Genomic DNA, 114,348 nt, shown 5'->3' with positions numbered 1-114,348 from the left:
ATACAATTCCGCCCGGCGAAACGCCGGCGCGTCATTCATCTGCCATGTACAATTACGCCAATCCCCTACCGTATCGAAAAGACAAACCAAGCCCGTACGCGGAAATGATCCACGTCACGAATTCTGCCATTTTTTGCTGGCCGATTCAGGCTGGGTTAAGGGCCAACGGCCCGTCCCTCTCGATAGACCGACATTAACGAAATCGCTGTGGATAGGGCAAGGCCACGACTAACGGATTTTTAAGGAATGTGGTTAGCGCAGACGGGTTCGGAGCCTGCGTTGCACTGGCATGTTTTGACAAAGCCATTGGGATTCAAACCCTTTTCCGGCGAATATGAAAAAGGCCGCATCGCGCGAAATTTTCTGAAATAATTTTCTTGACAGGCAAATGTTCCCCGTCCCTCACGCCCGATGTGAACAAGCTGTGGATGACCGTCAATAACTTATTGAAAAATATGGCTGATTTTTGACAGCTGATATTCTCGCCGCGAACGCTTTCAGCGGCGGCGCGTATCAGCAGGCATGTATATGCCGGCAAAGCATTTCCAACATTGAAATCGTGCGGAGTGTCCGTTTGCGAGATTTCTTTTTAAGTACTTGCCGGCAAACGAAAAAACCCGGCACGAGCGGCCGGGCTTGAAGAGGACAAGATCAGTAAAGGTATATTAGGCCGACAGCACCTTGAGTCGCTGGGCCAAGCGCGACACCTTGCGGGATGCCGTATTCTTGTGCACCACGCCCTTGGTCGCGGCGCGCATCAGTTCCGGTTCCGCCACCTTGAAAGCAGCCTGCGCGGCAGCCTTGTCGCCCGAGGCGAGCGCCTCTTCGACCTGGCGGATGTAGGTCCGCACGCGCGAGCGGCGGTTCTTGTTGATCGCCGTGCGACGGGCGATCTTGCGCGTTGCCTTTTTGGCCGAGGAGGTATTGGCCATGATGCCTCTCTTCTGATCTGGTGGGCGCATGCGGGATGTCGCAGGGCGCAAAAACAAACGGGCAGCCACAGGGCCGCCTCGGTTGGTGCGGCTTATAGTTCAGCTTTTCCGGCGCGTCAACGCTGCTTCGCCTTCTTTTTGGCCGCTGCTACTCGCTTCTGGCCACTGTCGTCACGATCTATCGGTTCGTGAAATTTGGCTTCCGCTTCTCGGCAAAGGCCGCCATGCCTTCCTTCTGATCATCGAGCGCAAACAGCGAGTGAAACAGCCGGCGCTCGAACCGAAGCCCTTCGGCCAGTGTCGTTTCATAGGCGCGGTTGACGGCCTCTTTCGCCATCATCACCGACGGCAGCGAAAAATCGGCTATCTTGGCTGCCGCCTTCAACGCCTCCTCGATCAGCTCGACGGCGGGCACCACACGCGACACCAGGCCGCAACGCTCAGCTTCCGCCGCATCCATCATCCGTCCAGTCAGGCACATATCCATCGCCTTCGACTTGCCGACGAAGCGGGTGAGGCGCTGCGATCCGCCCATGCCCGGCATGACGCCGAGCGTGATCTCGGGCTGGCCGAACTTGGCGTTGTCGGCGGCGATGATGAAATCGCACATCATCGCCAGTTCGCAGCCGCCGCCGAGCGCATAGCCGGCCACCGCCGCGATAACAGGCTTGCGCGCCCGGGTGAACTCTTCCCAGCCGACAAAGAAATCCTGCACATAGGCGTCGACAAAGGAGATCGCCTGCATTTCCTTGATGTCCGCACCTGCCGCGAAGGCTTTTTCTGAGCCGGTGATGACCATCGCGCCGATGTCGGCATTCGCGCAGAAGCCGTTCACGGCCGCGACCACTTCCGCCAGGACCTGGGAGTTCAGCGCATTGAGCGCCTTCGGCCGGTTCAGCGTGATCAGCCCGACTTTGCCGCGGGTTTCGACGATGATCGTTTCATAGGCCATGACTGTATCTCCTCGCTCGGTCATCTAGCTTACATCTGGTGTCCAGCTCACACCCGGCATCTAGATCACACCCGGCATCTAGGTCACACCCGGCACCCAACTCACACCCGGCACTAGCTCACAACTGACAGGTCCGGCAATAGAAGGTGGAACGCCCGCTTTGCACGATGCGCTCTATATGGCCGCCGCAGCCGTGCTTGGAGCAGGGTTCGCCCTCGCGATCGTAGACCGCGAACGAATGCTGGAAATAGCCCAGAGACCCGTCGGTCTGCACATAGTCGCGCAGCGACGATCCGCCGGCGGCGATCGCATCGGCGATCACCGCGCGGATGGCTTCGGCCAGGGCGTCGCGCTGCTGTTTGGCCTTCTTTCCAGGCTTTGCGATGGAACCCGCCTCGCGCAACGGCGACAGACCGGCGCGCCACAGGGCCTCCGACACATAGATATTGCCGAGCCCGGCGATCAGCCGCTGATCGAGAAGTGCTGCCTTCAGCGACGACTTCCGGCCTTTCAGCAGCGAGGCGAGCAACTCGCCGTCCAACGCATTGCCTATCGGCTCGACGCCCAGCCCCGCCAGCATCGGATGCGTGTCGGGCGCCCCTTCGGAGAACAGCATGAAGCCGAAACGGCGCGGATCGTTGAAGGTCACGCGGGACCGGGCGCCTTCGGGAGAGACGATATGGAAGACGACATGGTCGTGTACCGCGCTCTTCGAACGCTCGTGATAAAGCGCACCCAACATTTCGCTGCTATCGGGCATTTTGCTGTCATCGGAGGTTTCGATGTGGAACGAACCCGACATGCCGAGATGGCAGATCAGCACCGGACCGCCTTCCAGATGCATCGTCAAATATTTGGCCCGGCGGCCGAGCGCTGTAATCGTCTTGCCGGTCAGCCTCTCCAAGAATTTTTCGGGAAACGGAAAGCGCAGGTCGGGCCGGCGTGCCTCGACGCGGGCGATGCGGGCCCCTTCCAGAACCGGCTGCAGACCCCGCCGCACCGTTTCGACCTCAGGCAACTCAGGCATGACCGCCTATCGTTGCATAGAAAGAGGTGCCGTGACGGCCGCGCGCCAGACCAAGATGCTCGGCGACGGTTTCTCCGATGTCGGCGAACGTCGTTCTGAGCCCAATGTCGCCGCCAAAACCTGGTCCGGTGCCGATCACCGGAATGCGTTCGCGTGTATGATCGGTGCCGTGCCAGGTCGGATCGTTGCCATGGTCGGCCGTGAGGATGAGAAGGTCGCCGTGCCTCAGCCGTGCAAGCGCCTCCGGCAGCCGCCGGTCGAAGGCCTCGAGCGCGGCGGCATAGCCGGCAACGTCGCGCCGATGACCGAACTCGGTGTCGAAATCGACGAAATTGGCGAAGACGAGATCGCCGTCGCCCGCGTCAGCCATCGCGCCGAGCGCCTTGTCGAACATCGCCATGTTGCCAGCGGCCTTGCGCATTTCCGAAATACCGCGATGGGCGAAGATGTCGCCGATCTTGCCGACCGCGATGACCCGGCTGCCGCGCGCCGTCAACCGGTCGAGCAGGGTCGGTTCAGGCGGCGGCACCGAATAGTCCCGGCGGTTGTGCGTCCGTTCAAAGCCGGCGGCGGTTTCTCCAATGAAAGGCCGCGCGATCACCCGTCCGATATTCAGCGGATCGACCAGCCTGCGCACCACCTTGCAGAATTCGTAGAGCCGTTCCAGGCCGAAGTGAACTTCATGCGCGGCGATCTGCAGGACGGAGTCAACCGAAGTGTAGCAGATCGGCTTGCCGGTGCGGATATGCTCCTCGCCGAAACGCTCGATGATCTCGGTGCCCGGAGCATGGCAATTGCCGAGAATCCCCGGCACCTCTCCTTCGCGAATGATCGCTTCGGTTAGTTCGGCTGGAAAGGCGGGAACCGTGTCCGGGAAATAGCCCCAGTCGAAGCGGACCGGCAAGGCGGCGATTTCCCAATGGCCTGATGGCGTGTCCTTGCCGCTCGAAATCTCCTGCGCCGCGCCATGGAAGGCGGAGGCGAGCTGGACCTTGCCGCCGCTGTCGATGCTGAATCCTGTCGCGGTTTTCGCCGCGTGGCCCAGGCCGAGCGAGAGCAGGTTGGGTACCAAAAGCGGGCCTTCGCGCAGCCCCTCGCGATCCGCCCGGCCTTCCGCGCAGGCTCTGGCGATGTGTCCGAACGTGTTGGAACCGGCGTCGCCATAGCGCTCGGCGTCAGCTGCGCCGCCGATGCCGAAGGAATCGAGAACAAAAAGGAAGGCGCGCGCCATTGCAGGGGTTCATTGTTATCGTTTGTCTGTCCGCCCAGACATAGGGGGCTGCGCCGCCATTGGCAATTCGGAAGCAGACGGCTTGGCGCGAGATGTGGCGAAATGCCGGCATCGGCGTGGATCGACGCTGAAACGATGCTGGTCAATGACGAGGCCGATGCCATGTTCGGCTTGACGCCGGCGGTGGCCGATGGCCAGCCGGATGTTCCGGGCGCACGGTCGCCAGGCTGGAAATGGCAGGGCTTTCGAAAGCAGCACTTCAGGTCGTGTGGACGTCCGGCCTGCTGCGGTATGGTCCCCATGCCGTCCGCAGCGATCTCGACCGCGAAGCCAAACGGCGGCTCCCGTGTTCCTCATGGATCTCAGATCGATGTCGCCGGATATTTACGATCTTCTGGAATCGAAACATTCCGGAGGCTTCGCCGTTGCTAGCCCGAAGGATTACGCGATGGCTGCAGCCATCGTGCGCCTGGTGTCAGGTAACGACCGATAGCAACGGCGATCGGAGTCGGGCGCGGTCGTTTCAGCAGGTGCTGCAGGGAATCGTCGGGCTCCTGCGGGGCCTGAGATAATAGGTTTCGCCCATCGATAGCGAGTCGAACGCCGAACTCAACCCAAGCCGCTTCTCACTGTCCACCGACCAGGTGATGATCGGCTGGTATGCGAGGTTACTTTCGACTCGAATGAGAAAGGTGCCCTTGATCTCGAGCGCCGGTGGAACCTTGGTAACGGAGTTTTTGGCGGCGGCGGCGCTGAAGGCGCCACTGACCATCTTGCGTGACCAAACGACCAGCACCCTCGGCGTCGTTTCGTCCGTGACCTGGATCGCGGTGATGATGATTTCCGGGGTCGATCGGTTGTACGGCCGAAGGGTGGAGTTGCCGATCTGCATGATCGCATCGAGATCGGCTGCCGTGATGGTCTGCTGCTGGGTAACGAGATCCGCCACCATGCTGCCGATGCGACTGACCTTTTTGCTGGTCTCGATGGCTTGCGAGGCTTCCATGGTCATGAAGTACATGATCAGCAGGACGGGCACGACGAAGGCAAACTCAACGGCCGCAACACCGCGGCGATCGCGCCAAAACCGGATGGCTTTCGTGCAGATCTCAGCGATTCCCATATGTGCCCCCGCACGCCCCATGCCCTCGGTCCTTTTTCCCACCCACGCAACCGTGCGTTTTCAGTTGTCGAATGGCTCGTTCTGCCAGGTCACCGATGCGAAATGCAGCGTGTTGCCGTCTTTCAGATTGGCCATCGACTTGGCCATGAAATCGGTCATGACGGGCCATTTGTAAAAAACCCGCAGCATGTTTATTGATTCAGCCAAGCCCGGGGATACCGTAAAAGCCGCGGGGCTCGTGCCGGTCAGCACGATTTCGCGGTCCTGTATCTTGAAGCCCGCCTGGGCCGCGGCGGCGAAGGTCGGATACTCGCGCAGGTCCACCTCCAATCCCGGGCAGTCCTTGGCGACCATGATCTCCAGCCGGCTGCAGATCATGGTCTTCAGCGTGGCCGCGGTCACATCGGCCTGCCTTACCTGGCCCGTCCGCAGCTGGCGCGCGACATCGTCGGTGATGTTGGCCATCACCTCTTGCCCGGCAAATGAAATGCAGCTCTCCAGTATGGCAAAGACGAGGAGTGCAAATGGCACCGCAAGCATCGCGAATTCCAAAGCCGTGCTGCCGCGCCGGTCGCCAAGGAAGCGCGCGGAAAAGCCTGCTGGTCCTGCTTTGATCATATCCTGTGCCTGCCGATCCTGAAGGGGTGTCGGAGGGAACATTAGCGCAAACCCATTGAAGTGCGGTTTGGATGATCGTTAAATTCGAGGGAGAGCTTTTAACAGGCTGATAACCGAAGCGACATTTCAGCGGGGTGAGAGCAATTCTCTCGTTACCGGCCGGCGCTCATCTCGGCTTCCGAGACCTTCTCCGCATCGCTTTTATACGAGCTTTCGCAATACGGCGTGCAGGACATGGTCTGTATTTCGGCACGCCGATAGATGCGCACCGACGACGCGTCCTGCCGCACGACGGTGATCTGCTCGTCGACGATCGGACGGCCCTCTTGATCGAGGACGACGAGGTTGGTGACGCCGAAGCCCTTGCCCGTCAGCACGATCGTCGAAGCATCCTGCACGGAGGCGTCGGCGATCGCCGGGTTGCCGACGACGATCGTATCGGCGGCGCGCGACAGTTTGACGATCTTCGCCTGGTTCATCGTGACCTCGATGCCGGCGCCAGCCTCGGCCGGCACGACAAAGGCGATGGCGGCAAGAAGCGCGGCAATCGGAAAGGACGATCTCGGCCCGGTCATTGAAGCGCTCCACGGCGGCAAACTGCTCAACGGAACATGAACGAGATTGGTGAACCAACGGTTAAGCGGAGGAGTTCCGTGATGATGTCGGGATCGGCATAGTGATCGCCTGGAGCGGGCCGCCCCTTTCCCAAATCGCTAGATTGCGCCTTTCGCGGCCTTGACGTACCTGTCGGGTCCATGGGCTTCACTTAGTTTACGGTTAACCACGCAATGTCATCGAAGCCGGAAAGGAATCGGTAAGGCTGTTTATTAAGCCGATCGAAAGAGCTTCTCCATAGATTAGCAACATCCGATCAGCCGCTAAGAGAAGTTGACGGAATTGCTGTAACATCTGGAGTAGGAGCTCTCGAATGTCTAATCTCATTGCACGTTTTGTGAAGGACGAATCCGGCGCGACCGCTATCGAATACGGTCTGATCGCCGCTCTCATCGCGCTCGCCATCATGGTCGGCGCCGGCTCGCTGGGCAACGCGCTGAACGCGAAGTTCAACGGGATCGCCACTACGCTCAACGGCGCCGGCTAATAGCCTCTGGTCGTTTTTCGGATCAAGGGCCGCCTCGTTGGCGGCCCTTGATCATTGTGTCAGGCGCTCCTGGATGATTTTGAAATTTCGGCCTCACCAATCGTTAATCGGATGTATCTAGGCTGGGGCCAGGTACAGTGATCATAGGCGCGCGCCGATGCTTGAAGCCCTGATCTTCGTCGTCTTTCCGTTCTGCATGCTCTTTGCCGCGATCTCCGACATGCTGTCGATGACGATCGCCAATCGCGTACCGGTGCTGCTTGTGGCCGTCTTCGCCCTGGTCGCGCCGCTGACGGGCATGGACTGGGCTACCTATGGCTGGCATTTCGCCGCCGCCGGCCTGGTTCTCGCCATAACATTCGCTCTGTTCGCGCTCGGCGGCATGGGAGGCGGCGACGCCAAGCTGCTGGCCGCCACCGCTATCTGGATGGGACTGAACATCCATCTCGTCGAATATCTCGTAACCTCGACATTGATCGGCGGCCTGCTGACGCTCGCCATCCTCGTCTATCGGAAATCGCCGCTTGCGGCCGTCACAAGCTATAATCCGTTTCTTCGCCACTTCGCCGACGAGACATCAGGCGTTCCCTATGGCATCGCGCTTGGCATTGGCGGCCTGCTCAGCTTTCCGAACTCGCCGTTGATGGCGTGGGCACTTGCAAGGCTGGCGGCCTAATTCTCGCCACCATTCTTCCCTCGTCAGACCAGCCTACCATTCCTTCGATTTGGCGTTGGAGCAGGCGGCGTGGCCGCCTTTTTTGCGGTCCGGACCGATGCCTCAAATTTATGTAAACCTTAAATTAATCACGATCGTAAGTATTAAATTAACCTTGTTTTGACGATTGCCGCTGCAAGGTCCGGCTTGGCTACGTGGTTTTTGCCAAGGCGAGGTTCGGACAGATGCCAGCATCCCGACTGATCATTCTAGGCGTGGCGGTGGCCGCGGCGGGTGGTGCAGGCTATGTTGCAAAAAATATGGTGGCGGCTCCGCCGCCTCAAATCGTCGATTCCGGCCCCAAGGCGCCCGCAATCGCGCTGCAGGACGTGCTTGTCCTGTCCGGCGACGTTCCGATGGGCAGCCCGCTCGAGAACAACACCAGCTGGCAGTCCTGGCCGGCCGACGGCATCAATGCGAATTTCATCACCCGCGCCGCGGAGCCCGATGCGCTTGAGAAGCTGAAAGGCGGCGTCGCCCGTGTGGCGATGTATGCCGGTGAGCCGTTGCGACGCTCCAAGTTGATCGGCGAGGGACAGAGCTTCATGTCGTCGATCCTGCCCTCCGGCATGCGGGCCGTCGCCACAGCCGTATCGGCCGACACTTCGGCCGGCGGCTTCATTCTTCCCAATGATTTCGTCGATGTCATCATGACCCGCAGAGCCGATGCCGCGGGCGGCGGCAGCGGTTTTACGACCGAAACCATCCTCAAGAACATTCGCGTCCTGGCAATCGACCAGACCATCCAGGAGGACGAGGAAGGCAAGAGGACCAGGGTCGGCCAGACCGCGACGCTGGAACTGACATCGCAGCAGGCGGAAATCATCACCGTCGCCCAGCAGATGGCGGATCGCCTGACATTGGCGCTGCGGTCGATCAGCGACACCCAGGAGAAGAATCTGGGCGAGGCCGATTATCTCGTTTCCGGCAATGGGCGGCGCGGAACAGTACGATTGATCAAGTCAGGCGAAGTTTCCGAAGTGGGGGCAAGGCAATGAGGCTAGACGCTAGACTGCCGGTCGCCCTGGCTGCGGCTATCGGCCTGTTCCTCCTTGGGATGAATGCGCAAGGCCCCGTCGAGGCGAATGCGGCAGGCAGAAAGGCCGAGGTGTCGGCTACGACCGCCACCCAGCGCGTCAAGCTCGGTCTCAACAAATCGGTGGTCATCGACCTGCCGAGCGATGCCTATGATATTCTCGTCGCCAACCCGGCGGTCGCCGATGCGGTGACCCGCACCGCCAGGCGCATTTATCTGTTCGGAAAGGCGGTGGGCGACACCAACATCTTCGTCTTCGGCCCCAATGGCGAACAGATCGTCAGCCTGGATCTGGCAGTCGAACGCGACGTTGCCGGACTGGAAGACTATATCAGGCGCTTCATACCGTCATCGACCATCACTGTCGAATTGCTGAACGACAACGTCGTCCTGACCGGAACCGTGGACACTCCCCTGGATGCCAAGCGCGCGGTCGATCTGGCCACCATCTTCGTGTCCGGCGGTGAAGCGACCACGGGACAATATTCGCAGACCGCCTCAGGTGGCTCGGCCGAAGCCGGTGTCGACATTGACAATCCGGATTCCGAGCGGCGCGTCAGCAAGATCGTCAACCTGCTGCAGATCATCGGCGACGACCAGGTGACGCTGAAGGTGACGGTGGCCGAAGTCAGCCGCTCGGTGATGAAGCAGCTTGGTGTCAACCTGATCGGAAACGGCGACAGTAATGGCATCAGTTGGGGGGCGATGGGCACCCCCGCATACGGGCTGGGAAAACCCCTGTCGCAATTTTCGGGACTTTCAATCGGCACCTCGGCGCTTCAAGCGTACATCAACGCCATGGAGCAAAGCGGTGTCATGAAGACGCTGGCCGAGCCGACACTGACAGCGGTCTCGGGCGAAAAAGCGACATTCAAGGTTGGTGGCGAATTCAATCTCGTCACAGGCCGAACAAGCACTGTTTCAAACGACAATCAAACGGGCCAGATTGTCTATGAGAAAGAACGCCTTGAATATGGAATTGGGCTCGAATTCCAGCCGGTCGTGCTCTCGGCGGGCCGCATCAGCCTTAAGGTGAGGACGTCGGTTTCGGAACCTACCACAGAAGGCGCCTCCGTGCTCGAAGGGGCTGGTGACTTGCCCGGCACCACTTTTCTGTCGATCCGCAGACGCTTGGCCGATACCACGGTGGAATTGCCCTCCGGCGGCTCCATGATGATCGCCGGTCTCGTTCGAGACGACATCCGGCAGGCGGTCGCGGGGCTGCCCGGGCTGACCAAGATACCGGTGCTCGGCACGCTGTTCCGCAGCCGGGACTTTGTCCGCAACGAGACCGAACTAGTCATCATCATCACGCCCTACCTGGTGAAGCCGGTGGCGCGCAATGCTCTTGCCAAACCGGACGACAATTTCAACGCCGCCAGCGATGGCGCCGGCATGTTCCTTGGCCGTGTCAATCGCGTCTACGGCACCATGCAGACCGACAAGCCCAACGGCCGTTATCACGGCGTTGTCGGCTTCATCTACAAATAATCGGGGAAGCGGACATGTCTCAATCAGCGTTGAAGGCAAGGACGATCACCGCAGCGATGCGGTCCGGCCGTTCGCGGATTTGCCGGCCGGCCATTCCGGTCCTGGCGGTTGCGGTCGCGGCATTGCTGGCGGGCTGCGCCAACCTCAAGCGGGACAGCATCACGGTCGGCGCTGTTCCGGACGACTATCGCACCACCCATCCGATCGTGATTGCGGAGAAAAACGAGAAGATCGATCTTCCGGTCGGCGCCGGCGATCGCGGCATGACCGGTTCTCAGCGCGACACGCTTCTGGGCTTCCTGGATGGATACGACAAAAGCGCCGCTCCGACCCTGACGATCTCGATCCCGAGCGGTTCGGCCAACGAGATCGCCGCGACCGCGGCCGGTCGCGATTTCGCCAGACTTGCGATTGCCAGCGGCATCAGCCGGAACAGGATCGTCATGACCACCTACCAGTCGGTTTCGGCCGAAGCGTCCGCGCCGATCCGCGTCGCCTATGTCTCGGTTAAGGCGCAGACCGACAGGTGCGGACGCTGGCCCGAAGACCTCCTGCAGACCTCGGAAAACAAGCACTATGCCGAATTCGGCTGCTCGTATCAGAACAATCTTGCCGCCCAGATGGCAAATCCGACCGATCTGATCGGGCCGCGTAAACAGACAACCATAGATGCCGAAAGGCGTGGGGTCGTCATTGATGGCTATCGAAACGCGCCATTCTATTCGCCGATCCCGGAAACAGAAGTCGACTACTGATCGATCGCAGGTTGGAGCACACGGACATGAGCAATCTAGCCTACGACACGGCTGTAGATGGCGGCGAAACCTCGCAGCAGGACATCGCCGCCATGCAGGCGTTGCGGCCGATTCCGCGCATCTCGATTCAGGCATTTTGCGAGACCGAGGGCGTTGCCAACCCGGTCGAGCGCGCCGGCGAGGATCGTCGCATGGCGAAGGCCCATCTGAAGGTCCATATGGGCGGCATCGCCACCGCCATCGAATTCTACCAATCGGCGCCGACACCGAACCTGATCCTGCTGGAATCGCGCAGCGAGCCGACGCAATTGCTCGAGCAGCTCACGCAGCTCTCCGAATATTGCGATCCGACCTCGAAGGTCGTGGTCATCGGCCACTACAATGACGTCGGGCTTTATCGCGAGCTCATCCGCTCCGGCATTTCCGAGTATGTCATCGCGCCGGTGTCGATGGCCGATATCGTCAGCGTGATATCGACGATTTTCGTTGATCCGGAAGCCGAGCCGATCGGCCGCTCGATCGCCTTCATCGGTGCCAAGGGTGGCGTCGGCTCCTCGACTATTGCCCACAATGTGGCTTGGGCGATGTCGTCGCTGTTCAAGTCCGAAGTGGTTGTCGCCGATCTCGACCTGGCTTTCGGAACGGCCAACATCAATTTCGATCAGGATCCCGCGCAAGGCATTGCCGAAGCCGTTTTCTCACCGGAGCGCCTCGACGAGGTCTATCTTGATCGGCTGCTTGCCCAGTGCGCCCAGCATCTGTCGCTGCTTGCAGCGCCTTCAACGCTCGAGCGGGTCTATGATTTCGATCCCGATGCATTCACGCAGCTTATCGACACGGCGCAGCGCAGCGTGCCGCTTCTGGTGCTCGATGTCCCGCACGTCTGGACGGGATGGACCAAGAACATACTGGTCAAGGCCGACGAGATCGTGATCACGGCGACGCCGGAGCTGGCCAATCTGCGCAACACCAAGAATCTGGTCGACATGTTCAAACGGCTTCGCCCGAACGATCCGCCGCCGAAGCTGATCATCAATCAGGCCGGCGTGCCAAAGCGTCCGGAGATTTCGTCATCCGACTTCGCCGATTCGCTCGGCCTGTCGCCGATGTCGGTCATTGCTTTCGAACCGTTGCTGTTCGGAAATGCCGCCAACAACGGGCGCATGCTCGGCGAAATGGATGCCAAGAACCCGGTTGTCGGCACGATCAACGAGATTGCCCATGTGCTGACCGGGCGCAGCGAAATCAAGGCAAGAAAGAAAGCGGGCCTCGGCAATTTCCTTGGCAAGCTCTCGCGCAGCAAGAAGTGATGCTTCCGGAGCGGAATTGGTAATCGATCATGTTTGGTAAAAGAGGCAGCGACGACGGCAGCCGGTTCACCCCGGAATTCCGTCAGCCGGCACCTGCGCCTGCCGCGCCGGCGGCAAACCCTGCGGAAACGGCGGTTCTTGCCAAGCCCGCACCGCCGCCGTCGCTTGGCGCGTCTGCCGCGCCGCCGCCCGTGCGCCGTGCGGTCGAGGCGCCGCAATTGGCGCCGGAGCCGAAAAAAGTTCAGCGCCAAAAGAGCGAAACCTACTACGACACCAAGAGCCAGGTCTTTGCCGCGCTCATCGACACCATCGACCTGTCGCAGCTCGCCAAGCTCGATCCCGAAAGCGCACGCGAGGAAATCCGCGACATCGTCAACGACATCATCGCGATCAAGAATTTCGCGATGTCGATTGCCGAGCAGGAAGAACTGCTCGAAGACATCTGCAATGACGTGCTGGGTTACGGGCCGCTGGAGCCATTGCTCGCCCGCGACGACATCGCTGACATCATGGTCAACGGTTCCAAGAACGTCTACATCGAGGTCAACGGCAAGGTCGAGCAGACCGGCATTCGTTTCCGCGATAACCAGCAGCTCCTCAACATCTGTCAGCGCATCGTCAGCCAGGTTGGCCGCCGCGTCGATGAATCGAGCCCGATCTGCGACGCGCGTCTTCCCGATGGTTCCCGCGTCAACGTCATCGCGCCGCCGCTCGCCATCGACGGCACCGCGCTCACCATCCGCAAGTTCAAGAAGGACAAGCTGACGCTCGATCAGCTGGTCAAGTTCGGCGCCATTTCGCCGCACGGCGCCGAAATTCTCAAGATCATTGGACGCGTCCGCTGCAACATCGTCATTTCGGGCGGCACCGGCTCGGGCAAGACGACGCTGCTCAACTGCCTGACCAACTATATCGACCGCGAGGAGCGCGTCATCACCTGCGAGGACTCGGCCGAGCTGCAACTGCAGCAGCCGCATGTCGTGCGTCTAGAAACCCGCCCGCCCAACCTCGAGGGCGAGGGCGAGGTGACGATGCGCGACCTGGTCAAGAACTGCCTGCGCATGCGGCCCGAGCGCATCATCGTCGGCGAAGTCCGCGGACCTGAAGTGTTCGATCTTCTGCAGGCGATGAACACCGGCCATGACGGCTCGATGGGCACGATCCACTCGAACAGCCCGCGCGAATGCCTAAACCGTATCGAATCGATGATCGCTATGGGCGGCTACACGCTGCCGCAGAAAACCGTGCGTGAGATCGTGGTTGGTTCGGTGGACGTGATCATCCAGGCTGCACGCCTGCGCGACGGATCACGTCGCATCACCCACATCACCGAGGTGATTGGAATGGAGGGCGACGTCATCATCACGCAGGACATCGTCCTCTACAACATAAAGGGCGAAGACGCGAACGGCAGGCTGCTGGGTGAGCACGTGTCGACAGGTATTGGTCGCCCGCACTTCTGGGAGCGCGCCCGCTATTATGGCGAGGAACAGCGCCTCGCCAATGCGCTCGAGGCGATGGAGAAACGCGCTGACTGATGTGTCTGGAGGCGTAGGGGCCGGAATCGATGTTCGGAATTGACGGCACCGTATTGGCATTCATCGTTCTCGCCGGCTTCAGCGCCGGCGCGGTCGCCTATGCTTTTCTGTTCAATCGCATCAGCACCGAGAAGCAAGTCGGCAGGCGGCTTGAAACGATCAAGACCGCCGAGACGGATGGTGCCGTCGTCAAGGCCTCGCGCGATCGCATGGCGGAAGCGGCCAAGCGGCGAAAATCGGTCCAGGATTCGCTGAAGGATCTCGAACAGAAGCAAAAAACCAACCAGAGCATCGTCAAAAAGCCGCCACTGAAGGCTCAGATCCGTCAGGCGGGCATGAAGGTCTCACTTGAGCGCTTCTATCTCTACTCGGCGGTTTGCGGCGTCGCCCTGACGTTTCTTGCCTATTTCATCGGCGCACCGTTGTATGTCTTGCCGGGTGCGCTGCTGGTCGGTGCTCTCGGCCTGCCACGCTGGTTCGTCTCGTTTTGCCGCGCCCGCCGGGTCAAGGCATTCCTTAACGAATTTCCGAACGCGCTCGACATCATCGTGCGTGCGGTCAAATCCGGCCTGCCGCTGAACGACGCCGTCCGCCTGATCGCCAATGAATCCCCTGAACCGGTCAAGACCGAGTTCCGCCGCATCGTCGATTCGCAGCAGATGGGCCTGTCGATCCCCGACGCCAGCATGCGCATGGCTGAGACAATGCCGTGCACGGAAGCAAGCTTCTTCGGTATCGTCATCCAGATCCAGTCCCAGGCCGGCGGCAATCTTTCCGAGGCGCTGGGCAATCTTTCGCGCGTGCTTCGCGATCGCAAGAAAATGAAGGCCAAGGTCCAGGCGCTGTCCATGGAAGCGAAGGCGTCCGCCGTGATCATCGGCGCGTTGCCTTTCGTCGTCGCCTTTCTCGTCTACCTGACAAGCCCGAACTACATCATGCCTCTGTTTACCACCAACGTCGGCAATCTGATCCTCGGCTGCTCGGCGGTCTGGATGGGGATCGGCATCCTGGTGATGCGCAAGATGATGAACTTCGAAGTTTAGGATTTCGAGCGCATGACTGAGAACGTCGTCAAAACCCTTACCGATCCGGCGTTTCTAATTGCCTTGCTGGTCGGCATCGCGGTGTTTGCAACCGTCTTCACGCTGCTGCCTGCCTTTGGCGGAAACCAGCTCAAGGCGCGCATGAAATCCGTGGCGCTGGAGCGCGACGAATTGCGCGCCAAGCAGCGTGCGCGGCTTGCCGTCGAGGCCGATCGCCGCCGCAAAGGCCTGCGCGAGGAACAGTCGATCGGCATGCGCAATATTGTCGACCGGCTGGATCTGAGGCGCGCCCTGGCCGACGAAGGCACCTTGCAGAAACTCAAGGTGGCTGGCTTTCGCGGGCAGAATCCGCTGACGCGTTTCCTTTTCTTCCGTCTGGTCCTGCCCTTTGTCGGCTTCGCCCTGGCTGCGATGTATCTGTTCGTGCTCGGGGGGTTGCCGGAGCAGCCGCCTCTCATCAAATTGTTCGTCTGTATCGTCGTGGCCTATGGCGGTTTTTACGCGCCGGTGCTCTATGTCAACAACCGCGCCACCAAGCGCAAGCAGTCGATCCAGATGGCGTGGCCGGACGCACTCGATCTGATGCTGATCTGCGTCGAATCCGGCATGTCGGTGGAGGCGGCGTTTCGCAAGGTCGCGGACGAGATCGGCGCGCAATCGGTGGCACTTGCCGAAGAGTTCATCCTGACCAATGCCGAGCTTTCCTACTTGCAGGAGCGCAAGCAGGCTTACGAAAACCTTGCAAGCCGCACCGGCCTGGAGTCGGTTAAGTCGGTGTCACAGGCGCTGGTCCAGGCCGAGCGCTACGGCACGCCGGTGGCGCACGCGCTGCGCGTGCTTGCCGGCGAAAGCCGCGACATGCGTATGAACGCCGCCGAAAAGAAAGCCGCGGCCTTGCCGCCGAAGCTCACCGTGCCGATGATCCTGTTCTTCCTGCCGGTGCTGTTCGCCATCATTCTAGGCCCCGCCGGCATCCAGGTGAGCCAGCGCGGCATCTTCGGCGACGAATCGACATCCAGCAGCCAATAGCCAAGGCGACAATAACTGCGAAAGCCGCGATGCTGATGCAGCGCGGCTTTTGTGTTTCCGGCATGTCGATGAATTGGGAACTGGCCGGTTCGAAGCAAGGCCGGCGCAGTCAGTTGGTGGCAGGCTTTGCCTTGTCCTTGTCCTGGTCCTTAAGCTGGCTCCAGGCGTTCTGCTGGGCGAGCATCTGGCGAAGGTAAGCCACGTTCGCCTGCGCCTGATCGGGCGAGAGCTCCTGCGAGGCGATCTTCTCGGCCTCGTCGAAGCGGCCCTGCAGGCCGACGACCAACGCCAGGTTCTGGCGGACGCGGCTGTCGGCGTTCGGCTGCTGGGCGGCCGAGCGCATATAGGTTTCGGCCGTGCGCAGATCACCTTCCAGCACATAGGACATGCCGAGATTTGAAAGGATCGAAGGTTCGTTCGGCTTGAGGTCAAGCGCCTTGCGGTAATTCTGCCGCGCCTCGTCTCTCTGGCCAAGCTGGTCGAGAATCGCGGCTTCCGCCGACACCAGCTTCCAGTCGGGATATTCCGGTGTCTGCGCGCGGCGCACCGCGTCGAGCGCCGGCTCGAACTGCCCGTTGGCGGCAAGTGCCTTGCCATAGGCGGCGAGCACGTCGCGGTCCTTCGGCAGGGCGATCGCCAGCTTGCGCATCACCGCGAGCGATTGGTCGGCGTCGCCATCCATTTGCAACGCCGCGGCATAATTCGTGGCGATCCGCTTGTCGTTGGGGTTCTTGGCGTAGGACTGACCGAGCGCGATCGTCGCCTTGTGCAACTCGCCGGCCGACATGGTTTCCAGGGGTTTGCCGCTGGTCCGTCCGATCGAGCCGGTTGTCAACTTGCTGGTCCCGCAGCCTGCAACGCTTGCAGCGAGCGCTATTATGAACGCCGTGGTTATCAGCCGCTTCCCCGTGGCGTTCGTCATGCGGTTGGTCGGCATCTGCACCAGGGCCTCCATTCGTAAACGTAGCCACTACGTGGCCATCTTCCCTCCCGCAGAAATATTCTGTTAACCCTAACGGACAGTTAAAAAGCGCCGACTCGGAAGCCGGAGACCATCGAATGCCAGTCGAACTCATCGAGAGAAAATTGAAGACCACGCTGCCGGTTCATCTGGTGGCGAAGGATAGACTGGATGCAGCGGGGCTTGCCTCGTCCTCGCTCGCCTGGGCCAAGGCCAACGGCTTTTCCGGTGAGGCCGGCAGTACGCTGATTCTACCGGATGAAAACGGTGCGCTTGCCGGAGCGCTGTTCGGCACGGGCGATGGCGAAGGCGCGCTTGCCATCGGCGCGCTGGCGAGAGCCTTGCCCGCAGGCGATTGGCATTTCGCCTCGGCACCCCCCGAACCGGAACTTGTGGCCGTCGCACTGGCGCTCGGTAGCTATATCTTCACCCGCTACGGCAAGAAGCCTGGCAAGGCGCTCCGTTTTTCGTTGCCGCCGGGCGCCGACGCTGCGCGTGTTCGCCGAACTGCCGATGGCGTCTTTCTGACGCGCGATCTGGTCAACACGCCGACCAGCGACATGGGACCGGACGAGTTGGAGAAGGCAGTTCGGACCCTTGCTAGGACGTACAAGGCCGAAGTGTCGGTGACCAAGGGCGACGACCTGCTTAAGAAGAATTTCCCGATGATCCATGCCGTCGGCCGCGCATCGGCCGGGGCGCCGCGCCTGATCGACATGATTTGGGGGCCGAAGAACGCCCCGGAGGTGACGCTGGTCGGCAAGGGCGTCTGCTTCGACACCGGCGGCCTCGACATCAAGCCGTCCTCGGGCATGCTCTTGATGAAGAAGGACATGGGTGGTGCCGCCAACGTCCTGGGCCTCGCCTCGATGATCATGGCCGCCGGGCTGAAGGTCCGGCTGCGTGTGCTGATCCCGGCGGTCGAGAATTCTATTGCTGGCAACGCCTTCCGGCCCGGCGACGTTCTGGTGAGCCGCAAGGGCATCACCGTCGAGATCGGCAACACCGACGCCGAGGGACGGCTGGTGCTGGCGGACGCCTTAGCACTGGCAGACGACGACGAGCCGCAGCTGCTGATCGACATGGCGACCTTGACGGGGGCTGCTCGCGTCGCGCTCGGTCCCGACCTGCCGCCTTTCTACACCGGCGACGAAATGTTGGCGTCCGACCTCGCTGCGGCCTCCGTCGCAGTCGAGGATCCTCTATGGCGCATGCCGCTGTGGAAACCCTATGACGCAAAGTTGTCGTCGAAAATCGCCGACATCAACAACGTCACGTCAGACGGTTTCGCCGGCTCGATCACCGCAGCGCTGTTCCTCAAGCGCTTCGTCGAGAAGACCGCCGCCTGGGCGCATTTCGACATCTTCGCCTGGAATCCGTCCGATCGTCCGTACGGTCTCGCCGGCGGCGAGGCGCAAGCCATCCGCGCGCTGGAAAGGGTCATCTCGAAACGCTACGCCTGACGGTTGCGGTCCGACAGGAAATTATCGAGACTGAAACGGAACCGAAACAATTTGCCGTCATTCTGGCCGGATGTCGATTTCGATGCGCCCGAGCCAGGCCTTGCGACTGTGGCAGCAGGTGATGCTGTCCCAGGTGCGCGCCGACGCGCCGGACCTCACCATGCGCCAGACGGCGATCCTGTTCACCATCTATCTCGACCCGCCACCGCACACGGTGCGCGGGCTAGCCTCCCGGCTCAACGTTACCAAGCCGGTGATCACCCGTGCGCTCGACACGATGGGAGCGCTGAAGCTGGTATCGCGCCATCGCGACGAGCTCGACAAGCGCAACGTGCTGGTCAAGCGAACTGTGGAAGGTGCTCTCTTTGTCGAGCGCTTCGGCGATGTTATCATAGCCAAGGCCCAGGAACTGCCCATTTAGAGCATGATCCCGAACCGTAGGTCAGCGAAGCAAAGGTTGGGAACCTGTTTTCGGAAGAGATCATGCTCAAACACCAGGATAGAGCCGAGTTGCCGATTTGACCGCCAGGGATGCCCGCCTTCACGCCTTCCGTTCCGATCTCGCCGACGTCAGGCTGAAAGGCGAGGTTGCCGCCGACCGGTTTGTCGCCGGCCGTCCAGCGCGTATCGCCGCTTCCGTTGCCGATGTCCGCAGGGCGCCGCGCCCGGATGCCGGCGTCAACACGCAGCTTCTGTTCGGCGACGACGTTCTCGTTTTCGAGGACGTTGAAGGCTGGGCCTGGATCCAGGCTGAACGCGACGGCTATGTCGGTTATGTCACTGAAACCGTGCTGGGCGGACGGGACCATGCACCCACGCATCTCATCTCGGTGCCGCGTACCTTCCTCTATCCGGGGCCGGATTTGCGGTTTCCGCCAAGCGGGCAGCTGTCGATGGGATCGGCGGTGACAGTGACGGACGTGGCCGAAACGCGCGGCACGCATTATGCGCTGCTGCCGTCCGGCGAGGCGCTCATATCGGGCCATTTGAGGCCCTTGAACAAACCAGCTGCCGATTACGTCGCGGTCGCGGAAACCTTTCTCGGCACGCCCTATCTGTGGGGCGGCGCCTCCGGTTTCGGCATCGATTGTTCCGGTCTCGTGCAATTGGCGATGCACATGGCCGGCAGGCAAGTGCTGCGCGATTCCGACATGCAGGCCGCGACCATCGGTGAGTCGCTCGAGCCCGGACCAAATTTTGCCGGGCTACGCCGCGGCGATCTGGTGTTCTGGAAAGGCCATGTCGCTGTTATGACCGATCCAGAAACCATGATTCATGCCAACGGCCATACCATGCTGGTCTCGCGTGAAGGGTTCAAGGACGCCCTTGCCCGCATCGGCTATCTTTATGGCGCGCCGACAGGGTTTCGTCGGCCGTAGCATCAGAGCCCAAGCTTCCCCACAAGAGGGAAGGAAAAAACCGATCACCTTTTGTTCCGATTCTTCTTGGCGATTTAGCCCCGCCGCGCTACCTCTGGCGGGTGACAGAGCAGCCGCGCCTCGCCGAACAGCATGACCCCGTGCGCTTGCCCGAACCATTCCTCAAATGGTTCGCGCAAAAGGGCTGGTCGCCGCGCGCCCATCAGATCGAATTGCTGGCGACGGCCCAAGCCGGGCAGTCGGTGCTGCTGATCGCGCCGACTGGCGCCGGCAAGACGCTGGCCGGGTTTCTGCCTTCACTGACCGAGCTGGCCGGTCGGCCAAGAAGAAAACCGGGGCAGGCGCATCGCGGCATCCACACGCTCTACATCTCGCCGTTGAAGGCGCTGGCCGTCGACATCGAGCGCAACCTCGGCAAGCCGGTGGAAGAGATCGGTCTGCCTGTCACCATCGAGACGCGCACTGGCGACACGCCGTCTCACAAGCGCCAGCGGCAAAAGCTGGTGCCGCCCGACATTCTCCTGACCACGCCCGAGCAATTGGCGCTGCTGATCGCGGCGCCCGACGCCGGGCGTTTCTTCGAGGATCTGCACTACGTCGTGCTCGACGAACTGCATTCTTTGGTGACGTCGAAGCGCGGGCATCTCCTGTCGCTCGGGCTGGCCCGGCTGCGCTCCTTTGTTCCCGGCTTGCAGACGATCGGCCTGTCGGCAACGGTCGCCGAGCCGGCCGAATTGCGGCGCTGGCTGGTCAGCCAGAATCCCCCGGGCGGCATGGCCGAATTGATCGTCGTGACGGGCGGCGCCAAGCCCGAGATCTCCATTCTCGATTCGGAAGAACGCGTGCCGTGGGCTGGACATTCGGCCCGCTACGCGACACCGGAGATCTATAGCGAGATCAAGCGACACAAGACGACCCTGCTGTTCGTCAACACACGCAGCCAGGCCGAGCTGCTGTTCCAGGAGTTGTGGCGGGTCAATGAGGACACTTTGCCGATCGCGCTGCATCACGGCTCTCTCGATGTCGCCCAGCGCCGGCGCGTCGAAAAAGCTATGGGCGAGAATGCCTTGCGCGCCATCGTCGCCACTTCGACGCTCGATCTCGGCATCGACTGGGGTGACGTCGACCTGGTCGTGCATGTCGGCGCGCCGAAGGGGGCGAGCCGGCTGGCGCAGCGTATCGGCCGCGCCAACCACCGCATGGATGAGCCATCGAAGGCGATCCTGATTCCGGCCAACCGCTTCGAGGTGCTGGAATGCCGGGCCGCGATCGACGCCAATTATCTCGGCGCCCAGGACACGCCGCCGCTGGTCAATGGCGGGCTCGACGTGCTGGCACAGCATGTTCTGGGTTGCGCCTGCGGCGCGCCCTTCCATGCCGATACGCTGTTCGAGGAAGTGCGAACGGCCGCGCCCTATGCCGGTCTCGATCGGCCGACATTCGACCGCGTCATCGATTTCGTCGCCACCGGCGGCTATGCGCTGAAGAACTATGAGCGCTACGCCCGCATCCGCCTGAACAAGGACGGGCTGTGGCGCGTGTCCAATCCTCGCATTGCCCAGCAATACCGGCTGAATGTCGGCACCATCATCGAGGTGCCCGCGCTCAACGTGCGTTATGTCCAGGCCGGCAGCAGAGGCTCTGCCTCGCGTGGTGGCCGGGTTCTCGGCAAGATCGAGGAGGCCTTCCTCGAAACGCTGACGCATGGCGATACCTTCATGTTCGCCGGCAAGGTGCTGCGCTTCGAGGGCATCCGCGAGAATGAGTGCTTTGTGTCCAATGCGCCCGGCAGCGACGCCAAGGTGCCTTATTATGGCGGCGGCAAATTCCCGCTTTCGACTTACCTCGCCGAACAGGTCCGCATTATGCTGGACGACCCGCAGCGGTGGAAGAAGTTGCCGGAGCAGGTCGCCGACTGGCTACGCTTCCAGGCGGACAAATCGGTGCTGCCGAAACGCGACGACCTGCTGATCGAGACCTTTCCGCGCGGCAACCGGCACTATTCGGTGGCCTATCCGTTCGAGGGTAGGCTGGCGCACCAGACGCTCGGCATGCTGCTCACCCGCCGGCTCGACAGGGCGGGAGCCAGGCCGCTCGGCTTCGTCGCCACCGACTATGCACTTGCCATATGGTCGCTCGCCGATATGGGCAGGATGTTCAGGGCGAAGAAGCCGTCGCTGGCCGCGCTTTTCGACCAGGACATGCTGGGCGACGATCTCGAAGCCTGGCTGGCCGACAGCTGGCTTTTGAAGCGCACCTTCCGCAATTGCGCGCTGATCTCGGGGCTGATCGAAAAACGTCATCCGGGCCAGGAGAAAAGCGGGCGTCAGGTCACGGTGTCGACCGACCTCATCTACGACGTTCTACGCAGCCATGAGCCCGACCACATCCTGCTGCAGGCGACGCGTGCCGACGCGGCCACGGGTCTGCTGGATGTCAGCAGACTTGCCGAGATGCTCTCGCGTATCCAGGGACGAATCGTGCATAAGAACCTCGAACAGATCTCGCCGCTCGCCGTGCCGATCATGCTTGAGATCGGCAAGATGCCGGTGCATGGCGAGGCCGATGATACGCTGCTGATGGATGCGGCAACACTGGTCGAGGAGGCCATGGGGACGAAATGACATTTGCGATCGCCATGACTGCGCCCTTGGCGGATGCCGATTCTATCGGCATCGCCGGCGAGCGCGTGATCTGCGATCGGCGCGGCGTGCTTTATTTTCCCGAACTTCGGCTGCTGACTGTCTCCGACCTGCATCTGGAAAAGGGCTCGTCGCTGGCACGGCGCGGCGCGCTGATCCCGCCTTACGATACCGGCGCGACATTGCTCCGATTGCAGGCGGTGATCGCCGACTACCAGCCTGCGATCGTCATCAGCCTGGGCGACAGCTTCCATGATGGCGGCGGCGCGGCGCGCATGCACTCAAGCTTTCGCGAACGGCTGGAGGCACTGATGGCCGGTCGCGACTGGTTCTGGGTTGCCGGCAATCATGATCCGGACGCGCCGGCCGACCTGCCCGGCGAGACGGTGCGCGAGCTGGCCATAGGCTCTCTCGTATTCCGACACGAGCCTTCGGCGGTGAGAGTGGAAGGCGAGATATCAGGCCATTTGCACCCTTGCGCTCGCATCGTGCAGCAAGGCCGCTCGGTGCGGCGGCGCTGCTTTGCCGGCGACGGCGGCCGCATGATCATGCCGGCCTTCGGCGCCTATACCGGCTCCCTCAATGTGCTCGACCGCGCCTATGCCGGGCTGTTCCGTCGCGAAACGCTGATGGCCTATATGCTTGGCACGGAACGGATTTTCGCGATTTCCCACGCAATGCTGCGGCCAGGCTGAGCTGCTCTACCTGCCATAGTAGAGGGTAACCGTGTGCTTCGCCTCGGCGAAGAACAGCCAGCGTTCGACCAGCATACCGGCGAATTGGGCGATTGCGGCGAGTGCCGACAGGACCGCCGCATAGGGCCATGGCAAGGCGAACGCGGCAGCCAGCAGCAAGACGGGCAGAGCGAACGCCAGCATTTGCGTGATCTGGCGCAGCCGCGCCTTGTGCTTGCGCGCGATGCGGAAGCCCATCTCCTTGAGCAGGTAGTTTTCCTCGGTGTGCGGCCACTCCAGCGACCGTACCGTACCGCCCGCAAGCCCGGTCGCGGTGTTGGCGGTTGTCGCAATTTCCAGCCTGTCATTGTATCGCCAGGTTGCCAGCTTCCAGCCCCAGCCGAGCACGGTCAGCAGCACGCAACCTGCCAGAGCGATGGTCGAGCCGATGGCGAAACCCTGCAGCAGCGCGTTGAGCAGTACGCTGCCGCTCATCGCCGAAAAGATCAGATAGCCGGGCAGAGTGAAGCGGCTGTGCCACTGGGCGATCGGCTTCAGCGATGCATAGATCATGCCGGTGGTGCAGACGGTGGCGACCGCGCCGGCCGCAGCCAGGAGCCCGGCGATGGCCACCCAGCCGTTTGTGCGGCCGAGGAACACCCAGCCGATGGCGAACAGTCCCGCCGGCACGAAGGTCGCGACCGACGCGACGCCTTCGCGTGACAGCCACGAACTGCGCCATTGCGAGAAGGCGCGCCAGGCACGTTCTGGTCGGCCGAGATGGCCGGCCGACGACAACAGGCCGGCCGAGATCAGGCCGAGCGCCAGCCCCATGCCGAGGAGGCCGAGCCAGAAACTGGGCGGGACAAGCCCCAGCCCGGCCAGTACGCCAAGCAGCGCGAGCAGGCCGTAACCGGCGCCCGTGGCGGTGGTGAAAAAGACGACGGAGAAGGCTGGATGCATGGAGGCGCTGATCAGTGCGAAAGCATGCGGTCGACCCAGCCGAGGAAACCGCCTTCGGCCCGCACCGGTTCGAGCGCCGGCGCCGGCACCGATGCGGCGCGTGTGGTATGGGCGCGCGGCGGCAAATATTTGTTGGTCGGGTGATAGCCGAGTTCTGGCATCAGGTCGACGCCGCCGCGCTCGGCCACCAGTTGCGAGATCGCCGACGCCGGGTCGCCGAGATCGCCGAAATGCCGTGCGCTGGTCGGGCAAGCGGCGACGCAGGCCGGCACCCGGTCTTCTTCCGCCAGATTGTCGTTGTAGATGCGGTCGACGCACAGCGTGCACTTCTTCATCACGCCGACATCGGTATCGAATTCGCGCGCGCCATAGGGGCAGGCCCAGCTGCACAATTTGCAGCCGATACACTTGTCCTCGTCGACCAGCACGATGCCGTCCGAAGCCCGTTTGTAGGAGGCGCCGGTCGGGCAGACGGTGACGCAGGCCGGAGTCTCGCAATGCAGGCAGGAGCGTGGGAAATTGACCGTGCGCCCGCCCATCTCGGTCATGTGCTCATAGCTGTGCACGCGGTTGAACCAGACCCCGTCGACATCGCCGCCATAGGGATCGATATCGGTCAGCGGCGCCATGTGACCGCCGGTGTTCCATTCCTTGCAGGCGGTAACGCAGGCCTGGCAACCGACGCAGGTGTCAAGGTCGATGACGAGGCCGAGCTTTTTGTCGGTATGGGCGGGGAGACAGGTCATGGTCTGGCGGCTTCTCTTTCCCGGCGAAACTCGGCGCCGAAACTGAGCTTGTCGGGCGAGGGTTCGAAATGCGGCGGCTGCCGGAAGCGCTCGAACTGCGGCTCGGTGAAGCCGGCTTCTTCAGCCGCGCATTTGACGATGCGGACGCGCAGGTCGAACCATGCCGCCTGGCCGGTCACCGGATCGGAATTCGAATAGCGCTTGCCATTGGCATCGGCAGAAGTCTGGTCGCCGATGATATGGTTGAGCAGAAAGCCGCGGTTGGATTCGGCGGCGTCGTCCTTCAGTCCCCAGCTGCCGCGTCGCTTGCCGATAGCGTTCCAGGTCCACACCGTGTCGACGTTTACCCCGTCGACCAGCTTGATCTGCCCCTTGACCTTGCCGTTGATGCTCTCGATCCACACCCAGTCGTCATCGACAAGGCCGAGGCCGGCTGCGGTCCGGTTGTGCACGAACAGCCGGTTCTGGCTGGTGATCTGCCGCAGCCACGCGTTCTGCGAACCCCAGGAGTGGTACATATGCATCGGCCGCTGCGTCAGCGCGTGCAGCGGGTATTTCTCGAGGTCGACAGCGGCCTCCTCGAAGGGCGCATACCAGAATGGCAGCGGATCCATATAGGTCTCGATGCGGCTGCGCTCCGCCTCCGGCGGCCGCACCCTACCATGGCCGCGCGCCGCAAGGCGAAAGCGCTGCATCGGCTCGGAATAGAGCTGGAAGACGATCGGCTCGGCCTTCGGGATAAAGCCCATATTCTCGGCGAAGTCGAGATAGGAGCGGTTGGCCATCTTGTAGTAGCGCTGGTCGTCCGCAAAATCATGGTGCCAGAAGCCGCCATTGTCGATGTAGCGCTGAAGCTGGTCGGGATTGGCGTCGCCCTTGCCGATCGAAGTCCCGTCCTTGCCGCGCCAGCCGGCGAGCGGGCCGATGCCCGGCGTGCGCTCATGGTTGACGATGTAATCGGCATAGTCGCGGTATTTGGCCGAGCCGTCGTCGTCGACGAAGCCGGGCAGGCCGAGCCGCGCGCCAAGCTCGATCAGCACAGTCTGGAACGGCCGCACGTCGCGGTCCGGCTCGACGACGGGATGGCGGATGGCGTCGCCTGGGCCGTCGGCATGGCTGATCGGCCGATCGAGCAGGCTGATGCAGTCGTGACGCTCGAGATAGGTGGTGTCGGGAAGCACGAGATCGGCGAACGGCACGGTCTCGGAATAATAGGCGTCGGAATAAATGATGAAGGGGATCTTGTAGTTTCCGGCCTCGTCGCTGTCGGTCAGCATCGCCATCGTCTCGATGGTGTTCATCGACGAGTTCCAGGCCATGTTGGACATGTACATCATCAGCGTGTCGATCGGATAGGGATCGCCGGCCCAGGCATTGCGGATGACCGTGTGCATGAGGCCGTGCGCGGCGAGTGGCGCGTCCCAGGAATAGGCCTTGTCGATGCGAATAGGCGTGCCGGCGTCGTCGACGAGCAGATCGTCCGGTCCGCAGACGAAACCGAGAGGCATGCCTTCGAGCGGCGTCATCGGCCTGACATCCTTGCCCGCCGGCTTCGGCACCGGCGGCGCCGACCGGGGATAGGGCGGCTTGAAGCGAAACCCGCCCGGCACGTCCACCGTGCCGAGAAGCACCTGGAGCAGGTGGATGGCGCGGCAGGTGTGAAGGCCGTTCGAATGGGCCGAGATGCCGCGCATCGCATGCATCGACACCGGCCGTCCCTTGATCGTCTCGTGCCGGCGGCCGGCCCAGTCGGTCCACGCTATCGGCAGTTCGATCGCCTGTTCGAAGGCGACATGCGCCAGTTCGGCGGCGATCCGGCGGATGGTGTCGGCGGCAACACCGCAGCGTTCGGCGACGGCATCGGGAGAATAGCTCTCCTGCAGATAGCGGTCGGCAACGAGCTGGAAGACCGGAACGCAGCGGCGGCCATCGACCTGGAAGTTGCCGGTCAGCGCCGGCTTTGCGTCGGTATCGGTGACGCTGACGGGCACTTTCGCCACCCTGTCCCAGGCCAGCGGATTGCCGTTACCGTCGCGTGCGAACAGCCCATCGTCGGCAGCATTCGGCTCCTGGATGACGAGGACATGAGCATTGGTGTAGCGCAGCAAATAATCGAGATCGACGCGGCCGGCCTTCAGCAGTTCATGGATGAGGGCTAACACGAACAGTCCGTCGGTACCGGGCCGGATGCCGATCCAGTCATCGGCAATGGCGTTGTAGCCGGTGCGGCACGGATTGATCGAGACCACCTTGGCCCCGCGCGCCTTGAGCTTGCCGAGACCGATCTTGATCGGATTGGAATCATGGTCCTCGGCAACGCCGAACAGCATGAAGTATCTCGTGTTGTCCCAGTCGGGTTCGCCGAACTCCCAGAACGAGCCGCCGATTGTATAGAGCCCGCCGGCCGCCATGTTGACCGAGCAGAAGCCGCCATGGGCGGCGAAATTCGGCGTGCCGAACTGCCTCGCCCACCAGCCGGTCAACGATTGCGACTGATCGCGCCCGGTGAAGAAGGCGAGTTTCTTCGGATCGGTCCGGCGGATTTTCGAAAGTCGTTCCGTCGCGATTGAGAAAGCCTCCTCCCACTCGATCTCACGAAATTCTCCCGAGCCGCGCGGACCTGTGCGCAGCAATGGTTTCTTCAACCGGGCCGGACTGTAGTGCTGCATGATGCCGGCACTGCCCTTGCCGCACAGCACGCCGCGATTGACCGGATGGTCCTTGTTGCCGTTGATGTAGCGGACCTTGCCGTCCTTGATGTGGACGTCGATGCCGCACCGGCAGGCGCACATGTAGCAGGTGGTCTTGGCGATGCTGTCGGAGACATCGGGCGAAGTATCGACGCCATCGCCCTCGTCGGGCGCGCGCGTGTCGGCAAGCGGCCGTTGGGACGGTGCGGAATTGGCGCCGCGCAGCGGTCCGTGGGTCATGATCCGGTGCTTTGGTGAGCCGTGAATTTGGCTTTCGTCTTCGGCCCGGGGCCGCGCATATAGTGCTCTTCCGGATGATAACGGTTGCCGGCAAGCCGACGCCGTAGACCGCGGGTCCAATAGGCAAACAAGGATTTGAACCGCCCGATCACTTTTCTACCCGCTGCAGGTTGGTCGCGATTTTTTTCCAACTTCGCCCGGAAAATTAGAACAAAGCAACCGATCCGTCTAACAAGTTGCTCTTGTAATTCCAATCGAATTTCTTTCTTAATTCTCCCCATGACCCTGGACCAACTGCGGATATTCGTTGCTGTCGCCGAACGGGGGCACATGACCAAGGCGGCCGAGCTGCTGGGCATTTCCCAGTCGGCCGCCTCGGCCGCCATCCGCTCGCTCGAACAGCAGCATGGCGTCCAGCTGTTTAACCGGGTCGGTCGCAACATCGAGCTGGCGCAGACCGGGCGCAGGTTTCTGCCCGAGGCCAAGGCCGTGCTCGAACGGGCGGCTGCCGCCCACGACGTGCTGGAGCACGTCTCGCAGACGATCACCGGCAGCCTTTCCATCGCCGCCAGCCAAACCATCGCCAGCTACTGGCTGCCGCGCCGGCTGGCCTCCTTCCACGAGGCCTATCCCGCCGTCAGGCTGAGCGTGACCATCGGCAACACCAGGCAGGTTGAGACCACCGTACTGGACGGTACGGCTGATTTTGGCCTGGTCGAGGGGCGCACCGATTCGGACATATTGCGGCGCGCCAAGGTCGACGTGGATCGCCTGATGCTGGTCGTGGCGCCTTCGCATCCCGAGATCGCTGAAGTCTCGCGCGGGCATCCCGATATCAGCGAGCTCCGCTGGATCATCAGGGAGGGCGGGTCGGGCACCCGCGAGGTGCTGGAAGATCTTGCCCGCCGCGAAGGGATCTCGTTCGCGGACCTGCGAATATTCCTGGTGCTGCCGAGCAACGAGGCGGTCCGTCAGGCGGTCGAGGCTGGCGCCGGCGCCACCATCATTTCGGAACTCGTTGTCGAACGCGCCGTTGCCGAAGGCAGCTTGCGTTCCGTGCCGATCGATCTGCCGAAACGTGATTTCGCCATGATCACGCATCGTGACCGGCAGGCAAGTCTGGCCCAGATGGCGCTCAAGGCGCATCTGGGCGCGAAGGCCGGCGAGACCGTCCGCGGGTAAGCCGGGTCAGCCGAATTTCCGCTGCGCATCGAGCGCCAGCCCAAGCCCGACCGAGCCGAACATATCACCTTCGATGACGGACGCCTGCGGCACCAAGGCCAATATCTGCTGCCTTGCCAGCGGGATGGCGGTCGATCCGCCGGTCAGGAACACCGCGGTGATGGCGGATGGTTTCACCTGCGCGTCGCGGATCGTCTCGCCAACCGTCGCGGCTACCCGTTCGATATCCCTGGCGATCGTGGCCTCGAGCCCGGCGCGGGAGATTTCTGCCGCGAACTTCGCTCCGGGCAGCGCGACTACGACATCACCAGAGAGTTGCTGCGTCAGCGCGATCTTGGCCGTTTCGACCAAGGCGGCCAGCGCGTGGCCGTAACGATGCTCGACGATGTGGATGAAACGGTCGACCAGGTCGGCGCGTTCCGCCTCGTAGCGGATCTGGCGCAGATGGGTCATCGCCCTGGCGGTGTAGACCAGATTGATGCGTTGCCATGTCGCCAGGTCGATGAAGTAGCTGGCCGGCAAGTTGCGCTTGCCGTCCTTGGTCGGCGAGAGGTAGCCGAGCTGCGGCATCACATGGGTGATGCTCAACAGCCGATCGAAGTCGGTGCCGCCGATGTGGATGCCTCGGCTCGCCAGGATGTCGTCCTTGCGATCGAGGGAGCGGGCGCGCTGCGGCGAGACCCGCACGATCGAGAAGTCGGACGTGCCGCCGCCCATGTCGACGATCAGCGCCAGTTCTTCCCGCGTGACCTTCTGCTCGTAGTCGAGCGCCGCCGCGATCGGCTCGAACTGGAAGGCGATATGCTTGAAGCCCTGGGTGCGGGCCGCGTTTTCGAGTTCACCTTCGGCCTTGGCATCGGCCTCGGCATCGTCGTCGACGAACTGCACGGGACGACCGAGCACCACGCTTTCAACCGTGTCGTCTGCATCCTCTTCCAGCCTTTTCCTGAGATGGCCGACGAACAGACCAATGATCTCGGTGAAGGCGATCGATCGGGACTTGATGCGCGTCTTTTCATGGACAAGCGTACCGCCGAGTACGCTCTTCAGCGAGCGCATCAGGCGACCTTCGATGCTGTCGGTATAGTTGGCGATGGCGCGGCGCCCAAAATAGGTGCGATTGTCCTCGAAGTTGAAGAACACCGCGCTCGGCAGCGTCACCTGACCGTCTTCCAGCGCCACGAGCTGCGGCTGCCCGTTCCTGACCACGCCCACGGTGGAGTTCGAAGTGCCGAAGTCGATACCGCCGAATGCTGGTCTCATCGCAAAGTCCTGTATTTTTGATTTGGGGAGTGACAGCCGGTGTTCGGCCGGGCCGGGGTCGCGGTCTAACCCACGAGCGTAAAAAGGGGAACCGCCTTTTGAAGAGGGTTCAATCCTTCCGGAAGACGAGCCTTCCGAGCCAGCCTGTCAGCATGGCCAACGACACCGCGAAGATGCCATACAGGAAAGAATAATCGTGGGCGACGCGGAAGATCGACTGTTCGAAACCGGATTTGCGGATTTCGAGTTGGGCGGAGCTTTCCTTGATGAACAGGCCGCTCTTGAACAGGAACGCGCGTGCCTTGTGGGTGCCGACCGGAACGTTGGGGGCGAGTCTGACGGTGGCGCGGAACAGGTTCTGCGACAGGAACTGCACGCCGCCGACGTTCACGCTGTAGAGGCCGGTCGCCGTCTTGCGCTCGCGCAGCGCCGCGGTGAATTCCTGGATTGTCGCCGGATTGTCGCCATCGTCGGCCGGCTGCATGTAGATGTTGGCGGCGCCGAGCGACAGTTGCTTGTAGCTGTTGGGGTCGGTGACGTCCTGAAGTGGGCGCGTCGTCGCCACCGAATAGGACACCGGCACGTTCTCGAAGGTCTCGGACTCCAGATTGATCCAGATGCCGAGCACCCTGTCCTTGCGGCGCACGACGACCGGCCGGGCCGGCCCCTCAAGCACGACGATGATGTCGTAGCGCCCTTGGCGCGCGACAAGCGGGTCGGCATTTTCCAGTGAGCCGAAGATGGTGAGGTCGGCGCCGGAAAAGCCGGCGGTGATTGAGACGTGGTCGGTGGACAGGCCGATCTGGATGTTTTCGGTAACCGGCGTCTGCGCTTTTCCCGGTGATGCGGCGGCGAACAGCGACAGCGAGGCAACGGCCAAGAACGCCCTCAAGCCCGCCATCAGGTCGGATCCACGCCGGACAGGGAATAGAGGTTGGGCGGCGTCACGAACAGGTCAATGGCGAGCCGGATTGCGACCGCCAGCACCAGCAGCGCCAGCAGCGCCCTGAGCTGCTCGCCACGCAGCCTTTGGCCGGCCTTGGCGCCGTATTGCGCGCCGGCGACGCCGCCCGCCATCAACAGGAAGGCGAGCATGACGTCGACCGTCTGGTTGGTGGTGGCGTGGACCAGCGTGGTGTAGGCCGAGGTGAAGATGATCTGGAATAGCGACGTGCCGACGACGACGTTGGTCGGCACTTTCAAGAGATAGATCAGCGCCGGTACCATGATGAAACCGCCACCGACGCCCATGATCGACGACAGGAAGCCGATGCCGGCGCCGAGGCCGAGCACCGGGATGACGCTGACGAAAAGCTTCGAGGCCCTGAACCGCATTTTCAGCGGCAAACGGTGGATCCAGTTGTGCTGGCCGGATTTCTTCAGCACCGGTGCCGCGCCGCTACGCGTGGCGCGCAGCGCATTGACGCTCTCGACCAACATCAGCCCGCCGACGGTGCCAAGCAGCACGACGTAGAGCAGCGAGATGAACAGGTCGAGTTGGCCGAGTCGGCGCAAGAAGCCAAAGACAAAGATGCCGCCGGTTGAGCCGACGATGCCGCCTGCCAAAAGCACACCGCCGAGCTTGAAGTCGAGCGTGCCGCGCTTCACATGCGACAATGCGCCGGAGAAGGAGGAGGCGATGACCTGGTTGGCGCCGGTGGCGACCGCGATCGCCGGCGGTATGTTGTAGAAGATCAGCAGCGGCGTGATAAGAAAGCCGCCGCCCACTCCGAACATGCCCGAAAGGAAACCCACCGCCGCGCCCATGGCCAGCAGCACGAAGATGTTGACGGAAATTTCCGCGATCGGGAGATAGATGCCCACCCGTCAGTCTCGATCAGTTTGCCTCTCGACGAATGCAACCGTTGCGGGCATTTCGCGCCAAAAAGCCTATCTCGTTCTTGCGCCTGCCGGGCGGCGAAGTCAAACCTCGCCACGCCGCCGAAACAAAAAACAACTCAATCAGTTAACAGGCGAATGTGTGGCAAAGGCGTCGCGGAAACGACGCATCTGACGTTATTTGCGCGCAAGCAGAGCCTTGACCAGTTTCTCGTCGACCGCTCCCGTCGCCTTCAGGTCGTTGTCGGTCTGGAAAGCCATGATTGCATCCTTGGTTTTCTGGCCCATCACGCCGTCGGCATTGCCGGCCTCATAGCCATTCTTTTTGAGAATGCGCTGGATGTTCTGAACGACCTTTTTCATGTCGACGCTGGCGGTCGTCTGCGGCGTGCCGTCCTGCCATGATTCGGGAATGTCGGCCGAATTGGCCGCAGGATCGAGCGGCTTTGCCTTCCACAGTTCGGCGGCGGCGCGTGCGCGTTCGAGCTGCTCGGGTCTGAGCGCCTTGGCGATCTCGTCGCGCTTTGCCGCCGCATCCTTGTCGCCGGTCTTGGCGACGAGTGCGAACCATTTGTATGATTCTTCGAGGTTCTGCTTCATGCCGACGCCCTTCGCCGCCAGGATGCCGAGATTGAACTGGCTGTCCTTGATACCGAGATCGGCGGCGGCCTGGAACCAGTGCGCGGCCGATTCATTGTCGGTCACGCCGTCCGCAGCCATGGCAAAGAGCACGGCGAGATTGTGCATGGCGCTGGCGTTGCCCTGTGACGCGGCGAGCTGGTACCAGGTCTTCGCCTTTTTCACGTCACGCGCGACGCCGGTGCCCTTCTCATAGAAGTTGCCGATGCGGTATTCCGCTGGCGCGAAGCCGAATTCTGCTGATTTGTCGTACCATTTGGCGGCCGCTGCCATGTCTTGCTTGACGCCGCGCGATTCGGCGTAGCGCGAGCCGATCTCGAATAACGCCTTGGCGTCGCCGCCGGCCGCTGCGTCACGCAAGGCAGCTGGGCCGGCATCGGCTGGGATGTCGATGTTGGCAGTGGCCGCCGCCGTCGAAGCATCCGCAGGCGTGACCGTGCCGGTCATCTCTTGGGTCGCGGGCGTGACGGCTCGCGCAGTGGCCATTGGCTCGGTGTCCGCAGCCGTCGGGCCCCCGGGTGCCGAGGCTGTCACATTCGCCGCCGCCGGATCGGCCGGCGCCGTTGGAGTTATGGGCGCAGGAACGGGTTCAGCCTCGGGTGCGGTGCCCATCGGCGTTCCGGCGTCCGACAGCGCGGCGCGGGCGGCCTGTGCCGGCATGTCGTCCTCGGCTATCGATTCGGACGGCTCTGCCTGCCGGACGGCGCGGGCCGGCGCGCTGTCCTGCGCTGCAGTTTGCGCATCCGTCTTCGGCTCGCTGGCGGTATCGGCCGACGCGGTTTCCGCCGGCTGCGCGGCCACGACCGGCGCCGCATCATTGCTGGCTATTTCAACGGGGTCCGAGAAAAAGGCCTTGCCCAGTTGTAAGCCGGCGAGCGCCAGCATGACTGCGGCGGCCGCCATCAGGATCGGCTTGCGCCGCGCCTTGAGCAGGTCGCCGATCCTGAGCGCCTTCACCGGGCCGCTCATCGTCGATTGCCGCTTGAGAGCGTCGGCCTCGGCAGCGGCCGCTTGCGCCGCGCGTCTGGCTGCGGCGATGAAGTCGGATTTCGATGCATCGGTATTGCCGGCCCTGACCGGCGGTCCGCGTTCGTCGCGCACGCGTTTCATGATGGCGTTGAGGTCGGGTGGGCCGGAGCCGGGCTCCAGCGGCCGGTTGGCAACCTTCGGATCCAGCGGCTCGTCGAGATCGGCGCTCGGTATCTCGACATCGGGCGCCGAGCCGGCAAGCGGTGGAACGTCTGCCTCCTTCTTGCCCTTGAAGGCGCGCGCCAGTCCGCCGAGCATCGACTTCCGGCCGCCGGGCTGCTCACTTTTCTCCGTCACCGTATCCGAACCAAGCGCCGCCATGGCCGCGGCCGCAGCGGCTTCGGCCGGCGTGCGAGTGCCCGGTTCGCTACGCGAACCTGGCTCATTGCGCATGATAGCAGTGGCATGGCTGTCAAGATCGGCCATGTCTCCAGTCAGCGGCAATGGCTGGTCGATATCCATGGACGGCGCGTCCTGGACCGCGATCTTGGAGGCTCGTGCCGCCCGCGCGCGCACCGGCGCAGCAGGCTGCGTGAACTCGCTCGCGGCTTCGGTCGGCTCGCCGGTTTCCAGCGAGCCCAGTCGGTCGACGATCTTGAGCAGCGTGTCGTGGATGGCCTCGAAGGTCCGCGAATTGCGCTCGTCGGAACGGCGCGTCAGTGCTTCGAGCGTCTTCAGATCCTGGGCGAGGCCAGAGACGGCCGCCGTATTGGCACTGGAGCCGGCCAACGAACGGACGGCGCTCTCGGCCGCCTCGCGCGCCGCGCTGAGGATGGAATCGCGGGTGCCAGCCAGCGACTTCTCGATTTCGTTGAGACGAGGGCTGATGTCCTCGAATTCCGGCAGTGGCGTGCCGGGCTTCGAAAGATGCGCCGACAGACCCGCGACTTGCGCTTCCAGGCTGCGGATAAGGGCCGGGTCGATGCCGGCGACTTGTGCCGCGGATGAATCTAGCCGGCTGGAAATATCTTCGAGCCGGCCTTCCAGGCCACGGATGGCCGCTTCGCTTGCGGAATCGGGAATGCGCGTTTCCATGCGCTGGGCCAGCGCGCTGAAGCGGGCGTCGATGGCGTCCATGATGCCGGCCCCGTCGATCTGCGGCATGCGCTGGTCCAGCCTGTCGACGACTTCGTCCAGCCGGCGCTCGAGATCACGAAACAGCATGTTGCCTTGTTCGATCGCGTCGCCTTGGCGGCGCTCCATCATGCCGGACAGCACGTCGAAACGTTGCTCCAGCCCCTGGAAGATGTAGTCGGCATCCGGCATGGCAGGCGCCCTGTCGATCTTGTCGGCAATGAGCGCGATCTGCTTGTCGAGACGCTCCATCGCCTGCTCCGGCAAATTGGCCCGGCCGGCAAGATCGTCGACCCGGCTCGACAGCATGTTGAGGCGGTCGATGACCTCGCCGCTGGGGTGAACTTGCGTGACTTCCTCGATTTGTTGGGCAAGCGAGGCGATCCGCTTCTCGATACGTTCGAATGCATCGGGGTCGAATGAATTGGCCTGCGCAGCGACAGTCGAGGCGACGATCGCGCGGGAAATCTCGTCCAGCCGTTCGTCGATCATGCCGAATGTGCTGCTGCCGCGATTATCCTGCTGCCTGGCGAAATGATCGACGGCGCTGGCAAGCGTGCGGACCTTCTCTTCGAGCGACCGCAGCGACAGTGATTCCGGCAAATTGTTGACGGCATTGCTGATCTGTTCGAGCCGGTCGGTCAGCATCGAAAGACCGGGTGCGTCCGACCGCTCGCGCTGATTGGCATCGACACGATCCTCGAACGCGGTCCAGCGGCGGTCGAAATCGTCCCAGCGGCGGCCGACCGCCTGCACGCTCTCCTCGCGCGCCAGCGTGTCGAGCGCGGCCTTGACCTGCTCCAGCTCGAGCCGGAGCATGTTGACGCTCCTGTCGTCGCTCTTTTCGGCCAGGGTCTGGATGGCGCCGGAAAGCCGCTCGAACTCGACGCCGAGTTCGGCGCTGCCTTTGCCGCCCCCCGATTGGCCACCCGGCTGGGCGCTTGCCTGGAAAGCCCGCTCGATGTCCTTGCGCAACGCTTCGAATTCGCGCTGCAGGCCGGCGGTCATCTGGTGGCGCAGCTCCTCGCGCAGGCCGCGCAATTCGCCGGCGATCTTGCCGACCACGGCGACGCCGTCTTCTTGGCCGCGCACGCGGTCGATATCGCGGGCGATCGCCTGGTAACTCTGGTCGAAGGTAGCCGGCGCCGGGCTTTTCGGCGGCTGCGCGGGGCGCGGATCCTCGTAGGGTCGGGCGCTGGCATAGCGCGGCTCCGCGCTCGGCCGGCGCGGATCGGGACGCTCGCTCATGTCCTCGCGCGTCCGCTCCAGCCGCTGCTCCAGCGTTTCCAGGGAACGGTTGAGCTGTTCAAGCGTGGTGTGCGGCCTGCGCTGCCTGCCGGCGTTGAGTGTATCGAGATAGGACCGCTTGCTGTTCATCGATGCGCCCGTTCAGAATTACTGCTGGCTTATGACCAGTTTCCCAAAGTCCTGCCGGAAACGAAGGCGGCCGCGCGGCTTTGCTGCGGTGGAAGACCAACTTCCCGGGGTTCACCCGCGCTCCGAAAAACCGTGAAAAATTCGCTACAGGATAAACACGGGTAACCGACATGCGCACATTTCGCCCAACGTGGTAAACAACGCGTTAACTAAGCTTAAGAAGCTACAACGTTGTTGAGGAGCGCCTGAAGCGCCAGACCATGCGCTGGCGGATGCGGCAAAAAGTTCGTCCCGCACAACGCCCTTGCTTCGTGAGGCGGCTATCGATATAGAATTGACGTAAACGTAAGGGTGCACAGCCTGTGCCGTTTGCGATTTGTTTGTTGAAACCACGAGTGGAAGCACGCCCCTGCTTCCACTCAGGCGACGCATGGTCCGGGACCGCGGCGCCACCAGATGGGGAATGCCAGTGACCATGAAACTTGTTTCGCCCGGCGAAGCCGCGGCCAATACCAATGACATGTCTGATAAAGCCGGCGAGGATCTTGTCCGCATCGGCGAGATGGCCAAGAAATACGGAGTAACGCTGCGCACGCTGCGTTTCTACGAGGACAAGGGCCTTCTCAATCCGCAGCGCGACGGCTCGACCCGTCTCTACACGCGCCGCGACAAGGCGCGGCTGAAGCTGATCCTGCTCGGCCGCAAGGTCGGATTCTCGCTGCGCGACGTCAAGCAGATGATGGATCTCTATGACCCGACCGGCTCCAACACCAAGCAGTTGCGACTGGCGCTCGACAAGTCGGAGAAGCAGCTTGCCCGTCTGCATAAGCAGCGGGCGCTGATCGACGATGCCATCAACGAGTTGAGCAACTCGATGGCGGCGGTGCGTCAGATGTTGATCGAACGTTCGGCGCCGCAGGCCAGCGCCGCCGGATAATTCGACCTCGCCGGCTTCCGGTGAACGGCCTTTTGACGAAAGAGCCGCGTGGGCTTTGGCCGCGCGGCTCTTTCCGATGTCTTGCGGCTGCGTCGGACGAATGCGTTTCAATCCGTTCCGCACTGGTTTCGCCAGCCGCTGCCGTTACGCTTGATGAGCGCGGCGGCGGAAAAAATTTGCTACATAAAAAAATTGACGTTTACGCAAACGTCAACTTTTGCTATCCCGACCTGAACATTGGTCCGTATGTCGCCCCTGACTTCACTCTGGGGGATTGGGGACCAAGGCCGCATGGTGGAGGAAAAGCATGCCGATCTACAGGGCTCCGGTCCAGGATACGCTGTTCGTGCTGAACGAGGTGCTGGGCTACCAGCGCTATTCCAATCTTCCTGGATTTTCCGATGCCACGCCGGATGTGGTCGAGGCCATCCTAGCCGAGGGCGCCAAGCTCGCCGAAAATGTCATGCAGCCGCTGAACCGCGTCGGCGACATGGAAGGCTGCGTGCGCCATGACGACAGTTCGGTGACGACGGCAAAAGGCTTCAAGGAGGCCTTCGACCAGTATCGCGATGGCGGCTGGATGGGGTTGGCCGCACCCGTCGAATTTGGCGGCCAGGGTCTGCCTTACGCGGTGCATACCGCTGTTTCCGAATATATGGTTTCGGCCAACATGTCGCTGATGATGTATCCCGGCCTGACGCAGGGCGCGATCGCGGCGATCATTACTCACGGCACCGACGAGCAGAAGGCGATCTGGCTGCCGAAGCTGGTCGAGGGCGCCTGGACAGGCACCATGAACCTGACCGAGTCGCATTGCGGCACCGATCTCGGCCTGCTGCGCACTAAGGCGGTTCCCAACGGCGACGGCAGCTACAGGATCTCAGGCCAGAAGATATTCATATCGGCCGGCGAGCACGACATGTCGGACAACATCGTCCACCTCGTGCTGGCCCGCATCGAGGGCGCACCGGAAGGCGTGAAGGGCATTTCGCTGTTCATCGTGCCGAAGCTCAAGCTCGATGCATCAGGCAATCCTGGCGAGAAGAACACCGTCTCCTGCGGCTCGATCGAGGAGAAGATGGGCATCCATGGCAATTCGACCTGCGTCATGAACTATGACGAGGCGCAAGGCACGCTGCTCGGCGAGGCCAATGGCGGGCTGAAGGCCATGTTCACGATGATGAATGAAGCGAGACTCGGCGTCGGCCTGCAGGGGCTTTCTCTGTCGGAGGTCGCCTACCAGAACGCTGTGTCCTATGCCAAGGATCGCCTTCAGGGCCGCTCGCTGTCCGGGCCGAAGGCGCCGGACAAGAAGGCCGACCCGATCATCGTCCACCCCGATATCCGCCGCAGCCTGATGACCATGAAGGCCTTCAACGAGGCCGGTCGCGCGCTGGCGCTGTGGACGGCGATCAAGTCCGATATCGCCCACCGCTCCGACGACGACAAGGACCGCCAGGCTGCCGACGACTACACCGGCTTGATGACGCCGGTGGTCAAGGGCGTGCTCACCGACAAGGGTTTCGACCACGCGGTGATGGCCCAGCAAGTGTTCGGCGGCCACGGCTATATCGAAGAGCACGGCATGAGCCAGTTCGTGCGCGATGCCCGCATCGCCATGATCTACGAGGGCGCCAACGGCATCCAGGCGCTTGACCTCGTCGGCCGCAAGCTGGCCTTGAATGGCGGCCGCGCCATGCAGGCCTTCTTCAAGGAGGTCGGTGAATTCTGCGAGGAGAACCGCACCGACGAGAAGATGGCGCCCTTCACCAAGGCGCTGAAGAAGGGCCTCAACGATCTGCAGGCGGCGACGATGTGGCTGATGCAGAACGGCATGGCCAAGCCCGACAACGTCGGCGCCGCCTCGACCGACTACATGCATCTCTTCGGCCTGGTGGCGCTGGGCTACATGTGGGCGCAGATGGCCAAGGCAGCCGGGGCGAAATTGGCGAATGGCGCCAATGGGCCTTCGGCCTTCTACGACAGCAAGCTGGTGACTGCGCGCTTCTTCATGGAGCGGATCATGCCGGAGACGTCGGCGCACCTCGCCCGCATCTCCAGCGGCGCCGATACATTGATGGCACTGCCGGCGGAAGCGTTCTAAGCTCGACAGCGTCGGCACAGCCGGCCTTTAACCTGTCGATACGCGGAGGAAATCGTGGCGACAAATCCTGCCGAAGTGCTTGTTTTGCCCAAACCCGGCTGGGCTGCGGACGAGGTCGGCATGCTTTACGACATGGCGCACCGCTTCATGTCGGAAGAGATCGCGCCGCGCTATGACGAGTTCGAGAAGAACGAGATGGTCGACCGCGAGAGCTGGCTGAAGGCAGGTGCGGCCGGTCTGCTCTGTGCCTCAATGCCGGAGGAGTATGGTGGTTCGGGCGGGACATTCGCGCATGAGAGCGCCATCATCGAGGCGATCGGCCATGTCGGCGTCGACGGCTTCGGCATCGGCCTGCACAATTCGATCGTCGCCCCTTACATCCTCCACTACGGCTCGGACGAGCAGAAGAAGAAGTGGCTGCCGAAACTGGCGACCGGCGAACTGATCGGCGCCATCGCCATGACCGAGCCCGGTGCCGGCTCCGACCTGCAGGGCGTCAAGACGCGAGCCGAGAGGGATGGCAACCAGTACAAGATCAACGGTTCGAAGACCTTCATCACCAACGGTCAGCTCGCCAACTTCATCATCGTCGTCACCAAGACCGATCCGGAGAAGGGCGCCAAGGGCACTTCGCTGATCGTCGTCGAGACCGACGAGGTGGAAGGGTTCGAGCGCGGTCGCAACCTCGACAAGATCGGGCTCAAGGCCAACGACACGTCGGAACTATTCTTCAACGATATGCGCGTGCCGACCTCCAATCTGCTCGGCCACGAGGAAGGCCAGGGCTTTGTCCAGCTGATGCAGCAATTGCCGCAGGAGCGGCTGCAGATCGGCACCGGCGCCATCGCCATGGTCGAGCGGGCGCTGGCGCTGACCATCGATTACGTCAAGGAGCGCAAGGCATTCGGCATGGCGATCATCGAATTCCAGAATACCCAGTTCAAGCTGGCCGAACTGAAGACAGAGGCGACCATCGGCCGGGTCTTCTACAATGACTGCGTCGCCCGCCATATCAATGGTGGCCTCGACCCGGTGACGGCCTCGATGGCCAAATACTGGCTGTCCGACCTCCAGGGAAAAGTCGTTGATGAGTGCCTTCAATTGCATGGCGGCTATGGCTACATGAATGAGTATCCGATCGCCCGCATGTTCCGCGACGCCCGCGTCCAGCGTATCTACGGCGGCACCAACGAGATCATGAAATTGCTGATTGGACGCTCTCTCTGAGCGACTTTCAGCAAACCAAGGAGCAGGAAAATGGCCGAAGCTTATGTCTATGACGCCGTGCGCACGCCGCGCGGCAGGGGCAAGAAGGATGGCTCGCTGCACGAGGTGCCGGCGGTGCGGCTCGGCGCCAAGGTGCTCGAGGCGATCCGCGACCGCAATGGGCTGGATACCGGCACCGTCGACGACATCATCTTCGGTTGCGTCGACCCGGTCGGCGAGGCGGGGTCTGTCATTCCGCGCGCCGCCGCCTTCGAGGCGGGCTACGACACAAAAGCGCCCGGCATGCAGATCTCGCGCTTCTGCGCCTCTGGCTTGGACGCCATCAATTTCGGTGCAGCCAAGATCGCGCAAGGCGCAGATGAGATTGTTATCGCCGGCGGTGTCGAATCGATGTCGCGCGTCGGCATGGGCGCATCCGGCGGCGCCTGGTTCATGGACCCCTCCGTTGGCCTGCCCGGCTGGTTCGTGCCGCAAGGCATCTCGGCCGACCTGATCGCCACGAAATACGGCTTTTCGCGCGACGACGTCGACGCCTATGCGGTCGAGAGCCAAAAGCGTGCTGCCAAAGCCTGGGGCGAGGGCCGCTTCAAGAATTCGGTGATCTCGATCAAGGACCAGAACGGGCTGACCATCCTCGACCATGACGAGCACATGCGGCCTTCGACCGACATGCAGTCGCTGGCGGCACTCAACCCGTCTTTCGTCATGCCCGGCGAAATGGGCGGCTTCGATGCCGTCGCGGTGCAGAAGCATCCCGAGGTGGAAGAGGTCAACCACGTTCACCACGCCGGCAATTCGTCCGGTATCGTCGACGGCGCGGCGGCCGTTCTGCTCGGCTCGAAGAAGGCTGGAAAGACGATCGGCCTTAAGCCGCGCGCGCGCATCCGTGCATTCGCCAATATCGGTTCGGAACCGGTGCTGATGCTGACCGGTCCGGTAGACGTGACCGAGAAGCTGCTGAAGCGCGCTAGGATGAAGCTGTCGGACATCGATCTGTTCGAGCTCAACGAGGCTTTCGCCTCGGTGGTGCTGCGCTACATGCAGGCTTTCGATATTTCGCACGACAGGATCAACGTCAATGGCGGCGCCATCGCCATGGGCCATCCGCTCGGCGCCACAGGTGCGATGATCTTCGGAACGGTGCTGGACGAACTTGAGCGTCGCGACCTCAGTACCGCGCTGGTGACGCTTTGCATCGGCGCAGGCATGGGCACCGCAACGATCATCGAACGCGTCTGACGGGGAGAGAGACCGATGAGCTACATCAATTTCACCCTCGACATCGACGCCGATGGCATCGCGCTGATCACCTGGGATATGCCCGACCGCTCGATGAACGTCTTCACCGAAGAGGCGATGCTGGAGCTGAATTCCATCGTCGACAAGGTGGCGAGCGACGCGGCGATAAAGGGGGCGGTGATCACCTCCGGTAAGGACACGTTTTCCGGCGGTGCGGACATCACCATGCTGCAGAAGATGCTGACGACCTTCGCCGCCGAAAAGCGCAAGGACGTCGAAAAGGCGACCAAGGCGCTGTTCGACAATGCCGGCTATATGACCGGTCTGTTCCGCAAGCTGGAGACCTCAGGCAAGCCATGGGTGTCGGCGATCAACGGCACCTGCATGGGTGGCGCGTTCGAGCTGTCGCTCGCTTGCCATGGCCGTGTCGCAGCCGATTCCGAGAAGGTCAGGATGGCGCTCCCCGAAGTGAAGATAGGCATCTTCCCGGGCGCCGGCGGCACCCAGCGCGTGCCGCGGCTGATCGACCAGCAGCAGGCGCTGCAGATGCTGACCTCCGGCCAGACGCTGTCGCCGCAGAAGGCCAAGTCGATAGGCCTGATCCACGAGATCGCCGAGCCTGCGAAGCTGGTCGAGTCCGCCAAGGCCATGATCAAAAATGGCTTGAAGCCGGTGGCGCCGTGGGACGAGAAGGGCTTCAAGCTGCCCGGCGGCCCGGTCTATTCGGTGGCCGGCGCCAATCTGTGGCCACCGGCAATCGCCATCCTGCGCCGCGAGACCTATGGCAACTATCCCGCCGCCGCTGCCATTCTGAAATGCGTCTATGAAGGCCTGCTGGTGCCGTTCGATACCGCCTTGCGCATCGAGCAGCGTTATTTCACCGAGATCATGCAGACCAGGGAAGCGGCGGCGATGATCCGCTCCCTGTTCGTGTCGCTGCAGGAACTGAACAAGGGTGCGCGCCGTCCGGCCGGCGTGCCGGAAACCAAGTTCAAGAAGATTGGCGTGCTCGGCGCCGGCTTCATGGGCGCCGGCATCGCCTATGTCACGGCGAAGGCCGGCATTCCGGTGGTGCTGCTCGACCGCGACGTGGAAGCTGCCGCGAAAGGCAAGGCGCATTCGGACAGTCTGATCTCCGATCAGGTCAGGAAGGGCCGTGCCAAGCCCGAGGACAAGGACAGACTGCTGTCGCTGATCACGCCGACGGCGGACTATGCCGACCTCGCAGGCTGCGACCTGGTGGTCGAGGCGGTGTTCGAGGACTCGGGCGTCAAGAAGGACGCCACCGAAAAGGCAGAGGCCGTGCTGAAGCCGTCGGCAGTCTTCGCGTCGAACACGTCCACCATCCCGATCACGTCGCTGGCGAAGAATTCGGCGCGGCCGAAGAATTTCGTCGGCATCCATTTCTTCTCGCCGGTCGACAAGATGATGCTGGTCGAGATCATTTTGGGCAAGAAGACCGGCGACAAGGCGCTGGCCGCCGCGATCGACTTCGTCCGCGCTATCAAGAAGACGCCGATCGTCGTCAACGACACGCGAGGCTTCTACGTCAACCGCTGCGTGCTGCGCTACATGTCGGAAGCCTACAAGATGCTGATTGAGGGCGTTCCCGCGCCGATGATTGAGAATGCGGCGAAGGCCGCCGGCATGCCGGTCGGCCCCTTGGCGCTCACCGACGAAACGGCGATCGACCTCGCGCAGAAGATCATGAAGCAGACCATGCGGGATCTCGGCGAAAAAGCGGTCGACCCGAAGCAGATGGCGCTGATCAACACGCTGGTCGATACGCATGGCCGCTTCGGCCGCAAGAACGGCAAGGGTTTTTACGACTATCCGCAAAAGCCTGCCAAGAAGAAGTTGTGGCCGGGCCTGAAGGATCTCTATCCGCAGTTGGCGCCTGAAAAGGTCGACTATGAGGAACTGAAGCAGCGGCTCCTGGTCACCATCGCGCTGGAGGCGGCGCGGGTGATGGAGGAGGGCATCGTCACCGATCCGCGCGAAGCCGATGTCGGCTCGATTCTCGCCTTCGGCTTCGCGCCCGTTACCGGGGGCGTGCTGTCCTACATCGATGGCATTGGCGCAAAGAAATTCGTCAAGATCGCCAAGGGCCTGCAAAAGAAGTACGGCGCCGAGTTCAAGGCGCCGAAGCTCCTGCTCGACATGGCGGAGAAGGGCGAGACTTTCTACGAACGATTCGATCCCTATGCCAGGAGCGAGGCCAAGAAGGCGGCGTGACGCCGCCTTCTTGGTGGACAAGATCGCGGCCACCGGTTAGAACAGAGAAGGTATTTTTTCCTGTTCTGAAGGAGAGCAAAAGTGCTCTCGCATGACCGCGTATGGGCCGCAATCGATGCTCTCGCCGAGCGCTATTCGCTCTCGGCCTCGGGGCTGGCGAAACGCGCGGGCCTCGATTCGACTGCCTTCAACAAGTCGAAGCGGCTGTCCTCGGATGGGCGGCCGCGTTGGCCGTCGACCGAATCGCTGGCCAAGATCATCGAGGCGACGGGCGCCTCGCTCGACGAATTCACGGGATTGGTCGAAGGTCGGGGCAAGCCCGTTCCCGGACCCCTACCCGCACAGAGGTCTTCGGTGCCGCTGCTCGGCTTCGCCCAGGCCGGCGCCGGCGGCTTCTTCGATGATGCCGGCTTTCCGGCGGGGCAGGGCTGGGATCTGATCGAGCTTCCGGCACAGGCGACCGAAACCTCCTATGCGCTGCAGGTCCAGGGCGATTCCATGCTGCCGCTCTACCGCAACGGCGACGTGCTGATCGTCGAGCCGGGCGCTGCCACCCGCAAGGGCGACCGCGTCGTCGTCAAGACCAATGCCGGCGAGGTGATGGCCAAGGTGCTGGACCGTCAGACGGCGAAGTCGATCATGCTGGTCTCGCTCAATCCCGATCACCCGGACCGCGACATCCCCATGCGCGATGTCGAATGGGTGGCGCGGATTGTCTGGGCAAGCCAGTAAGGGTCGCCGGTGCGCCCGCTTCATGCAGCTGCTGCGGTGTTGACGATCCTGGCGATGGGGGCCGCGATCGCCGCCGGTGGCCGCGCCGTGCTGCATGGCGAACACGGCCGCGTCGCAGCTCGGGCACAGGCCGGCATGCCGGCGCAGTCCGACGCGCCTGCCACCGCCGCGATCTCGCGACCCAAGGCGGCGAGGCCGGAGGCGCATTCCAGGGCCATCGATCCCGAGGTCGTCGCGCCGCCGCAGCTTCAGCCCGAAGAGCTTGAACGGGTCGAGCCGCGCGCACCGCTGAGTGACCTGGCGCTGGCCAGACCGCCCAAACCGGCCAAATCGAAAATGCCCGACGACTGGAATGGGACAAAACTGTTCCAGCCGGTTGCGCCGGCCGCCGGTGTGATCGAGGCCAAGGGCTACTCGGTCGCGATTTCGGGTATCGACATCGTCAGGCAAGACGAGACTTGCGCCGACGGCAGCAAGTCGTGGACGTGCGGCAGCCGGGCGCGAACGGCGTTCCGTGCTTTCCTGCGCGGCCGGGCGATAGTTTGCGCGGTGCCGCCCGAAGGCGGCCGCGACCTGATCGCCGCCGAATGCCGCGGTGGCAACCAGGTTGTCGGTCAGTGGTTGATCGAAAACGGCTGGGCGCGCGCAGCCGAGGGTGGCCCTTACGTCGAGGCCGGCGAGAAGGCGCGTACGGCGGGGAAGGGCATTTTCGGGCCGGCGCCCAGTCTCGCCGGCCTGCCTCCAGCACCAGCCCCTGTTGCGGCAACGCAGCCGACGCAGCCGATTCTCGATCCGTCGGCGACGGCTGCGCCGCCAACCGAGACGACGGCTACGCCGCCAGCTGACCAGCCAGCGCCTTCTGAATGAGCGCGCGGGTTTCTGCGAGGCCGTAGAGCGCGGCGAAGGAACCGAAGCGCGGGCCGCGCTCCTGTCCGATCAGCACCTGGTAGATCATTTGGAAGAAGGCGACGGAGACGCCCGGCCCGCCCTCCGGGCTCTGCTTCGAATGGTCCTGATAGCGTTCGATCTTGCGCGCGACGTTGAGGGCGGCACCCTGGATCACCTCGCCATCGGCATCCGGCGGCAATGCGGCGAGCGCTTCGGACAGTTTCGTCAGCGCCTCGCGCTCGACCGCATCGGCGGCCCGGTACACCTTGGCCGGCTTTACGAAATCGTCGAAATAGCGGATCGCATACTCGGCCAGCCGGTCGAGCTCGGGGTGCGTCTTCGGCGTCACGCCCGATGTGTGGCGCGAAATGAACCCCCACAGCACGTCCTTGTTCTGGGCGTTCGAGGCACTGACCAGATTGAGCAGCAGCGCGAACGACACCGGCAGGTCGACGACAGGCGGGTTACCGTCATGCATATGCCAGACGGGATTTCCCAGCCGCTCCTTCCACTCCTGCCGGCGATAGGCGGACAGAAAGGCGTAATACTCGTCCACCGCCTTCGGAATGACGTCGAAATAGAGCTTCTTGGCCTGCCGCGGCCGCTGGTACATGTAGAGCTCAAGGCTTTCGGTCGGCGCGTAGGTCAGCCACTCGTCTATGGTCAGTCCGTTGCCCTTCGACTTCGAAATCTTCTGGCCGTTCTCGTCCAGGAACAGCTCATAGACGAAATGCTCCGGCGCCCGTCCGCCCAGGATATTGCAGATACGGTCGTAGATCACCGCATTCGTCTGGTGGTCTTTGCCGAACATTTCGAAATCGACGCCGAGCGCCGCCCAGCGCATGCCGAAGTCCGGCTTCCATTGCAGCTTCACTCTGCCGCCGGTTATGGGCAGCGTGGTTTCGGTGCCGTTATCATCGAAGGTGATAGTGCCGGCCTTGGCGTCAACATGCTTCATGGGGACGTAAAGCACGCGGCCACTTTTGGGGGAAATCGGCAAGAACGGGCTATAGGTCGCCTGGCGCTCGCTGCCGAGCGTCGGCAGCATCACCGCCATGATCTTGTCGAAACGTTCGGCAGCGCGCAGCAGAACGTCGTCGAAGCGGCCAGCCTTGTAGTATTCCGTCGCGCTGGCGAACTCGTAATCGAAGCCGAACGTATCCAGGAAACGGCAAAGCATTGCGTTGTTGTGGTCTGCGAAGCTCGCATAGTCGCCGCCGAAAGGATTGGGGACCGACGAGAGCGGCTTGTGCAGGTGCGGCTCGAGTGCGGCGCGATCGGGGACGTTGTCAGGAATCTTCCGCATGCCGTCCATGTCGTCGGAAAAGCACAATATTTTGGTCTTGACCGCGTCTCGGGTGAGGACGCGGAAGGCGTGGCGCACCATCGAGGTGCGTGCGACCTCGCCGAAAGTACCGATGTGCGGCAGCCCCGACGGACCGTAGCCGGTCTCAAACAGGAGGGTCTCGGGAAAGTCAGTGCCTTTGTAGCGCTCGACGATCTTCCTGGCTTCCTCGAACGGCCACGCCTTGCTTTCGGCCGCTGCCGCAAGCACCTCGGGATTGAGATCGATGATGTTTGATCCCGCCATGTCACTGTTTTCCAAGTTATTCGCCAGCATCGCCGCAAAGGGGGCCGGAAGAGGTTTTTCAACCGGTCTCTAGGCGTGCCTGCCGTGGGCGTCAACGATCGCGGCTCTTTTTCCTTGCGGCGTCGGTGCCGCGTTCCTACCTTCGGAGCCCATTTGAGGAGTTTTAAATGTCGTTGCCGCCGCATGAAGCCCTGATCTATCTGATGGTCATCACCTCCGCGTCCGATCGCGACATGACCGATGTCGAACTGGCGCGGATCGGCGACGTCGTCCGCTCATGGCCGGTGTTCGAGGATTTCGACCACGACCGGCTGGTCGGCGTCGCCCAGGACTGCCAAAAGATGCTGCACGAAAAGGACGGGCTGGAAGGCGTTTTGGCGCGGGTCGCTGAAGCACTGCCCGAACGCCTGCTTGACACCGCCTACGCCGCAGCCTTCGAGGTTGCGGCCGTCGACCTCGAAATGCGCTTGGAGGAGGTGAGGGTGCTGCAGCTTATCCGTCGCCAGCTCGATCTCGACACGCTCACCGTCGCCGCCATCGCCCGCGCCGCCAAGGCCCGCCTGCGCACGCTGACTTGATCCGGGCCCCTGAAGGCTCAGAAAAAACTGACCGGACCGACTAGAAAACTGACCGGACTGGATCAGAAAAAACTGACCGGGAAATAGCGCAGATAGAATTCGGCGAAGATGCCTTTCACCGAAATCTCCTGCAGTGCGTAGTCGAACGCTGCGGCCAGCGCCGGATCGTTAGCCCTGGTGGCGATGGCCATGCCCGAGCCCAGATATTCTGGCGCCAGATACGGGCCGCCGGCAAAGCGGCAGCAGGCTGCGGCATCCGAACCGCCCAGCCAGAAGGCGAAGCGCATGCCGTCGCCGAAGGCGGCGTCGACCTTGCCGGCCTTGAGATCATCATAGAGCTCTTCCGGCCGGTCGAAGGGGACGACCTGAACGGTGCCGAAATAATCGCGCAGCATCCGCTCATGCGCGGAGCCGGCGACCACGCCGACGCGCTTGCCGCGCAGTCTGTCGAAGATCGGTTCCGCGAGCGCCTTTGTCTTCAGCATGATGAAGCGCGCCGGAAACTTCAGGTAGGAACGTGAGAAGGCATATTTCGACCGCGACTCCGGCGTGGCGGCGATGCCGGCGATGATCGCTTCGCCTTCGCCCTTCTGCAGCGCCCCTTCGAGGTCGGCCCAGGGCAGCGCCTGGATCTGGCATTTTTCCGCGATGCCGAGTTCGGCGCAGATGGCGCGCGCCAGATCGACGTGGAAGCCGGACAAGCGGCCCGCCCCGTCGAGGAAGTTGAACGGCGGGAAATCAGTGGTGGTCAGGAATCTCAGACGCGGCAGCGCGGAAAGGTCAGGCTTCGGCAGCCGCTCCTTGGCATCCCACAGCACCGGCACTTGCGGCTCCGCGGCACGCGCTGCCGTGAGCCACTGTGCCCCGGTGATTGCCAGCATCAAGACGATGGTTATCCACCGAATTGCCACGATCGAGCTCCGCCCTGTCCTGTCCAATGTGGCTTTTGGTACGAAAATGCCACAGGCACAACGGTTTTTGATTTCATCACGCCGATTTAGGGTTATGCTTTAGCGAGCTTGCAAACATGTGTTGCGTCGGCTGGAGGGTAGCCGCAAGGCGCTGCAAACAGAGAGGAGCAGGTTTGTAATCCGGGGTCGACGGCAAAGTGCGGGTCTAGCACTGGACCGTTGATCTCAACGAGGAAGGCAACATGGGGTAGATGTTGCAATGGGCCACTTCGATCGCACACTGGAATTCATAGATCAGCTTCAGCACGCCGATACGGCGGCGGCGGTCTGCGAAAAACTGCTTGGCATAACCTCGGAGTTCGGTCTGACGGCGCTTATGGCCGGGACGGTTCCGCAACCGGGCACACCAAGAGGCCAGCAAAAGGACCATGTGCTGCTTTGCGAGTGGCCGGGAGAATGGCTGGAGCGCTACGTGGCGCGCAACTATGTCGACCACGACCCCGTCGTCAGCCACATGAAGCAGCTGCAGGCGCCGTTCCAGTGGCGGGAGGCGTCTCAAAGCATTCGCATCGACAAGAGCAGCGGCGAAGTGATGGGCGACGCCGGCGAATTCAAGCTGCGCGACGGATTGGCCTTCCCGCTGGTCACGCTCGATGGCCAGATCGTCATGGTGTCGCTCGGCGGCGAAGCCGTCGAATTGTCAGGCGCCGATTTTGGGCTGGTGTCGCTTGTGGCGACCTATGCGATTGGCCGCGCCATGCAGATCCACACGATGGCGGCCAAGACCATCGACCACGTCGAACTGACGCCGCGTGAGCGCGAATGCATGCAATGGGCCGCCGTCGGCAAGTCCGAATGGGAGATTTCACAGATTCTCGGCATTTCGGAACACACGTCAGAGAAACACCTTCTTAACGCCAAAAGCAAACTCGGTGCCGTCAACCGGGTGCAGGCGGTCGCGGAAGCGATAAGGCGCGGCTATATTAGCTAGCTCGGCCGTGCCGGCCTAGAAATTCTTGCCTACGTGATCGCGTAATTTTCTCGGGACAGCCCGGCCGTATCTTCCTATTGAACCTAGGAGACGGCAGATGCTTTTTTCCCTTACCACACAGGAACTTATGGAACGTCCCGACCTTTGGGAGGCCGTTCATCGTTTGCGCTACAAGATTTTCGTCGAGGAGATGGGGTGGACCGATCTGCAGCGCCCCGATGGCCTTGAGATCGATCAGTTCGACCATGACGAGGCGGTGCATCAGCTCGTCATTCGCAATGGCGAGCTCGCCGGTTATCAGCGGATGTTGCCGACAACCCGGGCGCATCTTCTGACTGAAGTGCTGGCGGACCTCTATGAAGGGACGCCGCCATCCGGGCCGAACGTCTGGGAACTGACCCGCTATGCGGTGGCGCCGGGCTTTCGTGACGGCAAGCGCGGCGTCTCGACGGTCGGCACCGAGCTCATTGCCGGCTTCGTCGAGTGGGGGCTGAAGCGGAACGTCAATCAGGTGATCATCGAGTTCGAGCCGATGTGGGTCCTGCGGGCGCTGCAGTTGCACTTCCTGGCCAAGCCGCTTGGCTACCAGCGCACCTATGGCAACCAGCAGGTCGTCGCCACACTGCTCACCTTCGACGAGCATACGCTTGAGGTGGTGCGTTCGCGTCGCAGTCATTTCGCGCCGGTGCTGGCCAGGGGATATCCCGACAGGCTCGGAATGAGGCAGGCCTCGTGAGAATTGGAGACAGCCATGAACATCCACCCGCAAACAGAGTTCCGCAATCATACGCTAATTGTCACGGTGTCGTCGGATGACGGCCGGCCGGTGCTGGACGGGCGAGCCTACGAAAGCCTGGCCAAGATATTCCACGAAGCCGCAATCGACGATGACGTGCGCGTCGTGGTGCTGCGCGGCCTTGCCGGCTGCTTCTGCCTCGGCGGCGATTTTTCCGAATTCCTCGACGCCACCAAGCATCAACGATTGATCGCCGCCGTCACCGACATGTTCCGCACGTTGGCGACGTTCCCCAAACCGGTCCTTGCCTGTGTCGAAGGCGACGCCGTCGGCGTCGGCTGCACCATTCTGTTCCATTGCGACATGGTGATCGCATCTGATGAAAGCACGTTCCGGGTGCCGTTCGTCGATTTCGGCCTCGTGCCGGACGCGGCGACCAGCATCCTGGCGCCGCAGAAACTCGGTTATGCCGGCGCTTTCCGCTTCTTCTGCCTGGGCGACACGCTCGGTGCCGAGGACGCCAGGATGCTTGGCCTGGTCACGGAGATCGTGGTGGGCGATGTCGAGGAAGCCGCACTTGGCAGAGCCAGGCAACTCGCCAAGAAGCCGGTCGCCGCACTGCTGCAGACGCGCGACCTGCTCAAGGGCGACACAGGCGCGCTCTGCGATCGCATTGACCAGGAGATTTCGCTGTTTCAGCAGGCTTTGCAGGACGATACAACGCTGCGGCGGCTGCAGCGGATTGCCCGGCTGGCGGCATGAGAGGTCATTCGGCAGAATGACAGGAACATCTGGAATCGTGGGGGGGGGGGCGGGGGGGGGGCGGCCGATCGTCGCCGCTCCGCCAATAAACCCCCCCACCCCCGCCCCCCGCCGGGCCCGGCGGGGGGCCGCGGCGCCACGGCTTCAGGCCTGCAGGAACGAAGGCCCTTCTCCGATAATCTTCTTGTCTTCCTTGCCGATGGCGTCGAGATCGCGGCCGTCATAGGGAAGCGACAACAGGATGCGCCGTATGATGGCAAGTCGCGCGCGCCGCTTGTCGTTGGCTCGCACGATGATCCAGGGTGCGAATTCCTCGTGCGTGCGTTCGAACATGAGATCGCGCGCCTTGGTGTAGTCGTCCCATTTGGTGATGCCAGCAATGTCGATCGGCGAGAATTTCCAGCTCTTCAAAGGACTCCAGCGGCGATCGTGAAATCGCTCAAGCTGTGTTTCCCGACCGATGTTCAGCCAGAATTTGAAGAAATGGATGCCCTCGTTACAGATCATCCGTTCAAAATACGGCGTCTCGTCCAGGAATTTCTCGTGCTGCTCCGGCGTGCAGAAGCCCATGACCGGCTCGACACCGGCGCGATTGTACCAGGAGCGGTCGAAGGTGACGAACTCGCCGGATGTCGGAAAGTGCGCGACATAGCGCTGAAAATACCATTGCCCGAGTTCGGTTGGGCTAGGCTTGGTGAGCGCTACGTTGCGCGCTGTCCTGGGGTTCATGTACTGGCGCAGCGCGAAGATCGTGCCGCCCTTGCCCGCGGCATCGCGTCCTTCGAACAGCGACATCACCCGCTTGCCCGTCGATTGCAGCCATGCCTGCGCCTTGACCAGCTCGATCTGCAGCCGCTCGAGCGTCTCGTCATACTCGTCGCTTTTCATTTTCTTGTCGTAGGGATAGCCGCCGGCGGTCAGCTTGTTGTCCTCGACCCAGTCCGGAAGCTTGGGATCCCCAATGTCGAACTCGCGCTCTTTGCCGTCAATCCGGATCTTCACCGGACCTGGAACGGGCGCGGCGGCATCTTCCTTGGGGTTTTTCATCGAGACGAACCTTTCCAGTTTCCGGACTCATGCTATTGGAGCCTTACTGCATCGGCCCGAAAATCGGAATCGGTTTTCTGAAAGAACGATGCAGCAGTTGAGAGTGGTAGAGGGTCCTTTGTGCGTCCAATTGGACGCACGGCGCTCTAGCGCCGGTCCAGCGGGAAGTTTCCACCCGACCGGCGGGGTGGAGGCGGAGGCACAGTGCGCGCGAATGGCTGACAATGGCTGACATGGGCGCTGAACAGCGAAGCATGGCGCAAGCGGTCGCTACCCGGTTGTGGAACAGCCGCTGGCTGCTGGCGGCCGGCATCGTCGCGGTCGTGACGGTCTATGGTTTCGCAAACACGTCCGGCTATGTGGTGCTGCTGGCATGTGCCGTGCTGCTGCTTGCCGCCGCGATGCCGCCGTCCGGCGTTGCGCGCCAGTCAGCGGAGGATGCCGCGGCGATCGAGGCTGGCGGGCTGCAACAGCTTTCGGGAGAATATCTGGCGGCCGCCGTTGCCGATCCGCTGATCATCTTCGATCGCACCGCCACGATCGTCCACGCCAACGCCGCCGCCCTCGCCGCCTTCGGCGGCATCGCACCGGGCATGTCGCTGTCGCTGAAATTCCGGGCGCCCGAGATGCAGGCCTTGCTGGACAGTATTTTATCGGGAGCCGCCGCTTCGGATGTCGTCGACTATACCGAAAAGCTGCCGGTCGAGCGGGCCTATCGGGTGAGTGCGTCTTCGGTCGGTCACGGCACCGACCTCTATGTGCTGGTCTTCAAGGACCAGAGCGAGGCGCGCCGCATCGACCGGATGCGCGCCGATTTCATCGCCAATGCCAGCCACGAACTGCGCACCCCGCTCGCCTCGATCTCCGGTTTCATCGAGACGCTACGCGGCCCGGCCCGCAACGACCCGGCGGCGCGCGAGCAGTTCCTGCAGATCATGCAGAACCAGACCGGCCGCATGGCGCGGCTGATCGACGACCTGCTGTCGCTGTCGCGACTGGAGATGAAGCCTTATCTCAAGCCGGGAACCGAGGTCGATCTCCGCCAGACCCTCGACAGCGTCATCGATTCGCTTGGGCCGCTTGCCAAGGAAAACGGCGTTGCCATCGAGCGGGATTTCGCGGACGGACCACTCAATGTGCCTGGGGATCGCGACGAACTTTTCCAGGTATTCGAGAATCTGCTGGAAAACGCCTGCAAATATGGACAGTCGGGTGGACGTGTCGTGGTGACGATTGCTCACAGCGATGACGGTCCCGAACCGGGCATCGACGTAACCATCCGGGACTTCGGTCCCGGCATTCCCGAGGAGCACATCCCGCGCATCACCGAACGCTTCTACCGCGTCGATGTCGAAAACAGCCGGACTCAGAAAGGCACCGGCCTTGGCCTGTCCATCGTCAAGCATATCCTGACGCGCCACAACGCCAGACTCTCAATCAAGTCGGAGGTCGGCAAGGGCGCAGCTTTCACGGTGCATTTGCCGGCGCACTGACGCCTCACTATCTAAGAAGGCGTCGGTCCGAAACCGGAAGGTTTTAGGATAGCCGGATGCGTGGATAAGGGACTTAGAGCGTGCTCTGTGTCGCTCTACCGGTTTCTTTTTTCTGTCATCCGGCTAGCGTATCAGCGGGGATTCGAGGAAACGACTCGGCCCAGAAGACCCCGGGGAGGCATTTCCATGCAGTCCGTGCACATCGTCAGCGCCTATGACGAGGAGCTGAAATATCTGTCGAAGCGCATCGCCGCCATGGGTGGGCATGCCGAACGCATGGTCGAACAGGCGATCGCGGCCCTGGTCAACGCCGACCCCGGCCTTGCCCAGAAGGTCATCCGCGACGATGCCGTTTTGGACGAAGGGCAGCGCGAGATCGACGACAAGGCGATCATCATCATCGCGAAGCGCCAGCCGATGGCGACGGATTTGCGCGAGATCGTCGGCGCGATCCGCATCTCGGCGGACCTCGAACGGGTCGGCGACCTCGGCAAGAATGTCGCCAAGCGCGTGGTTGCCGTCACAGAAGGGCGCCAGCCGACCAGCCTGTTCCGCGGCATCGAGGCCTTGGCCGACCTGGCGTTGACGCAACTCAAGGAAGTGCTCGACGTCTACGCGTCGCGCTCGGTGGAAAAGATCGGCTTCGTGCGTGATCGCGACGATCAGATCGACGCCGTGTACACCTCCCTGTTTCGCGAGTTGCTGACTTACATGATGGAAGATCCGCGTAACATCACGCCTTGCACGCACCTGCTGTTTTGCGCGAAGAATATCGAGCGGATCGGCGACCACGCCACCAATATCGCCGAGACGATCTACTACATCGTTACCGGCGACCAGATGCCGGCCGAGCGGCCGAAGGGCGACAAGACAGACAAGATTGTGCTTCCCGCAACGCGACCGGCGAAGTGAGCGGCTGCCTCTCGAACCCATTGCTGATTTAGGCTAAGCTTTACCGAACGTTCCTGATCCTGACCCGAGGCCATGCCTCCAGGAGGTAGCGATGGAAACCGTTCGGAACCTGACGCCGGCCCCGCCGACATCGGGCATCATTGCTTCCAGCGTCTATACCGGCGGCCGGCGTGTCGCCGACATTCCGATCGAGGAAGCTGGCGAATGGGCCAAGAAACCAGGTCATGTCGTCTGGATCGGCCTGCTGGAGCCGGACCGCAACCTGTTGCTTCGCGTCCAGGCGCAATTCCACCTGCACGATCTGGCGATCGAGGACGCCGAGCATCCGCATCAGCGGCCGAAGATCGAGCAATATGGCGATGCGTTGTTCATCGTTGCCCGCACGGCTCAACTGATCGACAGGCGCGTCACCTTCGGCGAGACGCATCTGTTCGTCGGCGCCGGCTACATCGTCAGCGTCAGGCACGGTCCGTCGACTTCTTATGCCGCCGTTCGCCAGCATTGGGAAAGCTGCCCGCATTCGCTGGCCAAGGGTGAGGATTTCGTCCTCTATGCCATTCTCGATTTCATCGTCGACAACTACATGCCGGTGCTCGAGCAGATCGAGGACGAGGTCGAGGCGATCGAGGACAGGGTTCTGCTGAAGCCGATGACCGGCTCCGACATAGAGCGGCTCTACATGCTGCGCCGCGATCTCTTGCGCCTACGCAATGCCGCGCTGCCGCTGGTGGAAGTCTGCCGCCGGCTGACCAGCGCCGACCTGCCTCAAATCCATGCGGCTATGCACCCGCTGTTCCGCGACGTCACCGACCACATCCGCACCGTCCAGGAGAAGATCGACAGCTTGCGGGAGGTGCTCGCATTTGCCTTCGAGGCGAGCCTCCTGGTTGGCCAGAGCCAGGAAACGGCGATCACCAAGAAGCTCGCCTCATGGGCTGCAATCCTGGCGGTGCCGACGGCGCTCGCAGGCATCTACGGCATGAACTTCAACGACATGCCGGAACTTAGGATGGAATATGGCTACCCGGTCGTTCTGGGAGCGATTATTTTGGTCTGCTCGGTTCTCTACTGGCGTTTCCGCAAGAGCGGCTGGCTGTGAAAGAGAAGGGAGTAAGGGAGTAGAGCAGTAAGGGGAGTATGTAGTGCGTTGCCAAGGATCGCACTCACAAAGCCTAATCTTTACCTACTCCCGTACTGCCCTACTCCCCTATTCCCTTATCTACTCCGCCGCCGCTCCGAAGCGGGCTGGAACGCAATGCGGGCGTGGTACTTGCAATAGGGTCCGGTTTCGGCCGCGTCGTTGCCGCAGAAATGGAACTCTTCCGAAAGCGGATCGCCATTCGGCCATTTGCATGTCCGTTCGGTCAACTCGACGAGTTGCAGATGCCGCGAGATCGGCACGACGACGTTCTCGACCGGACGGACGTAATGACGCGCCACCGGTACGGCGTCGAATTGCGCCTGCAGCGCGGTCGCGCCGATCGACGTGGTGATATGCCGCGCAGTGCTTGCCGCCCGCGACACCGATTTCTGGACGGTCGATCCCTGCACGCTCTTCTTCTGGCGTGCCGGCGTGGCGGTCGAGCGTCCGCGGCCCGACAGTTTCAGCCGATGCACCTTGCCGATGACCGCATTGCGGCTGACGCCCCCGAGCTGTGCGGCGATCTGGCTGGCGCTTAGTCCCTCCGACCACAACTTTCTAAGAAGTTCGACCCGCTCGTCAGTCCAATTCATGAGACCGCGCTCCTGCTGAAATGTGCGGCGATCGGAATCCTTCCACGATCCGGCTTCCGCCGGGCAGACACCACATATATCGGGTGATTAGGTCCGCCGCACGAAATCTAGTTATTTCTCGACCTACAATTACCTTATGCGGTGACTCGGTGACAAGAGTCCGAGGGCCAACACGAATCGGTTTTTTCGGTTTTCCCCAACTTGCCCGGTCGCTTATGAGCAGGCGTTTCGCTGGAGAGCTTGCCGCGCGTCCTTGCGCGACGTTTTCGTTGACTTCATGGCCGAAAAACACGATAAGCCGCGAAGGCCGCCGCTTTGGCGGCTTTTTGATTTTCCGGTTCCGGAGACGCATATAATGAGCGGTTCGGCGCTTTTCGAGACCTTTACCCGCGCACCCCTGGCTTTCGACCATGGGGAGGGCACTTGGCTGGTCACCGACAAGGGCGAGAGATATCTCGATTTTGGCGGCGGCGTTGCCGTGAATTCGCTGGGCCACAGCCATCCGCATCTGGTCTCGGCACTCACCGAGCAGGCGGCCAAGCTCTGGCATGTCTCCAACCTCTACGAGATTCCGGGGCAGAGCCGTCTGGGCGAGCGGCTGGTCGATGCCACCTTCGCCGACAAGGTATTCTTCACCAATTCCGGCGCCGAGGCGCTGGAATGCGCCATCAAGACGGCGCGGCGCTACCATTTCGTAAAGGGCCATCCCGAGCGCTTTCGCATCATCACCTTCGAAGGCGCCTTTCATGGCCGCACGCTGGCGACCATCGCCGCCGGCGGCCAATATAAATACCTGGAAGGCTTCGGACCTAAGGTCGAAGGTTTCGACCAGGTTGGCTTCGACGACATCGACTCCGCCGAAAAGGCGATCACATCAGAGACCGCCGCGATCCTGATCGAGCCGGTGCAGGGCGAGGGTGGCATCCGCCCGGTGCCGACGCAGTCGCTGAAGCGGCTGAGGCAGCTCTGCGACCAGCATGGCCTGCTCCTGATCTTCGACGAGGTCCAGTGCGGCATCGGCCGCACCGGAAAGCTGTTCGCGCATGAGTGGGCTGGCGTCACGCCCGACATCATGGCGGTCGCCAAGGGCATCGGCGGCGGCTTCCCGGTGGGCGCCTGCCTCGCCACCGACGAGGCGGCCGTCGGCATGACCGCCGGCGTGCACGGCACCACTTTCGGCGGCAATCCGCTGGCGATGGCGGTCGGCAACGCCGTGCTCGACGTGGTGCTGGAAGACGGCTTCCTGGAGGATGTGCAGCGCAAGGCGTTGCTGCTGAAGCAGGGGCTGGCGGGTGTCGCCGACGAATTTCCTGATATCATCGAAGACATCAGGGGCACCGGCCTGATGCTCGGCCTGAAATGCGCCGCACCCAACACCAAGGTGAACATGGCGTTGCGCGACCAGCATCTGCTGGCGGTTCCGGCCGGCGACAACGTCCTTCGCCTGCTGCCGCCGCTCACCGTCACCGACGCCGAGATCCATGAGGCGCTCGACCGCATCCGCGCCGGCGCCCGGGGTCTGTCGGATGCCATCGCCGCTGCTGCCGCGAAGTAACAGTCGAAAGACCCCAAATGAGCCTTCGCCATTTCACCGATCTTTCCGCCGTTTCCGAGGGCGATCTGCGCTTCATGCTGGACGATGCCGTGGTGCGAAAGACAAGGCTCAAGGCTGGCGAGCGGACAAAACCCCTCGAAGGCAAAGTGCTGGCGATGATCTTCGACAAGCCGTCGACGCGCACGCGCGTGTCCTTCGACGTCGGTATGCGCCAGCTCGGCGGCGAGACCATCATGCTGACCGGCACGGAGATGCAGCTCGGCCGCTCCGAAACCATCGCCGACACGGCCAAGGTGCTGTCGCGCTATGTCGATGCGATCATGATCCGAACCACATCGCATGACCGGCTGCTGGAGCTGACCGAGAACGCCACCGTTCCCGTCATCAACGGGCTGACCGACGACACCCACCCCTGCCAGCTGATGGCCGACATCATGACCTTCGAGGAGCATCGCGGTCCGGTTGCCGGCAAGACCATCGCCTGGACCGGCGACGGCAACAACGTGCTGCATTCGCTGCTGGAGGCCTCGGCGCGGTTCCGCTTCAATCTCAACGTCGCCGTGCCGGAAGGCAGCGAGCCGGCACAGAAGCATGTCGATTGGTCGACGGCGCATGGCGGCAAGTTGCACTTCACCCGCTCGCCCGACGAGGCCGTCCACGGGGCCGACTGCGTCGTCACCGACTGCTGGGTGTCGATGGGCCAGGAGCACCGTGCTCGCGGTCACAATGTCTTCTCACCCTACCAGGTCAATGCGGCGCTGATGGCGAGGGCAAAGCCTGACGCATTGTTCATGCACTGCCTGCCGGCGCATCGCGGCGAGGAGGTCACCGACGAAGTCATCGACGGGCCGCATTCGGTAGTGTTCGACGAGGCCGAGAACCGGCTCCACGCCCAGAAGGCGGTTTTGGCCTGGTGTCTGGGCGCTTGATCCGGGCCACCTTGATCCGGCCCACCTTGATCCGGCCCACCTTGATCCGGCAATGCGTGGTGCCTATCTCAGGCCCATCACGCAAATCGAGCGCGTTTCGACGCATGCGCCCCGGAGGGCGGCATGGCCGCGCCCTGGAGCTTTGTTATGTTGGAAACTCATCAATTGGCTGAACAACAACCCAAACTCGGCGAATTCGGCTACGCCGGTGACGATCATGTCGTGCCCTTCGAGGTCGGCCCGCTCGACGTGCGCGGCCGCACCGTCCAGCTCGGGCCGATGCTCGACGCGATCCTCAGCCGTCATGACTATCCCGAGCCGGTCGCTCGCCTGCTGGCGGAAGCCTGCGTGCTGACGGTGCTGCTCGGCACCTCGCTCAAGTTCGAAGGTAAGTTCATCCTGCAGACCCGCACGGACGGGCCGGTCGACATGCTGGTGGCGGATTTTTCCACGCCGCAGGCGCTGCGCGCCTATGCGCGCTTCGACGCCGACCGGCTGGAGTCACTGACATCTGCCGGCGAGACGTCGCAGCAGACGCTGCTCGGCAGCGGTGTCCTGGCGCTGACCATCGACCAGGGCGCCCACACGCAGCGCTATCAGGGCATCGTCCAGCTCGACGGCGAGACGCTGGAGGAGGCCGCGCGCACCTATTTCCGCCAGTCGGAACAGATCCCGACCGATCTCAAGCTTTCGGTGGCCAAGCTTTTGACGCCCGGCGTCGGCGGTGCCCGCGAGCAATGGCGCGCCGGTGGTATCTTGGCGCAGTTCCTGCCGCAATCGCCGGACCGCATGCGCGTGCCCGATCTTCCGGGCGGCGACGGCGATCCGCGCCAGGAGATCCATGATCCGGCCGACAATTCCTGGCAGGAACTGCTGGCGTTGCTTGGCACCATCGAGCCGACGGAACTGATCGACCCGACAATCGGCGCCGAGCGGTTGCTTTACCGGCTGTTCCACGAGCACGGCGTGCGCGTCTTCGGCGGCGTACCGGTAGCCGATCAGTGCTCATGCTCCAGGGAGAAGATCCGCGGCATTCTCGAAGGCTTCTCCGCCGACGAGATCAGGGACAGCACCGAGGATGGCGGGATTCACGTCGCCTGCGAATTCTGCTCGAAGCAATATGACTTCGACCCGGCGGAATTTGCTGCGGCTCAATAACGAGCGTCGGTGCTGCCTAATCTGTCTGCTGGCATTCTTCCAATGGAGGAATCGCCAAATGGGGAGTGCGGTGCCTTCGCAGAGCTTGGTTTCCTCGCCTCACGAAGTGGGGAGGGGTGGCGCGGCGAAGCCGGGACGGAGAGGGGTCTTCGCGGCGGCTGGGAATTCGCTGTTCAAGGAATCTTGATGTGTCCTTGCCATTGTTAGTCTTGCGCCCATTCTCTTGCCGGTTCTGGGTTCGCGAATGTCGTCCCCCTCTCCGTCCCGGCTTCGCCGGGCCACCTCTCCCCCGCTTTGCGGGGGCGAGGAACCCAAGTGAGCGTCAGTTCACCGTCCGCCGCGAGCCCGGCAGGTCGAGCGAAAAGGCGGGGATGGCGACGTCGAACGTCTCGCCCCGCTTGTTGCGCATCGTGTAGTGGCCGACCATGATGCCGGACGGCGTCGAGAGCGGGCAGCCAGACGTATATTGATAACTGTCGCCGGGGTTGAGTTCGGGCTGGTCGCCGACAACGCCGGCGCCGCGCACCTCCTCGACCCGGCCGGTGCCGTCGGTGATGTGCCAATAGCGTGACAGAAGCTGCACGAATTCATCTGACTGGTTGTCGATGGTCACCTGGTAGCCCCAGACATAGCGGTTCTCCGACGGGTCGGAGCGATCTTCCAGATAGAACGGCCTGACCTGTACTTCGATGTTGCGCGTGACGGCGCTGTACATAAATTACTCCACAATATGCAGACGGAACATTCGACGCTCTCCGCAGTTTGGTCAACGGGGTGCTTCCCGTCATTGCCCGACTCCTTTGCGCGCAGGTGGCGAAGAACAATGTCATTTAAGTGACACGTGACAATGATGGTGTGCAGGGAGGGCGACTCAGCATTCTGTCGAACTGTTGAAACGGCTTTCATGCGGCCGGTTTTTTCTGGAGTGACCAGATATCAATGGAACTGACAGTCACAGCCGCCTTGCTTTCCACAGCTCTGCTTCTTGTCAATCTCGCCAGCATCCTGCTCGCTTCGTTGAAGCTGAAGCGACCTGGCAGGATCGCGCCGCCAGCCGGCAAGGCGCCGCCGGTGTCGATCGTCGTGCCGTCGCGCGGCGTCGAGCCGTTTACCGAGGAAACGCTCGATCGTGCCTTCTCACTCGACTGGCCGCGCTATGAGCTCATCTTCTGCGTTGCCCATGCCGACGACCCGGTGGTCGGGCCGATCACCGATGCGATTGCTCGCTTTCCGGCCGTGCCGGCCCGGCTGCTCGTTGGCGACGACCGCATCAGCGGCAATCCGAAACTCAACAATTGCGTGAAGGGCTGGGAGGCCGCGCGCCACCGCTGGGTCATCCTTGCCGATTCCAACGTCCTGATGCCGAGGGACTATGTCCAGCATCTGATGGCGGCATGGCGGCCCGATACTGGCCTTGTCTGCTCGACGCCGATCGGCTCGCGGCCGGACGGGTTCTGGGCGGAGGTCGAATGCGCTTTCCTCAACACACTGCAGGCGCGCTGGCAATATACCGGCGAGGCGCTCGGCCTCGGTTTCGCCCAAGGCAAGAGCATGTTGTGGAACAAGCCCATGCTCGATGCCAATGGCGGCATCCGTGCGCTTGCCGCCGAGATCGCCGAGGATGCCGCCGCGACCAAGCTGGTCAACGGGCTTGGACTGCGCGTCAATCTCGTCGCCTCGCCTTTCGAGCAGCCGCTCGGCTTGCGCACGCTCGACCAAATCTGGTCGCGCCAAGCCCGCTGGGCACGCCTGCGCCGCGTCACCTTCCCGCTGTTCTTCGCACCCGAGATCCTGATCGGAGCGGCGGCGCCGCTGGCGCTTGCGCTGGTTGCTGCGGCCGGCGCCGGCTTCAGCCTGTCGGCGACCGCCATCGCCGTTCTCGTAGCCGCCTATCTCCCGGAATGCGCTCTCGCCTCGGCCAAGGGCTGGCACCTGTCGCTGCGCATGGTCCCGGCGATGATTGCGCGGGACGTGATGCTTCCCGCCATCTGGGCGCGCGGCTGGCTCAGCGGTGCCGTCGACTGGCGCGGCAACACCATGACCATCCACACCAGCGCCGTTGCGGAATTGGAAGAGACCCCGTCGGGCGCCTGACCGCGCCTGCTTTTGACGATGAGAGCGCCGCCGCCTGGTGCGTATATCCCTATCTGGCGGTTTTCAAAGCCTGCTCGATGTCTTCGAGCAGGTCGTCGGTGTCCTCCAGGCCGACGGACAGCCTGAGCGTGCCCGGCCCGATGCCGAGTTCGGCACGCGCCTCGTCGCTCAGATTCTTGTGCGTCGTCGTCGCCGGATGGGTGATCAGGCTCTTGGCATCGCCGAGATTGTTGGAGATCAACACGACATCGAGCGCATTCTGGAAAGCGAAGGCCGCCTGCTTGCCGCCCTTGACGTCGAGGCAGATCAGCGTCGAGCCGCCTGACATCTGCTTCTTAACGACCGCCGCCTGCGGGTGATCAGCGCGACCGGGATAGATGACGCGGACAATTTCCGATCGCTCGGCGAGGAAGTCAGCGATCCGGCCAGCACTTTCCGTCTGCTGGCGCACGCGCAGCGGCAGCGTTTCCAGCCCCTTCAGCAGCGTCCAGGCATTGAACGGCGACAGGCTGGGACCGGTATGGCGGAAATAATCGTGCAGGTTCTCGTCGATCCACTTCTTGTCCGACAGGATGACGCCGCCGAGGCAGCGCCCCTGGCCGTCGATGTGCTTGGTCGCCGAATAGACGACGATATGGGCGCCGAGCTGCAACGGCTTCTGCTGCAAGGGCGTGGCAAAGACGTTGTCGACGATCAGCCGCGCGTCGATCGAATTGGCAAGCGAGGCAACGGCTGCGATGTCGACGACTTCCAGCGTCGGATTGGTCGGGCTTTCAAGGAAGAACAGCTTCGTGTTGGGCCTGACCGCCTTTTCCCAATTGGCGATTTCGGTGCCGTCGACCAGCGTCGCTTCGATGCCGTATTTCGGCGCCAGCGTCTCGACCACCCAGCGGCAGGAGCCGAACAGCGCGCGCGCCGCCACGATATGGTCGCCCGCCCGAGCACTGCACAGCAACGACGCCGTCACCGCCGCCATGCCGGATGCCGTGGCGCGGGCATCTTCGGCGCCTTCCAGCGCACACATGCGCTTCTCGAACATGTCGACCGTCGGATTGGCATAGCGCGAATAAATGAAGCCCGGTTCCTCGCCCTTGAAGCGGGCCTCCGCCGCCTGCGCCGTGTCGTAGACATAGCCTTGCGTGAGATACATCGCCTCGGAGGTCTCGCCGAAGCCGGAACGCAGCGTTCCCGCATGCACGAGGGCGGTCTGAGGCTTCCAGTTGCGCTTGTTGCTCGTCATCATCTTGTTCCAAACACCAAAAATGGTCCAAACACAAAAAAACCGGCCGCGAAAGTCGCAACCGGTCCATGCGGCCTTTCGGCCCGACGGTCCTTTAGCGACTTGTTTAACGTGGCTGCAAGCCGACCGGCCAAATCACCACGGGATAACGACCCTTTAGACCCGCACCGCGCTTGCGTCAATTGCCGGCATGATTAAGAGGTTTGTACCAGCAGGTTCCGCGGCAAGGAACTGCAACACAACGAGACCTCGCCCGGCCTTCGAGCGGAGCCAGACTTTGCGGCAGACAGGCATTCTTCCCGATCAGGATATTTCCACGCTGTTCCAGTCGGGCGCGCTGAAGTCGCCGCGCGCGCTCGATGCCGACCAGATCCAGCCGGCCAGCCTCGACCTCAGGCTCGGCGACAAGGCCTGGCGGGTGCGCGCCTCCTTCCTGCCCGGCCCCAACCACAGGGTCGCTGAAAAACTCGACCGCCTGAAGCTGCACGAAATCAGTCTCGCCGATGGTGCGGTGCTGGAGACGGGCTGCGTCTACATCGTGCCGCTGTTCGAAAGCCTGGCGCTTCCGGCGAACATTTCCGCCTCGGCCAACCCGAAGAGCTCGACCGGACGGCTCGACATTTTCACCCGCGTGATGACCGATCGCGGCCACGAGTTCGACAAGATCGCCGCCGGCTACAACGGCCCGCTCTATCTGGAAGTCAGCCCGCGCACTTTTCCGATCGTCGTCCGCGCTGGCTCGCGGCTGTCGCAGATCAGGTTCCGCACCGGCAATGCGCTTTTGTCGGAAAGCGAGCTGCACGAATTGCACCGTGCCGAGACGCTCGTCGCCACCGAGCCGCCGAACATTTCCGGCGGCGGCATCGCGCTGTCGATCGACCTCGATGGCGACAAGGACGGGCTGGTCGGCTACCGCGGCAAGCACCACACCGGCCTGGTCGATGTTGACAAGCGCGCCGCACAGGATGTCGTCGATTTCTGGGAGCCGCTCTACAAGAGCGGCGCCGGCGAATTGGTGCTCGATCCGGATGAATTCTATATCCTCGTCAGCCAGGAGGCGGTGCATGTGCCGCCGCTCTATGCCGCGGAGATGACGCCCTTCGATCCGCTGGTTGGCGAATTCCGTGTCCACTATGCCGGTTTTTTTGATCCGGGCTTCGGCCATTCGGCGGCTGGCGGCACCGGCAGCAGGGCGGTGCTCGAAGTGCGCAGCCACGAAGTGCCGTTCATCCTCGACCACGGCCAGATCGTTGGACGGCTGGTCTACGAGCACATGCTGAAGCGGCCGCAGGCGCTCTACGGCACAGATCTCGGCTCGAACTATCAGGCACAGGGCCTGAAACTGTCCAAACATTTCCGCGCCGCGCGCTGATCCCCGATCAATCAGACTGTGCTTGCCTGACCTTGCGGGCCGTGCTTGGCTGTGCCCAACCGTCAAGGTGGTTGAAACCAAGGGAACAAAGAAATGCAGATTTCGAGATGGATCGCATCGGCAGCAACAGCTGCCATGCTGGTGATGGCTGCCGGGTCCTTGTCGGCGCAAGCACAGGAAAAGTTGAAGATCGCCACCGAAGGCGCCTATCCGCCGTTCAACACCATCACCGCGGATGGCAAGCTCACCGGCTTCGACATCGACATCGCCAATGCGCTTTGCGCTCAGATGAAGGTCGAATGCGAACTTGTCACGCAGGACTGGGACGGCATGATCCCGGCCCTCCAGGCCAAAAAGTTCGACGCCATCATCGCATCCATGAGCATCACCGAGGAGCGCAAGAAGCAGGTCTCCTTCACCGACAAATACTATACGACGCCGCTTTCGCTGGTGGCCTTGAAGGACAGCGATATTGCGTCGACCGAACCCGCCGCACTCGCCGGCAAGACAGTCGGCGCCCAGGCTTCGACCACCCAGGCCGACTATGCCCAGGATGTCTATGGCAAGGCCGGCGCCGAGGCGAAGCTCTATCCGACCCAGGAGGAGGCGGTCGCCGACCTGATGAACGGCCGCCTTGATGCCGTCCTCTCGGACAAATTCGTGCTGATGGACTGGATGAAGAAGGCGAGCGAAGGCTGCTGCAAGATGGTCGGCGACGTCAAGGGCACCGAGACCGAAGCCGGTATCGCCGTGCGCCAGGAAGACAATGCGCTGCGCGAAAAGCTCAACGCCGCGATCGATGCGATCGTCGCCGACGGCACCTACAAGAAGATCCAGGCCAAATATTTCGACTTCGATATTTATTGAGAGGTTGAAGCTGCCAATCTCCCCCCTCGTGGGGGAGATGGCCGGCAGGCCAGAGGGGGTCGGTCCGGCCGGGCCCGGCTCTCTTTATCGCAGACGTAGGGGCTGGCGCTCTACGCGAGACGACCCCCTCTGTCGCCTTCGGCGACATCTCCCCCTCAAGGGGGAAGATCACGCCGTCAAAGCGCCTTCACCGCCACCGTCACCGGCTGCTCGATTTCAAGCGGGTTGCGCAGCGGCAGGCCGAAATCCTTGGCCTCGATCTCGAAGACGTCGCCGGCCTCGGTCCTGATGCCGTCGGCGAAGGACAGCGTTGCCGTGCCGAACATGTGCACATGAACGTCTCCCGGCTGGCGAAAGGCCGAATATTTGAAGTGGTGATGTTCGAGATTGGCGATGGTGTGCGACATGTTCGCCTCGCCCGACAGGAACGGCTTTTCCCACAGCAGCTTGCCGTCGCGGAGGATGCGCGAGGATCCCCTGACGTCGGACGGCAGGTCGCCGATCAGGATCTCCGGCCCGAACGAGGCGTTGCGCAGCTTGGAATGCGCGAGGAAGAGATAGTTCACGCGCTCGGTGACGTGGTCAGAAAACTCGTTTGACAGGGTGAAGCCGACGCGGAACGGGGCGCCGTCGTCGCCGATGACATAGATGCCGGCGACTTCCGGCTCCTCGCCGGCATCCTGGGCGAAGGCGGGCGACAGCAGTGCCGCACCGGGCGCCACCGCCATGGTGCCGTTGCCCTTGTAGAACCATTCCGGCTGCACGCCCATCTGGCCCTTGGCGGGCTTGCCGCCCTCCAGCCCCATGCGAAACATCTTCATGGAGTCGGTGAGCTGCTCTTCGCGATCGGCATCGAGTTTCTTGTGCATGGCATCGCGGGTCGCGGCGGAGCCGAGATGCGTCAGCCCGGTGCCGGTGAGGTGGAGATGCGCCGGGTCGGGATGGTTGATCGGCGACGACAGCCGCCCCTTCTTGTAGGCGGCATCGAGGTCGACCGCTTCACCGAAGCCCTTGCGCTCGATGAGGGCGACAAGTCCGGTGCCGGTGCGCGCGGCCTCCATCGCCAGCGAATAGACACTGCGGGCGCCGTTGATGATCCGGGTCTTGCCGCCGTTGCGGGCAACGACGCGAATGGTCTCTGCGTCGTCGAGGATCTGGGAGATCAGCATGATGTACCCTCTCTCAATTGCCTTTGGCCTGGCTGCCGGGTTGGCAAACCTTGACCGGCGCGGCTCGGAAGGTATCCGCGCCACTGGTGAACTCTTCGTCCGGATTGCGCTCGCGGGCCCGGTCCCCTCAGGGGACTTCTTTGCGCCGCCCGGCAGCGCCGCGATGTGACCCGTGCCTCCTAAAAGCGCGCCGCCTGTGAAAGGGGGCCCGCTTTAATCCTTGCTTTTATGCATGTCCTTGCCCCAACACGCTGCGCACGCTTGGCGACATGCATGAGTTCCCTCGCCCTCAAGCCTTGTTCTTGTTGTAGACGTCGAAGACCACGGCGCCGAGCAGCACCAGGCCTTTGACCACCTGTTGCCAATCGACATTGACGCCCATGATCGACATGCCGTTGTTCATGACGCCCATGATGAAACCGCCGACCACCGCGCCAATAACCTGACCGACGCCGCCCATCGCCGAAGCGCCGCCGATGAACACAGCGGCGATGACGTCGAGCTCGCTGCCGAGGCCCGCCGCCGGCACCGCCTGGCCAAGGCGCGCCGCAATGATCAGCCCGCCGAGCGCCGAGAGCACGCCCATATTGATGAACACCATCAAGGTCAGCCGCTCGGTCTTGATGCCCGATAGCTGCGCCGCCTTGGCATTGCCGCCCATTGCGTAGATACGGCGGCCGACCGTCATGCGTTTGGTGACGAAGACGAACAGCGCGATCAGCACGCCCATCACCACGAGAACGATTGGCAGACCCCTGTAGGTGGCGAACTGGTAGACCAGGAACAGCGCTAGGGCGCTGGTCACCAGGGTCTTGACGACGAACAGCGTAAAAGGTTCGGCTTCGTAGCCATGCCGCTCGCGGCTGCGCCGTGCTCTGAGCCCGAAATAGGCATAGGCGAGCACGGCGACGAGGCCGATCACGATCGTCGTCATGTGCAGCGTCAGCCCGCTGCCGACGATGGTCTTGCCGGCGGCGTTCACGACCGGCGGGATCAGCGTCAACGAGCCGATCACGTCCGGAATGAAGCCGGAGCTGAGCGCCTTGAAGCCGGCTGGAAGCGGCCCCACGGACGACCCGCCACCCAGCAGCGCCTGGCAGATGCCGCGGAAGATCAGCATCCCCGCCAGCGTGACGATGAAGCTCGGTATTCGGTGATAGGCAATCCAGTAGCCTTGTGCCGCGCCGATCGCGCCACCGACGATCAGGCAGATGATCGACACCACCAGCGGATTGCTGAAAGGGCCGAGAGGCCAGATGACCATCATCATCGCAGCCAGCGCACCGATGAAACCGGCGACGGACCCGACGCTGAGATCGATGTGGCCGGAGACGATCACCAGCAGCATGCCCAGCGCCATCACGATGATGAAGCTGTTCTGCTGCACCAGGTTACTCAAGTTCACCGGCTTGAACAGCGTTCCGGACGTCGTGTACTGGAAGAACACCATGATGGCGATCAGCGCCAGGATCAAGCCGTATTCGCGCAGGTTGGTGACCAGCGCCGAGACGGCAACGCGCGGCCCCTGCTGCACATCTTCGGCGACGCCGCTTTTCGGGACGGGAGCGCTTTCGGTGCTCATGATGCTTTTCCTTCTCCGCGAACGATGGCGCGCATAATCTTTTCCTGGCTGGCATCGCTCGCCGCCATTTCGCCGACGATACGTCCTTCGTTCATGACATAGATGCGGTCGGTGATGCCGAGCAGTTCGGGCATCTCCGACGAGATGACGATGATCGCCTTACCCTCCGAGGCGAGACGCGCGATGATCGTATAGATTTCATACTTGGCGCCAACGTCGATGCCGCGGGTCGGCTCGTCGAGGATCAGCACCTCCGGATTGGCGAACAGCCACTTCGACAGCACCACCTTCTGTTGATTGCCGCCCGATAGATTGCCGGTCATCTGATAGACGCTGGAGGAGCGGATGTTGGTCTTGGCCTTGTAGTCGTTGGCGACGGCGAGCTCGCGCATGTCGTCGATCACGCTGTGGCGCGACACGCCGGGAAGATTGGCCAGCGTGATGTTGTGCTTGATGTGATCGATCAGATTGAGACCGTAGGTCTTGCGGTCTTCGGTGACGTAAGCAATGCCGTGTTCCACTGCCTTGCTGACAGAGGAGACATCGATGGGTTCGCCCTTGAGCAGCACCTCGCCCGTGATGCGGCGGCCATAGGAGCGGCCGAACAGGCTCATCGCGAATTCGGTGCGTCCGGCGCCCATCAGCCCGGCGATACCCACCACCTCGCCCTTGCGGACGTCGATGTCGATGCTCTTGATCACTTGCCGCTCGGCATGGATCGGGTGATAGACCGACCAGTTCCTCACCTGGAGGACGATCTCACCGATCTCGGGCTCGCGCGACGGGTAACGGTCGTCCAGCGAGCGGCCGACCATTGAGGTGATGATGCGGTCTTCCGAAATGTCTTTCTTAGGCAGCGTCTCGATGGTCCGCCCGTCGCGGATGATCGTGACCTTGTCGGCGACCCGGTTGATCTCGTTGAGCTTGTGCGAGATCAGGATCGAGGTGATGCCCTGCCGCTTGAATTCGAGCAGCAGGTCGAGCAGCGCCTGGCTGTCCTTTTCGGACAGGCTCGCCGTCGGTTCGTCGAGGATCAGCAGCTGCACTTCCTTGCTGAGCGCCTTGGCGATCTCGACCAGTTGCTGCTTGCCGACACCGATATTGGTAATCAGCGTCTTGGGGTCTTCCTTAAGGCCCACCTTCTTGAGCAGAGCGCTGGTGCGCGCCTCGTTGGCGTCCCAGTCGATGACACCGTATCTGGCGTGCTCGTTGCCGAGAAAGATGTTTTCGGCGATCGACAGCATCGGAACCAGCGCGAGTTCCTGGTGGATGATGACGATGCCGCGGCGCTCGCTGTCGTGGATGCCCTTGAAATGGCACTCATCGCCGCGATAAACGATCTCGCCGTCATAGGTGCCGGATGGATACACGCCCGACAGCACCTTCATCAGCGTCGACTTGCCGGCGCCGTTCTCGCCGACAACGGCGTGAATCTCGCCTTCCTCGACGCTGAGGTTGACATTCGACAGCGCCTTGACGCCGGGAAACGTCTTGGTGATGTCACGCATCTCCAAAATCGTCGAGGCCATCAGGAATACCACTCCTCCGAGGTCCGGTAACAATACCGGGGTCGCTCGCTAACGAAAAGGGGTCCTGCGTTACGCAGGACCCCGGGTTTTACAACTGCGGTTACTTCAGTTCTTCGGCCTTGATGTAGCCGGAATCGACCACCAGCGCCTGGTAGTTCGACTTGTCGACCTCATGCGGCGTCAGCAGGATCGAGGGGACGACCTTGACGTCGTTGTTGTAGGTCTTGGTATCGAGGCCTTCCGGCTTGCCACCCGAGAGCACTTTGTCGACGAGCTCGACCGTCGCCTTGGCGAGTTCGCGGGTGTCCTTGAACACGGTCGAGTACTGCTCGCCGGCGATGATCGCCTTGACCGAAGCGGTTTCGGCGTCCTGGCCGGTGACGATCGGCCAGGGCTGATCGGCCGTGCCGTAACCGACGGCGCGCAACGAGGCGATGATGCCGCGCGACAGACCGTCATACGGCGAAAGTACGCCATCGACGCGGCTGCCATCCGAATAATTGGCGGAGAGCAGATTGTCCATGCGGGCCTGCGCCGTCGCTGCCAGCCAGCGGAGCGTGCCGACCTTGTCCATGCCCATCTGGCCGGACTTCACGACGAGGGTCTTGTCGTCGATCAGCGGCTGGAGAACGGACATCGCGCCGTCGTAGAAGAAGAAGGCGTTGTTGTCGTCCGGCGAACCGCCGAACAGCTCGACGTTGAACGGGCCCTTGTTTTCCGGATAGCCGAGGCCCTTGAGCAGCGATTTGGCCTGGATGACGCCGACGCCGAAATTGTCGAACGTGGTATAGTAGTCGACATTCGGGGTCTTCTTGATCAGCCGGTCATAAGCGACGACGACGACGCCGGCGTCAGCCGCCTTCTGCAGCGCGTCCGACAACGTGGTGCCGTCGATCGAGGCGATGATCAGCGCCTTCGGGCCCTTGGTGATTTCGTTTTCCAGCTGGCTGAGCTGATTGGGGATATCGTCCTGCGCATATTGCAGGTCGACAGTGTAGCCCAAAGCCTCGAGCTGGGACTTGACGGCGTCGCCGTCGTTGATCCAGCGCTGCGAGGTCTTGGTCGGCATCAGCACGCCGACGAGGCCTTCGCCTGCCTGCGCCGGGACCGTCATGGCCGCGATGCCAAGGGCCGCGACTGCGGCCAGTGTCTTGATGATCTTCACATTAACTCTCCCTGGTTGATGGACGCGCACCCTGGGTTTCGTGGGCCGCGCGATCGTGCAGGAGCGCCAAACGCGCCGCTGCCGTCATATCGATCTCCGGTATCCTCCCAATCGGCCCTGAGACTCCGGTTCCGGTCGATGCGATTTTTCTCGCTGGCGACGGTCAAGCCTCAGGACGTGCGAAGGGTGTGGCTCTTTGCCATAACTGTCAAATGCGATCTTTGGTGGTTGCTATACCCAAACTGATATACTGAAAGTGGACAACAGACCTGGCCGGATTGCCGGCCGACCACGAGCGAGGAGCAAACGGAGATCATGGCGGCGCTACGGGATCCTGCTGGACTTTCAGACAATTATGGCGAAAGTCCCGGCAGGAGTGAGACCCTGCTGCGCAGCGGCCTCAGCCTGCGCCACATGCGTATGATCGCAGCCCTCGATGACCATGGCCGGGTCAGCGCGGCAGCCCAGGTCATGAACATTTCGCAGCCCGCCGCCTCGCGCATGATCGCTGAGATGGAGGCGGTGCTCGATGTCAAGTTGTGCGAAAGGCTGCCGCGCGGCATCACGCTGACACCCTATGGCAAGGCGTTGGCGAGGCGCGCGCGTTCGATCCTGCTCGAGATGCGTGAAGTCGACCGCGAGATATCCGAGCTCAAGGCGGGCAAGGGCGGCTCGGTGTTCCTCGGCGCGGTGACCGCCCCTGCGATCGAGCTCGCCGTGCCGGCGATCCGCGAAATCCGGCGCATCTATCCGCGTATCGAGATCACTATGCAGGTCGAGACTTCCAATGTGCTGGCGCGCGAGCTGATCGCCACACGTCACGATTTCATCATCGCGCGCATCCCCGACGACCTTAATCCACGGCTGTTCGAGGCCCGCGTTATCGGCGTCGAAAAAGCCTGCCTGATCGTGCGCCGCGGCCACCCGCTGGCTAAGGGTAAGGCGGTGCGGCTGGAGGAGACCGCCGCCTACGACTGGGTTTTCCAGTCGGGCGGCTCGCCGCTGCGCCAGGCGATGGAGAGCAATTTCCTGAACCGCAACATCGCGCTGCCGGATCGCATCCTCAACACCAGCTCCCTGCTCCTGACCCTGGTCATGGTCGCGCAGTCGGACGCCATCGCGCCGGTGTCGATCCAGGTGGCGAAATTCATCCAGAACCCCGAGGGGCTGGCCGGCGCCATCGACGTTGTCCAGACCGAGTTCGACATCGAGGTCAGGCCTTACAGCCTGATCACCGTTAAAAATCGCGCGCTGTCGCCGGCGGCCAAGATGCTGCACGACTTCATTTTGAGAGAGGTAGGCTGACGGCGTTAAAAACAAGCAATCCATCGCCAATCCGTTGCATAGCTTTCGCAGTGCCCGGCTCTTCGGTCATGTCGCTTCAATTCAGAATATCGCTCGAGCGAAGGAACCACGCAGGGCTGTGCCGCGTCATAGAGGCGGGCTCCTGTTGCAGTCCCAGCGAGGCTATCGATGATCAGGTTTCTCCTCGTATTCGCCGCGACGCTTGCCTTCGCATGCGGCGGGACGGGGGCGGCCAAGCTGGACCTGACCACCGTCAATCAGGCCCAGTTCGCCGCCGGCGAACCGAAGGGTGTCGATCCGACCGTGCTGAAGGCGCAGATTCTTTTGGATCGCGCCCGCTTCTCGCCGGGTCTGATCGACGGCCGCCTTTCACAGAACTTCACGAAGGCGGTTAGCGCCTTTCAGACGGCGAACGGCCTCCATCCCGACGGCAAGCTCACTCGGGAGACCTGGGACAAGTTAATGACAACCTCGGCCAACCCGGTGCTGGTCACCTATGAGCTGACGCGCAAGGATGTGCGCGGACCCTTCACCAGGCGTATTCCGGCTCGCATGGAGAGGATGGCCCGGCTGCGGCGGCTCGGCTATCGCACCGCGGCGGAGAAGCTGGCGGAGCGCTTCCATATCAGCGAACAGTTGCTCAGGATGCTCAATCCGGGCATCGGCTTCAGGAAGGCCGGCAGGACCTTGGTGGTGCCTGATATTGGCCGGGGCGATCCTCCCGCTGGCGTTGCCCGCATCGAGGTCGACAAGGGCGCTCGCCTGGTGCGGGTGCTCGATCCTTCCGGCAAATGGCTCGCAGTCTACCCCGCCTCGATTGGGAGCGATGAAAACCCGGCGCCAAGCGGCATGGCGGAGGTCAGGCGCGTGGTGCGCAACCCGACCTATCACTATGATCCGGACTTCGCTTTCAAGGGAGTCAAGACCAAGCGGCCCTTCACCATCGCTGCCGGGCCGAACAATCCGGTGGGATCGGTCTGGATCGATCTCTCCATCGAAAGCTACGGCATCCACGGCACGCCCGAACCGGGCAAGATCGGCACGACCTTCTCGCATGGCTGCATCCGACTGACCAATTGGGATGCCGAAGATCTCGGCTCCATGGTGCAGCCGGGCACGAAAGTCGAATTCAAGAACGAGGTCGCCCACACCACCGACGAGCTGGCTCCGTAGCAAGCCAGCAGACCTGCTCTCGCAGCCTGGTGGAGCCGCTATGAGCTTGTAGAAGACCCGTCCGACGACCCCGGCAAACGATCGCGAATGGCTTCCTCGGTTCGCTTTGCGGTCGACTCCACGACCTTGCCGACCTTGCCTGCCAGCGTGTCGGCATCTCCACCCGAGCCTTGCCGGTCGGCCTCTTCCTTGACCGTTTCGTAGGCCTCGGCGGCAACTTGCTTTGCTTGCTCCAGACCCATTTCGAAAACCTCCTCCGCACTGTCGCGAATTTTGTCGCGGTAGGCGCCAAGGTGCTCGTCCTCTGTGGCTGTGTGGGGCAGCATCACCCCGATGGCAGTGCCCAGCGCAAGTCCGACTGCGGCGATAGCCAGCGGTTCGCGCTCGAAGAGCTCTTGTGCCGATTGGCGCGTCCGAGCCGTTATCTCGCTGGCGCTTGAGCCGAGCTGTCCGGCGGTTTTTGTCATCCTCTCCTTGGCGCCAGTTGCAGCGTTTGCTGCAGCTTCGGCCGCGCCGCTTGCTGCTGATGTAACTGAACCGGCGGTATCGGAGAGCATCGCCCCGATTCCGGACCCTTCGTTGCCCTGGCTGAAATCGTCGCCGCGCAGGTCGGAGAAAGCGTCGGGAGCCGTGCCTGTCCGATATGTGGCAGCTGCTGAACTGGTTCCTGACGTGCCGTTGCCGAGCATAAGCCACGCCAGCCCGGCTCCAATCAACGTCAGCGGCAACGGGTTGTCCCTGACTTGCGACTTGAGGTTGCCAAGCATGGCCGATCCCTCGCCGCCGGCGAACATTCCGGTAAATTCGTCGATCAATTGACCCGGTGTCATCTTGCTGCGGATCGAATCGGCGGTGTCTGCTACTTTGGCTCGGGCGATGTCGGCATCGCGTTCGAGCTCGGCTGCGGATTTGTCGCTCATCTTATTTGATCCTTGATCACGCGCGCGTCGCGCTTGAGTTGGTCTTGTGTGCGATCGGGCGTCAGCTCGGAAGGAGCCATGCTTTTCGTGCCAGAGCGCAAGAGAATGATTCCCAGTATCGCGACAGCGATCCCGACCAGCAGCGAGGACCACCCCGCTCCCAGCCCGGCACTTGCCAGGGCGATTACGAGTGCTTGCAAAAGCACCATCAAGGCCGCGAGAAGACATATGGCGCCGGCCAGAATCTCGGCGGCGCCTGCGCCGGCCTTGCTAAGTTTTTCCGACATTTCGGCCCGCAACAGCCTACTTTCGGTTTGAAGCAGCGTTGTGACCTGCTGTGCCAGATCGCTGACGAGGGTTGCGAGGCCGCGACTTTCCTGGTTGTTGGTCATGGGTTCTGCTCCAGGCCGGCGCCGGCCCAGTCGTCGCCGGCCACGTCCCTGTCGCCTCTGGGCTGGTTGAAGCGGGACGGCGTCGTGTCAGATGCCTCTGTCGATCGCGTAGCGGACTTATCCGAGTTCCAAACCGTTTCTGAACCCCCGTCTGGTTGCGATCGACTCTGAGTCTCGGTCCGGGCAGATGGTGGCGAGCTCTTGATAAACCGCCCTAGCGCCAGGCCTGCCAACACTGAACCGGCGATCAGCGCACCTGAATTTTCGCGGCCGAACGACCGCATCTCGCCAAGCACGTCTTCGAATGGTTTGTCCTTCAACGAAGATGAAAGGCGTTCAAGTGCGCCGGCGGCATCGAGGGTGAACTTCGAAGCGGTCCGTTGATCATTATTGGCCAGATGCTCGCTTGCTGCTCGCAACGCTCCGCTAAAGGCCTTTAGGTTGGAGCTGATATCGCGCTGTGTTCCCTCGGCCTTGTCGAACAACGCCTGCTTGGCGTCAGCAGCGTAGTCGCCCGCCTTCCTGGTGAGTTCGTCGCGCGCATCGTGGAGCGCCTCTGTCGCGGTCTGCGTTTCCTGCTGGAACCGCTCGGACAGTTCGCTTTTGGCTGTTTCGAAATCGGCCGGCTTACGGCCCTGATCGTCTTCGCGCTGCATGGTGTTCTCCTAATGGAATCCGAGGAAGGAGAGGATCGCAAGCACGACGACGACAAGGCCGATGAGATAAATGACACTGTTCATGGTGGCAATCTCCTCCATTGCCTACCGAACTTGCCGGGGGCAAACAGGTTCCATCACTTCAAACTAAATTAGTGATAGTGAAACAACCGGCGAGCCCGTTGAAGTCTCATGGAAGTTCGCACGCGCCGTGTGCCAAGACGCGGACCTAGGCCGTGCGGTCATTGGTCCACGGCTCTGCGCATGGGCTTCAGGGTTTAAGGTTAGTATAACGAGGCACCACGCCTAGCTCTCATTAAGGTCAAAGCTCACCGGAAGGTTGTAGTCTATTGCACGATTAGCAATCATGTTCGCTAGGTCGGAATCAGAGACCGAACGTGCCGGAACAATCTGTTTGAGCGCTTAACGGCGAGGCCCGTCGAGATGAAACTATGGCGCCGCCTGCGAATATTTACATAATGTTCGATGAGATTTTCGAGTTCACGCATGTTCAATCCTTCTTTGACGTCAACCGTGTCAATTGAACCCAGCCGTAATCGATCCGGAGCGAGGGCTCATTCACATTGTTTAGTTGACGAGAAATCTTGATCGCATCAGCGCTGACGCGTCCTGGCCGAGGCGGTCACCGCGGTTCATGGAAGAGATTTAGGTAGGTCGCATCAAAGTCGGCCAGTAAGGCCAATCGCTGGAAATCCAGGATAACAATCCTCCTGTCTTTCCAGATAACCAGGTCCTTCGCTCGAAGATCCTGCAGCGTCCGGTTCACGTGAACTACTGATAGACCAAGCACGTCGCTCAATTCCGCTTGCGTCAGTGGAATTGCAAACGTCTGGTCAGAGGCCAATCCAACTATTTCTAACCGGACATACAACTCGCAAATTATATGTGCGAGATGCTGTTTGGCGGAGCGACGCCCGAGGCAGGTTATCCAAGTTCGTTGGATTGAGGCATCGATAGTCGTCGAAAGCCAGAGCATCCGGGCGAGATGTGGACTTCCACCCATTGCTGTGAGCAGGTCTTTGTGTCGAATGAAAACTACATCGCACGAACCCAGGGCGCTCACGCTGTGATCCATCACTTTTAACAGTAAACTATGCAGATCGACAAAGTCTCCCGGCACGTGAATTGCCGTTATTTGACGCTTTCCTTCCCGAATAGCCTGGTTTCGAACTGCGAAACCATTCGCGACAAGACAGCTTTCGGCGGGGCGGGAACCCTCCCTGACGATCTCCTCATCGGGTCCGAAAGTTACCGGCCGGACCGGAAGAGCCTCAATAAGCGCGATCTCGTCTGGCGGCAGGGTGTCGCGGCGGTCGAGCATGCGAACCAAGAGGTCTTTCCCGAACATCGCGGTGCCTTTTGACCAGCAACGCGGATCAGCATCCTTTGTTGCCGCCTCTCATTAGAATCACGTTATATGCCGCCGACCTAGACCCGATCGGGTGGGCAACCTGTGACTGCCGACGCCGGCCGGCTCGACTTCATTCCGCCGATGATGCCTACCTTGGAGGCCAAGTTGGCGTCTACCGCTCGCAGATTGCCATCAACCTCAATCCCTTCAGGGTAAGCTGGAGCGGGTAGCGGGAATCGAACCCGCGCGTTCAGCTTGGGAAGCTGACAAGCTACCATTACATCATACCCGCGCAGCAGCCTCGTTACCACGCAAGCCGGCATTCGGGCAATCGTTAAGCGTGCACTCGTGCCTCGCCAGACGTCCGACTGTTACGCCGTCGTGGCAAGGGCATCGTCTGTGGCAAAAGCCGGCCAGTATTTCGAAATTGCCAGGTCACAGCGGGCTGCGTTGCAACATAGGCAAGCCGCCATCCGGAGCAGCTGGGAGTCGGCGACCCGCCTTGATGCCAGCGCGGCAAGTGCGTATTTCTGGACCTGTGCCCGAATCGGGGCAACCGAATCTGGAGACATCCCTTGTCCGCACTGACGCGCTTTCTCGGCGATTCGCCGCTCCGGGTGTTCCTGAAGCTGCTGGTGGTATCGTTCCTCGTCGGCCTTGTCATGAACGCATTCGGCTGGTCGCCGATGGATGTGCTCTACGGTATCCGGAATTTCTTCGTCGATCTCTGGAATCTGGGCTTCCGCGCCATTGACCGTTTTCTCGGCTATATCCTGCTGGGCGCGGCGATCGTCATTCCGGCCTTCATCCTGCTCAGGATCGCCAACTATCGGAAATAGAGCATGACCCGAGCCGAAGGTCAGTGTAGCAAAGCTCCGCTGACCTGTGGTTCGGCAGGGAAATCCTAGAAGGCCGTCAGGCGAAGCCTGACGCCACTTCGAACAGGATGGAATGGCGCGCGGCGAGGGCCGCCACATCAGTCGAATAGCCACCGCCGATAACTCCGCAGACCGGGACGCCGCGCGCGCGGAAATGACGGATCACCATGTCGTCGCGGGCGCGCAGCCCCTCGTTCGACAACGACAACCTGCCAAGCCGGTCCTCGGCATGAACGTCAACCCCGGCATTGTAGAAAACGATGTCCCACCGCGCCTTGGCGGTGAGTTCCGGCAGGACGCCGCCCAACCTTTCGAGATAGGCCGCATCGCGGGTGCCATCGGGCAGAGCGATGTCGAGGTCGGAAGCGATCTTTCGCGTCGGATAGTTGCGGTCGCCATGCATGGAAAAGGTGAACACGCGCCGCTCCTCGCCAACAATGTCCGCCGTGCCGTCGCCCTGATGCACGTCGAGATCGACGATCAGGATGTTGCCGGTGGCAGCTTCGGCAAGCAGCACCAGTGAAGCCACGGCAACATCGTTGAAGGTGCAGAAGCCGGCGCCTTGCGCGCGCCGCGCATGATGGCTGCCGCCGGCGGTATTGCAGGCGATGCCGTTCAGCAACGCCAGCCGCGCTGCCAGCACGGTGCCGCCCGTTGCGAGCTGCGCCCTGAGCGAGACGCGCGGGCCCACCGGAAAGCCGATCTCGCGCTCGATTTTTTCAGGCACTTCGCAGGCCAGCACCTGGTCGACATAACCGGCGGCATGGGCAAGCTTCAGCCATGATGCCGGCGCCGGTTCGGGCACGTTGAGAGCGGCGGGGCCGGTCAGTCCGCGCGCGCCCAAGGCTTCCATCAGCAGCTTGTATTTGCTCATGGGGAAGCGATGGTTGACGGCGAAGCCGGCGTCGTAGTCGGGATGATGAACGATCTGCAGGGGCATTTGGGTGGTTTACGGCGGGTGCGCCAGAGGCGGGTTTCGGTTGGCCGTGGCGGGATGAGTGGTTGCGCGGCGTCCGGAAACTGGGCCACATCGGCCGTTCGATCAAGCCACGATGGGGAATCGGGTCCTGGATCAGGTGTCAGCAGCGGCCAACGGCCGGTCTTTCGTCGTCACCAACCGCTCGGTGCTCGCCATCGCGGTGCCGATGACGCTTGCCTATCTGACGACGCCGCTGCTCGGCATCGTCGACACGGCCGTGGTCGGGCAGTTGGGCGACGCTGCCCTTCTCGGTGGTCTGGCGGCGGGCGCCTTGGTCTTCGATGTCGTCTTCACCTCCTTCAATTTCCTGCGCTCCGGCACCACCGGTCTCGTCGCCCAGGCTCTCGGACGCGGCGACGAACTGGAGGAACAGGCGGTGTTCTGGCGTGCCGTGCTGATCGCGGTCGTCGCCGGCATTGTGTTTGCCGCACTTGCGCCACTGGTCGCCATCGCCGGACAATGGTTTATGGATGCTGAGCCGCGCGTCAGCGAGGCGATGGCCGTCTATATCCGCATCAGATTGCTCGCCGCACCGTTCTCGCTGATCAACTACGCCATCCTCGGCTATGTGCTGGGGCGCGGCGAGGGCGGGCTGGGACTGATGCTGCAATTGGTGCTGAACGGCATCAACATTGCGCTCTGCATCCTGCTGGGGCTGGAGCTCGGCTGGGGCGTCGCCGGCGTCGCCTGGGCGACCGTCACCGGTGAATTCGTCGCCATGCTGCTTGGCCTGGCGATCATCGGCCGGCGTTTCTGGGCAGCGCCCCGGCTGCCGCGCCATCGCATCCTCGACCTGTCGGCATTCCTGAGCATGATGTCGCTCAACCGTGACATCATGATCCGGTCGTTTTCGCTGCTCGCCGCCTTCGCGCTGTTCACCCGCCAAGGCGCGCAATTCGGCACGGTGACGTTGGCCGCCAACGCGGTGCTGATGAATTTCTTCCTCATCGCCGGCTATTTCCTCGACGGTTTCGCCACGGCGGCCGAACAGCTCGCCGGGCGTGCCGTGGGCGCGCGTGCCGCGGTGCAATTCCGGCAGGCGGTGCGGCTGACCCTGTTCTGGGGCTTCGGGCTGGCGGCCACGGCGACGCTTGTCCTTTTGCTGGGCGGTACTGATCTGGTTGCGCTGATCACGACCTCGGAAGACGTTCGCGCCGTTGCCGACATTTATTTGCCCTGGGCGGCGTTCACCGCACTCAGCGGCGTGCTGGCGTTTCAGATGGATGGCGTCTTCATTGGCGCGACCTGGTCGCGCGACATGCGCAACATGATGCTCTTGTCGTTCCTTGTCTTTAGCGCGGCCTTGCTCATCTTGGCGCCGGCCTTCGGCAATCACGGCCTGTGGGCGGCGCTGCACGTCTTCCTGCTGGTGCGCGGCTTCAGCCTGCTTGCCATTTTGCGCGTGCGGATGCGGACGGCGTTTTAGAGCGACTTCGGGTTAGAGCGGCTTGGACGCCCATTGATTGAGGCTGCTATCGCGCAACTCGCGCAGCGACTTGAGCCGTTGCTTGTCCGCGAACCGGACCATCCCGGCAAGAATGCGGCCCGGCAGCGTAGGCCCGGCGTAGATCATGCCGGTGTAGAGCTGGACGAGATCGGCGCCGGCGCGGATCTTTTCCAGTGCCGTATCAGCAGAATCGACGCCGCCAACGCCGATGATGGCGCGGTCCGGGCCAAGCAGTTTCCGCATCTTTGCCAGCGCGATGGTCGAACGCTCGAACAACGGTTTTCCCGAAAGCCCGCCGGTCTCGCCGGCAAGACCGGCGCTGCGCAGCCTCGGCCGCGCGATGGTGGTGTTGGAGACGATGACACCGTCTATTGCCTTCTCGGTGACCTCGGCGGCGATATCCTCCAGTTCGGCCTCGACTAGATCCGGCGCGATCTTGAGGAAGACGGGCGGCTGCGCTGCCGCTGCCGTACGGGCGGCCATGACGCGCGATAGGAGCTCGCTAAGCTGTTCACGGGCCTGCATGTTGCGCAGACCCGGCGTGTTCGGCGAGGAGATGTTGACCGTCAGATAGTTGGCGTATGGCGCAAACCTGACAACACCGCGTTCATAGTCACTGACGCGGTCGGTGCTGTTCTTGTTGGCACCGATATTGACGCCGACGATGCCGGCGCGGCCCTTGCGGGCGGCAAGCCGTTCTTCGGCGGCCTCGTGACCCCCATTGTTGAAGCCCAGCCGGTTGATCACCGCTTCGTCCGATGTCAGCCGGAAGATACGCGGCTTCGGGTTGCCGGCCTGCGGCAGCGGCGTGATCGTCCCGATCTCGGCAAAGCCGAAGCCGAGGCCAAGCAGCGCATCGGGAACCTCGGCATTCTTGTCGTAGCCGGCAGCCATGCCGAGCGGATTGGGGAAATCGATGCCGCAGATGCTGACTTTCAGCCTGTCGTCGCGCACGGGTCCCCCGGCTATCGGCAGCCCGCATTTCAGCGCGGCGATCGACAGGCCGTGGGCGGCTTCCGGATCGAATGCGAACAGGAACCTCTGGCCGAGCCGGTCGAGCACGCTCATTCGGCCTCCAGCGTCGGGAATTGGTGCAGGCCATCGGTGCCGAGCGGCAACGGTTGCACCCAGACGACGGCCCTGAGGTCGAGCGGGCCATAAAGATGCGGGAACAGCGCACCGCCGCGCGAGACCTCGTATTTCAGCAAATCACCCAGTTTGGCGCCATCGATGGCGACCAGCAGTAGCCCGATCTGGCCGGCAAAGTGTTTTGCCGCCGTTTCCTCGGCCTGGTCGGCGGTGGAAAAATGGATGAAGCCGTCGGCGAGGTCGACCGGCGCGCCGGTGAAGCGGCCATCTCTTTCGGCCTCGCGCCACAACGGTTCAGGTACTATCTTGTAGATAATTTGAGACATGGTTGCGCTATAGTCCGAACCAACCATGCGGGGAAGGGTGCGCCAGAGTTCTTCCCCATTTCCGGCGCAAACATGCGATAAATTCCGCTTACTGGCTATGGAGGACAATATGCGTCCGCAGCACGTCTTAATCCCCGCAGCGCTCGTCTCGCTCGTCGCGGCATCGGCCTTTTCCGAGGAAGCAGACCGCTACCGGCTGGAAAAGTCGGCCAATGGCTATGTCCGCATGAACACGCAGACCGGTGCGATGTCGATCTGCGAGGAGCGTTCCGGCCAGCTCGTCTGCAAGATGGCGGCCGATGAACGCGCCGCCTTCCAGGACGAGATCGACCGGCTGCAGAATTTGGTGACGACGCTCGACCAGCGCGTGGTAAAGCTCGAGAACTCGCTTGCCGCCCGCTTTGAGTCGACATTGCCCAGCGAGGAGGATTTCAACAAGACGATGAGCTACATGGAGCGCTTCCTGCGCAGCTTCATGGGAATCGTCAAGGACATGGAAAAGGACAGTGGCGAGGATGGCGCCGAGCCCAATCCGCAAAAAACCTGAGCACCATTCACCCGGGGGAAACGCCGGCGCATAGCCTTTGCCGCTTGAAAACGGCTGATATCGCCGCATAATCGTTCGACTGATCCCATAAGAAGCAGACAATCATCAATGGTATTTGGGGAGGACCATGTGCCGTCAGGCTACACTTTCGTCATCGCCGACGACCATCCGCTTTTTCGCGGCGCGCTGAGAGAGGCGCTTGCCGGCATCGGCAACGTCGCCGGCATTCACGAGGCCGGCGATTTCGAAAGCGCCAAGGCGCTGGTCGTGGCCAATGAGGACGTCGATTTGGTGCTGCTCGACCTGTCCATGCCGGGCGCGAGCGGCCTTTCCGGTCTGATCTCGCTGCGCGGCATCCATCCGACGGTGCCGCTGGTGGTGGTGTCGGCGCATGACGACCCGGTGACCATCCGGCGCGCGTTCGATCTCGGCGCTTCGGGTTTCATCTCCAAATCGGCCAGCATGGAGGAGATCCGCAGCGCTGTGCAGTCGGTGCTTGCCGGCGATATCGCCGCGCCCACCGGCATCGATCTCGGCGTCGAGCGCGATCCCGAGATATCCGATCTGATCAAGCGGCTGCAGACGCTGACGCCGCAGCAGACGCGCGTGCTCGGTATGCTGGGCGAAGGGCTGCTCAACAAGCAGATCGCCTACGAACTCGGTGTCTCCGAAGCGACGATCAAGGCGCATGTCTCGGCCATTCTGCAGAAGCTTGGCGTCGACAGCCGCACCCAGGCGGTGATCCTGCTGTCCAAGATCGGCAGCGACCCGCTGCCGGCAGCCAGCTGAACCTTTGGCTCCGGGTCAACAGGAAGATTATGACCGCTACTCGGCCGCGGACGCCAGCGGCCTGACCCTGGCCATCATCGAGCGCAGCACTGCTGGTTTGAGCGGCTTGTTGATCACCGGCACGTCGAGCCTGCCGGCGGTGGCGCGCACCTCGCTCGAGCGGTCGGCGGTGACCAGCACGGCCGGCATGTCCTGGCCGTGGATCGCGCGCAGTTTAACGATCGCGTCAAGGCCGGTCTCGCCGTCGAGATGGTAGTCGGCAAGCACGATGTCGGGGCGATGCATGCCGGACCCTTCGATATCCCCCGAGCCGGCAAACGTGTCGACGCTGCAGCCCCAGCCTTCGAGCAGCGCCCGCAACCCGGCGCGCATGCGGGCGTCGTTGTCGATACAGAGCACGCGGAGCCCGGCAAGCGAGGCAGCAGTGCGGACCGGCGTCTTCGCCTCGACCTCGCGCCGCGGCTGCTGCACTGCCGCGACCGGCAGGATGACGGAAAAGCGCGTGCCCTTGCCCGGGCTTGAAAAGATCTGGAGTTCGAGGCGTAAGACGCGAGCGATGCGATCGACGATGGAAAGGCCGAGCCCGAGGCCGTCAGCTTCGCGCGCGCCCTCGTCGAGCCGGGTGAATTCGTGAAAGACCGTGTTCAGCTTGTCGGCGGCGATGCCGATGCCGGTATCGATCACCTGGATCTCGGCCAGTTCGCCGCGACGCCGCACGCCGACCAGGATACGGCCATGCCGGGTGTATTTGATGGCATTGGATACGAGATTCTGGATCAGGCGGCGCAACAGATTGCGGTCAGTAGTCACGCTGAGCGACGATGGCATGATCGTCAGGCTGAGTTTCTTCTCGGCGGCAAGCGGCTGAAAGTCGTTGCCGATCTGGCGCAGCAGTTCGTCCAGGCTGAAGGCCGTATCGTCCGGTTTCATCGCGCCGGCATCAAGACGGGAAATGTCGAGCACCGCACCGAGAATGGTCTCGACCGATTCCAGCGCGGATTCGATGTTGGTCGCAGCCTTGCCCGCAGGTCCCTTGCCGGCCTTTTCGATCAGCGACGAGCAATAGAGACGAGCAGCGTTCAGCGGTTGCAGGATGTCATGGCCGGCGGCAGCGAGGAAGCGGGTCTTGCCGAGATTGGCCTCCTCCGCCAGCATCTGCGCCTGCGCCAGCTCCTCGTTGACGCGGGTCAGTTCGACGGTGCGGTTCTTGACGCGCTGTTCGAGCGTTTCATTGGCGCGCTTCAGCGCCAGATCCTGCTCGACGCGCCCGGAAATGTCGGCATAGGTGGCGACGATGCCGCCGTCCGGCATCGGGTTGGAGCGCAATTCCAGGATGCGGCCGCTGGTCTTCAGCTCCATCTGCCACGGGCTGACGAAACTGGTGAGGCGGTTTAGCATCGCCACCCGCTGGTCGGCCGGAATGTCGCCACGATCGGCCAGATGGCGCAGGATGCGGTCGAGCGAGACGCCGACCTGCCCCATCTCGTCGGGCAGGTCGAACAGCGCCCGATATTGGCGGTTCCAGCAGATCAGCCGGAAATCCCTGTCGAAGACGGTGATGCCCTGTTCCATCTGGTCGAGCGCGATCTGCAGCAGGTCGCGGTTGTGCTGCAGCGCCTCGGTGGCGTCGTCGAGCAGGCGGAAGGCGTCCTTGGATTCGCGATCGTTGCGGCGCAGCAGCAGCGACAGGATCAGCCGCGCTGAGGAGGAGCCGACGGCACTTGCCAGAAGCTGCTCGGAGAAGCGGATGACGTCCATGCTGGCCTGCTCGTTGCCGTGCAGCGAAGCGCCGTTGCTCTTTTCGAACGACTGAAAGGACCGTTCAGTGCGTTCGACGCCAAGGTAGCGCGCGATAGTGTCTTTGAGGTCGTTGACGGTGACTGTGGTGCGGAAGCGGCGCAGGCTCGGCATCGGGCTCGCCTCGCGCGGCACGAAAATCGACGCCTGGATGCGCTCCAGCGGCACCGACGCGCGCGACAGCGAGCCTAGCACGAAGAACAGCGTGTTGACCGACAGGCTCCACAGGACGCCGTGGTTCAGCGGCTCGGCGACGGTGCCGAACAGCGCTTGCGGCCGCAATGCTTCGAAACCGAACAGGCCGTGGACGACGATGCCGGTATCGGACGCGGCGAGCGAAGGAAGTAGCAGCGTATAGGTCCAGACTACGATGCCGGCGACCATGCCGAGTGCCGCCCCCCTGCCGTTGGCGCCGCGCCAGATCAGTCCACCGATCAAGGCCGGCGCGAACTGCGCGATGGCGGCGAAGGACATCAGGCCGATAGAGGAGAGCCGCGCGCTGTCGGTGCTCTCGCGATAGTAGAGGAAGGCGATGAACAGCATGATGAAGATCGCCGCACGGCGCACGTTGAGGATGAGCGCTGACCAGTCCTCGTTCTCGGATGTCGTGGTCTTGAGCAGGCGACGCACAAACAGCGGAATGATGAGGTCGTTGGAGATCATGATCGACAGCGCGACGCTTTCGACGATCACCATCGCTGTCGCCGCCGACAGGCCGCCGATGAAGGCGGCCATGGCCAACACATCGTGACCGCTGAGCAGCGGCAGCGACAGGACATAGAGGTCGCTGCTGGTTCTGGTGCCGACCAGCGCCAAACCGGCGAGCGCGATCGGCAGCACGAAAAGGTTGATCGCCACCAGATAGAGCGGAAACACCCATGTCGCGGTGCGTAGTTCGGCCTCGCTGCGGTTCTCGACGATCGTGACGTAGAACTGGCGCGGCAGCATGATGATGGCGAAACCGCTTAGACATGTCAGCACCAGCCAGGTGGCGAGAGACGTACTGTAGCTCATCGCTTGCTGAACTTGCGTATTCTGCGCCAGCTTGTCGACCATATCGCCTGGGCCGCCGAAGATCAGGAACGTCACCATCAGGCCGATCGCCAGAAAGGCGGCGAGCTTGACCACGGTTTCCACCGCTACCGCCAGCACCAGCCCATCCTGGTGTTCGGTGGCGTCGGCATGGCGCGTGCCGAACAGCACCGCAAACAGCGCAAGCAGCATGGCGACGACCAGCGAGATGTCGCTGACGAAGGGATCGAAGGAAGGCGGCGAGCCGGTGTAATGCTCGACCATCAGGCTGACCGAACCGGAAATCGCCTTCAACTGCAGCGCCATGTAAGGTACCGCGCCGATCGTCGCGATCAGCGTGGCGATGGCTGCTACGGCAAAACTCTTGCCGTAGCGGGCGCCGAGGAAGTCGGCAATCGAAGTGATCTTCTCTGTCTTGGCCAGCCTGACGATGCGCCGAAGCAGCGGAAAGCCGAACACGAACACCAGCACCGGGCCGATATAAATGCCGAGGAACTCAAGGCCGCGCTCGGAGGAAAGGCCGACCGAACCGAAGAACGTCCAGGAGGTGCAGTAGATCGCCAGGCTGAGCGCATAGATGAAGGGCCGGGCCCGGTCAGGTCCGGATGTCGTTGAGCGCCGGTCGCCGAGGCTGGCGATGACGAACAGCAACGTCACATAGGCGATCGCGATGATGACGATAAACCAGCCCTGCACGGCCTGAAAATCCTCCCTTGCCGATTTTGCATCCGGCCTGCTGAGACGCAATCACAGCTTGGCGATCAAGTCCATCGCGGTTTTCGGCGCAGGATGGCTCGGTTCCGGGAAATTTTGGCCGGTGGAAACCGTCTTTTGCCAATGCTGCAACCGCAGGTTTTTTGCTATTGTGCCACTGGCCAAACGAAGCGGGCAGAGGAGGCGGCCTGGCCGCCGAGACATGGAGGGTCGAATGCTGAAAGAATTCCAGGAATTCATTTCGCGGGGCAATGTCATGGACTTGGCCGTCGGCGTCATCATCGGCGCCGCCTTCGGCAGAATCGTCGATTCCCTGGTCAACGACATCATCATGCCGATCATCGGTGCGATTTTGGGCGGACTCGACTTCAACAACTATTTCCTGCCTTTGTCCTCGGCGGTCAACGCCACTTCGCTGGCCGACGCCAAGAAGCAGGGCGCAGTCTTCGCCTATGGCAGTTTCATCACCGTCGCGCTGAATTTCATCATCCTCGCCTTCATTATCTTCCTGATGGTCAAGGCCGTGAACAATCTGCGCAAGCGGCTGGAGCGTGAGAAGCCAGCTGCGCCTGCCGCTCCGCCGCCGGCCGACGTTGCGCTGCTCACCGAAATTCGTGATCTCCTCGCCAGGAAATAATCCGAAGACACATTCCCTGGACCAAAACCCCGGTCGATTTCGGCCGGGGTTTTCTATTTTCGCCTGTCGCAAAACACGCTAGCTGTCCAGAAGTCGAAAACGGATTGTTCCATGACCTTGATCGAGAATTTGCGCGCCGAGGCCCGAGCCGCGCCGGAAAGCGGCATTGTCGCCGTCATGAACCGCGGCCGCGACCGCGACGGCATGATCCCGCTCTGGGCCGGCGAGGGTGACCTGCCGACACCCACCTTCATCACCGACGCCGCTGCCCTGGCGCTGGCCGGCGGTGAGACCTTCTATACCTGGCAGAAAGGCATCCCCGAGCTGAGACAGGCGCTCGCCCGCTACTACATCAGGCATTTCGGCAAGAGCTTCGCCGAGGAAGAATTCGTCGTCACCGGCTCGGGCATGCACGCCATCCAGTTGGCGCTCGACGCCGTCGCCGGCAACGGCGACGAGGTCGTCTATCTGTCGCCGGCTTGGCCGAACTTCGCCGCTGCCGCCAGCCTGGCGGGCGCTATCCCGGTCGCTGTCACGCTCGACCAGTCCGGCAATGGCTGGTCCAGCGACGTCGGCAAGATCGAGGCGGCGATCACGCCAAGGACAAAGGCGCTGTTCGTCAACACACCGTCCAACCCGACTGGCTGGACCGCCGACAGGGAGACGCTGCAGGCGATCCTCGACCTTGCCCGCGAAAGGGGCCTGTGGATCATCGCCGACGAGATCTATTCGCTGTTCCACTACGGCGATAGTCGCGCGCCGTCCTTCATCGACATCATGGCCGATGAGGATCGCATCCTGTTCGTCAACAGTTTTTCCAAGAACTGGGCGATGACCGGCTGGCGCGTCGGCTGGATTAAGACCCATCCCTCGCTGCAGCAGGTGTTCGAGAACCTGGTCCAGTATTCGACCTCCGGCGTTGCCCAGTTCATGCAGCGCGGCGCGGTCGTCGCCCTCGACGAAGGCGATGCCTTCATCGTCGAGCAGGTGGAGCGGGCGAGGGCGGCGCGTGACCTGGTCTGCAGCATCCTGGCTGCGACCGGCAGGGCACGCTTTACCGTGCCGCAGGGCGCGTTCTATCTGTTCTTCGCGGTCGACGGCATCACCGATTCACGCGCCGCTGCTTTCAACATCGTCGACCGCGCCAATGTCGGCCTGGCGCCCGGAACTGCATTCGGTCCCGGCGGCGAAGCCTTCCTCAGACTGTGCTTCCACCGCCGCCTCGACCAGCTCGAGGAAGCCGCGCACCGGCTGGCGAAATGGATGACGAGCGTGTGAGAGTCAGGTCCGCCAAGGTGTGAGCAAGCATCTGGATCGCTGCTCTCCTCGGCCACTGTAACGGCATGGATCCTAGGGTCTGCGCTCCGCTTCGGGAGGGTTCAAGCTAATCTCCGACGTCCGCGATTTGCCTTGTGCCATCACGCGTTCGTCATCCTTGGGCGGAGCAGGAGCGAAGCGACGTCGCGGAGACCCTAGGATCCATGCCGTCACCACTGAGCGTCGCAGCACTGAAGAATAAGGCGGCACCAATGGGCGGCTACCACAATGATGCCCTCGGCTGAAGCTCAGCCGCCGGACTTCGGCACCAGCAGCGGAATGACGCGGTCGCTTTCCCTCACGGCCGGCCGGCCCGCCGAACCGTACGAGATACCCAAAGCATCCCAGGTCTCGACCAGCGCATCCTGAAGTTCCGCGATCAATTGATCCGAATGGAATGGCGTCGGCGTGATGCGCAGCCGTTCGGTGCCGCGCGGCACGGTCGGGTAGTTGATCGGCTGGATGTAGATGCCGTGGACGCCGAGCAGGCGGTCGCTGGCCATCTTGCAGAGCTCGGGATCGCCGACGAGCAGCGGCACGATGTGGGTAGCGGAGTCCATCACCGGCAGGCCGGCGGCGGTAAGAATCTGCTTGGTCCGCGTCGCCTGGCGCTGCTGCGCGTCGCGCTCGGCCTGTGAGCGCTTCAGATGGCGGATCGACGTGGTCGCCGCGGCTGCGATGGCCGGCGGCAGCGCCGTGGTGAAAATGAAGCCCGGCGCATAGGAGCGCACGGCATCGATCACGGCACTTGTGCCGGTGATATAACCGCCGAGCGTGCCGAACGCCTTGGCCAGCGTGCCTTCGATGATGTCGATACGGTCGGCCAGCCCTTCGCGCTCGGTGATGCCGCCGCCGCGCGGTCCGTACATGCCGACGGCATGGACCTCGTCGATATAGGTCATGGCGTTGTAGCGTTCTGCGAGATCGACGATCTGCCTGATGGGCGCGATGTCGCCATCCATCGAATAGACGCTCTCGAAGACGATCAGCTTGGCGCGTTCGCGGCCTGCCGACTGCAGCAGGCTTTCCAGATGTGCAACGTCGTTGTGGCGGAAGATCTTCTTCTCGGCGCCCGAACGCCGCACGCCTTCGATCATCGAGGCGTGGTTCAACTCGTCCGAAACGATCAGGCAGTTGGGCAGAAGCCGCGCAATGGTCGAAATCGAGGCTTCGTTGGAGACGAAGCCGGAGGTGAAGACGAGTGCGGCTTCCTTGTCGTGCAGGTCGGCCAGTTCGAGTTCGAGCTCGACCAGCGGATTGCTGGTGCCGGAGATGTTGCGGGTGCCACCGGCGCCAGATCCCATCTTGCCGGCGGCGTTCTGCATCGCCGCGATGACGTCTGGATGCTGGCCCATGCCGAGGTAGTCGTTGGAGCACCAGACGGTGATTTCCTGGGCGCGGCCGTTGGCGCGCCAGATGGCGCGTGGGAATTTCCCCACGATGCGCTCCAGGTCGGCGAAGATGCGATAGCGACGCTCTGCGTGGAGCTGGTCGATCGCGTCTTCGAAGAACCGCTGATAGTTCATTTCGGCTTCCCAATTTTTGCGTGGGATCATAATCATTGCCCTATTCGACGTCTACTTGGCCTTTTTGGTCAAAATGCCACGCCCCAAGCCTGTTCCTAACGACCACGGATCATGGCCTATTCCCTTGATGTGCATGAATTTTGTTTCAAGACGATGCCACGCGCCAATGAGACTGGTTACTGCAGGCACGAATGGTACTAATGGCCTAATGGCAGGCTTTCCAATAAGGCGGGTGTCGAGACAATTTCCGACAAATCTTTAGCAGCGAGTACGCGGATGACGGTTTTGGTGACAGGCGGCGCCGGCTATATCGGCAGCCATATGGTCTGGGAGCTGCTGGACGCGGGCGACAGCGTCGTCGTCCTCGACCGGCTTTCGACCGGCTTCGAGTGGGCGGTGGCACCCGAGGCAAAGCTGGTCGTCGGCGATGTCGCCGACAAGGAGCTGGTCGGTTCGATAATCCGCGACAACAAGGTCGACGCGATCATCCATTTTGCTGGCTCCATCGTGGTTCCCGAATCGGTCGCCGACCCGCTCGGCTACTACGAGAACAACACCTGCAAAACGCGCACGCTGATCGAGACCGCAGTGCGCGAAGGCGTGCCCAATTTCATCTTTTCCTCGACCGCCGCCGTCTATGGCGGCGCCGGGCTGGAACCGGTGCGCGAGGATGCGCGGCTTGCGCCGGAATCGCCCTACGGCCTGTCCAAGCTGATGAGCGAATGGATGCTGCGTGACGCCGCGATTGCCTATGGTCTGCGCTATACGGCTTTGCGCTATTTCAACGTCGCCGGCGCCGATCCGAAGGGCCGCACCGGCCAGTCGACGCCGGGCGCCACGCATCTGATCAAGGTCGCCGCCGAGACGGCGCTCGGCAAGCGACCGCTCATGCAGGTGTTCGGCACCGACTATCCGACACCCGACGGTACCTGCATGCGCGACTACATCCATGTCAGCGATCTGGCGGCGGCGCATCGGCTGGCGCTGGAGCGGCTGCGCGCCGGCGGGACAAGCCTCGTCGCCAATTGCGGCTACAGCCACGGCTATTCGGTGCTCGATGTGATCGACAGCGTGCGGCGCGTCTTCGGTCATGATTTCGAGGTGCGGATGGGCGAGCGCCGTCCGGGCGACGCCGCGGCGGTAGTCGCTAATTCGGAGCTGGCGCGCCGCGAACTCGGCTGGACGCCGCAGCGCGACGACCTCGACCTGATCGTCGCCGACGCGCTGGCCTGGGAGCGCATTCTGACCGGCAAGAATTCGTCGCGGGGCTGAGACCAAGTTCTTAGCTCGAAAGCTCCACGCAGAAGCGCTATTGAAGGGGCTGCGCGGCGCAGCGTAGGCGCATTTGGCCGCGTGTGACTTTGGGGGGCGGCATGAGAATATTGGTGCTCGGAGCCGGTGTGGTCGGCACGGCGGCCGCCTATTATCTGGCGAGCGACGGCCACGACGTGACCGTCATCGAGCGCCATCCGATGGCGGCGCGCGGCACCAGCCAATCGAATGCCGGTCTGGTGTCGCCCGGCGACGCCACCGCCTGGGCCTCGCCCGCTGCGCTGAAGACGTTCCTTCGCGCGCTTTACAACCACGATCTCGGCATCAAGGTGCGGCTGCGCTTCGATCCCTATTTCTTCGCCTGGAGCCTGCGCTTCCTGCGCCAGTGCACACATGCGCGCCTGCGCGCCAACACCGACATCAAGCTGCGCCTGGCGCTCTATTCGCGCGATTGCATCAACGCCATTTCGGCCGACACCGGCATTCACTACGACGAGCGCAAGAAGGGCATTCTCTATTTCTTCCGCTCGCAGCAGAGTTTTGATGCCGGCACCGACAATTACCGCTATCTCGCCGAGCACGGTCTGCCGATCGAGATCGTCGGCCGCGACCGGCTGGTCGAACTCGAGCCCGGCCTTGCCGGGGCCAAGGACAGAATAGCCGGCGGCATCTATTCGCCGATCGACCAGACCGGCGACTCCGGCCAGTTCACCCGGAACCTCGCTGCCTATGCCGCCGAGAAACTCGGTGTCCAGTTTCTCTACGGGACGACGGTCGAAGGCCTCGACATCGAAGGCGATCGGGTGCGTGCGGTGATGACCTCGGCCGGCCCGGTCGCCGGCGACGCCGTGGTTATCTCGATGGGGCCGGAGAGCGGTTTGCTCGGCCGCCGCTACGGCATCGATCTGCCGGTCTATCCCGTGAAGGGCTACACCGCGACGGTGCCGCTAGAGGACGAGAGCAAGGGGCCGACCATGGGTGGCGCCGACGAGGATCAGCTCATCGGCTATTCCAGGCTCGGCAACCGGCTGCGGCTCGCTTCGACCGCCGAGTTCACCGGCTTTGACCGCACCCACAAGCCGAGCGATTTCGCCGCCATGTTTAGGACTGGCAACGATCTGTTCCCGGGTGCCTTCGACGAGAACAAGGCCGAGCTCTGGGCCGGCTTGCGGCCGATGATGCCAAACTCGGTGCCGGTCATCGGCCGGGCGCGCTACCAGAATCTCTACCTCGACACCGGCCACGGCCATGTCGGCTGGACAATGGCCTGCGGTTCGGGAAAATTCCTTGCCGATCTGGTCGCCGGCCGCAGGCCGGAAATCGACCCGCAAGGGCTGGTCTACAAGGGCTAGATTATGTCCGGACCGCAAGTCGCCATCGACCTTGGCCGCATCGAGCGCAATGCACGCACGATCGTCGACCGCTGCGCCCTGTCCGGCATCAAGGTCTTCGGCGTCACCAAGGGAACTTGCGGCATGCCGCAGGTGGCGCGTGCCATGCTGCGCGGCGGCGTTGCCGGCATCGCTGAATCGCGCTTCGAAAACATCCGCCGGCTGCGCGACAGCGGCATCAACGCGCCGATTATGTTGCTGCGCAGCCCGCCGATGGCGCGCGTCGAAGAAGTGGTGCGCACCGTCGACATCAGCCTGCAATCCGAGCTCGCCACAATCCGAGAGATATCGCGCATCGCCGAGCGCATGAGCCGCGTGCACGACATCATGCTGATGATCGATCTTGGCGACCTCAGGGAAGGCATCTGGCCGGACGACCTCATCCCGACGGTCGAGCGGATACTGGCACTCAAGGGCGTGCGCATCGCCGGCATCGGCACCAATCTCGGCTGCTTCGGCGCCATCATGCCGACGGAGGAAAATCTCGGGCAACTCGTTGCCCATGCCTACAAGACCGAGCGTCTGTCCGGCGCCAGGCTCGATTGGATCTCGGGCGGAGCGTCATCGTCGCTGACGCTGCTGCTCGAAGGCAGGCTGCCCGCCGGCATCAACAATCTGCGGGTCGGCGAAGCAATCCTGCAGGGTGGCGTCGAAACCTTCCGCGAGACGCCGTGGGCCGAACTCGAACCCGATGCCTGCCGGCTGACCAGCGACGTCATCGAGGTCAAGCTGAAGCCGTCGCGGCCGATCGGCCAATCCGGCTACGACGCTTTCGGCAACCAGCCGGTGTTTCCCGACGAGGGCGACAGGCTGCGCGCCATCGCCAATATCGGCCGTGAGGACGTGCTGATCGAAGGGCTGACGCCGATCGCCAAAGGCGTGCGGGTGCTAGGCGCCTCCAGCGATCATCTGTTGCTCGACGTAACCGACGCCGAGCCGCCACCCGCCGTCGGCGACCGTGTGGCCTTCCGCATGAGCTATGGCGCCATGCTGCTGGCGATGACCTCGGAATATGTCGAAAAGGCCCCGATGCACGATGTCGAGGATTTCTCCGGCCGCAAGATGGTGTCAATATCAGCCGAACCGGCGGCCGCCGGCATCCTCGCCAGGGAAGCGACCGGCGCCCGGCTGGAGGCGATGAATTTCGATGTCGTCGAGCTGGCCGCTATCGAGCGGCCGCCATCCGGCCTGGTCCGGCTCACCGCCGGGAGTGACCGGCGCATCGCCCACAAGGCGCTGACGACGACCGCGCGGGCGACACACTCGTTTGGCCTGATCTGGATCGATTCCATCGCAGCACTTATGCCCGAGGACGAGGACGGCATCGACCTGCCGGAACGCTCGGTGATGGCGCGGGCGCTCGGCCTCGATCACAAGCCCGGCGCGCTGCAGCCCCAGCTGTCGCCGGAAAACGTTGTCATTGTCGGGCTGCGCCATGCCGATCCGGCCGAAGCCCGGGTGCTGAAGGATTCGCGCGTCTGCGCTTTCACCATGACCGACATCGACGCCATGGGCATGCGCGACCTGATGCACGAGGCGATCCGCATCGCCACCTCCGGCACGCAGGGCTTCCATGTCAGCTATTCGCCTGAGGTGACCGAATTCGCCGGTTGGGCGGCTGGCTCCGGCGGCATCACGGTGCGCGAAACGCATCAGGCGATGGAGGCGATCGCGCTGTCCGGCGGGCTGTTGTCGATGGACGTTTCCGGCCTGACATCAGGTTTGGAACCGCGGATTGCGACAGACACCGTCAACTTCGTCATGTCGGCTTTCGGCAAGCGGATTTTGTGATCAGCCTCGCGCCTCGACCGCCGAGCGCCATGAGCGTGCGTAATCCGCCCAGGCTGGGTCGACGGGCGGTTCGATCCTTTCGTCTTTGCCTTGGGCAGGCCGATGTTCCGACGCCAGCAAGGCGGCGCCGATGCTGGTGCCAGTCGCTGCCTCGGACGCAATGACGGGGCGCACTGTCGCCGCTGCCAGCATGCCAACAAAAAGTCGGTTGCGAGCGAACGGGCCTTCGACGGTAGTCGGGCCGTCGGCGCCGATCAGATCGAGGCAGGTCGCAGTCATCAGTGCCAGATAGAAAGAGATGGCCGCAAAGCGCTGGCCGTTTTTGATGCTGTCGGCGTTGAGCCATGCAGCGGTATAATGCGGAAACGGCCCCGAACCCTGCTGGGTCGAGGGCAATAGGGACGTCTTCCGCGCGAGCACTGCGGCGACATCCGCTTCGGTCCAGTCTTCCGATTGGCCTTCCGTCAGCAGCGAAAACTCGCGACCGCCCATGAAACGCGCCGAGGGCACCGGATCACCGAGCGCATTGACGTTGACCAGCGCGTCGCGCGCCGGATCGAGCGCGATCTTGTTGCCGCCGACGGCCATCGACACCACCCAGGTGCCGGTCGAGACGACCGAGAAGGGCGGTCTGTCGGACAGGAGATGCGGCAGCAGCGAGGCATTGGAATCATGCAAGCCACAAAACACCGGCGTCTGCGGATCGAGCCCGGTTAGCTTGGCAAGGGCGGGCAGGATCGAGCCGAGGCGGTCCTTTGCCGGCCGCACCGGCGCCATCAGGCGGCGCCATTGCATCCGGTCGACCAGCGACGAAAAATCCGCTTTCCATGGGTTCCACAGATCGGTGTGGCAGCCCAGCGAGGTCACCTCGTTGGCGGCGACGCCGGTGAGGCGAAAAGCCCAGTATTGCGGATAGATCAGCATCGCGGCGGCCTTGGCGAACTCCGCCGGAAAGTTCCTCTGCTGCCAGAACAGCTGTGCGCCGAGATTGAGGCCGACCGGCAGGCGCGGCGTGCCCGTCTCGGTGAAAGGCGGACGGATCGCGTCATAGTCCTTGGCAAGGGCGTCGGGCCCGGCGAATTCATAGTCGAGCACCGGCAGCGCCAGTTCGCCGGCAGCGTCCACCAGCACGCCCGTCGCGCCATGTGTGGCGATCGATATCGCGTCGATGCGCTGTTTGCGATTAATCCCGGCGAGGCTGTCGAGGATGAACGACCACAGAAGCTCGATATCGTGGTGCGGGTAGGGACCGTCGGCGACGGGCGCGTTCGCCATGCGGCGCAGCGCGACTTCGCGCATCTCCGCAAGATCGACCAGCGCCACCTTGGCATTGGTCTTGCCGATATCGATGACGGCGACGTGGCGGGTCATTCCATATGGAACATTGTTTCCAGCGGCACCGCCACCGGCTCGTTATCAGGCTTGGTCTCCATGATGTCGGCCATCTCCGCCCACCAGCGCTGCATCACCGGGTGCTTCGGCAATTCGTCCATGCCGTGGCCGTCACGCCGCCACAGCACGCCGAACAAGGTGTTGGTCTCTTCGTCGAGATGGATCGAATAGTCGAAAACGCCGGCCTGCTTCAACAGCGCTACCAGCGACGGCCAGATCTCGTCATGGCGCCTTTTGTATTCGGGCTTCATGCCCGGATTGAGCTTCATCTTGAACGCGTATTTTTCGGGCATCAGGTGAAGCGCTCCCTTCGCACCCGCCGCCAGACGATCGGCAGCGCGATGACGATGATCAGCAGCAGGCCGATGAAGATCGACATGACGATCCCGGGCACATTGAGCAGACCGAGGCCGAAGGTCACCAGCCCCATGATGAAGGCGGCGAGCACCACACCCACAATGCTGCCGGCGCCGCCCAGAATGCTGACGCCGCCGAGCACCACCATGGTGATGACTTCCAGTTCGTAGCCTTGCGCGATCGATGGCCGGGTCGAGCCGAGCCGCGAGGTTATCAGCACCGAGGCGATGCCCGCCATCAGCCCGGTCAGGCAGAACAGGATGAACTTGATGCGGCCGACACGCACGCCGGAAAATTGCGCTGCGACCGGGTTGTTGCCGATTGCGAAGACACGGCGGCCGAAGCTCGTCCGGTGCAGCACGAACCAGTAGATGACGGCCGCGATGAGGAAAAGCGTCAGTTCAAACGACACCACCCACCAGACATAGCCCTGGCCGAAAAAGGCGAAGCTCGAGGGATAGCCCTTGTAGGCCTGGTCGCCGAGGACGATGAAGGCGATGCCGCGAAACAGGCTCATCGTGCCGATGGTGACGACGATCGATGGCAATCCCAGCCTGGTGACGAGCAGCCCGTTGAAGGCGCCGCAGCTAAGCCCGACCACGATGCCGATCGCCACCAGCACCGGCGTGCCGGCGCCGGCCTGCACCGCCATGCCCATCATCGTCGAAGCCAGCGCAATGATGGCTGCGACCGAAAGGTCGATCTCGCCGGAAATGATCAGCAGCGCCATGGCGAGCGCGATCAGCGCCTTTTCGGTAAAGTTGAAGGTCAGGTCCGACAGCGACCACGCGTCGAGGAAATAAGGTGAGGCGAAGCTGTTGACGGCAAAGATGGCGACCGCCACCGCGACCAGCAGCGCTTCCCAGGAGAAGATCGCCGCGTTGAGCGGCTTGTCGAGCCGGTCTGGAATGTGGCGCGGGGCTGGGGTGTCGGTCATGCCGCTTCCGCCTTCTTGAGAATGATGCGGCCTTGCCGGCGTTCGCCGCGCGCGTTGAGCACTACGGCAAGGATGATGGCGCTGCCCGAAATTGCCATCTGCCAGAACGGCGAGATGTTGATGACCGGCAGCGCGTTGGAGATGATGCCGAGGAACAACGCGCCGAGCACCGCGCCGCCCACCGAGCCGATGCCGCCAGCAATCGAGATGCCGCCGATGACGCAGGCGGCGATGATGTTGAGCTCGTAGCCATTGGCGACCTCGACCGAGGCGATGACGTAGCGCGAGATCCAGAGATAGCCGCAAAGTCCGGCGGCCATCCCCGAGATGCAGAAGACGATGAACTTGGTGCGGCCGACATCGATGCCGGCATAGACGGACGCCGTCGGATTGACGCCGATGGCGTAGATCGAGCGGCCGAGTGCGGTGCGCGTCATCAACAGGAAGAACAAGCCGATGACCAGTATGGCGATCCACGACAGGACCGGGATGCCAAGAAAGGCCGCGCGCTGCAGGCCGATGAAATCAGGGCTCATCTGATCGGCATTGACCCAGGCGCCGCCTGAGATGACGAAGGTGGCGCCGCGATAGATGGTAAGCGTGCCTAGCGTGACCACGATTGACGGGATGTTCAGCCGCCATACCAGCCAGCCGTTGATGGCGCCGAGCACCAGGCCGACCAGCAGGGCGGTGACGATCAGCAGCGGGATTGGGATTGCCGGATGCGCGGCGTTCAGCATCGCCACCACCATTCCGGTGAAGCAGAGATTGGACGCCATCGACAGGTCGATCGAGCGGGTCAGGACCACCACCATCTGCCCCAGCGCCAGGATCATCAGGATCGAGGTGTCGTTGAACACCTGCCGCAGATTGCCGGGAGCGGCAAAGCCCGGAAAGCGCATCGAGATCAGCCCGATCAGCACAAGGATGGCGGCGAGCAGCCAGACTTCGCGATATCTAGGAAAAACCTTCATGCCGCGATCCCTGCTGCCGTCTTGACCAGCGTTTCCGCGTCGAGCCCTTTATTGTCGTAAACCGAGGCGATGCGGCCCTCGCGCATGACGACGACGCGGTCGGACATGCCGAGGATCTCGGGCAGTTCGGATGAGACCATGATCACCGACAGGCCTTGCGCGACGAGCTCGGCCATGAAGCCGTGCACGGCGGCTTTCGAGCCGATGTCGATGCCTTTGGTCGGCTCGTCTAGGATGATCACCTTGGGCGCGGTGGCCAGCCATTTGGCGATGACGATCTTCTGCTGGTTGCCACCCGACAGTGTGCCGACATCCTGGCTGAGCGAAGAGGCGCGCAGGTCGAGCCGTTCGGTGTAGGAGCGGGCCAGCGCGAACTCCTCCGCCAGACGCAATACGCCTGATTTGGACGTGCGCTTGAGCGAGGGCAGCGAGATGTTCTGGAAAATCGGCAGGCCGATCACCACGCCTTGCTTGCCGCGTTCTTCCGGCACGTAGACGATGCCGGCGTCGATCGAATCCGCTGCCGACTTTGGGGTAATCGCCTTGCCTTCCAGCGTGATGGTGCCGCTGCTGGTGCGGGTGATGCCTGATATCGCCTGCATCACCTCGCTGCGCCCGGCGCCGACGAGGCCGTAGAAGCCGAGGATTTCGCCCCTGCGCAGCTCGAAGCCGATGCCATCGAACTCGGTCGGATGCGACAGGCCGGAGACAGTGAGTACCGGCGCGCCGATCTCGGCCTTGCGCTGCGGAAAGATGTGATCGACGGCGCGGCCGACCATCATGCGCACGATCTGGCTTTGGCCGGCATCCTTGATCAGGCCTTCGCCGACCATTTCGCCGTCGCGGAACACCGTGTAGCGGTCGGCAATGCGGTAGATCTCGTCGAACTTGTGGCTGATGAACAGGATCGCCTTGCCTTCGCTCTTGAGGAATTCGATGAGCAGGAAAAGCTCCTCGATCTCCTTCAGCGACAGCGCTGCGGTCGGCTCGTCCATGATGACGATCTGGGCATCGATCGACATGGCGCGGGCGACTGCCACGAGATGCTTGTTGGCGATACCGAGGTCCTTCAGCCGCGCGTCGGCGTCGATGTGGCCGGCACCCATAGTGTTCAATACTTCACGGGCATTTTTGCGCATGGTGCGCCAGTCGATGGTGCCGAAGCGCGATCGCGGCGCATGGCCGAGAAAGATGTTCTCGGCCACCGTCAGGTCGTCGAACAGCACGGTTTCCTGATGGATGGCGGTGATGCCGTGCCCGAAGGCGGCATGCGCGCTAGGCAGTGTGACGGCTTGGCCGTCGATGCTGATGGTGCCCGCATCGGGCTGGTAGATGCCGGTCATGATCTTGACCAGCGTCGACTTGCCGGCGCCGTTCTCGCCGATCAGCGCGGTCACCTGGCCGGGATAGAGCGACAGGCTGACATCATGCAACGCGCGCACGCCGGGAAAACTCTTCGAAATGCCGGACAGGGTCAGGCGCGGAGCCGGAGCCAGAGGCTGCTCGGTCGTCCGGTTGAGTTGGGCTGTCGTGTCCATGGTCGTATCAAGCCCTGAAGCAGGTCCGTTTGAGGACGCGGCGGAACCTGAGCCCGCCGCGCCGGCTTGAAGGGCTCCAGGATCAATAGATCTTGGAGAACTCTTCGATGTTCGACTTGTCGAACTTGAAGGGCGGAGCCATCGCGGCCGAGTTGGTGTCGTCGAGCGTGACCTTGCCGACGCGGCCGATCGACAGCGTCGCACCCGGCTTGGCTTCTTCCTTCTTCACCGCCAAATCATGGGCGAGGTAAACGGCCGAGTAGCCGAGATCGATCGGGTTCCATAGCGCGACTGCCTGCGAGGCGCCGTTGTCGATGAACTTCTTGAACTCCGACGGCAGCGCCAGGCCGGTGACGTTGACCTTGCCGATCAGGCCCTGGTCGGTCACCACCTGCGCGGCGGCCACGACGCCGACCGTGGTCGGTGCGATGATCGCCTTGAGGTTCGGATAGGATTTTAGCAGGCCCTTGGCCTCGTCCGTGCTCTTGGCCGAGTCGTCATCGCCATAGACGGTGGCGACGAGGTTGATCTTGGGGAATTTCTCCGGCAGCACCTTCTTGGCCGCGTCGATCCAGGCGTTCTGGTTGGTTGCGGTCGACGAAGCCGACAGGATGGCGACATCGCCACCTTCCGGCAGGTAGTCGGCGGCAAGCTTGATGATGGTCTCGCCGATCAGGTTGGTGTCGGAGGGGTTGAGGTGAAGCTGCCGGCCTTCCGGAGCGACGCCCGAATCCCACGAGATGACAGTGATGCCGCGATCCATCGCCTTCTTCAGCGCCGGCACCAGCGCGTCGGCGTCATTGGCCGAAATGGCGATGGCATCGACCTTCTGGGCGATCAGCGAATTGATCACTTCGATCTGCGCCTCGGCGGTGGCCTTGGTCGGGCCGGTGTAAATGATGTCGACGCCGCCGAGTTCCTTGGCCGCCTCTTCGGCGCCCTTGTTGGCGGCATCGAAGAAGCCATTGCCGAGCGACTTCACCACCAGCGCGATCTTGACGTTCTCGGCATAGGCGGCATTCACGAACATGGCGGCGGAGAACGCCGCCGTAACCATCAATTTCTTCAAAAAGCTCATCGAATATCCTCCCTTGAGCGTTGCATTCCATCGCCGCTGCGGGGCGTCTCAGGCCTGCAGCGAAGATTCTTCCTTATTGCCTAGCGTTGTGCGGGCGACGACCAGCGTCACGCCGGCGGCCTCCAACATCTTGGCCTCGCGGTCCTCGATGCCGTCGTCGGTGATGACGGTCGCGATGCGCGACAGGCCGCACAGGATCAGGCTCGAGCGTTTGCGGAATTTCGACGAGTCGACCAGCACCACCAGTTCGTCGGCCTGATCGATCAGTTTCTGCTCGGCCTGGATCAGCAGCGGATCGCCTTCCATCAAGCCGAGTGGCCCGAGCCCTTGCGCGCCCATGAACATGCGACGCGCATAGAAATTGCGCGTCACGTCATTCTCGAAGGGCGACAGGATGATGTTCTGCTCGCGGTAGATGGTGCCGCCCGACAGCATCACCGTGTTCTTGGAGTGCTTGAGCAGGTGCTCGGCGATCGGAAAGGAATTGGTGAAGATTGGCATGCGGCGGCCAGTCAGGAAATGCACCATCTGGAAAGTGGTGGTGCCGCCATTGATGATGATCGGCTCGCCGTCCTTGCAGAGTTCCACGGCGTCACGCGCGATCGCCCGCTTCTGCGAAGCGTTGATCGTCTCGTTGACGGAAAAGGGCCGGCCGGCAAGGCCGATGAACTGCGGTGGCGTGATCGCTTCGGCGCCGCCACGCACGCGGCGCAGGCGCTTTTGCACATGCAGCGCCGCAATGTCGCGCCGGATTGTCGCCTCGGACGAGTCCGTCAGGTCGACCATCTCCTGCACCGTCACCACAGGCTTTTCCTGGACGGCGGACAAAATGATCCTGTGGCGCTCTTTCTCGTGCATGGTTCCTCCCTGCCTCAGCATCTAGGCACCCAAAACGCGCAGTGTCAATCATTTCCGATCATATAATTCCATTGTGCAGTGCAATATGATCAATCTTGATCGTTTGTGATTGACAATGTCGCCGCTTCCGTGGACATTCGACCAAAGCTGACCCGCTATGCGGTGGCATCTGGCCCGCGAAGCGGTGGCAATTGACCGTTTTGCGCGTCTCACGTCACGGGAGGATTACCTATGCTCGACAAGCGCTCCGGCACGCGCCTCGCCAATCTTTGGGATGAGGCGAAAGCCCAAGCAATGAGCGAGCCGGAACGTCTCGTCTATCGCTCGAATATTCTCGGCTCCGACAAGCGCGTCACCAACTATGGCGGCGGCAACACCTCTTCCAAGATCTGGCAAAAGGATCCGCTCACCGGCGAGAGCGTGGAAGTGCTATGGGTCAAGGGCTCGGGCGGCGACAGCGCCTCGATTAAAACAGACGGCTTCGCCACACTCTACATGGAAAAGCTGCGCGCGCTGAAGGGCCTCTATCGCGGCGTCGAGCACGAGGACGAGATGGTGGGCTATCTGCCCCATTGTACGTTTAATCTTAACCCACGCGCGGCCTCGATCGACACGCCGCTGCACGCCTTCGTGCCGAAGCCCCATGTCGACCACATGCATCCCGACGCCATCATCGCCATTGCCGCCGCGAAGGATTCGAAGGCACTGACCAAGGAGATATTCGGCGACGCGATCGGCTGGCTGCCATGGAAGCGTCCGGGCTTCGAACTCGGCCTGTGGCTGGAAAAATTCTGCCTCGAGAACCCTGAAGCCAAGGGCGTCGTGCTGGCAAGCCATGGCCTGTTCACCTGGGGCGAGACGCCTCGGGAGTGCTACGAGACGACGATCTCGGTGATCAACCAGGCGATCGAATGGTTCGAGCGCAAGTCTGAAGGCAAGCCGATCTTCGGTGGCGAAGTCGTCAAATCGCTCGACGCGCCGGCGCGTCGCGCCGTGGCGGCAAAGCTGATGCCGAGGATCCGCGGCCTGATCTCGGAGAAGAGCCACAAGCTTGGCCATTTCGACGATTCACCCGCCGTGCTGGAATTCGTCAATTCCAAGGATTTGCGCCCGCTGGCGGCACTCGGCACCTCCTGCCCGGACCATTTCCTGCGTACCAAGATCCGGCCGCTGGTCATCGAGTTCGATCCCAAGGCCCCCGATGTCGATGCCGTCATCGCCGGTCTCGCCGACGACGTGGCGGAATATCGCGTTGGCTATCAAGCTTATTATGACAGGTGCAAGCATGCGGATTCGCCACCGGTGCGTGATCCGAACGCCGTGGTCTATCTGATGCCCGGCGTCGGCATGTTCACCTTCGCCGGCGACAAGGCAACGGCGCGCATCTCAGGCGAATTCTACGTCAATGCCATCAATGTCATGCGCGGCGCCTCGACGGTGTCGACCTATGTCGGCCTGCCCGAGCAGGAAGCCTTCGATATCGAGTACTGGCTGCTCGAGGAGGCAAAGCTGCAGCGCCTGCCGAAGCCGAAGGCGCTTGCCGGCCAGATCGCGTTGGTCACCGGCGGCGCCGGCGGCATCGGCCGGGCGACGGCCACCCGGCTGTTGCGCGAAGGCGCCTGCGTCGTGCTGGCCGATATCGACGAGACAGCCCTTGCCAGCGCCAATGACGAGTTGGCCAAAGCCTATGGCAAGGATTTCGTGCGGCCGCTGGTCATCAACGTCACCGCTGAAGACCAGGTGATCTCCGGCTTCGCCGAGACCGCGGTCGAGTTCGGCGGCATCGATATTCTGGTGTCGAATGCCGGCCTGGCAACCTCGGCGCCGATCGAGGAGACGACGCTGGCGCTGTGGAACAAGAACATGGACATCTTGTCGACCGGCTATTTCCTGGTTTCGCGGGAAGCATTTCGGCTGTTCCGCGCGCAAAAGATCGGCGGCAACGTCGTCTTCGTTGCCTCCAAGAACGGTCTTGCCGCATCGCCCAATGCCGCCGCCTATTGCACGGCCAAGGCGGCCGAGATCCATCTGGCGCGCTGCCTGGCGCTGGAAGGCGCCGACGCCCAGATCAGGGTCAATGTCGTCAATCCCGACGCCGTGCTGCGCGGCTCGAAGATCTGGACCGGCGAGTGGAAGGAACAGCGCGCCGCCGCCTACAAGATGTCGACCGACGACCTCGAGGAGCACTACCGCGCACGCTCGATGCTGAAGCGTTCGGTATTCCCCGAAGACATCGCCGAGGCGATCTATTTCTTCGCCTCCGATATGTCGGCCAAGTCGACCGGCAACATCGTTAATGTCGACGCGGGCAACGCCCAGAGCTTTACGCGATAATAGTTTGAAGGCGGCGCTGCCCCTCACCCTTACCCTCTCCCCCTGAAGAACGGGGAGAGGAGGTCGCCAGCGGCGGAGCTTCACCCTTCTCCCCGTCTCTATACGGGGAGAAGGTGCCGGCAGGCGGATGAGGGGCAGCGCCAACCAAACGCATATTGGGAGGAACCATGTCCGAAACCATCATCTCCGCCGACATCGTTGACAAGGACAATGCCGCGCGCGCAGCCGACCTCACGCGCGATTACGCCTCGCTCGGCGAGCGCCTCGACCGTCGCGGCATCGCCATCGACGCTATCAGCGGCAAGGTCGAAAAATTCGCCGTGGCGATCCCGTCCTGGGGCGTCGGCACCGGCGGCACCCGCTTTGCCCGCTTTCCAGGCGCCGGCGAGCCGCGCGACATCTTCGACAAGATCGAGGATTGCGCTGTCATCCGGCAATTGACGCAGGCGACGCCGACCGTCTCGCTGCACATTCCGTGGGACAAGGCCGACCCGAATCGGCTGAAACAGGCGGCCTCGCGCTTCGGCCTCGGCTTCGACGCCATGAACTCGAACACCTTCTCCGACGCCAGGGACCGAAAACTTTCCTACAAATTCGGCTCGCTGTCGCATGCCGATGCCGCAACGCGCCGGCAGGCCGTCGAGCACAATCTCGAATGCATCGAGATCGGCAAGACGCTGGGCTCGAAGGCACTGACGGTGTGGATCGGCGACGGCTCGAATTTCCCCGGCCAGGTCAATTTCGCCAAGGCGTTCGAGCGTTATCTCGACGCGATGAAGGAGATCTACGCCGGACTGCCGGACGACTGGAAGCTGTTCACCGAGCACAAGATGTACGAGCCGGCCTTCTATTCGACGGTCGTGCAGGATTGGGGCACCAACTACATCATCGCCAAAGAGCTCGGCGACAAGGCGTTCTGCCTGGTCGACCTCGGCCATCACGCGCCCAACGTCAACATCGAGATGATCGTCTCGCGGCTGATCCAGTTCAAGAAGCTCGGCGGCTTCCATTTCAACGATTCGAAATATGGCGACGACGATCTCGACGCCGGCTCGATCGATCCCTACCGGCTGTTCCTCGTCTTCAACGAACTGGTCGATGCCGAGCTTTCCGCTGCCGAAGGTTTTGATCCGGCTCACATGCTCGACCAGAGCCACAACGTCACCGACCCGATTGAAAGCCTGATGCTGTCGGCGGTCGAGGTCCAGCGCGCCTATGCGCAGGCGCTGCTGGTCGATCGCAAGGCGCTGGAAGCCTATCAGGACGCCAATGACGCGCTGATGGCGACGCAGACGCTGAAAGTTGCCTATCGCACCGACGTCGAGCCGATCCTCGCGATGGCGCGGCTGAACACAGGCGGCGCCATCGATCCGGTCGCCGCCTACCGCGCCGCCGGCTATCGGGCCAAGGTCGCGGCGGAACGGCCGACGGTTGCCGGCGGCAGCGGCGGGATTGTTTGATACCGGCCTGAAACGAAAAAAACCCGCCTGAGGCGGGTCGCGGCGCAAGTTAGCACTATAAATAAATCAATAGCATAACTGCCGGCACAAAGCAAGAACAAAACGGTTGAAGCGTGAAGCATAGGGCTTGCCGTCAACGCGGCGACGCTGCGAGGTCACGGCATGGATCCTAGGGTCTCCGCGACGTCGCTTCGCTCCTGCTCCGCCCTAGGATGACGAAGGCGTGTTGGCTTATAGCTAATGGCAGATGGCGGAGATTTGGCAGTTGCGTCGCAGCGTAGGTAGGCTGATGACAAGCGAAGGCGTTCGAAATTAGCCGATGCCTCTCTCCCTTCGTCATCCTAGGGCGGAGCAGGAGCGAAGCGACGTCGCGGAGACCCTAGGATCCATGCCGTTACATCAGCCGAAGATCGCAACGGCGGCTTGCGAACCGAACCGGCGCAGGCGTGCAAGCCTCCCCGAATCTTCATTATTGTCAGTAGACTCAACCTCTCCAAACGGCTTTTCTAGGCGCATCCCACGCTTCGGAGAACGGCCATGCACCGCCGCACCCTAATCGCCCTCAGTCTTTCGCTTACCTTGACCCTTGCGCCGCTGACGGCCATCTTCGCCGCCTCGCCGCAGCCGGCGAAGGGCGAGCACGGCATGGTGGTGACGGCCCAGTATCTGGCGTCGGAAGTCGGCGTCGAGGTGCTGAAGAACGGCGGCAACGCCGTCGATGCGGCAGTCGCCGTCGGCTATGCGCTGGCTGTGGTCTACCCGAACGCCGGCAATATCGGCGGTGGCGGCTTCATGACCATCCGCTTCAAGGACGGCCGTTCGACGTTCCTCGATTTCCGCGAGCGCGCGCCGCTCGCCTCGACGAAAACCATGTATCTCGACAAGGACGGCAAGCCGGTGAAGGGCGCCAGCCTGGACGGCTATCTTGCGGTCGGTGTGCCGGGCTCGGTGGCCGGTTTTGAGACGGCACGGGAAAAATACGGCACGCTGACGCGGCAGGACCTGATGGCGCCGGCCATCCGCTATGCCAGGGACGGCTTCGTGCTGGAGCAGGGCGACGTCGCCTCGCTCGAACGCGGCGCCGAGCGGCTGGCCAAGGACCCGGCCGCGGCCGCCATCTTCCTGAAGCCGGACGGCAAGCCTTATGCCATTGGCGAGCAGCTTGTTCAGGCCGATCTCGCCGCCTCGCTCTCAGCGATTTCGGAGCGAGGTCGCGATGCCTTCTACAAAGGACCGATCGCCGACGGCATCCTCAAGGCGAGCGGGGAGAAGGGCGGCATTCTGGCCAAGGCGGATTTCGAGACCTACGCGGTCCGCGAGCTCGAGCCGGTGACCTGCAACTACCGCGGCTATGAGATCACCTCTTCGCCGCCGCCGAGCTCGGGCGGCGTCATCATCTGCGAGATCCTCAACGTGCTGGAAGGTTACCCGCTGTCCTATCTCGGCGCGGGTTCTGCCGAAACCGTCAAAGTCATGGTCGAGGCGATGCGCCATGCCTATGTCGACCGCAATTCGGCGCTCGGCGATCCCGACTTCGTCGACAATCCGGTCGAAAAGCTGCTCGACAAGAATTATGGGAAAGAAATCCGCGAAAAGATCGATCCGTTCCGGGCCGGCGTGTCGCAGGAATTGATGCCGAAGGGTTTTGGCGAGAGCCAGGAGACGACGCATTACTCGATCGTCGACAATGACGGCAACGCCGTCGCGGTGACCTATACGCTGAACGGCTCGTTCGGCGCCGGCGTCGTCGCCGACGGCACCGGCATCCTGCTCAACAACGAGATGGACGATTTCACCCAAAAGCCGGGCGTGCCCAATCTCTACGGCCTCGTCCAAGGCGAGGCGAATGCGATCGAGCCGAGAAAGACGCCGCTGTCGTCGATGAGCCCGACCGTCGTCGCCAAAGACGGCAAGCCGTTCATGGTCATCGGCAGCCCCGGCGGCTCGCGCATCATCACCATCACGCTTGAAGCGATCGTCAACGTCGTCGATCACGGCATGAACATCCAGGAGGCGATCGACGCGCCGCGCATTCACCACCAATGGCTGCCCGACACGGTCTATATCGAACCGTTCGGCCTGTCGCCCGATACCGAAAAACTGCTTGCCGGCATGGGCTACCACCTCGATGTCACCGAGGCGACCTGGGGCCAGGCGGCCGGCATCCTGGTCGGCGGCAAGAGCCTGGCCGAGATCGAGAAGGGCGGCGGCGCCCGCTACAACGGCGCCATCGACAGCCGCGCCGCATCCGGCGAGGCGATCGGATATTAATTTTGTTCGGTCAGATGACCAGCGTGATGGTGGACGCAATCAGCATCACCGCCGCGATGCCGACGAACAAGGCATAGATTCGCGGCCGATCGAGCAGAAGCGCATTTCCGGATATCCACGCCGCGGTGGCCCCGCCAAGCGCGTACAGGAAGCCGTTACGGTGCCCCAAGGCCAGGGTTGCGGCCATCAAGCCGCCAATGATGAGAGCGCCGAAAACGATGATCACGGCGACCGCGTATTTCTCGAAATCGTTGCTGGCCACCCCCGGACCCATCACGTTCAACGTCGTCAGGTCGTCCGGGTCGAAGGGGTTGGCCGACCCATATTCGTCTTGACCGACAGGCTCGCGCATCATTCATTCTCCTTGAAGCGGCAACAAATCATCAAGCCTTGCCGAGCGCAACTGGATCGCGCCGCGTTCAATGCGATCGGCACGGTCTTCAACACTTTCTGGCCGCGGCTTGCTAGCGGTTTTTTGGATTTATGTCGGATCGTCCTGCCGTTCCAGGCGATCTGCCGGATTGGAATCGCCAGCCGGGCGTTCGAGTTGAAAGTCCGCCGCTCTGGAGGGGTCGAACCACTGCAGCTGACTATCGTGGCCTGACGACGATCGCGCGCTTCGCCCTCGCAGGGCGTGCATGACTGTGTCGGTGGCGAAGATTGGCCGGCGCCACTTTGGGGGGCGTTGGGGTAGATTGCCTGATGGGCGCCGGCCAGGCGGAAATCAGGTCCGCCGCAAGCAAATATAGCAGGAATGGCGAGCTGTGGCAGTGGTGTGATCGCGGAAGATGGTTCGCGCTTTCCCTGTGCGGTGTCCCATTATGGGTCAGCCGTCTGGCATCTGAATTGCACCGTAAGCATTGCCGGGCAACAGCCCGGAAGTTGTCCCCAAATATGGGGCCTCGCCGCTTCGCAAATGGAGCGGCGGGCCTTTTGGCTGGCGCATCGGAGCGGCGATATGATTGGATTCAACCATCGGCCGATGTCAGCGCGACGCCATCGGAACTCGATGGCAGCGTTTTGCAGCACTCCTGGGTTTCTTATGCGGCGGGCGCCGGCGGCAGTTCGAACAAATTGGCGCCATTCTCCTGGCCCCGCTCGACATAGCCGATTATCCGGAACCATTTTGCGACGTCCGGTCTCTGGAGCCAGCTGCGCGAGTGAATGGGGAGGTTGCCGGCGAGCGCCTGGATATGGCGAATGTGCCGCTTGCAGAAGCGAACGGTCGCGGCGCTGAAGAAATCCTCCTGCGCGGCGAACAGCGTATCAGCAGCGTCGCTATTCTCGTGCCACGCGATGAGCGCCACGGTCTTTTCGCCCTGGACAAGCGCGTGAGCACGGCCTTCTTTCAAGTTCATCATCAGATTGTCGTAGGCGATCTTGCTGTCCTTGCCGGCCGCGACGTACTCGTCGGATATCCGCTTGGACAGATCACTGAAAACATTTTCCAGATCTCCAACCGTTGCTGCGCGTGCTCTCATTTCGCCTCCTAGAGCCCCAGCAGGCAGTTTGCCCTAAGGATAGGGGATCACCAAGCAAATCAAATCCGTCATCCGCCCAATCCGAGCAAAGATGTTTCGCCGGGCCAAGCCGCCATGATGCGCTCAGGTCACGTGATAGGCGCGGAAATGCGTCTGGGTCGCGTGACAATCGCCATCCGCTCGGCCTAGTCGCGATGATAAGCCAAGACGGTACTCCCGCGTGGCGACTTGTGGCGATGAGATGAGGTGAACCCAGCACCCTCGATCAAAGACTGAAGCCGGATGTCGTCTTCGTCGGGAACTCGCGCCACAATAGTCTGTGCGCGGTTGATGATGTCGATAAAGATGCGATCGGCCTCCTCCTGACCCAACCCCCTGCGGACATGCTGGTACACAGCCAGTAGAAGAACGATATCGTAACTGTCATTTAGAACAGATTGAAGCTTTCGACTGCCTAGGTTCATGGCGTCAAATCGACTTTCCACGTTCGATCCCAAGAAGATGGAACGCGCCACGCGGGTGTGTGGCTTTAGAATGTCGATACCGTGGATGTAGGCCGGTCTGCGTTTGGCGATTTCATAAGCGACGATGCCCATATTGCAGCCAACATCAAGGATCGTCTTACCGGCGTAGTTTACCCCGCATGAAAATAGTCCGTCGAGCCGATCGTCCCACGTTCCTGCGCTATACTTCTTGTGCGATTTCCAAAAAGGCACGACTATCCTTCCGTGTCCTGGACCAAAGTCGAATTTTATCTGCGCTCGCCAGCACTTTCCGGCAAAGTCCAACGAAACGTCTGTCGGACGGTTAAGCAATTGCCATGGAAAATGGTGCCCAGAGGCGGATTCGAACCACCGACACGCGGATTTTCAGTCCGCTGCTCTACCAACTGAGCTATCTGGGCCTGTTCCGGCACGCGGGCAGTTCTGCACGCCGGATTTCTTGAAAGCGCCGCAGGCGCCCCTTGAAAGCGCGTGGGTTATAGCACGGGAATCTGGCCTGTCCAGCGCTTAAGCGTTGATTTCAAGCGGGAAACGAGCAGTTGCTCGACGGGCGGATTCTTGGGACGAGGTCGAAGTCACCAAGCCGTGCCGAACAGCCTCATTTGGGTGGGTCGTTGTCCGGTTCGTCCTCGTCGTCGCGGCCCGGAATGACGTAGGCGCCCTTGAGCCAGCGGTTGAGGTCGATGTCCTTGCAGCGCACGGAGCAGAACGGGTAGGTCTCGCGCGCCGACGGCTTGCCGCATTCGGGGCAGGGCCGCTTGGGGCGCAGCGGCGTGACCTTGTCGTCCGAGCTCATGATCGCCCTGAGCTCATGGCCGAGCTGACTGCCAGTTGGCATGCACCTTGAAACCCTCGCCGGTCAGCAGCGCCACCGTCTCATAGAGCGGCAGGCCGACGACATTGGTGTAGGAGCCGACAAGCTTGACGATGAAGGCGCCGGCCAGCCCCTGGACGGCGTAGCCGCCGGCCTTGCCGCGCCATTCTCCCGAGGCGACATAGGCGTCGATCTCGGCGCGCGGCAGCCGCTTGAAACGCACCCTGGTCTCGACCAGCCGCTGGCGCAGCTTGCCTCCCGGCGTGATCAGGCAGATGCCGGAATAGACCCGGTGCGAACGACCTGACAGCAGCCCGAGGCAATTGGCGACGTCTTCGAACGTTTCGGCCTTGGGCAGGATGCGCCGGCCGACGGCGACCACCGTGTCGGCGGCCAGCACGAAGCTCGGCACATAGTCCTCTTCCGTCTGCAGCGAGGCCAGCGCCTTCTCGGCCTTTTCCTTCGACAGGCGTTTGGCCAGCGAGCGCGGATGCTCGGCGCGCAGCGGCGCCTCGTCGACACCGGCCGGCAGCACGCGGTCCGGCTCGATGCCGGCCTGCTGCAACAGTTCGATCCGGCGCGGCGAACCCGAGGCAAGCACGAGCTTCTGCAAAATGCTCATCGCGATCCCGGCCGAACTCTGACGATCTTACTTGAAACGGTAGGTGATGCGGCCCTTGGTCAGGTCGTAGGGTGTCATCTCGACCAGGACCTTGTCGCCGGTCAGCACGCGGATGCGGTTCTTGCGCATCCGGCCGGCCGTGTGGGCGATGATTTCGTGTTCGTTTTCGAGCTTCACCCTGAACATCGCGTTGGGCAACAATTCCGTGACGACACCCGGAAACTCAAGGACTTCTTCCTTCGGCATTCGATACCTTTGCTTGGATGGGATTCCCAGCGCCTAGAGCATGATGCCGAAAAGTGTGAAGCGGTTTTCGGACGACATCATGCTCTACTTCTTTGATTTAGAGGCGGATTCAGATTTCAGGTCGAACAGACCTGAAATCATCCGACTCTAGCCGGAATTTGGGCGGAACCTATATGATAATCGTGCGCTTGTGAACACGCTTAATCAGCGCCGTTTTTCGCTTCCGGCGCTAGGAAACGGCGGCCGATTCGCGCCCTTAGCCGTTCGCGCACCTCGCGATAGGCGGCCATGATCTGCTCACGCGTGCCGCTGACGCCAGTCGGGTCCGGCGTCGGCCAATATTCGACGTCGACGGCAAGCGAGCGGGTGAGCTCGAGCGCGGTGTGATGGGCTTCTGGCGACAGCGTCACGATCAGATCGAAATAGTCGTCCTCGAGATCGTCCAGTGTCCTAGGGTGCCGTTCACCCAGCGAAAGCCCGTCCTCGGCCAGCACGGCGTCGACGAACGGGTCGCGTTCGCCGCCGCGCACCCCGGCCGACGCCACGAAGGTAGTGGCCGGAAGCACCTGGCGCGCCAGCAGTTCGGCCATCGGCGAGCGCACCGCGTTCATGCCGCAGACAAACAGGATCGAGCGGGGCAGGATCGAGCGGGGCAGAGGGGCTGGCAGCTCAGCCTCGCCAGTGCAGCACGCAGACCAGCGTGAACAGCCGGCGCGCCGTATCGAAATCGATATCGATCTTGCCGGCCAGCCGGTCCATCAAAGTCTGCGAGCCTTCATTGTGCAGCCCGCGCCGGCCCATGTCGATCGCCTCGATCTGGCTGGGCGTCGAGGCGCGGATAGCGTCGTAATAGCTTTCGCAGATCATGTAGTAGTCCTTGACGATGCGCCTGAGCGGCGTCAGCGACAGGATGTGGGTGACCACGGCCGCGCCGTCCTCGCGCGTTACTGCAAAGACCAGGCGGGATTCGGCCAGCGACAGTTTTAGCCGATAAGGCCCGGCGCCGTCGTCATTGACTGGCTGGAAGCTGTTTTCCTCGATCAGGTCGAATATCGCCACCGCCCGCTCATGCTCGACATCGGGCGTCGAACGGCCGATCGATTCGTCGAGTTCGACATCGATCAGCCTGGCATGGGTTCGATCGTAGTCCGACATATCAGTCTACATGTTCAGCCGGATGGCGACGGAGCGTCCATGGGCGTCGAGGCCTTCCGCCTTGGCCAGCGCGATGGCCGCCGGCGCCAGCGCCCGCAATTGCTCCGGTCCGAGCTTCAGGATCGAGGTGCGCTTGACGAAATCGAGCACCGAAAGCCCGGACGAGAAGCGCGCCGAGCGCGCCGTCGGCAGCACGTGGTTGGAGCCGCCGACATAGTCGCCGATGGCTTCCGGCGTGTGGCGACCGAGAAAGACGGCGCCGGCATTGCGCATCCGCGCCAGGAAGGCTTCCGGCTCGTCGATGGCAAGCTCGACATGTTCGGCGGCGATGCGGTCGACCAGCGGCAGTGCTGCCTCGATTCGGGGAACAAGGATGACGGCGCCGAAGTCGCGCCAGCTCGCCGCCGCCGTCTCGGCGCGCGACAGGTTTTTCAGCTGGCGTTCGACCGCCTGTTCGACCGCTGCGCCGAAGACGGGATCGTCGGTGATCAGGATCGACTGCGCCGACACGTCATGCTCGGCCTGGGCAAGCAGGTCGGCGGCGATCCAGTCCGGGTCGTTGCTGCCGGCGGCCACGACAAGCACTTCCGAAGGCCCGGCGATCATGTCGATGCCGACCGTGCCGAACACCTGGCGCTTGGCCGCGGCGACATAGGCATTGCCGGGGCCGACGATCTTGGCGACCGGTTTTATCGTCTCAGTGCCATAGGCCAGCGCCGCGATCGCCTGCGCACCGCCGACGCGGTAGATTTCGGATATGCCGGTCAGATCCGCCGCCACCAGCACCAGCGGATTGATGATGCCGCCGGGCGCCGGCACCGCCATGACGATGCGCTCGACGCCGGCGACCTTGGCCGGTACGGCGCTCATCAGCACCGAGCTTGGATAGCTTGCCGTACCGCCCGGCACATAGAGCCCGACCGCCTCGATCGCCGTCCAGCGCGAGCCGAGCTCGACGCCGATTGCGTCCGTATAGCGGTCGTCCTTTGGCCGCTGCCGCTCGTGGTGGGAACGGATCCGATCACGGGCGAATTTAAGCGCCTCGATCGTCTGCGGGTCGGCCGCATCGTAGGCCTTGGCGATGTCGTCTTGCGACACGGCTATGCCGAGGTCTTTCAGGTCGGCCTTTTCGAATTTCTGCGTATACTCGATGAGCGCCGCGTCGCCCTCGGCGCGCACCCGCGCAATGATCGCGCGCACCACGGCGTCGACGTCCGCCGAGACTTCGCGCTTGGTCAAAAGGAACGCGGCAAAACGCTGCTCGAAATCGGCATCGGACAGACGAAGGGTGATGGCCATCTTGTGCCGCTCAGGCTCTGTGGAAGGGGCGCGACGTCGCTTCCCAGGCGCCGCCAATGTCAGCCAGCCGCGCCTCGATGCACTCGACATCGAGCATGATCGCGCCGCCGCCTGAAAAGATCAGCTCGACAATGCCGGCCGGCTTGTCGAGCGCGAGGAAGCTGATCGCCATCAGCGACAGCACCTCATCGGGTTTGTCGCGGGCAATGCCGCTGGTCTTGGCGCCCAGCACCCGGTCGAAATGCAGCACGCTTTGCCGCCGTTCATTGTGCTGGCGGAACAGGCCCGATTTCGCCTCCCAGACGAAGCGGTTCATCGTCATCACGAAGCGCTTGACCGCCGGCATGTATTCGAGATCGCCGACCTTCAGCACGGCGTCCTGGACATGGGCCGAGACGATGCTCAGATCCTGATCGTCGAGCGCGACAAGCTTGAGAAGGTTCATGCGGATTTCGCACCTGCGAAAGGTTTACAATCGGCTTTCTGTTAGGCGGTCTTGGCGATCGGTGCAACCGCGCTACGGATTCCAGGCAATCGCATCAGGTTGTGCTGCCCCTCATCGCCCTGCCGGCCCCTTCTCCCCGTATAGCGACGGGGAGAAGGGGCTCGTGTCCGAACCGGATAGATAGGTAACAGAATGGACCGATTGCATGGGTGACAGTTTTCTTGTCCGCCGGGAGGACCGGCGATGGTTTGGCGAGAGACTGACATCATGGATGAGCGGCTTCGGTTTGTTGTGGAGTGCCTGGCGGGTGATGAGACGATGACGCAGCTGTGTGCTGAGTTCGGGGTGTCGCGCAAGATCGGCTACAAATGGCTGGGACGCTACCGGGAGTTCG

The 114,348-nt window shown here is 62.5% G+C and carries 103 protein-coding genes, 2 tRNA genes, 1 pseudogene and 1 riboswitch; of the genes and pseudogenes, 53 read left to right on the top strand and 53 right to left on the bottom strand.

What is annotated here, in order from left to right; genetic code table 11:
* Positions 1-665 precede the first annotated feature (665 nt).
* From rpsT to NKH12_RS00510, 4 genes are all read right to left on the bottom strand, one after another.
* Complete coding sequence (rpsT, locus tag NKH12_RS00525; protein ID WP_029356919.1) at positions 666-932, bottom strand: 30S ribosomal protein S20; 267 nt, start codon at positions 930-932, stop codon at positions 666-668.
* A 178-nt stretch (positions 933-1,110) separates the two neighbouring features.
* Complete coding sequence (locus tag NKH12_RS00520; RefSeq protein ID WP_352951383.1) at positions 1,111-1,884, bottom strand: enoyl-CoA hydratase; 774 nt, start codon at positions 1,882-1,884, stop codon at positions 1,111-1,113.
* 118 nt (positions 1,885-2,002) lie between these two features.
* Complete coding sequence (gene mutM, locus NKH12_RS00515) at positions 2,003-2,911, bottom strand: bifunctional DNA-formamidopyrimidine glycosylase/DNA-(apurinic or apyrimidinic site) lyase (RefSeq protein ID WP_352951382.1); 909 nt, start codon at positions 2,909-2,911, stop codon at positions 2,003-2,005.
* Positions 2,904-4,142 carry a phosphopentomutase gene (locus NKH12_RS00510; protein ID WP_352951381.1) on the bottom strand — a complete coding sequence of 413 codons (1,239 nt, stop codon included), beginning with the start codon at positions 4,140-4,142 and terminating at the stop codon, positions 2,904-2,906. Before NKH12_RS00510 ends, mutM begins: the two co-directional genes overlap by 8 nt.
* 126 nt (positions 4,143-4,268) lie before the next feature.
* Here NKH12_RS00510 and NKH12_RS30525 point away from each other — a divergent pair.
* A pseudogene (locus NKH12_RS30525) lies at positions 4,269-4,635 on the top strand (PhnD/SsuA/transferrin family substrate-binding protein); the annotation flags it as partial.
* 30 nt (positions 4,636-4,665) lie between these two features.
* Here the strand turns inward: NKH12_RS30525 and NKH12_RS00505 are convergent.
* The 3 genes from NKH12_RS00505 to NKH12_RS00495 form a co-directional block, all read right to left on the bottom strand.
* Positions 4,666-5,286: a TadE/TadG family type IV pilus assembly protein gene (locus NKH12_RS00505; RefSeq protein ID WP_352951380.1), complete on the bottom strand. Its 621-nt coding sequence runs from the start codon at positions 5,284-5,286 to the stop codon at positions 4,666-4,668.
* A 39-nt stretch (positions 5,287-5,325) separates the two neighbouring features.
* On the bottom strand, positions 5,326-5,883 hold the full coding sequence (locus NKH12_RS00500; protein WP_352951379.1) for a TadE/TadG family type IV pilus assembly protein: 558 nt from the start codon (positions 5,881-5,883) through the stop codon (positions 5,326-5,328).
* Between the two features lie 152 nt (positions 5,884-6,035).
* The gene (locus NKH12_RS00495) at positions 6,036-6,458 is read right to left on the bottom strand and encodes a pilus assembly protein N-terminal domain-containing protein (RefSeq protein ID WP_352951378.1); all 423 of its coding nucleotides are present in this window, start codon (positions 6,456-6,458) and stop codon (positions 6,036-6,038) included.
* Between the two features lie 353 nt (positions 6,459-6,811).
* On the opposite strand from NKH12_RS00495, the gene NKH12_RS00490 reads away from it, so the two are divergent.
* The 9 genes from NKH12_RS00490 to NKH12_RS00450 all read left to right on the top strand — a co-directional run bounded on the left by NKH12_RS00490 (position 6,812) and on the right by NKH12_RS00450 (position 15,902).
* Complete coding sequence (locus NKH12_RS00490) at positions 6,812-6,985, top strand: Flp family type IVb pilin (protein WP_292189552.1); 174 nt, start codon at positions 6,812-6,814, stop codon at positions 6,983-6,985.
* A gap of 157 nt (positions 6,986-7,142) precedes the next feature.
* Positions 7,143-7,661 carry an A24 family peptidase gene (locus NKH12_RS00485; RefSeq protein WP_352951377.1) on the top strand — a complete coding sequence of 173 codons (519 nt, stop codon included), beginning with the start codon at positions 7,143-7,145 and terminating at the stop codon, positions 7,659-7,661.
* Positions 7,662-7,885: 224 nt separating this feature from the next.
* Complete coding sequence (gene cpaB / locus NKH12_RS00480; protein WP_352951376.1) at positions 7,886-8,698, top strand: Flp pilus assembly protein CpaB; 813 nt, start codon at positions 7,886-7,888, stop codon at positions 8,696-8,698.
* On the top strand, positions 8,695-10,227 hold the full coding sequence (locus NKH12_RS00475) for a type II and III secretion system protein family protein (protein WP_352951375.1): 1,533 nt from the start codon (positions 8,695-8,697) through the stop codon (positions 10,225-10,227). Before cpaB ends, NKH12_RS00475 begins: the two co-directional genes overlap by 4 nt.
* 14 nt (positions 10,228-10,241) lie before the next feature.
* A complete protein-coding gene (locus NKH12_RS00470) occupies positions 10,242-10,982 on the top strand; it encodes a CpaD family pilus assembly protein (RefSeq protein WP_352951374.1) in 741 nt (246 codons plus the stop codon).
* 26 nt (positions 10,983-11,008) lie between these two features.
* A complete protein-coding gene (locus NKH12_RS00465; protein ID WP_352951373.1) occupies positions 11,009-12,292 on the top strand; it encodes a CpaE/TadZ family protein in 1,284 nt (427 codons plus the stop codon).
* A gap of 29 nt (positions 12,293-12,321) precedes the next feature.
* Positions 12,322-13,830, top strand: coding sequence for a TadA family conjugal transfer-associated ATPase (locus tag NKH12_RS00460; protein WP_352951372.1), 1,509 nt, complete (start codon positions 12,322-12,324; stop codon positions 13,828-13,830).
* A gap of 29 nt (positions 13,831-13,859) precedes the next feature.
* Positions 13,860-14,873, top strand: a complete 1,014-nt coding sequence (locus NKH12_RS00455; RefSeq protein ID WP_352951371.1) for a type II secretion system F family protein — start codon at positions 13,860-13,862, stop codon at positions 14,871-14,873.
* A 12-nt stretch (positions 14,874-14,885) separates the two neighbouring features.
* Positions 14,886-15,902: a type II secretion system F family protein gene (locus NKH12_RS00450; protein ID WP_352951370.1), complete on the top strand. Its 1,017-nt coding sequence runs from the start codon at positions 14,886-14,888 to the stop codon at positions 15,900-15,902.
* Between the two features lie 109 nt (positions 15,903-16,011).
* Here the strand turns inward: NKH12_RS00450 and NKH12_RS00445 are convergent, their stop codons facing one another.
* The gene (locus tag NKH12_RS00445; RefSeq protein WP_352951429.1) at positions 16,012-16,839 is read right to left on the bottom strand and encodes a tetratricopeptide repeat protein; all 828 of its coding nucleotides are present in this window, start codon (positions 16,837-16,839) and stop codon (positions 16,012-16,014) included.
* A 122-nt stretch (positions 16,840-16,961) separates the two neighbouring features.
* Between NKH12_RS00445 and NKH12_RS00440 the strand changes: the two genes are divergently transcribed.
* From NKH12_RS00440 to pdeM, 5 genes are all read left to right on the top strand, one after another.
* Complete coding sequence (locus NKH12_RS00440; RefSeq protein WP_352951369.1) at positions 16,962-18,326, top strand: leucyl aminopeptidase family protein; 1,365 nt, start codon at positions 16,962-16,964, stop codon at positions 18,324-18,326.
* A gap of 70 nt (positions 18,327-18,396) precedes the next feature.
* Entirely contained in the window at positions 18,397-18,747 is a 351-nt protein-coding gene (locus NKH12_RS00435; RefSeq protein ID WP_352951368.1) for a MarR family transcriptional regulator, read from the top strand.
* A gap of 97 nt (positions 18,748-18,844) precedes the next feature.
* On the top strand, positions 18,845-19,705 hold the full coding sequence (locus tag NKH12_RS00430) for a C40 family peptidase (RefSeq protein WP_352951367.1): 861 nt from the start codon (positions 18,845-18,847) through the stop codon (positions 19,703-19,705).
* Between the two features lie 101 nt (positions 19,706-19,806).
* Complete coding sequence (locus tag NKH12_RS00425) at positions 19,807-22,329, top strand: ligase-associated DNA damage response DEXH box helicase (RefSeq protein ID WP_352951366.1); 2,523 nt, start codon at positions 19,807-19,809, stop codon at positions 22,327-22,329.
* On the top strand, positions 22,326-23,042 hold the full coding sequence (pdeM, locus tag NKH12_RS00420; protein WP_352951365.1) for a ligase-associated DNA damage response endonuclease PdeM: 717 nt from the start codon (positions 22,326-22,328) through the stop codon (positions 23,040-23,042). Before NKH12_RS00425 ends, pdeM begins: the two co-directional genes overlap by 4 nt.
* A gap of 6 nt (positions 23,043-23,048) precedes the next feature.
* On the opposite strand, the gene NKH12_RS00415 is transcribed toward pdeM, so the two are convergent.
* From NKH12_RS00415 to NKH12_RS00405, 3 genes are read right to left on the bottom strand one after another with little or no spacing between them, the layout of a single operon-like run.
* On the bottom strand, positions 23,049-23,984 hold the full coding sequence (locus tag NKH12_RS00415; RefSeq protein ID WP_352951364.1) for a dimethyl sulfoxide reductase anchor subunit family protein: 936 nt from the start codon (positions 23,982-23,984) through the stop codon (positions 23,049-23,051).
* 11 nt (positions 23,985-23,995) lie between these two features.
* Positions 23,996-24,730 (bottom strand): 4Fe-4S dicluster domain-containing protein, encoded by a 735-nt coding sequence (locus NKH12_RS00410; RefSeq protein ID WP_352951363.1) that lies wholly within the window; start codon positions 24,728-24,730, stop codon positions 23,996-23,998.
* Positions 24,727-27,660: a molybdopterin oxidoreductase family protein gene (locus tag NKH12_RS00405; RefSeq protein WP_352951362.1), complete on the bottom strand. Its 2,934-nt coding sequence runs from the start codon at positions 27,658-27,660 to the stop codon at positions 24,727-24,729. The genes NKH12_RS00410 and NKH12_RS00405 overlap by 4 nt, the downstream gene beginning before the upstream one ends.
* Before the next feature lie 279 nt (positions 27,661-27,939).
* Between NKH12_RS00405 and NKH12_RS00400 the strand changes: the two genes are divergently transcribed.
* Positions 27,940-28,842, top strand: coding sequence for a LysR substrate-binding domain-containing protein (locus NKH12_RS00400; RefSeq protein ID WP_352951361.1), 903 nt, complete (start codon positions 27,940-27,942; stop codon positions 28,840-28,842).
* Positions 28,843-28,848: 6 nt separating this feature from the next.
* Here the strand turns inward: NKH12_RS00400 and NKH12_RS00395 are convergent, their stop codons facing one another.
* The 4 genes from NKH12_RS00395 to NKH12_RS00380 form a co-directional block, all read right to left on the bottom strand.
* The gene (locus NKH12_RS00395) at positions 28,849-30,105 is read right to left on the bottom strand and encodes an Hsp70 family protein (protein ID WP_352951360.1); all 1,257 of its coding nucleotides are present in this window, start codon (positions 30,103-30,105) and stop codon (positions 28,849-28,851) included.
* A gap of 109 nt (positions 30,106-30,214) precedes the next feature.
* Entirely contained in the window at positions 30,215-31,006 is a 792-nt protein-coding gene (locus tag NKH12_RS00390; RefSeq protein WP_352951359.1) for a TIGR02186 family protein, read from the bottom strand.
* Positions 31,006-31,929, bottom strand: coding sequence for a sulfite exporter TauE/SafE family protein (locus NKH12_RS00385; protein WP_292515706.1), 924 nt, complete (start codon positions 31,927-31,929; stop codon positions 31,006-31,008). Before NKH12_RS00385 ends, NKH12_RS00390 begins: the two co-directional genes overlap by 1 nt.
* 192 nt (positions 31,930-32,121) lie before the next feature.
* Positions 32,122-36,063 (bottom strand): peptidoglycan-binding protein, encoded by a 3,942-nt coding sequence (locus NKH12_RS00380; protein ID WP_352951358.1) that lies wholly within the window; start codon positions 36,061-36,063, stop codon positions 32,122-32,124.
* Positions 36,064-36,538: 475 nt separating this feature from the next.
* Here NKH12_RS00380 and NKH12_RS00375 point away from each other — a divergent pair, with 475 nt between their 5' ends.
* The 7 genes from NKH12_RS00375 (at position 36,539) to NKH12_RS00345 (ending at position 45,404) form a co-directional block, all read left to right on the top strand.
* Positions 36,539-37,000, top strand: a complete 462-nt coding sequence (locus NKH12_RS00375) for a MerR family transcriptional regulator (RefSeq protein ID WP_352951428.1) — start codon at positions 36,539-36,541, stop codon at positions 36,998-37,000.
* Positions 37,001-37,307: 307 nt separating this feature from the next.
* Positions 37,308-39,104 carry an acyl-CoA dehydrogenase gene (locus tag NKH12_RS00370; protein ID WP_352951357.1) on the top strand — a complete coding sequence of 599 codons (1,797 nt, stop codon included), beginning with the start codon at positions 37,308-37,310 and terminating at the stop codon, positions 39,102-39,104.
* A gap of 54 nt (positions 39,105-39,158) precedes the next feature.
* On the top strand, positions 39,159-40,331 hold the full coding sequence (locus NKH12_RS00365; protein ID WP_352951356.1) for an acyl-CoA dehydrogenase family protein: 1,173 nt from the start codon (positions 39,159-39,161) through the stop codon (positions 40,329-40,331).
* Between the two features lie 30 nt (positions 40,332-40,361).
* Positions 40,362-41,570 (top strand): acetyl-CoA C-acetyltransferase, encoded by a 1,209-nt coding sequence (locus tag NKH12_RS00360; protein ID WP_352951355.1) that lies wholly within the window; start codon positions 40,362-40,364, stop codon positions 41,568-41,570.
* Positions 41,571-41,585: 15 nt separating this feature from the next.
* Positions 41,586-43,805, top strand: a complete 2,220-nt coding sequence (locus tag NKH12_RS00355; protein WP_352951354.1) for a 3-hydroxyacyl-CoA dehydrogenase NAD-binding domain-containing protein — start codon at positions 41,586-41,588, stop codon at positions 43,803-43,805.
* An 81-nt stretch (positions 43,806-43,886) separates the two neighbouring features.
* Entirely contained in the window at positions 43,887-44,537 is a 651-nt protein-coding gene (locus tag NKH12_RS00350; RefSeq protein WP_352951353.1) for a S24 family peptidase, read from the top strand.
* A 9-nt stretch (positions 44,538-44,546) separates the two neighbouring features.
* Positions 44,547-45,404 (top strand): thermonuclease family protein, encoded by an 858-nt coding sequence (locus NKH12_RS00345; RefSeq protein WP_352951352.1) that lies wholly within the window; start codon positions 44,547-44,549, stop codon positions 45,402-45,404.
* Here the strand turns inward: NKH12_RS00345 and NKH12_RS00340 are convergent.
* Complete coding sequence (locus NKH12_RS00340) at positions 45,367-47,016, bottom strand: lysine--tRNA ligase (protein ID WP_352951351.1); 1,650 nt, start codon at positions 47,014-47,016, stop codon at positions 45,367-45,369. The genes NKH12_RS00345 and NKH12_RS00340 overlap by 38 nt on opposite strands.
* A 167-nt stretch (positions 47,017-47,183) precedes the next feature.
* On the opposite strand from NKH12_RS00340, the gene NKH12_RS00335 reads away from it, so the two are divergent.
* The gene (locus NKH12_RS00335) at positions 47,184-47,594 is read left to right on the top strand and encodes a tellurite resistance TerB family protein (RefSeq protein ID WP_292399336.1); all 411 of its coding nucleotides are present in this window, start codon (positions 47,184-47,186) and stop codon (positions 47,592-47,594) included.
* A gap of 62 nt (positions 47,595-47,656) precedes the next feature.
* Here NKH12_RS00335 and NKH12_RS00330 read toward each other — a convergent pair whose 3' ends face one another.
* Positions 47,657-48,475 carry an ABC transporter substrate-binding protein gene (locus tag NKH12_RS00330; RefSeq protein ID WP_352951427.1) on the bottom strand — a complete coding sequence of 273 codons (819 nt, stop codon included), beginning with the start codon at positions 48,473-48,475 and terminating at the stop codon, positions 47,657-47,659.
* 289 nt (positions 48,476-48,764) lie between these two features.
* Here NKH12_RS00330 and NKH12_RS00325 point away from each other — a divergent pair, with 289 nt between their 5' ends.
* The 3 genes from NKH12_RS00325 (at position 48,765) to NKH12_RS00315 (ending at position 50,994) form a co-directional block, all read left to right on the top strand.
* The gene (locus tag NKH12_RS00325; protein WP_352951350.1) at positions 48,765-49,496 is read left to right on the top strand and encodes a helix-turn-helix transcriptional regulator; all 732 of its coding nucleotides are present in this window, start codon (positions 48,765-48,767) and stop codon (positions 49,494-49,496) included.
* 97 nt (positions 49,497-49,593) lie between these two features.
* A complete protein-coding gene (locus tag NKH12_RS00320) occupies positions 49,594-50,232 on the top strand; it encodes an acyl-homoserine-lactone synthase (RefSeq protein WP_352951349.1) in 639 nt (212 codons plus the stop codon).
* Positions 50,233-50,247: 15 nt separating this feature from the next.
* Positions 50,248-50,994 carry an enoyl-CoA hydratase-related protein gene (locus NKH12_RS00315; protein WP_352951348.1) on the top strand — a complete coding sequence of 249 codons (747 nt, stop codon included), beginning with the start codon at positions 50,248-50,250 and terminating at the stop codon, positions 50,992-50,994.
* Between the two features lie 144 nt (positions 50,995-51,138).
* Here the strand turns inward: NKH12_RS00315 and ppk2 are convergent, their stop codons facing one another.
* Positions 51,139-52,041: a polyphosphate kinase 2 gene (gene ppk2, locus NKH12_RS00310; protein WP_352951347.1), complete on the bottom strand. Its 903-nt coding sequence runs from the start codon at positions 52,039-52,041 to the stop codon at positions 51,139-51,141.
* Between the two features lie 224 nt (positions 52,042-52,265).
* Between ppk2 and NKH12_RS00305 the strand changes: the two genes are divergently transcribed.
* The 3 genes from NKH12_RS00305 (at position 52,266) to NKH12_RS00295 (ending at position 55,545) form a co-directional block, all read left to right on the top strand.
* On the top strand, positions 52,266-53,534 hold the full coding sequence (locus NKH12_RS00305; RefSeq protein ID WP_352951346.1) for an ATP-binding protein: 1,269 nt from the start codon (positions 52,266-52,268) through the stop codon (positions 53,532-53,534).
* Positions 53,535-53,720: 186 nt separating this feature from the next.
* Positions 53,721-54,446, top strand: coding sequence for a phosphate signaling complex protein PhoU (gene phoU / locus NKH12_RS00300; RefSeq protein ID WP_352951345.1), 726 nt, complete (start codon positions 53,721-53,723; stop codon positions 54,444-54,446).
* Positions 54,447-54,537: 91 nt separating this feature from the next.
* Positions 54,538-55,545, top strand: coding sequence for a magnesium and cobalt transport protein CorA (locus tag NKH12_RS00295; RefSeq protein ID WP_352951344.1), 1,008 nt, complete (start codon positions 54,538-54,540; stop codon positions 55,543-55,545).
* Between the two features lie 116 nt (positions 55,546-55,661).
* On the opposite strand, the gene NKH12_RS00290 is transcribed toward NKH12_RS00295, so the two are convergent.
* The gene (locus NKH12_RS00290; RefSeq protein ID WP_292590982.1) at positions 55,662-56,180 is read right to left on the bottom strand and encodes a GcrA family cell cycle regulator; all 519 of its coding nucleotides are present in this window, start codon (positions 56,178-56,180) and stop codon (positions 55,662-55,664) included.
* Between the two features lie 355 nt (positions 56,181-56,535).
* On the opposite strand from NKH12_RS00290, the gene NKH12_RS00285 reads away from it, so the two are divergent.
* From NKH12_RS00285 to NKH12_RS00275, 3 genes are all read left to right on the top strand, one after another.
* On the top strand, positions 56,536-57,735 hold the full coding sequence (locus tag NKH12_RS00285; protein ID WP_352951343.1) for an aspartate aminotransferase family protein: 1,200 nt from the start codon (positions 56,536-56,538) through the stop codon (positions 57,733-57,735).
* Between the two features lie 17 nt (positions 57,736-57,752).
* Positions 57,753-58,664 carry an ornithine carbamoyltransferase gene (gene argF, locus NKH12_RS00280; RefSeq protein WP_352951342.1) on the top strand — a complete coding sequence of 304 codons (912 nt, stop codon included), beginning with the start codon at positions 57,753-57,755 and terminating at the stop codon, positions 58,662-58,664.
* Between the two features lie 123 nt (positions 58,665-58,787).
* On the top strand, positions 58,788-59,822 hold the full coding sequence (locus NKH12_RS00275; protein ID WP_352951341.1) for an Hsp33 family molecular chaperone: 1,035 nt from the start codon (positions 58,788-58,790) through the stop codon (positions 59,820-59,822).
* A 322-nt stretch (positions 59,823-60,144) separates the two neighbouring features.
* Here NKH12_RS00275 and apaG read toward each other — a convergent pair whose 3' ends face one another.
* The gene (gene apaG, locus NKH12_RS00270) at positions 60,145-60,537 is read right to left on the bottom strand and encodes a Co2+/Mg2+ efflux facilitator ApaG/CorD (protein WP_352951340.1); all 393 of its coding nucleotides are present in this window, start codon (positions 60,535-60,537) and stop codon (positions 60,145-60,147) included.
* Positions 60,538-60,761: 224 nt separating this feature from the next.
* On the opposite strand from apaG, the gene NKH12_RS00265 reads away from it, so the two are divergent.
* Complete coding sequence (locus NKH12_RS00265) at positions 60,762-61,916, top strand: ceramide glucosyltransferase (RefSeq protein ID WP_352951339.1); 1,155 nt, start codon at positions 60,762-60,764, stop codon at positions 61,914-61,916.
* A gap of 49 nt (positions 61,917-61,965) precedes the next feature.
* On the opposite strand, the gene NKH12_RS00260 is transcribed toward NKH12_RS00265, so the two are convergent.
* Positions 61,966-63,156, bottom strand: coding sequence for an O-succinylhomoserine sulfhydrylase (locus tag NKH12_RS00260; protein WP_352951426.1), 1,191 nt, complete (start codon positions 63,154-63,156; stop codon positions 61,966-61,968).
* A 74-nt stretch (positions 63,157-63,230) separates the two neighbouring features.
* Positions 63,231-63,308, bottom strand: a riboswitch (SAM riboswitch).
* A 125-nt stretch (positions 63,309-63,433) separates the two neighbouring features.
* Between NKH12_RS00260 and NKH12_RS00255 the strand changes: the two genes are divergently transcribed.
* Both NKH12_RS00255 and NKH12_RS00250 read left to right on the top strand, forming a co-directional pair.
* Complete coding sequence (locus NKH12_RS00255) at positions 63,434-64,528, top strand: 2'-deoxycytidine 5'-triphosphate deaminase (RefSeq protein WP_352951338.1); 1,095 nt, start codon at positions 63,434-63,436, stop codon at positions 64,526-64,528.
* 93 nt (positions 64,529-64,621) lie between these two features.
* The gene (locus NKH12_RS00250; protein ID WP_352951337.1) at positions 64,622-65,395 is read left to right on the top strand and encodes an ABC transporter substrate-binding protein; all 774 of its coding nucleotides are present in this window, start codon (positions 64,622-64,624) and stop codon (positions 65,393-65,395) included.
* Between the two features lie 176 nt (positions 65,396-65,571).
* On the opposite strand, the gene araD1 is transcribed toward NKH12_RS00250, so the two are convergent.
* Positions 65,572-66,564, bottom strand: coding sequence for an AraD1 family protein (gene araD1, locus NKH12_RS00245; RefSeq protein ID WP_352951336.1), 993 nt, complete (start codon positions 66,562-66,564; stop codon positions 65,572-65,574).
* On the opposite strand from araD1, the gene NKH12_RS00240 reads away from it, so the two are divergent.
* Positions 66,563-66,733 carry a hypothetical protein gene (locus tag NKH12_RS00240; protein WP_352951335.1) on the top strand — a complete coding sequence of 57 codons (171 nt, stop codon included), beginning with the start codon at positions 66,563-66,565 and terminating at the stop codon, positions 66,731-66,733. The two genes, araD1 and NKH12_RS00240, sit on opposite strands and share 2 nt — an antisense overlap.
* A gap of 120 nt (positions 66,734-66,853) precedes the next feature.
* Here the strand turns inward: NKH12_RS00240 and mmsB are convergent, their stop codons facing one another.
* From mmsB to chvE, 3 genes are all read right to left on the bottom strand, one after another.
* Complete coding sequence (gene mmsB, locus NKH12_RS00235; protein ID WP_352951334.1) at positions 66,854-68,146, bottom strand: multiple monosaccharide ABC transporter permease; 1,293 nt, start codon at positions 68,144-68,146, stop codon at positions 66,854-66,856.
* A complete protein-coding gene (mmsA, locus tag NKH12_RS00230) occupies positions 68,143-69,675 on the bottom strand; it encodes a multiple monosaccharide ABC transporter ATP-binding protein (RefSeq protein WP_352951333.1) in 1,533 nt (510 codons plus the stop codon). The genes mmsB and mmsA overlap by 4 nt, the downstream gene beginning before the upstream one ends.
* A gap of 100 nt (positions 69,676-69,775) precedes the next feature.
* On the bottom strand, positions 69,776-70,840 hold the full coding sequence (chvE, locus tag NKH12_RS00225; protein WP_352951332.1) for a multiple monosaccharide ABC transporter substrate-binding protein: 1,065 nt from the start codon (positions 70,838-70,840) through the stop codon (positions 69,776-69,778).
* A 315-nt stretch (positions 70,841-71,155) separates the two neighbouring features.
* Here chvE and NKH12_RS00220 point away from each other — a divergent pair, with 315 nt between their 5' ends.
* Positions 71,156-72,145 carry a LysR family transcriptional regulator gene (locus NKH12_RS00220; RefSeq protein WP_352951331.1) on the top strand — a complete coding sequence of 330 codons (990 nt, stop codon included), beginning with the start codon at positions 71,156-71,158 and terminating at the stop codon, positions 72,143-72,145.
* 168 nt (positions 72,146-72,313) lie between these two features.
* Positions 72,314-73,318, top strand: a complete 1,005-nt coding sequence (locus tag NKH12_RS00215) for a L,D-transpeptidase family protein (RefSeq protein WP_352951330.1) — start codon at positions 72,314-72,316, stop codon at positions 73,316-73,318.
* A 38-nt stretch (positions 73,319-73,356) separates the two neighbouring features.
* On the opposite strand, the gene NKH12_RS00210 is transcribed toward NKH12_RS00215, so the two are convergent.
* From NKH12_RS00210 to NKH12_RS00190, 5 genes are all read right to left on the bottom strand, one after another.
* Positions 73,357-74,238: a hypothetical protein gene (locus NKH12_RS00210; RefSeq protein ID WP_352951329.1), complete on the bottom strand. Its 882-nt coding sequence runs from the start codon at positions 74,236-74,238 to the stop codon at positions 73,357-73,359.
* Positions 74,235-74,630, bottom strand: coding sequence for a phage holin family protein (locus NKH12_RS00205; RefSeq protein ID WP_352951328.1), 396 nt, complete (start codon positions 74,628-74,630; stop codon positions 74,235-74,237). The genes NKH12_RS00210 and NKH12_RS00205 overlap by 4 nt, the downstream gene beginning before the upstream one ends.
* Positions 74,627-75,286, bottom strand: a complete 660-nt coding sequence (locus NKH12_RS00200) for a hypothetical protein (protein ID WP_352951327.1) — start codon at positions 75,284-75,286, stop codon at positions 74,627-74,629. The genes NKH12_RS00205 and NKH12_RS00200 overlap by 4 nt, the downstream gene beginning before the upstream one ends.
* 643 nt (positions 75,287-75,929) lie before the next feature.
* Positions 75,930-76,655, bottom strand: coding sequence for a Crp/Fnr family transcriptional regulator (locus tag NKH12_RS00195; RefSeq protein ID WP_352951326.1), 726 nt, complete (start codon positions 76,653-76,655; stop codon positions 75,930-75,932).
* 221 nt (positions 76,656-76,876) lie between these two features.
* Positions 76,877-76,950 (bottom strand) — tRNA-Gly (locus NKH12_RS00190).
* Between the two features lie 283 nt (positions 76,951-77,233).
* Here NKH12_RS00190 and NKH12_RS00185 point away from each other — a divergent pair.
* Positions 77,234-77,497 carry a DUF6460 domain-containing protein gene (locus tag NKH12_RS00185; RefSeq protein WP_135933443.1) on the top strand — a complete coding sequence of 88 codons (264 nt, stop codon included), beginning with the start codon at positions 77,234-77,236 and terminating at the stop codon, positions 77,495-77,497.
* A 76-nt stretch (positions 77,498-77,573) separates the two neighbouring features.
* Here NKH12_RS00185 and NKH12_RS00180 read toward each other — a convergent pair whose 3' ends face one another.
* A complete protein-coding gene (locus NKH12_RS00180; protein ID WP_352951325.1) occupies positions 77,574-78,476 on the bottom strand; it encodes a histone deacetylase family protein in 903 nt (300 codons plus the stop codon).
* Positions 78,477-78,588: 112 nt separating this feature from the next.
* On the opposite strand from NKH12_RS00180, the gene NKH12_RS00175 reads away from it, so the two are divergent.
* Positions 78,589-79,941 (top strand): MATE family efflux transporter, encoded by a 1,353-nt coding sequence (locus NKH12_RS00175; RefSeq protein ID WP_352951324.1) that lies wholly within the window; start codon positions 78,589-78,591, stop codon positions 79,939-79,941.
* Positions 79,942-79,953: 12 nt separating this feature from the next.
* Here NKH12_RS00175 and NKH12_RS00170 read toward each other — a convergent pair whose 3' ends face one another.
* Entirely contained in the window at positions 79,954-81,030 is a 1,077-nt protein-coding gene (locus tag NKH12_RS00170) for a quinone-dependent dihydroorotate dehydrogenase (protein WP_352951323.1), read from the bottom strand.
* On the bottom strand, positions 81,027-81,377 hold the full coding sequence (locus tag NKH12_RS00165; RefSeq protein ID WP_352951322.1) for a DUF952 domain-containing protein: 351 nt from the start codon (positions 81,375-81,377) through the stop codon (positions 81,027-81,029). The genes NKH12_RS00170 and NKH12_RS00165 overlap by 4 nt, the downstream gene beginning before the upstream one ends.
* A gap of 109 nt (positions 81,378-81,486) precedes the next feature.
* Here NKH12_RS00165 and NKH12_RS00160 point away from each other — a divergent pair, with 109 nt between their 5' ends.
* Positions 81,487-81,924 (top strand): hypothetical protein, encoded by a 438-nt coding sequence (locus NKH12_RS00160; protein ID WP_352951321.1) that lies wholly within the window; start codon positions 81,487-81,489, stop codon positions 81,922-81,924.
* Between the two features lie 129 nt (positions 81,925-82,053).
* Positions 82,054-82,713, top strand: coding sequence for a response regulator transcription factor (locus NKH12_RS00155; RefSeq protein WP_352951425.1), 660 nt, complete (start codon positions 82,054-82,056; stop codon positions 82,711-82,713).
* Between the two features lie 36 nt (positions 82,714-82,749).
* On the opposite strand, the gene NKH12_RS00150 is transcribed toward NKH12_RS00155, so the two are convergent.
* Positions 82,750-86,238, bottom strand: coding sequence for a hybrid sensor histidine kinase/response regulator (locus tag NKH12_RS00150; RefSeq protein ID WP_352951320.1), 3,489 nt, complete (start codon positions 86,236-86,238; stop codon positions 82,750-82,752).
* Between the two features lie 232 nt (positions 86,239-86,470).
* On the opposite strand from NKH12_RS00150, the gene mscL reads away from it, so the two are divergent.
* Positions 86,471-86,893 (top strand): large conductance mechanosensitive channel protein MscL, encoded by a 423-nt coding sequence (gene mscL / locus NKH12_RS00145; RefSeq protein ID WP_352951319.1) that lies wholly within the window; start codon positions 86,471-86,473, stop codon positions 86,891-86,893.
* Positions 86,894-87,004: 111 nt separating this feature from the next.
* Positions 87,005-88,171 (top strand): pyridoxal phosphate-dependent aminotransferase, encoded by a 1,167-nt coding sequence (locus NKH12_RS00140; RefSeq protein ID WP_352951318.1) that lies wholly within the window; start codon positions 87,005-87,007, stop codon positions 88,169-88,171.
* A 287-nt stretch (positions 88,172-88,458) separates the two neighbouring features.
* Here the strand turns inward: NKH12_RS00140 and hemA are convergent, their stop codons facing one another.
* Entirely contained in the window at positions 88,459-89,736 is a 1,278-nt protein-coding gene (hemA, locus tag NKH12_RS00135; protein WP_352951317.1) for a 5-aminolevulinate synthase, read from the bottom strand.
* A 276-nt stretch (positions 89,737-90,012) separates the two neighbouring features.
* Here hemA and galE point away from each other — a divergent pair, with 276 nt between their 5' ends.
* The 3 genes from galE (at position 90,013) to NKH12_RS00120 (ending at position 94,190) form a co-directional block, all read left to right on the top strand.
* Positions 90,013-91,008, top strand: a complete 996-nt coding sequence (gene galE / locus NKH12_RS00130) for a UDP-glucose 4-epimerase GalE (protein ID WP_352951316.1) — start codon at positions 90,013-90,015, stop codon at positions 91,006-91,008.
* A 101-nt stretch (positions 91,009-91,109) separates the two neighbouring features.
* On the top strand, positions 91,110-92,360 hold the full coding sequence (locus NKH12_RS00125) for a D-amino acid dehydrogenase (protein ID WP_352951315.1): 1,251 nt from the start codon (positions 91,110-91,112) through the stop codon (positions 92,358-92,360).
* Positions 92,361-92,363: 3 nt separating this feature from the next.
* Positions 92,364-94,190, top strand: a complete 1,827-nt coding sequence (locus NKH12_RS00120; RefSeq protein WP_352951314.1) for an alanine racemase — start codon at positions 92,364-92,366, stop codon at positions 94,188-94,190.
* Here NKH12_RS00120 and NKH12_RS00115 read toward each other — a convergent pair whose 3' ends face one another.
* The 7 genes from NKH12_RS00115 to NKH12_RS00085 all read right to left on the bottom strand — a co-directional run bounded on the left by NKH12_RS00115 (position 94,191) and on the right by NKH12_RS00085 (position 101,324).
* On the bottom strand, positions 94,191-95,561 hold the full coding sequence (locus tag NKH12_RS00115; RefSeq protein ID WP_352951313.1) for an FGGY-family carbohydrate kinase: 1,371 nt from the start codon (positions 95,559-95,561) through the stop codon (positions 94,191-94,193).
* Positions 95,558-95,875 carry an L-rhamnose mutarotase gene (rhaM, locus tag NKH12_RS00110; RefSeq protein WP_352951312.1) on the bottom strand — a complete coding sequence of 106 codons (318 nt, stop codon included), beginning with the start codon at positions 95,873-95,875 and terminating at the stop codon, positions 95,558-95,560. The genes NKH12_RS00115 and rhaM overlap by 4 nt, the downstream gene beginning before the upstream one ends.
* Complete coding sequence (locus NKH12_RS00105; protein WP_352951311.1) at positions 95,875-96,876, bottom strand: ABC transporter permease; 1,002 nt, start codon at positions 96,874-96,876, stop codon at positions 95,875-95,877. The genes rhaM and NKH12_RS00105 overlap by 1 nt, the downstream gene beginning before the upstream one ends.
* On the bottom strand, positions 96,873-97,850 hold the full coding sequence (locus tag NKH12_RS00100; RefSeq protein WP_352951310.1) for an ABC transporter permease: 978 nt from the start codon (positions 97,848-97,850) through the stop codon (positions 96,873-96,875). The genes NKH12_RS00105 and NKH12_RS00100 overlap by 4 nt, the downstream gene beginning before the upstream one ends.
* Positions 97,847-99,388 carry a sugar ABC transporter ATP-binding protein gene (locus NKH12_RS00095; RefSeq protein WP_352951309.1) on the bottom strand — a complete coding sequence of 514 codons (1,542 nt, stop codon included), beginning with the start codon at positions 99,386-99,388 and terminating at the stop codon, positions 97,847-97,849. The genes NKH12_RS00100 and NKH12_RS00095 overlap by 4 nt, the downstream gene beginning before the upstream one ends.
* A gap of 82 nt (positions 99,389-99,470) precedes the next feature.
* A complete protein-coding gene (gene rhaS / locus NKH12_RS00090) occupies positions 99,471-100,466 on the bottom strand; it encodes a rhamnose ABC transporter substrate-binding protein (protein WP_254019031.1) in 996 nt (331 codons plus the stop codon).
* A 48-nt stretch (positions 100,467-100,514) separates the two neighbouring features.
* Positions 100,515-101,324 (bottom strand): DeoR/GlpR family DNA-binding transcription regulator, encoded by an 810-nt coding sequence (locus tag NKH12_RS00085; RefSeq protein ID WP_128342161.1) that lies wholly within the window; start codon positions 101,322-101,324, stop codon positions 100,515-100,517.
* Positions 101,325-101,555: 231 nt separating this feature from the next.
* Between NKH12_RS00085 and NKH12_RS00080 the strand changes: the two genes are divergently transcribed.
* From NKH12_RS00080 to ggt, 3 genes are all read left to right on the top strand, one after another.
* A complete protein-coding gene (locus NKH12_RS00080; RefSeq protein WP_352951308.1) occupies positions 101,556-103,658 on the top strand; it encodes a bifunctional rhamnulose-1-phosphate aldolase/short-chain dehydrogenase in 2,103 nt (700 codons plus the stop codon).
* A 167-nt stretch (positions 103,659-103,825) separates the two neighbouring features.
* On the top strand, positions 103,826-105,118 hold the full coding sequence (rhaI, locus tag NKH12_RS00075) for an L-rhamnose catabolism isomerase (RefSeq protein WP_352951307.1): 1,293 nt from the start codon (positions 103,826-103,828) through the stop codon (positions 105,116-105,118).
* 537 nt (positions 105,119-105,655) lie between these two features.
* Positions 105,656-107,389, top strand: coding sequence for a gamma-glutamyltransferase (ggt, locus tag NKH12_RS00070; RefSeq protein WP_352951306.1), 1,734 nt, complete (start codon positions 105,656-105,658; stop codon positions 107,387-107,389).
* Between the two features lie 10 nt (positions 107,390-107,399).
* Here ggt and NKH12_RS00065 read toward each other — a convergent pair whose 3' ends face one another.
* A complete protein-coding gene (locus NKH12_RS00065) occupies positions 107,400-107,744 on the bottom strand; it encodes a hypothetical protein (RefSeq protein ID WP_036267505.1) in 345 nt (114 codons plus the stop codon).
* Between NKH12_RS00065 and NKH12_RS00060 the strand changes: the two genes are divergently transcribed.
* Positions 107,721-107,993 carry a hypothetical protein gene (locus NKH12_RS00060; protein WP_352951305.1) on the top strand — a complete coding sequence of 91 codons (273 nt, stop codon included), beginning with the start codon at positions 107,721-107,723 and terminating at the stop codon, positions 107,991-107,993. The two genes, NKH12_RS00065 and NKH12_RS00060, sit on opposite strands and share 24 nt — an antisense overlap.
* 436 nt (positions 107,994-108,429) lie before the next feature.
* Here the strand turns inward: NKH12_RS00060 and NKH12_RS00055 are convergent, their stop codons facing one another.
* From NKH12_RS00055 to NKH12_RS00010, 10 genes are all read right to left on the bottom strand, one after another.
* Positions 108,430-108,870 carry a hypothetical protein gene (locus tag NKH12_RS00055; RefSeq protein ID WP_095493505.1) on the bottom strand — a complete coding sequence of 147 codons (441 nt, stop codon included), beginning with the start codon at positions 108,868-108,870 and terminating at the stop codon, positions 108,430-108,432.
* A 185-nt stretch (positions 108,871-109,055) separates the two neighbouring features.
* Positions 109,056-109,586: a class I SAM-dependent methyltransferase gene (locus NKH12_RS00050; protein WP_352951304.1), complete on the bottom strand. Its 531-nt coding sequence runs from the start codon at positions 109,584-109,586 to the stop codon at positions 109,056-109,058.
* A 112-nt stretch (positions 109,587-109,698) separates the two neighbouring features.
* Positions 109,699-109,774: transfer RNA gene (locus NKH12_RS00045), tRNA-Phe, on the bottom strand.
* Between the two features lie 197 nt (positions 109,775-109,971).
* Entirely contained in the window at positions 109,972-110,169 is a 198-nt protein-coding gene (gene yacG / locus NKH12_RS00040; RefSeq protein WP_352951424.1) for a DNA gyrase inhibitor YacG, read from the bottom strand.
* Positions 110,170-110,182: 13 nt separating this feature from the next.
* Positions 110,183-110,809 (bottom strand): Maf-like protein, encoded by a 627-nt coding sequence (locus NKH12_RS00035; protein ID WP_352951303.1) that lies wholly within the window; start codon positions 110,807-110,809, stop codon positions 110,183-110,185.
* A gap of 27 nt (positions 110,810-110,836) precedes the next feature.
* Positions 110,837-111,055: a translation initiation factor IF-1 gene (gene infA / locus NKH12_RS00030; RefSeq protein WP_006200926.1), complete on the bottom strand. Its 219-nt coding sequence runs from the start codon at positions 111,053-111,055 to the stop codon at positions 110,837-110,839.
* Between the two features lie 200 nt (positions 111,056-111,255).
* Positions 111,256-111,723, bottom strand: a complete 468-nt coding sequence (locus NKH12_RS00025; protein WP_352951423.1) for an arsenate-mycothiol transferase ArsC — start codon at positions 111,721-111,723, stop codon at positions 111,256-111,258.
* 1 nt (position 111,724) lies between these two features.
* On the bottom strand, positions 111,725-112,210 hold the full coding sequence (locus tag NKH12_RS00020) for a UPF0262 family protein (RefSeq protein ID WP_352951302.1): 486 nt from the start codon (positions 112,208-112,210) through the stop codon (positions 111,725-111,727).
* Positions 112,211-112,216: 6 nt separating this feature from the next.
* Positions 112,217-113,509, bottom strand: coding sequence for a histidinol dehydrogenase (gene hisD / locus NKH12_RS00015; RefSeq protein WP_352951301.1), 1,293 nt, complete (start codon positions 113,507-113,509; stop codon positions 112,217-112,219).
* A 10-nt stretch (positions 113,510-113,519) separates the two neighbouring features.
* Positions 113,520-113,954 (bottom strand): DUF2948 family protein, encoded by a 435-nt coding sequence (locus tag NKH12_RS00010; RefSeq protein ID WP_352951300.1) that lies wholly within the window; start codon positions 113,952-113,954, stop codon positions 113,520-113,522.
* Positions 113,955-114,197: 243 nt separating this feature from the next.
* Between NKH12_RS00010 and NKH12_RS00005 the strand changes: the two genes are divergently transcribed.
* Positions 114,198-114,348, top strand: a 151-nt coding sequence (locus tag NKH12_RS00005) for a helix-turn-helix domain-containing protein (RefSeq protein WP_352951422.1), incomplete at its 3' end; no start/stop codon positions are given.

Source organism: Mesorhizobium sp. M1322, assembly GCF_040318085.1.
GTDB lineage: Bacteria > Pseudomonadota > Alphaproteobacteria > Rhizobiales > Rhizobiaceae > Mesorhizobium.
The sequence above is the reverse complement of the archived record's forward strand: the minus strand, read 5'-3'. Positions and strand labels throughout refer to the sequence as shown.

Bases quoted from the DNA above. Each gene is read 5' to 3' on its own strand.
- NKH12_RS00375 (WP_352951428.1), top strand. From the start codon at position 36,539: ATGAAACTTGTTTCGCCCGGCGAAGCCGCGGCCAATACCAATGACATG.
- NKH12_RS00120 (WP_352951314.1), top strand. From the start codon at position 92,364: ATGTCCGGACCGCAAGTCGCCATCGACCTTGGCCGCATCGAGCGCAAT.
- NKH12_RS00200 (WP_352951327.1), bottom strand. From the start codon at position 75,286: ATGCAGCGCGAAGACGATCAGGGCCGTAAGCCGGCCGATTTCGAAACA.
- NKH12_RS00125 (WP_352951315.1), top strand. From the start codon at position 91,110: ATGAGAATATTGGTGCTCGGAGCCGGTGTGGTCGGCACGGCGGCCGCC.
- NKH12_RS00445 (WP_352951429.1), bottom strand. From the start codon at position 16,839: ATGCCGACCAACCGCATGACGAACGCCACGGGGAAGCGGCTGATAACC.
- NKH12_RS00290 (WP_292590982.1), bottom strand. From the start codon at position 56,180: ATGAATTGGACTGACGAGCGGGTCGAACTTCTTAGAAAGTTGTGGTCG.
- NKH12_RS00080 (WP_352951308.1), top strand. From the start codon at position 101,556: ATGCTCGACAAGCGCTCCGGCACGCGCCTCGCCAATCTTTGGGATGAG.
- mmsB (WP_352951334.1), bottom strand. From the start codon at position 68,146: ATGAGCACCGAAAGCGCTCCCGTCCCGAAAAGCGGCGTCGCCGAAGAT.
- NKH12_RS00295 (WP_352951344.1), top strand. From the start codon at position 54,538: ATGGAAACCGTTCGGAACCTGACGCCGGCCCCGCCGACATCGGGCATC.
- NKH12_RS00390 (WP_352951359.1), bottom strand. From the start codon at position 31,006: ATGGCGGGCTTGAGGGCGTTCTTGGCCGTTGCCTCGCTGTCGCTGTTC.
- NKH12_RS00010 (WP_352951300.1), bottom strand. From the start codon at position 113,954: ATGAACCTTCTCAAGCTTGTCGCGCTCGACGATCAGGATCTGAGCATC.
- NKH12_RS00335 (WP_292399336.1), top strand. From the start codon at position 47,184: ATGTCGTTGCCGCCGCATGAAGCCCTGATCTATCTGATGGTCATCACC.
- NKH12_RS00450 (WP_352951370.1), top strand. From the start codon at position 14,886: ATGACTGAGAACGTCGTCAAAACCCTTACCGATCCGGCGTTTCTAATT.
- NKH12_RS00470 (WP_352951374.1), top strand. From the start codon at position 10,242: ATGTCTCAATCAGCGTTGAAGGCAAGGACGATCACCGCAGCGATGCGG.
- NKH12_RS00475 (WP_352951375.1), top strand. From the start codon at position 8,695: ATGAGGCTAGACGCTAGACTGCCGGTCGCCCTGGCTGCGGCTATCGGC.
- apaG (WP_352951340.1), bottom strand. From the start codon at position 60,537: ATGTACAGCGCCGTCACGCGCAACATCGAAGTACAGGTCAGGCCGTTC.
- NKH12_RS00105 (WP_352951311.1), bottom strand. From the start codon at position 96,876: ATGACCGACACCCCAGCCCCGCGCCACATTCCAGACCGGCTCGACAAG.
- NKH12_RS00500 (WP_352951379.1), bottom strand. From the start codon at position 5,883: ATGATCAAAGCAGGACCAGCAGGCTTTTCCGCGCGCTTCCTTGGCGAC.
- ggt (WP_352951306.1), top strand. From the start codon at position 105,656: ATGCACCGCCGCACCCTAATCGCCCTCAGTCTTTCGCTTACCTTGACC.
- NKH12_RS00510 (WP_352951381.1), bottom strand. From the start codon at position 4,142: ATGGCGCGCGCCTTCCTTTTTGTTCTCGATTCCTTCGGCATCGGCGGC.
- NKH12_RS00360 (WP_352951355.1), top strand. From the start codon at position 40,362: ATGGCCGAAGCTTATGTCTATGACGCCGTGCGCACGCCGCGCGGCAGG.
- NKH12_RS00250 (WP_352951337.1), top strand. From the start codon at position 64,622: ATGCAGATTTCGAGATGGATCGCATCGGCAGCAACAGCTGCCATGCTG.
- NKH12_RS00330 (WP_352951427.1), bottom strand. From the start codon at position 48,475: ATGCTGGCAATCACCGGGGCACAGTGGCTCACGGCAGCGCGTGCCGCG.
- NKH12_RS00220 (WP_352951331.1), top strand. From the start codon at position 71,156: ATGGCGGCGCTACGGGATCCTGCTGGACTTTCAGACAATTATGGCGAA.
- yacG (WP_352951424.1), bottom strand. From the start codon at position 110,169: ATGAGCTCGGACGACAAGGTCACGCCGCTGCGCCCCAAGCGGCCCTGC.
- NKH12_RS00240 (WP_352951335.1), top strand. From the start codon at position 66,563: ATGATGTACCCTCTCTCAATTGCCTTTGGCCTGGCTGCCGGGTTGGCA.
- rhaM (WP_352951312.1), bottom strand. From the start codon at position 95,875: ATGCCCGAAAAATACGCGTTCAAGATGAAGCTCAATCCGGGCATGAAG.
- NKH12_RS00170 (WP_352951323.1), bottom strand. From the start codon at position 81,030: ATGAGCGTGCTCGACCGGCTCGGCCAGAGGTTCCTGTTCGCATTCGAT.
- NKH12_RS00140 (WP_352951318.1), top strand. From the start codon at position 87,005: ATGACCTTGATCGAGAATTTGCGCGCCGAGGCCCGAGCCGCGCCGGAA.
- cpaB (WP_352951376.1), top strand. From the start codon at position 7,886: ATGCCAGCATCCCGACTGATCATTCTAGGCGTGGCGGTGGCCGCGGCG.
- NKH12_RS00095 (WP_352951309.1), bottom strand. From the start codon at position 99,388: ATGGACACGACAGCCCAACTCAACCGGACGACCGAGCAGCCTCTGGCT.
- NKH12_RS00485 (WP_352951377.1), top strand. From the start codon at position 7,143: ATGCTTGAAGCCCTGATCTTCGTCGTCTTTCCGTTCTGCATGCTCTTT.
- NKH12_RS00440 (WP_352951369.1), top strand. From the start codon at position 16,962: ATGCCAGTCGAACTCATCGAGAGAAAATTGAAGACCACGCTGCCGGTT.
- NKH12_RS00195 (WP_352951326.1), bottom strand. From the start codon at position 76,655: ATGTTCGGGAAAGACCTCTTGGTTCGCATGCTCGACCGCCGCGACACC.
- NKH12_RS00495 (WP_352951378.1), bottom strand. From the start codon at position 6,458: ATGACCGGGCCGAGATCGTCCTTTCCGATTGCCGCGCTTCTTGCCGCC.
- NKH12_RS00400 (WP_352951361.1), top strand. From the start codon at position 27,940: ATGACCCTGGACCAACTGCGGATATTCGTTGCTGTCGCCGAACGGGGG.
- NKH12_RS00370 (WP_352951357.1), top strand. From the start codon at position 37,308: ATGCCGATCTACAGGGCTCCGGTCCAGGATACGCTGTTCGTGCTGAAC.
- NKH12_RS00380 (WP_352951358.1), bottom strand. From the start codon at position 36,063: ATGAACAGCAAGCGGTCCTATCTCGATACACTCAACGCCGGCAGGCAG.
- NKH12_RS00415 (WP_352951364.1), bottom strand. From the start codon at position 23,984: ATGCATCCAGCCTTCTCCGTCGTCTTTTTCACCACCGCCACGGGCGCC.
- ppk2 (WP_352951347.1), bottom strand. From the start codon at position 52,041: ATGAAAAACCCCAAGGAAGATGCCGCCGCGCCCGTTCCAGGTCCGGTG.
- NKH12_RS00465 (WP_352951373.1), top strand. From the start codon at position 11,009: ATGAGCAATCTAGCCTACGACACGGCTGTAGATGGCGGCGAAACCTCG.
- NKH12_RS00405 (WP_352951362.1), bottom strand. From the start codon at position 27,660: ATGACCCACGGACCGCTGCGCGGCGCCAATTCCGCACCGTCCCAACGG.
- NKH12_RS00490 (WP_292189552.1), top strand. From the start codon at position 6,812: ATGTCTAATCTCATTGCACGTTTTGTGAAGGACGAATCCGGCGCGACC.
- NKH12_RS00435 (WP_352951368.1), top strand. From the start codon at position 18,397: ATGTCGATTTCGATGCGCCCGAGCCAGGCCTTGCGACTGTGGCAGCAG.
- phoU (WP_352951345.1), top strand. From the start codon at position 53,721: ATGCAGTCCGTGCACATCGTCAGCGCCTATGACGAGGAGCTGAAATAT.
- NKH12_RS00210 (WP_352951329.1), bottom strand. From the start codon at position 74,238: ATGAGCGACAAATCCGCAGCCGAGCTCGAACGCGATGCCGACATCGCC.
- NKH12_RS00265 (WP_352951339.1), top strand. From the start codon at position 60,762: ATGGAACTGACAGTCACAGCCGCCTTGCTTTCCACAGCTCTGCTTCTT.
- NKH12_RS00305 (WP_352951346.1), top strand. From the start codon at position 52,266: ATGGCTGACATGGGCGCTGAACAGCGAAGCATGGCGCAAGCGGTCGCT.
- mscL (WP_352951319.1), top strand. From the start codon at position 86,471: ATGCTGAAAGAATTCCAGGAATTCATTTCGCGGGGCAATGTCATGGAC.
- NKH12_RS00285 (WP_352951343.1), top strand. From the start codon at position 56,536: ATGAGCGGTTCGGCGCTTTTCGAGACCTTTACCCGCGCACCCCTGGCT.
- NKH12_RS00115 (WP_352951313.1), bottom strand. From the start codon at position 95,561: ATGACCCGCCACGTCGCCGTCATCGATATCGGCAAGACCAATGCCAAG.
- NKH12_RS00160 (WP_352951321.1), top strand. From the start codon at position 81,487: ATGCGTCCGCAGCACGTCTTAATCCCCGCAGCGCTCGTCTCGCTCGTC.
- araD1 (WP_352951336.1), bottom strand. From the start codon at position 66,564: ATGCTGATCTCCCAGATCCTCGACGACGCAGAGACCATTCGCGTCGTT.
- NKH12_RS00395 (WP_352951360.1), bottom strand. From the start codon at position 30,105: ATGAGACCAGCATTCGGCGGTATCGACTTCGGCACTTCGAACTCCACC.
- NKH12_RS00520 (WP_352951383.1), bottom strand. From the start codon at position 1,884: ATGGCCTATGAAACGATCATCGTCGAAACCCGCGGCAAAGTCGGGCTG.
- NKH12_RS00325 (WP_352951350.1), top strand. From the start codon at position 48,765: ATGGGCCACTTCGATCGCACACTGGAATTCATAGATCAGCTTCAGCAC.
- rhaS (WP_254019031.1), bottom strand. From the start codon at position 100,466: ATGAGCTTTTTGAAGAAATTGATGGTTACGGCGGCGTTCTCCGCCGCC.
- NKH12_RS00085 (WP_128342161.1), bottom strand. From the start codon at position 101,324: ATGCACGAGAAAGAGCGCCACAGGATCATTTTGTCCGCCGTCCAGGAA.
- NKH12_RS00165 (WP_352951322.1), bottom strand. From the start codon at position 81,377: ATGTCTCAAATTATCTACAAGATAGTACCTGAACCGTTGTGGCGCGAG.
- NKH12_RS00455 (WP_352951371.1), top strand. From the start codon at position 13,860: ATGTTCGGAATTGACGGCACCGTATTGGCATTCATCGTTCTCGCCGGC.
- NKH12_RS00320 (WP_352951349.1), top strand. From the start codon at position 49,594: ATGCTTTTTTCCCTTACCACACAGGAACTTATGGAACGTCCCGACCTT.
- NKH12_RS00065 (WP_036267505.1), bottom strand. From the start codon at position 107,744: ATGATGCGCGAGCCTGTCGGTCAAGACGAATATGGGTCGGCCAACCCC.
- NKH12_RS00175 (WP_352951324.1), top strand. From the start codon at position 78,589: ATGGGGAATCGGGTCCTGGATCAGGTGTCAGCAGCGGCCAACGGCCGG.
- NKH12_RS00020 (WP_352951302.1), bottom strand. From the start codon at position 112,210: ATGTCGGACTACGATCGAACCCATGCCAGGCTGATCGATGTCGAACTC.
- NKH12_RS00275 (WP_352951341.1), top strand. From the start codon at position 58,788: ATGGCCGCGCCCTGGAGCTTTGTTATGTTGGAAACTCATCAATTGGCT.
- NKH12_RS00315 (WP_352951348.1), top strand. From the start codon at position 50,248: ATGAACATCCACCCGCAAACAGAGTTCCGCAATCATACGCTAATTGTC.
- galE (WP_352951316.1), top strand. From the start codon at position 90,013: ATGACGGTTTTGGTGACAGGCGGCGCCGGCTATATCGGCAGCCATATG.
- NKH12_RS00215 (WP_352951330.1), top strand. From the start codon at position 72,314: ATGATCAGGTTTCTCCTCGTATTCGCCGCGACGCTTGCCTTCGCATGC.
- NKH12_RS00505 (WP_352951380.1), bottom strand. From the start codon at position 5,286: ATGGGGCGTGCGGGGGCACATATGGGAATCGCTGAGATCTGCACGAAA.
- NKH12_RS00205 (WP_352951328.1), bottom strand. From the start codon at position 74,630: ATGACCAACAACCAGGAAAGTCGCGGCCTCGCAACCCTCGTCAGCGAT.
- rpsT (WP_029356919.1), bottom strand. From the start codon at position 932: ATGGCCAATACCTCCTCGGCCAAAAAGGCAACGCGCAAGATCGCCCGT.
- hisD (WP_352951301.1), bottom strand. From the start codon at position 113,509: ATGGCCATCACCCTTCGTCTGTCCGATGCCGATTTCGAGCAGCGTTTT.
- infA (WP_006200926.1), bottom strand. From the start codon at position 111,055: ATGCCGAAGGAAGAAGTCCTTGAGTTTCCGGGTGTCGTCACGGAATTG.
- NKH12_RS00340 (WP_352951351.1), bottom strand. From the start codon at position 47,016: ATGGCGGGATCAAACATCATCGATCTCAATCCCGAGGTGCTTGCGGCA.
- mutM (WP_352951382.1), bottom strand. From the start codon at position 2,911: ATGCCTGAGTTGCCTGAGGTCGAAACGGTGCGGCGGGGTCTGCAGCCG.
- NKH12_RS00100 (WP_352951310.1), bottom strand. From the start codon at position 97,850: ATGAAGGTTTTTCCTAGATATCGCGAAGTCTGGCTGCTCGCCGCCATC.
- argF (WP_352951342.1), top strand. From the start codon at position 57,753: ATGAGCCTTCGCCATTTCACCGATCTTTCCGCCGTTTCCGAGGGCGAT.
- mmsA (WP_352951333.1), bottom strand. From the start codon at position 69,675: ATGGCCTCGACGATTTTGGAGATGCGTGACATCACCAAGACGTTTCCC.
- pdeM (WP_352951365.1), top strand. From the start codon at position 22,326: ATGACATTTGCGATCGCCATGACTGCGCCCTTGGCGGATGCCGATTCT.
- NKH12_RS00355 (WP_352951354.1), top strand. From the start codon at position 41,586: ATGAGCTACATCAATTTCACCCTCGACATCGACGCCGATGGCATCGCG.
- rhaI (WP_352951307.1), top strand. From the start codon at position 103,826: ATGTCCGAAACCATCATCTCCGCCGACATCGTTGACAAGGACAATGCC.
- NKH12_RS00260 (WP_352951426.1), bottom strand. From the start codon at position 63,156: ATGACGAGCAACAAGCGCAACTGGAAGCCTCAGACCGCCCTCGTGCAT.
- NKH12_RS00035 (WP_352951303.1), bottom strand. From the start codon at position 110,809: ATGAGCATTTTGCAGAAGCTCGTGCTTGCCTCGGGTTCGCCGCGCCGG.
- NKH12_RS00460 (WP_352951372.1), top strand. From the start codon at position 12,322: ATGTTTGGTAAAAGAGGCAGCGACGACGGCAGCCGGTTCACCCCGGAA.
- NKH12_RS00180 (WP_352951325.1), bottom strand. From the start codon at position 78,476: ATGCCCCTGCAGATCGTTCATCATCCCGACTACGACGCCGGCTTCGCC.
- NKH12_RS00055 (WP_095493505.1), bottom strand. From the start codon at position 108,870: ATGAGAGCACGCGCAGCAACGGTTGGAGATCTGGAAAATGTTTTCAGT.
- hemA (WP_352951317.1), bottom strand. From the start codon at position 89,736: ATGAACTATCAGCGGTTCTTCGAAGACGCGATCGACCAGCTCCACGCA.
- NKH12_RS00410 (WP_352951363.1), bottom strand. From the start codon at position 24,730: ATGACCTGTCTCCCCGCCCATACCGACAAAAAGCTCGGCCTCGTCATC.